General features: G+C 64.8%; 113 protein-coding genes, 1 tRNA gene and 1 pseudogene (2 of these 115 only partly in view). 56 read left to right on the top strand and 59 right to left on the bottom strand.

Annotated elements, in window-relative coordinates; all coding sequences use genetic code 11:
• From U8330_RS01920 to U8330_RS01910, 3 genes are all read left to right on the top strand, one after another.
• On the top strand, positions 1-1,377 hold the 3' portion of the coding sequence (locus U8330_RS01920; protein WP_323103471.1) for a type I secretion system permease/ATPase. Its footprint begins 393 nt before the window's first position; 1,377 of the gene's 1,770 nt are visible here — the last part of the coding sequence; the start codon falls outside the window, past its left edge; the stop codon is at positions 1,375-1,377.
• Positions 1,378-1,505: 128 nt separating this feature from the next.
• On the top strand, positions 1,506-2,768 hold the full coding sequence (locus U8330_RS01915) for an HlyD family type I secretion periplasmic adaptor subunit (protein ID WP_323107092.1): 1,263 nt from the start codon (positions 1,506-1,508) through the stop codon (positions 2,766-2,768).
• A 142-nt stretch (positions 2,769-2,910) separates the two neighbouring features.
• Complete coding sequence (locus U8330_RS01910; protein WP_323103470.1) at positions 2,911-3,795, top strand: DMT family transporter; 885 nt, start codon at positions 2,911-2,913, stop codon at positions 3,793-3,795.
• A 167-nt stretch (positions 3,796-3,962) separates the two neighbouring features.
• Here U8330_RS01910 and ung read toward each other — a convergent pair whose 3' ends face one another.
• Complete coding sequence (gene ung / locus U8330_RS01905; protein ID WP_323103469.1) at positions 3,963-4,661, bottom strand: uracil-DNA glycosylase; 699 nt, start codon at positions 4,659-4,661, stop codon at positions 3,963-3,965.
• Between the two features lie 169 nt (positions 4,662-4,830).
• Here ung and modA point away from each other — a divergent pair, with 169 nt between their 5' ends.
• From modA to modC, 3 genes are all read left to right on the top strand, one after another.
• Positions 4,831-5,628 (top strand): molybdate ABC transporter substrate-binding protein, encoded by a 798-nt coding sequence (gene modA, locus U8330_RS01900; RefSeq protein WP_323103468.1) that lies wholly within the window; start codon positions 4,831-4,833, stop codon positions 5,626-5,628.
• 194 nt (positions 5,629-5,822) lie between these two features.
• Positions 5,823-6,524: a molybdate ABC transporter permease subunit gene (gene modB, locus U8330_RS01895; RefSeq protein WP_323107091.1), complete on the top strand. Its 702-nt coding sequence runs from the start codon at positions 5,823-5,825 to the stop codon at positions 6,522-6,524.
• Positions 6,521-7,594 carry a molybdenum ABC transporter ATP-binding protein gene (gene modC, locus U8330_RS01890; RefSeq protein WP_323103467.1) on the top strand — a complete coding sequence of 358 codons (1,074 nt, stop codon included), beginning with the start codon at positions 6,521-6,523 and terminating at the stop codon, positions 7,592-7,594. Before modB ends, modC begins: the two co-directional genes overlap by 4 nt.
• Here the strand turns inward: modC and U8330_RS01885 are convergent.
• The 4 genes from U8330_RS01885 to hemA all read right to left on the bottom strand — a co-directional run bounded on the left by U8330_RS01885 (position 7,591) and on the right by hemA (position 10,889).
• Positions 7,591-7,962, bottom strand: coding sequence for a winged helix-turn-helix domain-containing protein (locus tag U8330_RS01885; protein WP_323103466.1), 372 nt, complete (start codon positions 7,960-7,962; stop codon positions 7,591-7,593). The genes modC and U8330_RS01885 overlap by 4 nt on opposite strands.
• A 57-nt stretch (positions 7,963-8,019) precedes the next feature.
• Positions 8,020-8,904: a formyltetrahydrofolate deformylase gene (gene purU, locus U8330_RS01880; RefSeq protein ID WP_323103465.1), complete on the bottom strand. Its 885-nt coding sequence runs from the start codon at positions 8,902-8,904 to the stop codon at positions 8,020-8,022.
• A 144-nt stretch (positions 8,905-9,048) separates the two neighbouring features.
• Entirely contained in the window at positions 9,049-9,534 is a 486-nt protein-coding gene (locus U8330_RS01875) for a DUF2938 domain-containing protein (protein ID WP_323103464.1), read from the bottom strand.
• A 140-nt stretch (positions 9,535-9,674) separates the two neighbouring features.
• Positions 9,675-10,889 carry a 5-aminolevulinate synthase gene (gene hemA, locus U8330_RS01870; protein WP_323103463.1) on the bottom strand — a complete coding sequence of 405 codons (1,215 nt, stop codon included), beginning with the start codon at positions 10,887-10,889 and terminating at the stop codon, positions 9,675-9,677.
• Between the two features lie 412 nt (positions 10,890-11,301).
• On the opposite strand from hemA, the gene U8330_RS01865 reads away from it, so the two are divergent.
• From U8330_RS01865 to U8330_RS01855, 3 genes are all read left to right on the top strand, one after another.
• Positions 11,302-11,562, top strand: a complete 261-nt coding sequence (locus U8330_RS01865; protein ID WP_323103462.1) for a YMGG-like glycine zipper-containing protein — start codon at positions 11,302-11,304, stop codon at positions 11,560-11,562.
• Positions 11,563-11,812: 250 nt separating this feature from the next.
• Positions 11,813-13,735: an autotransporter assembly complex protein TamA gene (locus tag U8330_RS01860; protein WP_416236797.1), complete on the top strand. Its 1,923-nt coding sequence runs from the start codon at positions 11,813-11,815 to the stop codon at positions 13,733-13,735.
• 185 nt (positions 13,736-13,920) lie between these two features.
• Positions 13,921-19,641, top strand: coding sequence for a translocation/assembly module TamB domain-containing protein (locus U8330_RS01855; protein ID WP_323103461.1), 5,721 nt, complete (start codon positions 13,921-13,923; stop codon positions 19,639-19,641).
• Between the two features lie 28 nt (positions 19,642-19,669).
• Here the strand turns inward: U8330_RS01855 and U8330_RS01850 are convergent, their stop codons facing one another.
• Positions 19,670-20,773 carry an aldo/keto reductase gene (locus U8330_RS01850; protein WP_323103460.1) on the bottom strand — a complete coding sequence of 368 codons (1,104 nt, stop codon included), beginning with the start codon at positions 20,771-20,773 and terminating at the stop codon, positions 19,670-19,672.
• Between the two features lie 97 nt (positions 20,774-20,870).
• On the opposite strand from U8330_RS01850, the gene U8330_RS01845 reads away from it, so the two are divergent.
• Positions 20,871-21,788 carry a LysR family transcriptional regulator gene (locus tag U8330_RS01845; protein WP_323103459.1) on the top strand — a complete coding sequence of 306 codons (918 nt, stop codon included), beginning with the start codon at positions 20,871-20,873 and terminating at the stop codon, positions 21,786-21,788.
• Here the strand turns inward: U8330_RS01845 and dld are convergent.
• The gene (gene dld / locus U8330_RS01840) at positions 21,785-23,545 is read right to left on the bottom strand and encodes a D-lactate dehydrogenase (protein WP_323103458.1); all 1,761 of its coding nucleotides are present in this window, start codon (positions 23,543-23,545) and stop codon (positions 21,785-21,787) included. The two genes, U8330_RS01845 and dld, sit on opposite strands and share 4 nt — an antisense overlap.
• 42 nt (positions 23,546-23,587) lie before the next feature.
• Positions 23,588-24,619, bottom strand: a complete 1,032-nt coding sequence (locus U8330_RS01835; RefSeq protein ID WP_323103457.1) for a zinc-dependent alcohol dehydrogenase family protein — start codon at positions 24,617-24,619, stop codon at positions 23,588-23,590.
• 343 nt (positions 24,620-24,962) lie between these two features.
• Between U8330_RS01835 and U8330_RS01830 the strand changes: the two genes are divergently transcribed.
• Positions 24,963-26,657 (top strand): bifunctional diguanylate cyclase/phosphodiesterase, encoded by a 1,695-nt coding sequence (locus U8330_RS01830; RefSeq protein ID WP_323103456.1) that lies wholly within the window; start codon positions 24,963-24,965, stop codon positions 26,655-26,657.
• Between the two features lie 215 nt (positions 26,658-26,872).
• Here the strand turns inward: U8330_RS01830 and U8330_RS01825 are convergent.
• Together U8330_RS01825 and U8330_RS01820 are read right to left on the bottom strand one after the other, a co-directional pair.
• Positions 26,873-26,948 (bottom strand) — tRNA-Ala (locus U8330_RS01825).
• A gap of 208 nt (positions 26,949-27,156) precedes the next feature.
• On the bottom strand, positions 27,157-27,540 hold the full coding sequence (locus tag U8330_RS01820; protein WP_323103455.1) for a TIGR02300 family protein: 384 nt from the start codon (positions 27,538-27,540) through the stop codon (positions 27,157-27,159).
• A 254-nt stretch (positions 27,541-27,794) separates the two neighbouring features.
• On the opposite strand from U8330_RS01820, the gene cmk reads away from it, so the two are divergent.
• The gene (cmk, locus tag U8330_RS01815; protein WP_323103454.1) at positions 27,795-28,427 is read left to right on the top strand and encodes a (d)CMP kinase; all 633 of its coding nucleotides are present in this window, start codon (positions 27,795-27,797) and stop codon (positions 28,425-28,427) included.
• A 140-nt stretch (positions 28,428-28,567) separates the two neighbouring features.
• On the top strand, positions 28,568-30,274 hold the full coding sequence (gene rpsA / locus U8330_RS01810) for a 30S ribosomal protein S1 (RefSeq protein WP_323103453.1): 1,707 nt from the start codon (positions 28,568-28,570) through the stop codon (positions 30,272-30,274).
• A gap of 75 nt (positions 30,275-30,349) precedes the next feature.
• Here the strand turns inward: rpsA and U8330_RS01805 are convergent, their stop codons facing one another.
• The 4 genes from U8330_RS01805 to U8330_RS01790 form a co-directional block, all read right to left on the bottom strand.
• Positions 30,350-32,011, bottom strand: coding sequence for an alpha-amylase family protein (locus U8330_RS01805; protein ID WP_323103451.1), 1,662 nt, complete (start codon positions 32,009-32,011; stop codon positions 30,350-30,352).
• 795 nt (positions 32,012-32,806) lie between these two features.
• The gene (locus U8330_RS01800; RefSeq protein ID WP_323103449.1) at positions 32,807-33,601 is read right to left on the bottom strand and encodes an SDR family NAD(P)-dependent oxidoreductase; all 795 of its coding nucleotides are present in this window, start codon (positions 33,599-33,601) and stop codon (positions 32,807-32,809) included.
• Positions 33,602-33,701: 100 nt separating this feature from the next.
• Positions 33,702-34,250: a cysteine hydrolase gene (locus U8330_RS01795; protein WP_323107089.1), complete on the bottom strand. Its 549-nt coding sequence runs from the start codon at positions 34,248-34,250 to the stop codon at positions 33,702-33,704.
• A 53-nt stretch (positions 34,251-34,303) separates the two neighbouring features.
• Entirely contained in the window at positions 34,304-34,507 is a 204-nt protein-coding gene (locus U8330_RS01790) for a hypothetical protein (protein WP_323103448.1), read from the bottom strand.
• Between the two features lie 224 nt (positions 34,508-34,731).
• Here U8330_RS01790 and U8330_RS01785 point away from each other — a divergent pair, with 224 nt between their 5' ends.
• Entirely contained in the window at positions 34,732-35,241 is a 510-nt protein-coding gene (locus U8330_RS01785) for a sigma-70 family RNA polymerase sigma factor (RefSeq protein WP_323103446.1), read from the top strand.
• A 20-nt stretch (positions 35,242-35,261) separates the two neighbouring features.
• Here U8330_RS01785 and U8330_RS01780 read toward each other — a convergent pair whose 3' ends face one another.
• The 3 genes from U8330_RS01780 to U8330_RS01770 are packed head-to-tail and all read right to left on the bottom strand — an operon-like array spanning position 35,262 to position 38,588.
• On the bottom strand, positions 35,262-36,089 hold the full coding sequence (locus U8330_RS01780) for an ABC transporter permease (protein ID WP_323103445.1): 828 nt from the start codon (positions 36,087-36,089) through the stop codon (positions 35,262-35,264).
• Positions 36,086-37,033, bottom strand: a complete 948-nt coding sequence (locus U8330_RS01775) for an ABC transporter permease (RefSeq protein WP_416236893.1) — start codon at positions 37,031-37,033, stop codon at positions 36,086-36,088. The genes U8330_RS01780 and U8330_RS01775 overlap by 4 nt, the downstream gene beginning before the upstream one ends.
• Positions 37,034-37,067: 34 nt before the next feature.
• Complete coding sequence (locus tag U8330_RS01770) at positions 37,068-38,588, bottom strand: ABC transporter substrate-binding protein (RefSeq protein ID WP_323103442.1); 1,521 nt, start codon at positions 38,586-38,588, stop codon at positions 37,068-37,070.
• A gap of 538 nt (positions 38,589-39,126) precedes the next feature.
• Between U8330_RS01770 and U8330_RS01765 the strand changes: the two genes are divergently transcribed.
• The 5 genes from U8330_RS01765 to U8330_RS01745 all read left to right on the top strand — a co-directional run bounded on the left by U8330_RS01765 (position 39,127) and on the right by U8330_RS01745 (position 46,367).
• Positions 39,127-40,725, top strand: a complete 1,599-nt coding sequence (locus tag U8330_RS01765) for a peptide ABC transporter substrate-binding protein (protein ID WP_323103440.1) — start codon at positions 39,127-39,129, stop codon at positions 40,723-40,725.
• 261 nt (positions 40,726-40,986) lie between these two features.
• Complete coding sequence (locus tag U8330_RS01760) at positions 40,987-42,588, top strand: peptide ABC transporter substrate-binding protein (protein WP_323103438.1); 1,602 nt, start codon at positions 40,987-40,989, stop codon at positions 42,586-42,588.
• 112 nt (positions 42,589-42,700) lie between these two features.
• Positions 42,701-43,624, top strand: a complete 924-nt coding sequence (gene oppB, locus U8330_RS01755) for an oligopeptide ABC transporter permease OppB (RefSeq protein ID WP_323103437.1) — start codon at positions 42,701-42,703, stop codon at positions 43,622-43,624.
• Positions 43,617-44,753, top strand: a complete 1,137-nt coding sequence (locus U8330_RS01750; protein WP_416236796.1) for an ABC transporter permease — start codon at positions 43,617-43,619, stop codon at positions 44,751-44,753. Before oppB ends, U8330_RS01750 begins: the two co-directional genes overlap by 8 nt.
• Entirely contained in the window at positions 44,754-46,367 is a 1,614-nt protein-coding gene (locus tag U8330_RS01745; RefSeq protein WP_323103436.1) for an ABC transporter ATP-binding protein, read from the top strand.
• 54 nt (positions 46,368-46,421) lie between these two features.
• Here U8330_RS01745 and U8330_RS01740 read toward each other — a convergent pair whose 3' ends face one another.
• From U8330_RS01740 to U8330_RS01730, 3 genes are all read right to left on the bottom strand, one after another.
• On the bottom strand, positions 46,422-47,495 hold the full coding sequence (locus U8330_RS01740; protein WP_323103435.1) for a porin: 1,074 nt from the start codon (positions 47,493-47,495) through the stop codon (positions 46,422-46,424).
• 181 nt (positions 47,496-47,676) lie between these two features.
• Positions 47,677-48,522, bottom strand: a complete 846-nt coding sequence (locus U8330_RS01735) for a prephenate dehydratase (RefSeq protein WP_323103434.1) — start codon at positions 48,520-48,522, stop codon at positions 47,677-47,679.
• A gap of 2 nt (positions 48,523-48,524) precedes the next feature.
• Entirely contained in the window at positions 48,525-49,277 is a 753-nt protein-coding gene (locus U8330_RS01730) for a 3-deoxy-manno-octulosonate cytidylyltransferase (protein WP_323103432.1), read from the bottom strand.
• 184 nt (positions 49,278-49,461) lie between these two features.
• Here U8330_RS01730 and U8330_RS01725 point away from each other — a divergent pair, with 184 nt between their 5' ends.
• Positions 49,462-50,181: a c-type cytochrome gene (locus U8330_RS01725; RefSeq protein WP_416236795.1), complete on the top strand. Its 720-nt coding sequence runs from the start codon at positions 49,462-49,464 to the stop codon at positions 50,179-50,181.
• Positions 50,182-50,274: 93 nt separating this feature from the next.
• On the opposite strand, the gene U8330_RS01720 is transcribed toward U8330_RS01725, so the two are convergent.
• A complete protein-coding gene (locus U8330_RS01720) occupies positions 50,275-51,219 on the bottom strand; it encodes an AEC family transporter (RefSeq protein WP_323103428.1) in 945 nt (314 codons plus the stop codon).
• Positions 51,220-51,349: 130 nt separating this feature from the next.
• Between U8330_RS01720 and U8330_RS01715 the strand changes: the two genes are divergently transcribed.
• Together U8330_RS01715 and U8330_RS01710 are read left to right on the top strand one after the other, a co-directional pair.
• A complete protein-coding gene (locus U8330_RS01715) occupies positions 51,350-51,646 on the top strand; it encodes a DUF982 domain-containing protein (protein ID WP_323103427.1) in 297 nt (98 codons plus the stop codon).
• 77 nt (positions 51,647-51,723) lie between these two features.
• A complete protein-coding gene (locus U8330_RS01710) occupies positions 51,724-51,990 on the top strand; it encodes a BON domain-containing protein (RefSeq protein ID WP_323103425.1) in 267 nt (88 codons plus the stop codon).
• A 19-nt stretch (positions 51,991-52,009) separates the two neighbouring features.
• Here U8330_RS01710 and U8330_RS01705 read toward each other — a convergent pair whose 3' ends face one another.
• From U8330_RS01705 to rsmI, 6 genes are all read right to left on the bottom strand, one after another.
• Positions 52,010-53,113, bottom strand: a complete 1,104-nt coding sequence (locus U8330_RS01705) for a sn-glycerol-3-phosphate import ATP-binding protein UgpC (protein ID WP_323103424.1) — start codon at positions 53,111-53,113, stop codon at positions 52,010-52,012.
• An 11-nt stretch (positions 53,114-53,124) separates the two neighbouring features.
• Positions 53,125-53,967: a sn-glycerol-3-phosphate ABC transporter permease UgpE gene (gene ugpE / locus U8330_RS01700; RefSeq protein WP_323103423.1), complete on the bottom strand. Its 843-nt coding sequence runs from the start codon at positions 53,965-53,967 to the stop codon at positions 53,125-53,127.
• Between the two features lie 10 nt (positions 53,968-53,977).
• Positions 53,978-54,817: an ABC transporter permease subunit gene (locus tag U8330_RS01695; protein WP_323107087.1), complete on the bottom strand. Its 840-nt coding sequence runs from the start codon at positions 54,815-54,817 to the stop codon at positions 53,978-53,980.
• Between the two features lie 209 nt (positions 54,818-55,026).
• On the bottom strand, positions 55,027-56,325 hold the full coding sequence (locus U8330_RS01690) for an extracellular solute-binding protein (protein WP_323103422.1): 1,299 nt from the start codon (positions 56,323-56,325) through the stop codon (positions 55,027-55,029).
• Positions 56,326-56,422: 97 nt separating this feature from the next.
• A complete protein-coding gene (locus U8330_RS01685; protein ID WP_416236794.1) occupies positions 56,423-56,827 on the bottom strand; it encodes a YraN family protein in 405 nt (134 codons plus the stop codon).
• The gene (gene rsmI, locus U8330_RS01680) at positions 56,824-57,708 is read right to left on the bottom strand and encodes a 16S rRNA (cytidine(1402)-2'-O)-methyltransferase (RefSeq protein WP_416236892.1); all 885 of its coding nucleotides are present in this window, start codon (positions 57,706-57,708) and stop codon (positions 56,824-56,826) included. Before rsmI ends, U8330_RS01685 begins: the two co-directional genes overlap by 4 nt.
• Positions 57,709-57,954: 246 nt before the next feature.
• Here rsmI and dnaN point away from each other — a divergent pair, with 246 nt between their 5' ends.
• The 3 genes from dnaN (at position 57,955) to U8330_RS01665 (ending at position 60,440) form a co-directional block, all read left to right on the top strand.
• Positions 57,955-59,073, top strand: a complete 1,119-nt coding sequence (gene dnaN, locus U8330_RS01675; RefSeq protein WP_323103419.1) for a DNA polymerase III subunit beta — start codon at positions 57,955-57,957, stop codon at positions 59,071-59,073.
• A gap of 140 nt (positions 59,074-59,213) precedes the next feature.
• The gene (gene pmtA, locus U8330_RS01670) at positions 59,214-59,807 is read left to right on the top strand and encodes a phospholipid N-methyltransferase PmtA (protein ID WP_323103418.1); all 594 of its coding nucleotides are present in this window, start codon (positions 59,214-59,216) and stop codon (positions 59,805-59,807) included.
• 21 nt (positions 59,808-59,828) lie between these two features.
• Positions 59,829-60,440 carry a histidine phosphatase family protein gene (locus U8330_RS01665; protein ID WP_323103416.1) on the top strand — a complete coding sequence of 204 codons (612 nt, stop codon included), beginning with the start codon at positions 59,829-59,831 and terminating at the stop codon, positions 60,438-60,440.
• Here the strand turns inward: U8330_RS01665 and U8330_RS01660 are convergent.
• Together U8330_RS01660 and U8330_RS01655 are read right to left on the bottom strand one after the other, a co-directional pair.
• Positions 60,427-61,068: a DUF922 domain-containing Zn-dependent protease gene (locus tag U8330_RS01660; protein ID WP_323103415.1), complete on the bottom strand. Its 642-nt coding sequence runs from the start codon at positions 61,066-61,068 to the stop codon at positions 60,427-60,429. The genes U8330_RS01665 and U8330_RS01660 overlap by 14 nt on opposite strands.
• A 193-nt stretch (positions 61,069-61,261) precedes the next feature.
• Positions 61,262-62,632, bottom strand: a complete 1,371-nt coding sequence (locus U8330_RS01655; RefSeq protein ID WP_323103414.1) for an alpha-glucosidase/alpha-galactosidase — start codon at positions 62,630-62,632, stop codon at positions 61,262-61,264.
• A gap of 187 nt (positions 62,633-62,819) precedes the next feature.
• On the opposite strand from U8330_RS01655, the gene U8330_RS01650 reads away from it, so the two are divergent.
• Entirely contained in the window at positions 62,820-63,737 is a 918-nt protein-coding gene (locus U8330_RS01650) for an AraC family transcriptional regulator (RefSeq protein WP_323103413.1), read from the top strand.
• 9 nt (positions 63,738-63,746) lie between these two features.
• On the opposite strand, the gene U8330_RS01645 is transcribed toward U8330_RS01650, so the two are convergent.
• From U8330_RS01645 to U8330_RS01625, 5 genes are all read right to left on the bottom strand, one after another.
• Positions 63,747-63,923 (bottom strand): hypothetical protein, encoded by a 177-nt coding sequence (locus tag U8330_RS01645; protein WP_323103412.1) that lies wholly within the window; start codon positions 63,921-63,923, stop codon positions 63,747-63,749.
• 3 nt (positions 63,924-63,926) lie between these two features.
• Positions 63,927-64,079 (bottom strand): hypothetical protein, encoded by a 153-nt coding sequence (locus U8330_RS01640; RefSeq protein WP_323103410.1) that lies wholly within the window; start codon positions 64,077-64,079, stop codon positions 63,927-63,929.
• A 69-nt stretch (positions 64,080-64,148) separates the two neighbouring features.
• Positions 64,149-65,522, bottom strand: a complete 1,374-nt coding sequence (locus U8330_RS01635) for an NAD(P)/FAD-dependent oxidoreductase (protein ID WP_323103408.1) — start codon at positions 65,520-65,522, stop codon at positions 64,149-64,151.
• A 174-nt stretch (positions 65,523-65,696) separates the two neighbouring features.
• The gene (locus tag U8330_RS01630) at positions 65,697-66,017 is read right to left on the bottom strand and encodes a hypothetical protein (RefSeq protein ID WP_323103407.1); all 321 of its coding nucleotides are present in this window, start codon (positions 66,015-66,017) and stop codon (positions 65,697-65,699) included.
• Positions 66,018-66,411: 394 nt separating this feature from the next.
• Positions 66,412-66,603, bottom strand: a complete 192-nt coding sequence (locus U8330_RS01625; protein WP_323103405.1) for a hypothetical protein — start codon at positions 66,601-66,603, stop codon at positions 66,412-66,414.
• Positions 66,604-66,946: 343 nt separating this feature from the next.
• On the opposite strand from U8330_RS01625, the gene U8330_RS01620 reads away from it, so the two are divergent.
• A complete protein-coding gene (locus U8330_RS01620; protein WP_323103404.1) occupies positions 66,947-67,120 on the top strand; it encodes a DUF1328 domain-containing protein in 174 nt (57 codons plus the stop codon).
• Between the two features lie 212 nt (positions 67,121-67,332).
• Positions 67,333-67,491, top strand: coding sequence for a YqaE/Pmp3 family membrane protein (locus tag U8330_RS01615; RefSeq protein ID WP_323103403.1), 159 nt, complete (start codon positions 67,333-67,335; stop codon positions 67,489-67,491).
• A 147-nt stretch (positions 67,492-67,638) separates the two neighbouring features.
• Here the strand turns inward: U8330_RS01615 and U8330_RS01610 are convergent, their stop codons facing one another.
• Together U8330_RS01610 and U8330_RS01605 are read right to left on the bottom strand one after the other, a co-directional pair.
• Positions 67,639-67,854, bottom strand: coding sequence for a hypothetical protein (locus U8330_RS01610; protein WP_323103402.1), 216 nt, complete (start codon positions 67,852-67,854; stop codon positions 67,639-67,641).
• Positions 67,855-67,947: 93 nt separating this feature from the next.
• Positions 67,948-68,313 (bottom strand): response regulator, encoded by a 366-nt coding sequence (locus tag U8330_RS01605; protein WP_416236793.1) that lies wholly within the window; start codon positions 68,311-68,313, stop codon positions 67,948-67,950.
• Positions 68,314-68,508: 195 nt separating this feature from the next.
• Between U8330_RS01605 and U8330_RS01600 the strand changes: the two genes are divergently transcribed.
• A complete protein-coding gene (locus U8330_RS01600; protein WP_323103401.1) occupies positions 68,509-68,700 on the top strand; it encodes a hypothetical protein in 192 nt (63 codons plus the stop codon).
• Between the two features lie 42 nt (positions 68,701-68,742).
• Here the strand turns inward: U8330_RS01600 and U8330_RS01595 are convergent, their stop codons facing one another.
• Positions 68,743-69,990, bottom strand: a complete 1,248-nt coding sequence (locus tag U8330_RS01595; protein WP_416236792.1) for a TIGR03862 family flavoprotein — start codon at positions 69,988-69,990, stop codon at positions 68,743-68,745.
• A 119-nt stretch (positions 69,991-70,109) separates the two neighbouring features.
• Here U8330_RS01595 and U8330_RS01590 point away from each other — a divergent pair, with 119 nt between their 5' ends.
• Positions 70,110-70,895 carry a YdcF family protein gene (locus U8330_RS01590; RefSeq protein ID WP_323103400.1) on the top strand — a complete coding sequence of 262 codons (786 nt, stop codon included), beginning with the start codon at positions 70,110-70,112 and terminating at the stop codon, positions 70,893-70,895.
• Positions 70,896-70,908: 13 nt separating this feature from the next.
• On the top strand, positions 70,909-71,544 hold the full coding sequence (locus U8330_RS01585; RefSeq protein WP_323103399.1) for a trimeric intracellular cation channel family protein: 636 nt from the start codon (positions 70,909-70,911) through the stop codon (positions 71,542-71,544).
• A gap of 19 nt (positions 71,545-71,563) precedes the next feature.
• On the opposite strand, the gene irrA is transcribed toward U8330_RS01585, so the two are convergent.
• The gene (gene irrA / locus U8330_RS01580) at positions 71,564-71,983 is read right to left on the bottom strand and encodes an iron response transcriptional regulator IrrA (RefSeq protein ID WP_323103398.1); all 420 of its coding nucleotides are present in this window, start codon (positions 71,981-71,983) and stop codon (positions 71,564-71,566) included.
• Positions 71,984-72,302: 319 nt separating this feature from the next.
• Between irrA and fabA the strand changes: the two genes are divergently transcribed.
• From fabA to fabI, 3 genes are read left to right on the top strand one after another with little or no spacing between them, the layout of a single operon-like run.
• Entirely contained in the window at positions 72,303-72,818 is a 516-nt protein-coding gene (fabA, locus tag U8330_RS01575; protein ID WP_323103397.1) for a 3-hydroxyacyl-[acyl-carrier-protein] dehydratase FabA, read from the top strand.
• Positions 72,819-72,867: 49 nt separating this feature from the next.
• Positions 72,868-74,091: a beta-ketoacyl-ACP synthase I gene (gene fabB / locus U8330_RS01570; protein ID WP_323103396.1), complete on the top strand. Its 1,224-nt coding sequence runs from the start codon at positions 72,868-72,870 to the stop codon at positions 74,089-74,091.
• 7 nt (positions 74,092-74,098) lie between these two features.
• Positions 74,099-74,905, top strand: coding sequence for an enoyl-ACP reductase FabI (gene fabI, locus U8330_RS01565; RefSeq protein WP_323103395.1), 807 nt, complete (start codon positions 74,099-74,101; stop codon positions 74,903-74,905).
• A gap of 8 nt (positions 74,906-74,913) precedes the next feature.
• Here the strand turns inward: fabI and U8330_RS01560 are convergent, their stop codons facing one another.
• The 6 genes from U8330_RS01560 to rbfA form a co-directional block, all read right to left on the bottom strand.
• A complete protein-coding gene (locus U8330_RS01560) occupies positions 74,914-75,474 on the bottom strand; it encodes a hypothetical protein (protein ID WP_323103394.1) in 561 nt (186 codons plus the stop codon).
• Between the two features lie 10 nt (positions 75,475-75,484).
• Positions 75,485-76,501, bottom strand: coding sequence for a class I SAM-dependent methyltransferase (locus U8330_RS01555; protein WP_323103393.1), 1,017 nt, complete (start codon positions 76,499-76,501; stop codon positions 75,485-75,487).
• Between the two features lie 126 nt (positions 76,502-76,627).
• Positions 76,628-78,769 carry a polyribonucleotide nucleotidyltransferase gene (gene pnp, locus U8330_RS01550; RefSeq protein WP_323103392.1) on the bottom strand — a complete coding sequence of 714 codons (2,142 nt, stop codon included), beginning with the start codon at positions 78,767-78,769 and terminating at the stop codon, positions 76,628-76,630.
• 323 nt (positions 78,770-79,092) lie between these two features.
• Positions 79,093-79,362 (bottom strand): 30S ribosomal protein S15, encoded by a 270-nt coding sequence (gene rpsO / locus U8330_RS01545; protein WP_323103391.1) that lies wholly within the window; start codon positions 79,360-79,362, stop codon positions 79,093-79,095.
• 193 nt (positions 79,363-79,555) lie between these two features.
• On the bottom strand, positions 79,556-80,491 hold the full coding sequence (gene truB, locus U8330_RS01540) for a tRNA pseudouridine(55) synthase TruB (protein ID WP_323103390.1): 936 nt from the start codon (positions 80,489-80,491) through the stop codon (positions 79,556-79,558).
• A gap of 60 nt (positions 80,492-80,551) precedes the next feature.
• Positions 80,552-80,956 (bottom strand): 30S ribosome-binding factor RbfA, encoded by a 405-nt coding sequence (rbfA, locus tag U8330_RS01535; protein WP_323103389.1) that lies wholly within the window; start codon positions 80,954-80,956, stop codon positions 80,552-80,554.
• Positions 80,957-81,133: 177 nt separating this feature from the next.
• On the opposite strand from rbfA, the gene U8330_RS01530 reads away from it, so the two are divergent.
• The 3 genes from U8330_RS01530 to U8330_RS01520 all read left to right on the top strand — a co-directional run bounded on the left by U8330_RS01530 (position 81,134) and on the right by U8330_RS01520 (position 83,231).
• Entirely contained in the window at positions 81,134-81,877 is a 744-nt protein-coding gene (locus U8330_RS01530; RefSeq protein ID WP_323107083.1) for a type 1 glutamine amidotransferase, read from the top strand.
• A gap of 158 nt (positions 81,878-82,035) precedes the next feature.
• Positions 82,036-82,758: a pentapeptide repeat-containing protein gene (locus tag U8330_RS01525; protein WP_416236791.1), complete on the top strand. Its 723-nt coding sequence runs from the start codon at positions 82,036-82,038 to the stop codon at positions 82,756-82,758.
• A 23-nt stretch (positions 82,759-82,781) separates the two neighbouring features.
• Positions 82,782-83,231 (top strand): GFA family protein, encoded by a 450-nt coding sequence (locus tag U8330_RS01520; protein WP_323103386.1) that lies wholly within the window; start codon positions 82,782-82,784, stop codon positions 83,229-83,231.
• Positions 83,232-83,235: 4 nt separating this feature from the next.
• On the opposite strand, the gene U8330_RS01515 is transcribed toward U8330_RS01520, so the two are convergent.
• From U8330_RS01515 to lepA, 3 genes are all read right to left on the bottom strand, one after another.
• A complete protein-coding gene (locus U8330_RS01515; protein WP_323107082.1) occupies positions 83,236-83,532 on the bottom strand; it encodes a CcdB family protein in 297 nt (98 codons plus the stop codon).
• 2 nt (positions 83,533-83,534) lie between these two features.
• A complete protein-coding gene (locus tag U8330_RS01510; protein ID WP_323103385.1) occupies positions 83,535-83,720 on the bottom strand; it encodes a type II toxin-antitoxin system CcdA family antitoxin in 186 nt (61 codons plus the stop codon).
• 70 nt (positions 83,721-83,790) lie between these two features.
• Positions 83,791-85,617 carry a translation elongation factor 4 gene (lepA, locus tag U8330_RS01505; protein ID WP_416236790.1) on the bottom strand — a complete coding sequence of 609 codons (1,827 nt, stop codon included), beginning with the start codon at positions 85,615-85,617 and terminating at the stop codon, positions 83,791-83,793.
• A 130-nt stretch (positions 85,618-85,747) separates the two neighbouring features.
• Here lepA and U8330_RS01500 point away from each other — a divergent pair, with 130 nt between their 5' ends.
• The 3 genes from U8330_RS01500 (at position 85,748) to U8330_RS01490 (ending at position 87,642) form a co-directional block, all read left to right on the top strand.
• Positions 85,748-86,326, top strand: a complete 579-nt coding sequence (locus U8330_RS01500; RefSeq protein WP_416236891.1) for a helix-turn-helix domain-containing protein — start codon at positions 85,748-85,750, stop codon at positions 86,324-86,326.
• Complete coding sequence (locus U8330_RS01495; RefSeq protein ID WP_323103382.1) at positions 86,323-86,868, top strand: GNAT family N-acetyltransferase; 546 nt, start codon at positions 86,323-86,325, stop codon at positions 86,866-86,868. The genes U8330_RS01500 and U8330_RS01495 overlap by 4 nt, the downstream gene beginning before the upstream one ends.
• A gap of 108 nt (positions 86,869-86,976) precedes the next feature.
• The gene (locus U8330_RS01490; RefSeq protein WP_323103381.1) at positions 86,977-87,642 is read left to right on the top strand and encodes an OmpA family protein; all 666 of its coding nucleotides are present in this window, start codon (positions 86,977-86,979) and stop codon (positions 87,640-87,642) included.
• Between the two features lie 113 nt (positions 87,643-87,755).
• Here U8330_RS01490 and U8330_RS01485 read toward each other — a convergent pair whose 3' ends face one another.
• Both U8330_RS01485 and epmA read right to left on the bottom strand, forming a co-directional pair.
• Positions 87,756-88,811: a lysine-2,3-aminomutase-like protein gene (locus U8330_RS01485; RefSeq protein WP_323103380.1), complete on the bottom strand. Its 1,056-nt coding sequence runs from the start codon at positions 88,809-88,811 to the stop codon at positions 87,756-87,758.
• On the bottom strand, positions 88,808-89,872 hold the full coding sequence (gene epmA / locus U8330_RS01480) for an EF-P lysine aminoacylase EpmA (RefSeq protein ID WP_323103379.1): 1,065 nt from the start codon (positions 89,870-89,872) through the stop codon (positions 88,808-88,810). Before epmA ends, U8330_RS01485 begins: the two co-directional genes overlap by 4 nt.
• A gap of 195 nt (positions 89,873-90,067) precedes the next feature.
• Here epmA and efp point away from each other — a divergent pair, with 195 nt between their 5' ends.
• Positions 90,068-90,637: an elongation factor P gene (efp, locus tag U8330_RS01475; protein ID WP_323103378.1), complete on the top strand. Its 570-nt coding sequence runs from the start codon at positions 90,068-90,070 to the stop codon at positions 90,635-90,637.
• A 76-nt stretch (positions 90,638-90,713) separates the two neighbouring features.
• On the opposite strand, the gene U8330_RS01470 is transcribed toward efp, so the two are convergent.
• On the bottom strand, positions 90,714-90,929 hold the full coding sequence (locus U8330_RS01470) for a hypothetical protein (protein ID WP_323103376.1): 216 nt from the start codon (positions 90,927-90,929) through the stop codon (positions 90,714-90,716).
• Between the two features lie 140 nt (positions 90,930-91,069).
• Complete coding sequence (locus tag U8330_RS01465) at positions 91,070-91,321, bottom strand: GlsB/YeaQ/YmgE family stress response membrane protein (protein WP_323107081.1); 252 nt, start codon at positions 91,319-91,321, stop codon at positions 91,070-91,072.
• Positions 91,322-91,546: 225 nt separating this feature from the next.
• Between U8330_RS01465 and mbfA the strand changes: the two genes are divergently transcribed.
• On the top strand, positions 91,547-92,530 hold the full coding sequence (mbfA, locus tag U8330_RS01460; protein WP_323103375.1) for an iron exporter MbfA: 984 nt from the start codon (positions 91,547-91,549) through the stop codon (positions 92,528-92,530).
• Positions 92,531-92,637: 107 nt separating this feature from the next.
• On the opposite strand, the gene U8330_RS01455 is transcribed toward mbfA, so the two are convergent.
• On the bottom strand, positions 92,638-93,258 hold the full coding sequence (locus tag U8330_RS01455) for a transglutaminase-like cysteine peptidase (protein ID WP_323103374.1): 621 nt from the start codon (positions 93,256-93,258) through the stop codon (positions 92,638-92,640).
• Between the two features lie 254 nt (positions 93,259-93,512).
• Positions 93,513-94,337 carry an alpha/beta hydrolase gene (locus U8330_RS01450; RefSeq protein ID WP_323103373.1) on the bottom strand — a complete coding sequence of 275 codons (825 nt, stop codon included), beginning with the start codon at positions 94,335-94,337 and terminating at the stop codon, positions 93,513-93,515.
• Between the two features lie 197 nt (positions 94,338-94,534).
• Here U8330_RS01450 and infC point away from each other — a divergent pair, with 197 nt between their 5' ends.
• The 9 genes from infC (at position 94,535) to U8330_RS01405 (ending at position 102,048) form a co-directional block, all read left to right on the top strand.
• On the top strand, positions 94,535-95,071 hold the full coding sequence (gene infC, locus U8330_RS01445) for a translation initiation factor IF-3 (RefSeq protein ID WP_323107080.1): 537 nt from the start codon (positions 94,535-94,537) through the stop codon (positions 95,069-95,071).
• Between the two features lie 230 nt (positions 95,072-95,301).
• Positions 95,302-95,505, top strand: a complete 204-nt coding sequence (rpmI, locus tag U8330_RS01440; protein WP_117367528.1) for a 50S ribosomal protein L35 — start codon at positions 95,302-95,304, stop codon at positions 95,503-95,505.
• 36 nt (positions 95,506-95,541) lie between these two features.
• Entirely contained in the window at positions 95,542-95,946 is a 405-nt protein-coding gene (rplT, locus tag U8330_RS01435; RefSeq protein WP_323103372.1) for a 50S ribosomal protein L20, read from the top strand.
• A 282-nt stretch (positions 95,947-96,228) separates the two neighbouring features.
• Complete coding sequence (locus tag U8330_RS01430) at positions 96,229-97,056, top strand: serine/threonine protein phosphatase (RefSeq protein ID WP_323103371.1); 828 nt, start codon at positions 96,229-96,231, stop codon at positions 97,054-97,056.
• 44 nt (positions 97,057-97,100) lie between these two features.
• Positions 97,101-98,183 carry a phenylalanine--tRNA ligase subunit alpha gene (pheS, locus tag U8330_RS01425; protein WP_323103369.1) on the top strand — a complete coding sequence of 361 codons (1,083 nt, stop codon included), beginning with the start codon at positions 97,101-97,103 and terminating at the stop codon, positions 98,181-98,183.
• Between the two features lie 46 nt (positions 98,184-98,229).
• A complete protein-coding gene (locus tag U8330_RS01420; RefSeq protein WP_323103368.1) occupies positions 98,230-98,517 on the top strand; it encodes a BrnT family toxin in 288 nt (95 codons plus the stop codon).
• Positions 98,462-98,821 carry a BrnA antitoxin family protein gene (locus U8330_RS01415; protein ID WP_323103367.1) on the top strand — a complete coding sequence of 120 codons (360 nt, stop codon included), beginning with the start codon at positions 98,462-98,464 and terminating at the stop codon, positions 98,819-98,821. The genes U8330_RS01420 and U8330_RS01415 overlap by 56 nt, the downstream gene beginning before the upstream one ends.
• 36 nt (positions 98,822-98,857) lie before the next feature.
• The gene (pheT, locus tag U8330_RS01410) at positions 98,858-101,284 is read left to right on the top strand and encodes a phenylalanine--tRNA ligase subunit beta (RefSeq protein ID WP_323103365.1); all 2,427 of its coding nucleotides are present in this window, start codon (positions 98,858-98,860) and stop codon (positions 101,282-101,284) included.
• Between the two features lie 116 nt (positions 101,285-101,400).
• Entirely contained in the window at positions 101,401-102,048 is a 648-nt protein-coding gene (locus U8330_RS01405) for a hypothetical protein (protein WP_323103364.1), read from the top strand.
• On the opposite strand, the gene U8330_RS01400 is transcribed toward U8330_RS01405, so the two are convergent.
• On the bottom strand, positions 102,029-102,979 hold the full coding sequence (locus U8330_RS01400; RefSeq protein WP_323103363.1) for an aldo/keto reductase: 951 nt from the start codon (positions 102,977-102,979) through the stop codon (positions 102,029-102,031). The two genes, U8330_RS01405 and U8330_RS01400, sit on opposite strands and share 20 nt — an antisense overlap.
• A 175-nt stretch (positions 102,980-103,154) precedes the next feature.
• Here U8330_RS01400 and U8330_RS01395 point away from each other — a divergent pair, with 175 nt between their 5' ends.
• From U8330_RS01395 to U8330_RS01375, 5 genes and pseudogenes are all read left to right on the top strand, one after another.
• On the top strand, positions 103,155-104,141 hold the full coding sequence (locus U8330_RS01395) for a Gfo/Idh/MocA family oxidoreductase (protein ID WP_323103362.1): 987 nt from the start codon (positions 103,155-103,157) through the stop codon (positions 104,139-104,141).
• Positions 104,142-104,282: 141 nt separating this feature from the next.
• The gene (gene xseA, locus U8330_RS01390) at positions 104,283-105,893 is read left to right on the top strand and encodes an exodeoxyribonuclease VII large subunit (RefSeq protein WP_323103361.1); all 1,611 of its coding nucleotides are present in this window, start codon (positions 104,283-104,285) and stop codon (positions 105,891-105,893) included.
• Positions 105,894-106,055: 162 nt separating this feature from the next.
• Positions 106,056-106,646 (top strand): annotated as a pseudogene (locus U8330_RS01385) (NAD(P)H-dependent oxidoreductase).
• 57 nt (positions 106,647-106,703) lie between these two features.
• Positions 106,704-107,048, top strand: coding sequence for a MarR family winged helix-turn-helix transcriptional regulator (locus U8330_RS01380; protein ID WP_323107079.1), 345 nt, complete (start codon positions 106,704-106,706; stop codon positions 107,046-107,048).
• A gap of 40 nt (positions 107,049-107,088) precedes the next feature.
• Positions 107,089-107,943, top strand: coding sequence for an NlpC/P60 family protein (locus U8330_RS01375; protein ID WP_323103360.1), 855 nt, complete (start codon positions 107,089-107,091; stop codon positions 107,941-107,943).
• A 24-nt stretch (positions 107,944-107,967) separates the two neighbouring features.
• Here the strand turns inward: U8330_RS01375 and U8330_RS01370 are convergent, their stop codons facing one another.
• From U8330_RS01370 to U8330_RS01350, 5 genes are all read right to left on the bottom strand, one after another.
• Positions 107,968-109,596 carry an ABC transporter ATP-binding protein gene (locus U8330_RS01370; RefSeq protein WP_323103358.1) on the bottom strand — a complete coding sequence of 543 codons (1,629 nt, stop codon included), beginning with the start codon at positions 109,594-109,596 and terminating at the stop codon, positions 107,968-107,970.
• Positions 109,593-110,081: a PIN domain-containing protein gene (locus tag U8330_RS01365; RefSeq protein WP_323103356.1), complete on the bottom strand. Its 489-nt coding sequence runs from the start codon at positions 110,079-110,081 to the stop codon at positions 109,593-109,595. The genes U8330_RS01370 and U8330_RS01365 overlap by 4 nt, the downstream gene beginning before the upstream one ends.
• Positions 110,078-110,377, bottom strand: coding sequence for a hypothetical protein (locus U8330_RS01360; protein WP_323103355.1), 300 nt, complete (start codon positions 110,375-110,377; stop codon positions 110,078-110,080). Before U8330_RS01360 ends, U8330_RS01365 begins: the two co-directional genes overlap by 4 nt.
• A gap of 64 nt (positions 110,378-110,441) precedes the next feature.
• On the bottom strand, positions 110,442-111,593 hold the full coding sequence (locus U8330_RS01355) for an ABC transporter permease (RefSeq protein ID WP_323103354.1): 1,152 nt from the start codon (positions 111,591-111,593) through the stop codon (positions 110,442-110,444).
• On the bottom strand, positions 111,593-111,682 hold the 3' portion of the coding sequence (locus U8330_RS01350) for a microcin C ABC transporter permease YejB (RefSeq protein ID WP_323103352.1). 1,005 nt of this gene lie beyond the right edge of the window; 90 of the gene's 1,095 nt are visible here — the last part of the coding sequence; its start codon lies beyond the right edge, outside the window; it ends in the stop codon at positions 111,593-111,595. The genes U8330_RS01355 and U8330_RS01350 overlap by 1 nt, the downstream gene beginning before the upstream one ends.

The raw sequence follows: 111,682 nt of genomic DNA, 5'->3' as shown, positions 1-111,682 counted from the left end.
GGAACGGGACCGGCTGCCTTTTTCGACCTCCCCTGGCTGCCGCTCTATATCGGCATCTGCTTCCTGTTCCATCCCGTGATCGGCTATGTCGCGATCGGCGGCTCGCTGATCCTGGTCGTGCTGACCTTTCTCACCAACCGCGGCACGCAGGGCCCGTCCAAGAGGGCGTCGGAAAGCGGCAATATGCGCAACGCCTTTGCCCAGGCCTCGCAGCGCAATGCCGAAGTCATGCAGTCCATGGGCATGCTCGGGCGGATGTCCGAGCAGTGGGAAGTGCGCAATGCGCGCTACCGGGAATTCAACCAGACGACTTCGGACGTCTCGAATGGCTATGGTTCGCTCTCCAAGGTGTTCCGCATGGCCTTGCAGTCCGGTGTCCTTGCCACCGGTGCCGTTCTCGTCATCGAAGGCATGGCCTCGCCCGGCATCATCATTGCCGGCTCGATCCTGACCGCGCGGGCGCTTGCACCCGTGGAACTTGCCATCGCCAATTGGCGCGGCTTCGTGTCCGCGCGCCAGAGCTGGGCGCGGCTCAACGATCTCCTGAAGGTGCTGCCGGAGGCGAGCGAGCCCCTGGCGCTGCCTGCACCGCGCGAGCGGCTTTCGGCGGAGAACCTGGCCGGCGGCCCTCCCGGCGTCCAGCGTGTCACCTTTGCCGACGTGACCTTCACCGTTCGCGCCGGCAGCGCGCTTGGCGTGGTCGGCCCCAGCGCCTCGGGCAAGTCCTCGCTGGCGCGCGCGCTGATCGGCGTCTGGCCGAGCTTCCGCGGCGCGGTGCGCCTCGATGGCGCCGCGCTCGACCAATGGGACAGCGATCGGCTCGGCCGGCATATCGGTTACCTCCCGCAGGACGTGGAGCTGTTCTCCGGCACCGTGGCGCAGAACATCTGCCGCTTCGACGAAAACGCCTCGGCGGAGTCCATCGTCGCGGCTGCCAAGGCCGCGCGCGTCAACGATCTGATCCTGAAGCTGCCGAACGGCTATGAGACGGAGATCGGCGAAGGAGGCTCGGCGCTTTCCGCCGGCCAGCGCCAGCGTGTGGCGCTCGCCCGCGCGCTGTATGGCGAGCCTTTCCTCGTCGTGCTCGATGAACCGAATTCCAACCTGGATGCCGAAGGCGAGCAGGCGCTTTCCGAAGCGATCCTCAGTGTCCGCGCGCGTGGCGGCATCGTCATCGTCGTGGCCCACCGGCCGAGCGCGCTTGCCAGCGTCGATCTCGTGCTGATGATGGCGGAGGGCCGGATGCAGGCCTTCGGCCCCAAGGATGAGGTGCTGGCCCAGATCCTGCGCCAGCCGAACCGGCAGGGCCAGGCGGCCCAGGGCGGCGGACAGGCTGCGCTGAAGGTGGTGAGCGACGGGCAGGAGAACAGCAAGTGACACAGACGCCAGACCGCACCCCCGTCCGTGCTGCCGCCATCGCGCCGGCCAAACAGACCAACGCCGCTGCGCCGAACAAGCCCTCGGCGCCGGCGACGAACACGGCGCGCCGCTCCTTGTCCCGGCACATGCTGGCCGTGGGCCTGATGGCGACGGTTCTGGTCGGCGGTATCGGCGGCTGGGCCTGGACCACGGAACTCTCCAGCGCCATCGTTGCCTCCGGCACGGTGGTGGTCGAGAACAATGTGAAGAAGATCCAGCATCTGACCGGCGGCATCGTCGGTGAGCTCCTCGTGCGCGAAGGCCAGCGCGTCGATGCCGGGCAGGTTCTGCTGCGGCTCGACCCGACCACGGTGCGGGCCAATCTCTCGATCGTGCAAAATTCGCTCGCGCAGCTTTATGCGCGCCGCGCCCGCATCCGGGCGGAGCAGCTGGGCGCGGCGAGCTTTACCATCCCCGAAGATCTGACCGCGCTGACGACCGGTGACTCCGTCCGCATTCTGGCGGAGAGCGAGCGCAACTTCTTCGAGAACCGCAAGAGCGCCCGCGTCGGCATGGTCAACCAGCTGAACGCCCGCAAGGCGCAGCTGAAGGAGGAGATCGAGGGCCAGACGGTGCAGCTTGCCGCCGTCAGCGACTCGCTGAAGCTGATCGCGGACGAGCTCGACGGCGTGGACAAGCTCTATGCCAAGGGCCTTGTCTCGATGCAGCGGGTGACCGCACTCAAGCGCGATCGCGCCCAGCTGGAAGGCGAGCGCGGCGCACGGCTTGCCGCCCGTGCCCAGGCGGCCGGCAAGTCGAGCGAAATCGACATGCAGATCCTGCAGCTCGACGAGGACATGCGCAGCGAGAACGCCAAGGAACTGACCGAAGTCGAGGCGAAGATCGCCGAGAACGAGGACCGGCGCGTGGCCGCGCTCGACCAGCTGAAGCGGCTCGACATCACCTCCCCGATCACGGGTCGCGTCTCCCAGCTTGCGGTGCACACGGTCAACGGCGTCATCAATCCCGGCGAAGTGCTGATGCTGGTCGTGCCGGAGGCCGACAGCCTGACGGTGGAGGCGCGTGTCGCGACCCACGACATCGACCAGATCACCCCTGGCCAGGCAGTCGATATCCGCTTCAGCGCCTTCAACACCCGCACCACCCCGGAAGTGGATGGCGAGGTCGTCAACATCGCTCCCGACCAGGTGACCGACCAGCGGACCGGCGTCAGCTATTATCCGATCCGCATCCGCCCGAAGCCGGAGAGCCTCGCCAAGCTGAAGGAGCTGCAGCTCTATCCCGGCATGCCGGCCGAGACCTATATCCGCATCGCCAACCGGACGGTGATTTCCTATCTGGCCAAGCCCCTGACGGAACAGATGCAGCGCACCTTCCGCGAGGATTGACGAAGAAGCGGGCGGCGGCTCGGTCCCGAAACAAGCGGCCGCGCCCGGCATCGAGACACGTGAAACGACGGCTTGTGCGGAAAACTGGCCTTGGTGGCGGTTTTTGCATGGCGAACGGCGTGCAAGGGGCTATGTCGCTCCCATGACGTCGAAGCGCCAAGGCTATATCTCCCTGTTCATCGCCATCCTGATCTTCACGGCCCAGGATACGATCTCCAAGCATCTGGGCGGGCTCTACCCGCCGATCTTCATCACCATGGTCCGCTACTGGGCGTTTGCCGGTTTCGTGATCCTGATCGCCGCGCGCTCTCCGGGCGGGCTTCGCGCTGCCGTCGCCACCCGCTGGCCGGTCGTGCAGGTGCTGCGCGGCCTGCTTCTGGTGCTGCAGATCGTTCTGGTCGTCTATTCCTTCGCCCATGTCGGGCTTGCGCATTCGCAGGCGATCTTCTCCGTCGGGCCGATCTTCGTGGCCCTGCTCTCGATCCTGATCCTCGGCGAGCGCGTCGGCTGGCGGCGCTGGAGCGCGATCGGCGTCGGGCTGCTGGGCGTTCTCCTCATTCTGAAGCCGGATGGCGGAACGGTGGAGCCCTTTCTCATCGTGCCGATCTGCAGCGCGCTGGTCTTCGCCTTCTATGTGGTGACGACGCGTCTGGTCAGCCGCGACGACAGCGCCATGACCAGCTTCTTCTACACCGGTGCCGCCGGGGCCGTGGCGATCAGCCTGATCGGGCCCTTCTACTGGACGAGCCTGGCGCCGGCCGATTGGGGCTTCATGGTGCTGCTCTGCCTCACCGGCACCTCCAGCCACTATTTCCTGATCAAGGCCTATGAGAACCTCGACGCCTCGGAGATCCAGCCGGTCACCTATCTGCAGCTCGTCTTCGCCTCGATCATCGGGGTCAGCCTGTTCGGCGAAACCCTGACCCTTCCCATGATCGCCGGCGCGGCCATCGTCGTCAGCGCCGGCCTCTTCACGGTCTGGCGGGAGAGCGTGGTGGCGCGGAGGATGGGAGCGAGTAGGGAGTAGGGAGTAGTGATCAGTGATCAGTGATCAGTGATCAGTGATCAGAAAGTACCGGTGAAATTGCGCTCTCAGCAAATAGCTCACGGCGATCGCGACGAACTCAGCCCTTATTACTTATTACTTATTACTTATTACCTATTGCCTATTCCCTACTCACTGATCACTGATCACTACTCACTCCCTTCTCCCTCCACCCTCCAGTCCACCTCCCCTCTCCCATGCTCCCGCAGGAAGGCGTTGGCTTGGGAGAAGGGTTTGCTGCCGAAGAAGCCGTTATGGGCGGAGAGTGGGGAGGGATGGACGGAGCGCAGGACGAGATGGCGGCTGGGATCGACGAAGGCGGCCTTCTTCTGCGCATAGCTGCCCCAGAGGATGAAGACCACCGGCTCCGGCTTGGCATTGACGGCGCGAATGATGGCATCGGTGAATTTTTCCCAGCCCTTGCCCTGATGCGAGGCGGCGCTGGCCCGTTCCACCGTCAACACGCTGTTGAGCAGCAGCACGCCCTGCCTCGCCCAGCTCTCCAGAAAGCCGTGGCGGGCCGGCGGGATATCGAGATCGGCCTGCAGCTCCTTGTAGATGTTGACGAGCGACGGCGGCAGCCGCACCCCCGGTTTCACGCTGAAGGACAGCCCATGCGCCTGCCCCTCGCCGTGATAGGGATCCTGGCCGAGAATGACGACGCGGACTTGGTCGAGCGGCGTCAGATCGAGCGCGCGGAAATATTCCGACCCTTTGGGAAAGATCTGCTTGCCGGCCTGCCGCTCGCCTTCGAGAAACTGGCGGAGTGCCGCCATGTAGGGGCTTTCGAACTCCGCCGCGAGGGCCGCCTTCCAGCTTTCCTCGATCTTCACCTGTCCACCCGCCACGCCGCCGATCTCCTTAGCCTGTTCGGGACGGAACGATAGATCATCCGCACCTGTCGGCAAGGCCGCAGCGGAGCGTTCAAGCTTTATATTCCTTCGGATATAGCGCTGGTCAAATCTGAGCAGATCGTTATATTCCTCGGAATATCACGCAACCGTGGAGCCATGACCGATGTTGAAACGAACGGTAAGGATCGCCCTGTCCATAAGCCTTGCAGCGCTGACACTCCTCCTCGTCGCCCCGGCGCCGCGGGCCGTGGCGGCCGAGCCGGTGACGATCTTTGCCGCCGCGAGCCTGAAAAACGCGCTCGATGCGGTCAATGCCGCTTTCGCGGCGGAGACAGGCCAGTCAGCGACGGCCTCCTATGCGGCGAGCTCGGCGCTCGCCAAGCAGATCGAGGCAGGCGCGCCCGCCGATCTCTTCATCTCGGCCGATCTTGCCTGGATGGATGCCATGGAGAGCAAGGGGTTCCTGCGCGCCGAGACGCGCACCACCCTACTTGGCAACCGGCTCGTGCTGGTCGGCGAGGAAAGGGCTGCGCCGATCAGCATCGTCCCCGGTTTCGATCTGAAGGGCGCCTTGAAGGGGGGCAAGCTTGCCATGGGCGCGGTCGACAGTGTGCCCGCCGGGAAATACGGCAAGGCGGCGCTGCAGACCCTCGGGGTCTGGCCCTCGGTCGAGGCGGATGTGGCCGGGGCCGACAATGTGCGCGCGGCGCTCCTGCTCGTGTCCCGCGGCGAAGCGCCCTATGGTATCGTCTACCAGACCGATGCGGCCGCGGACCCCGGCGTCAGCGTGGTCGGCACCTTTCCCGAAGACAGTCACCCGCCGATCGTCTATCCAGTCGCGATCCTGAAGGAGAGCCGCAACCCGCAGGCCGCCGCCTATCTCGCCTTCCTCCGTTCGGCCAAGGCGCAGGCGCTGTTCGAAGGCCAGGGCTTTACCTTTCTGGCAAACACCGCGCCATGATGCGCACAGAGACGTCCGCGCCGTAAGGACAGCAGGCGGGCCACCATTCGGCTCGGCCTTTCCAGCCGCAGCGTGATCGCTGCGGCGGCGGGCATTGCGTCACGGGCAGACACGGAGAGCATTCCGGTGCTTGCGTGCCCACGCGACTGCGTTACGAAGGCGAAGCGGACGACATGGATCGAGGATGGATCGACGTGGACTGGCTGATCCTGAGCGAAGCGGAATGGGTGGCGATTCGCCTCAGCCTCAAGGTCTCTGCCGTGGCCATGCTCGCGAGCCTTCCACTGGCCTTGCTGATTGCCTTGGCGCTTGCCCGCGGCCGCTTTCCCGGCCGTGCGCTGCTGAACGGCCTCGTTCACCTTCCCCTCATCCTGCCGCCGGTCGTGACCGGCTATCTGCTTCTCATCCTGTTCGGGCGCAGGGGGCCGGTGGGCGCTTTCCTGGAGCAGACCTTCGGCTTCGTCTTCTCTTTTCGCTGGACCGGAGCGGCGCTTGCCAGCGCGGTCATGGGCTTTCCGCTGATGGTGCGGGCGATCCGCCTGTCGATCGAGGGGGTCGACCGCAAGCTTGAAGAGGCGGCGGCCACGCTGGGCGCCGCGCCGGCCGTGGTGTTCGTCACCATCACCCTGCCGCTGATCGCGCCCGGCATCATCGCCGGCATGATCCTCTCCTTTGCCAAGGCGATGGGCGAATTCGGCGCGACGATTACCTTCGTCTCCAACATTCCCGGCGAAACGCAAACACTCGCCTCGGCCATCTACAGCTTTACGCAGGTGCCGGGCGGCGATGCCGGCGCGCTGCGGCTGACCCTGGTGTCCGTCGCGCTTTCCATGTCGGCGCTGATGCTGTCGGAGGCTCTTGCGCAGGCGGCGCGGCGGCGCGGAGAGGCGGCATGACCCTCAGCCTCTCCGTCCGTCACCGGCTCGGCGCCGCCTCGCTCGATCTCGCCTTCGAAAGCGGGGCCGGCATCACCGCGCTCTTTGGCCGGTCCGGAGCCGGGAAGACATCGATCATGCGCCTGGTGGCCGGCCTGCTCCGCCCGGATGAAGGCCGCATTTCCTTCGACGGCGAAACCCTGGTCGATACGCAGACGCGGCGGTTCCTGCCCGCGCATCGGCGCGGCTTCGCGACGGTGTTTCAGGAGGCGCGGCTCTTTCCGCATCTGAGCGTTCGGCGCAACCTCGCCTATGGGCGCTGGCTTTCGCGTGTAAGACCGAATGCCGCGGAGTTCGACCGCGTGGTGGATCTCCTCGGCATCGCGCCGCTCCTGTCGCGCCGGCCGGAAGGGCTTTCCGGCGGCGAGAAGCAGCGCGTGGCGATCGGCCGGGCGCTGCTCGCCGCTCCACGCATGCTGTTGATGGACGAGCCGCTCGCCGCGCTGGACGAGGCGCGCAAGGCCGAGATCCTGCCATTCCTCGAGCGGCTGCGCGACCAGACCGCCATTCCCATCCTCTATGTCAGCCACTCGGTTGCCGAAGTGTCGCGCCTGGCCGACCGGGTGCTGCTGATCGAGGACGGTCGGCTGGCCGGCAGTGGGACTGCCACCGAGATGCTGAGCCTGCCATCCGCCAGCCACGGCATCGACCGGCGCGAGGAAGGCACGGTGGTGGAAGCCGTGGTCGAGGCCGAGCAGCCCGATCCACGCCTGACGCGCGTGCGCGCCGGCGCCTTGCAGCTGAGGCTGCCTCGCCGTGCTCTGGTGCCGGGCCAGGGCGTCCGGCTGCGCATTGCCGCGCGCGATGTGCTGATCGCCACGCAGCGGCCGGAAGGGCTGAGCGCCTTGAACAGCCTTGCCGGCACGATCACGGGTCTCGCTCCCGCCGGCGCCAATCAGGTGGACGTGATGCTCGACTGCAGCGGCACGCGGCTTTCGGCGCGCATCACCGACGTTTCCTGCGACCTGCTGGCGCTTGCCGTCGGCCAGCGCGTCCATGCCGTCATCAAGACGGTGGCGCTCGATCCCTAGAGAGGATCATCCGCCTTGCGACGCGCGGCCTCGAGCCAGGCGAGATCCTCCGCCATTGCCGCGGCGGACTGTTCTTCCATGGCGCGGAAGCGGCGGATCAGCTCTTCGCCAAAGGGCGTCAGAGACGCCCCGCCCCCCTGCTTGCCGCCCCGCTGAAGCGCCACGGCCTCTTCCGCAAACATGGTGTTCAGCGCGCTGACCAACTGCCAGGCGCGGCGATAGGACATGCCCATCGCCCGGCCTGCTGCCGAGATCGACCCCGTGTCGCGAATCTGCTCCAGAAGCGCGATCTTGCCGCGCCCCAGCCGCTCGCCGGGAAAATCGACGCGGAGAACAGGGCGGAGCGGTGGAGGAGGAGGTGGCGACATCCGATCATGGGGCGGTTTTCCGCCCGGCCTGTCAAGCGTAGAGGGAAGCCTCCGCGCTCAGCCCATGCGCTCGGAGGCGTAGGAGCCGGGGCTCGCGGGAAACACGATCGTTCGGTTGCCGTTCATGAAGACGCGGTGATGGATATGGGCGTGCACGGCACGCGAGAGGACCTGCGCCTCGACATCGCGCCCGAGACTCACATAATCCTCCGGCGACTGGGCGTGGGTGATGCGGATCGTGTCCTGCTCGATGATGGGGCCTTCGTCGAGGTCCTCGGTCACGTAGTGCGCGGTGGCTCCGATCAGCTTCACGCCGCGCTCATAGGCCTGCTTGTAAGGATTGGCGCCCTTGAAACTCGGCAGGAAGGAGTGGTGGATGTTGATGATCCGTCCCGACATCTTCTTGCAGACGGCATCGGAGAGCACCTGCATATAGCGGGCGAGCACGATCAGTTCGGCGTCCGACTGCTCGACGATCTCCATCAGCCGCGCCTCCGCCTGCGGCTTGTTGTCCTTGGTCACCTTGATGTGGTGGAAGGGAATATCGTGGTTCACCACGACCTTCTGATAATCGAAATGATTGGAGACGACGCCGACGATCTCGATCGGCAGGGCGCCGATCTTCCAGCGATAGAGCAGGTCGTTCAGGCAATGGCCGAAGCGCGAGACCATCAGCAGCACCTTCATGCGCGTCTCGAGGTCGCGGATGGACGAGGTCATGTCGAAGCGTTTGGACACCGGCGCGAAGCCTGATTCCAGATCCTCCATCGTCGCGCCCTCCTGGCTGGTGAAGGTCAGGCGCATGAAGAACAGGCCGGTGTGGAGATCGTCGAACTGCGAGGAATCGGTGATGTAGCACCCCTTGTCCGCCAGATAGCCGGTGATGGCCGCGACGATGCCGCGCGTGGATGGACAGGTGACGGTCAGGACGTAGCTTTTCATGAACGGTCTCTCGGGGCTGATCGGCGGGTGCAGGCAACCGTGCTCCCCCAGCGGACGCCTGCTCGAGGAAGCTAGCGCGCGGTCGGCCTGCCCGTCCATCCGTCCGCGACATTGGCTGACATGATCAAGGCAGAGCACGCCCACTCAGGCGATGACGAGCGCCGTGATCCACAATCCGAGGCCGAAGGCGACATGGGCGGCGAGATTGAGCAGGCGCACCCGGTTGGGGTTCGGTAGCTTCGAGGCGGCCATGCCGAGGCCGAGGCCCGGCTGCAGCAGGAACCAGCCGGCCGCGACCGTGACGATGCCCCAGGCGAGCGCCGGCAGAAGCGTCGGCGCCGCCAGCCAGGAACTGCCGGTCATGAACACGAGAAGGATGCCGTAAAGGATGCCGACGGCATAATGGCCCGCCCAGCCGAGCGCGCTTTCCTGCGGGAAGGACGCGGCCTGGCCGATATCGGCGTGGAACACGGTGCCGCGGGAGAGATGGCCGAACCAGCGGCCGACCGGCGCCCAATTGGCCTTGGGATGGCCGAAGGCCAGCGCCAGGAACACGGCCCAGAGATCCATGAGCACGGTTCCGCCCGCGCCGATGAGAACACCCTTCAGAAGAAACTCACCCCAGCCCATCGATTCCCCTCCGACACTGCGTTCGCGCTGCCTGTGTAAGCACATCATGACACGGCTTGCACGCGGCCATCATGCCCGCCCACAGCAAACGGCCCGCGAAAGCGGGCCGACATGCACGATGATGACGAGGAAAAGCCGGCTCAGGCCACCGCGCGGGCCAGTGCGCAGCGCGACCAGAGCTGGTGCAGCGCGCCGACCAGATGGTCGATATCGGCGTCCGAATGCAGCGGCGTCGGGGTGATGCGCAGCCGCTCGGTCTTCTTCGCCACGGTGGGGTAGTTGATCGGCTGAACGTAGATGCCCCAATTGTCGAGCAGGAGATCGGAGATCCACTTGCACTTGGCAGCATCGCCGACGATGACCGGCACGATATGGCTCGGATTGGGAAGATGCGGAATGCCGTTGCGGTCGAGCTGTGCCCGAAGGCGGCGAACCCGCTCCTGATGGGCGAAGCGCTCCACCTGGCTGGTCTTCAGATGCCGGATCGACGCCAGGGCGCCGGCGGCCAGAGCCGGCGGCAGGGCGGTGGTGAAGATGAAGCCGGAGGCGAAGGAGCGGATGAAATCGCAGAGCGCGGCGGACGCGGCGATATAGCCGCCCATCACGCCGAAGGCCTTGCCGAGCGTGCCCTCGATCACCGTCAGCCGGTCCATCAGCCCCTCGCGCTCGGCAATGCCGCCGCCGCGCGGGCCGTACATGCCGACGGCATGGACTTCGTCCAGATAGGTCATGGCGCCGTAGCGGTCGGCGAGATCGCAGATCTCGCGGATGGGCGCGATGTCGCCATCCATGGAGTAGACGCTTTCGAAGGCGATGATCTTCGGCGCCTTCGGGTCGGCAGCCGCCAGCCGCGCTTCGAGGTCCGCTACCGAATTGTGCTTGAAGATCACCCGTTCACACTTGGCGTGGCGGATGCCCTCGATCATCGAGGCATGGTTCCCGGCGTCGGAGAAGACGATGACGCCGGGGATGCGCGAACAGAGCGTGCCGAGCGCGGCCCAGTTGGACACGTAGCCGGAGGTGAAGAGCAGCGCCGATTCCTTGCCGTGCAGGTCGGCCAGCTCACGCTCCAGGAGCACGTGATAATGCGTCGTGCCGGAAATATTGCGGGTGCCGCCGGCACCGGCGCCACAGTGGTCGATGGCGCTTTTCATGGCGTCCGTCACGGCCGGGTGCTGGCCCATGCCGAGATAGTCGTTCGAGCACCAGACGGTGACGTCCTTGACACCCTCGGCCGTATGACGATGCGCCTTGGGAAAAGCGCCACGCTGGCGTTCAAGGTCGGCGAAGACGCGATAGCGGCCTTCCTGATGAAGGCTGTCCAGTTCCGCCTTGAAAAAATGCTCGAAATCCATGCCTGTCTCCAGAACCACGGCCTGTCTTGTGCAAAATGCGTCCTGTGCGTCAATCGCATTTGACGCCTCTCGCCATGGCTGCGGCAATTGGCCCCTACTTTGGAAGAATTCCAGAATAGCCGATCGGCTTCTCCCATTCCAGCGGGCTCTCGGTCAAGGGCCGCACACAAATCTCGCGAGGGACGATTTACCGCGTCTTAACCGTGATCAAGGCGCCTCGGCAGCGCCTGTAACGGAGGGCACTCGCTCTTCAGCTTCTGTTCATGTTTTCTCCTGTCACCTGCCGCGGCAGTCGGTCGCATCTCGATAGATGTCGCGCCGCTTGCCGACAGGATCTTCAAAGATCGGGGAGGCTTCCCCGAACCGCCATCGCCGGACGAGAGCCGGCTTCATTTGTTCAAGGAGAGGACGCATGTTCAAGAAGGCCATCATCCTGGCTGTCGTCGGCCTGACGGCAGCAAGCTGCACCCAGACGGAAAAGGGTGCCGGTATCGGCGCCGTGTCCGGCGCCATCATCGGCGGCGCGGTTACGGGCAATGTTCGCGGTGCCGCCGTCGGCGCGGCGATCGGCGGCGTGTCCGGCGCGGTGATCGGCAGGGTCTCCGAGCAGCCGGGCCAGTGCTACTATCGCGACCGCTACGGCCGCCGCTACATCGACGACTGCCGCTACTGAGCTGAGGCCGTAGGGCACGAAAAGCCTTGGCCGATCACGAAGATAAGCGGGCGGCCAGCCCGCTTGTCGCCCGAACGTCACACTCATGCCCGTATTTGCCGCAAGGACTCGTCCAAAGCCGCACAAAGGCTTCAGGCTCGCCTCAAGGATGTGTAGGGTGCCTTCCCATCAGCGGGCGAAAGCCCGCGGCGGCGGTCGCTATCCGTGGGCGGGCGCTTCCGGCACCTTATGGCACGGGATGCGGAATCGAATGCCTTTGCCGTTTCTCAGTCCTGCGTATCGGAAGGCCGGCCTGGCGCTCGCGCTTTCAGGCCTTTTTCTGTGCGGCACCAGCCCGCTTTCGCCGGCCATGGCCTTCAAGCTCTTCGGCATCCAGCTGTGGGGCAAGGACGAGGAAGAGGCCGCCAAGGTCATCGACCCCGTCGAGTATAGCCTGACGCTCAACGACAACACCGACGATGCCGAGCTGAAAGAGGCGATCGAGAACGCCTCGCGGCTCAAACAGGACGAGGAGCAGCCGGTCTCCGGCGATCTCGGCTTGGCACTGCGGGCGCGCGACGACCGCGACCGTCTGCTGGCCGCCCTGTACGAAAAGGCGCGCTATGGTGGCACGGTCGATGTGACCATCAACGGCCAGCCGCTCGATTCCCTTCCCCCCGATCCGGATTTTCCAGCCGGTGCCCCGGTTCCGGTGGTCGTTACCGTCAATCCGGGCCCGGTCTTCACCTTCGGAACCGTGATGTTCGAGAAGGATGCCGGCGGGCGCGATCCGAAGGACTACGACCTCGAGCCGGGAGAGCGCGCCGACTCCACGCTGATCATCAAGGCCGGCGAGAAGGTCGTCGAGGATCTGAAGGAGGGCGGCCGCCCCTTTGCCAAGCTCGCTGCCCGCACGGCCGTTGCCGATCACAAGACCAACACGGTCGATGTGACGATCTCAGCCGATAGCGGGCCGGTCGCGCCGTTCGGAACGGTGGCGATCAAGGGCGCACGCACGGTCAACCCAGATTTTGTGCGCGAATATTCCCGCCTCGACCAGCACAAGCGCTATTCGCCGGAGGAAATGCGCAAGGCGCAGGAGCGGCTACGCAAGCTCGGCGTCTTCTCCTCCATTACCATTCGCGAGGCCGACAGGCTGGACAGCGACGGCAGCCTGCCGCTGACCATCGAGGTTTCGGAGGGCAAGCACCGCTATTTCGGCGTCGGGGCCGACTTCTCCTCCACCGACGGCTTCGGCCTGCAGGGCTATTGGGGGCATCGCAACCTGTTCGGCGAGGCGGAATCGCTGCGCATCGAAGGCTCCGTCAGCCGGCTCGGCGAAACGCTGGACGCGACGGCGCTGGATTATTCGGCCGGCATCCTCTTTACCAAGCCTGGCGCCTTCGGCCCGACCACGGCCTTCAACGCGAGCATCCGCGCTGCCATGCTCGACCCCGACGCCTACAAGGCCCAGACCATCACCGGCCTCGTCAGCGTCAGCAAGGAACTGAGCGACATCGACACGCTGTCGGTCGGCGCGGAACTCGGCTGGATGAACATCGAGGAGGATGCCTATGACGACAAGCAGCGCTACCTCGTCCCGGCCCTGCCGATCGATTTCGTACGCGATGCCCGCGACAACACGCTGAACCCGACCGAAGGCTACCGCGCCACGGCCAGCATCAAGCCGAGCTACGACATTTACGGCTCGACGGTGTTCTCCTCCTTCGAAGGATCGATCTCCGGCTATTACGGCATCGGCGCGGATGACCGCACCGTGCTTGCCGCCCGGCTTTCGGCCGGCGTGGTGGCAGGCGGCAGCGCGCTGACCGACATTCCCGCCACGCGGCGCTTCTATCTGGGCGGCGGCGGCACCGTGCGCGGCTTCGCCTATCAGGAGATCAGCCCGCGCAATGCCGACGACGACCTGCTCGGCGGTCGCTCCTATGTGAATGTCAACGCCGAAGCGCGGGTCGGGATCACCGACACGATCAGCATCGTGCCCTTCGTCGATGCGGCCACCGTTTCCGCCAAGACCGCGCCCGACTTTTCCGACGTCAAGATCGGCGCCGGCATCGGCGTGCGCTACAACACCTCCTTCGGCCCGATCCGCGTCGATTTCGCCGTCCCGCTCAATCCGTATGACGGCGGAACGCGCTATGGCATCTATGCCGGCATCGGCCAGTCCTTCTAGAGGCGCCCGCCTGCAGACGCCGGAGGGCCTGAAAGTGGGCAGGCAGGCAGAAGGCAGCCTGGCTGCCTCTGCAGTGACATGATGATGGCGGACAAGAGGTTCGCCACAGCAACGACCGAGAGACCCGCCCGACCGGCGGGACGAGGCAAAGGCCCGGGCGAGACGCCGACCGGGTGGGAGAGACGATGAGAAGCCTGTTCATGACCGCGCTCAAGGGCGTCGCCATCCTCCTCGGGGTCGTCGTTGCGCTGCTCCTTGCCGGCGTGCTGTTTCTTGGCTTCACGCCGCCCGGCGCCCGGATCGTGGCCGGCCTCATCGAAACCTATGCCTCCTCGCCGGACCAGACCATTCGCATCACCGGCCCCGGCGCGCTGCTGACCGGCGATTTCAGGGCCGAGACGATTACCCTTTCCGATACGAAGGGCGTCTATGCCGAGATTCGCGACGTCGAGCTTGCCTGGTCGCCGACCGCACTTTTCTCCGGTCGCTTCAAGGCGGAATTGCTGCGCGCCGGCGCGGTCGAGGTGGCGCGCGCGCCTGTCGTGACCGAGCCTGCTCCCGCCGAGCCGAGCTCCGGCTTCTCCCTTCCGGTCGAAGTGCAGCTCGATCACTTCGAGCTGCAGCGCATCGCGCTCGGCGCGCCGCTGATCGGCAGCGCACAGGTGCTGGCGGCCGAGGGCACGCTGACGGCGACGTCGGCAAGAATCGCCGCCAAGATCAACGCCTCGCAGCCCGACCGGCCGGAAGCCCGCGCGCTTGCCGACTTCATCTACGACCCGGCCGGCAATGCGCTGCGGCTGGAAGCCAGCATCGACGAGCCGAAAGGCGGCCTGCTGGCGAAGGCTCTGCGCCTGCCCAATGATCCGGCCGTCACGATCCGGGTGACCGGCGACGGCCCGCTGTCGAAGTGGACGGGAACGGCCACTGCGGCGCTCGATGGGACGGAGGTTCTGAAACTCGACGGGGAGCATACGCTTTCGGCCGATGGCTATCGGACCGTGCGGCTGACCGGCGGCGGCAGCATCTCTGACCTTCTGCCCGAGCCCTTCCGGCCGCTCTTTGCCGGGCGCACGACCATCGATCTCGCCACCGCCTTCGAAGGCAGCACGGCCTTCAAGATCGATCGCGGCCGGCTTTCGACCGATGCCGTGACCATCGACGCCTCTGGCACGCTCAGCACCGTGGGGCAGAACGATCTGCGCGCCCGCATTGCCGGCGTCAACGGACCGGCACCGCTGTCCTTCCCGCTGTCCGGCGAGACCGCGACGCTTCTGATCGGCTCGGCCGACCTGTCCCTGGTCGGCGATGCGCGCTCGGCCGTGCTCGACGTCAAGGCCTCGGTGCCGCGCGCGGTCCTGCCGCAGGGCACGATCGACAACGCCATGCTTTCCGCCCATAGCGATGCCTTCAATCTCACCGACCGGCGCGGCCGGATCATTGTCTCGCTCACGGCCGGCTCGACGGCGCTGGAGCTTGCCGACATCAACCGGCTGATCCGCGGGCCGCTGTCGCTCGACGGCACGCTCGACGTCACGCCGCAGGCGATCGGCTTCGCGCCGCTGACGCTCGATACCACGGCGCTCGACGCCACGATCACCGGGCGTTATTCGCTGATCGACGGCACGCTCGGCATCGATCTCGACGCCACCGCTCCGGCCGCGGCCTTGCCGCCGGCGGCTGCGCGCCGGGTCGGTGGCCCCGTGGCGCTGAAGGGCCGGTTGGAGACGGCCACCGACGGCACGCTGACGGTCAGCAACCTGGCGCTGGATTCGCAAGCGCTGCAGGCAACGGGAGGCGTGACCTTCGGCAACGGCCAATTGACGGCCGACCTGTCCGGCACCATTCCAAACATCGCCCCGCTGGTGGCCAACGGCACAGGCGCGGCCAGCGTCACGGCGCAGATCGCCGGCCCGCTCGATGCGCTGAGCCTGAAGGCCGAAGTGCGCTCGGATGCAGCGGAACTTGCCGGCAAGAGCGTGACCGGCCTGGTGATCACTGCCGATACGGTCTTGAAGAACGGCCTGCCGGAAGGCACGGCCACCGTGAACGGAACGGTCGAGGGCCAGGCCCTCTCCGCGCAGGCAAAGCTTGCCGTGGCCGAAGGCGCGCTCTCCATTCCCTCTCTTCAGGCAAAGGTCGGCGAGAACACGGTCACCGGCGCACTGGCCTTCACGCCGGACTTCCAGCCGAGCGGCACATTCGATTTCGCCCTGCCGGACATTGCGCCTCTTGCCGCCATTGCCGGCCAGACGGCAGCCGGCGACCTCACCGGGCACGCGACCATCACCAGCGAGAACGGCAAGACGGGTCTTGCGATCAACGCAACCGGAGGCTCGCTGACCCGGGGCGATCTTTCGGTCACCAATCCGCGCGCCGATGTCACCATCACCGACCTCGCCACGCTGAACGCGCAAGGCCGGATCACGGCCGACAGCGCGGCACAGGGTGCCAACCGGGTCGACAATGCCGTCGTCGACCTCAGCCGCCAGGGCGAGGAAACGCAATTGGCGCTGACGGGGACCTATGACAAGGCTCCGCTGTCCCTGCAGGGCCGGATCGCCACGGGCCCGGCCGGGCCATCGGTCACGGTCGACCAGCTGGCGGTCGCGCCGCGTGGCATTCCGCTCGAACTCTCTTCGCCCAAGCAACTGGTCTTCGAGGGCGGCGGCGTCCGGCTGGACGGATTCGAGATCGGCCTACCCGGCGGCACGGCGACGGTGACCGGACTTGTCGGCGAAACGCTCGACGCCGTCATCACCGTTCGTGGCAATCCGGCGGTGGAATATGCAACGCCGATGGCGGGCGGCGAAGCGCGGGTGGCGATCGCCTCCGCCGATATCACCGCCAAGGGCCGTCTCGATGCCGCGGCGATCGATGCGAAGGCCAGGCTCGCTTATGTGGCGACGCCTCAAGCACGGCTCGAAGGGCTGGATGTGACGGCCACCAGCGAGCGGCTGAACATCACCGGCCGCGAGGGCCAGATCCGCGCGACGGTCAAGGCGGAGAGCACGCGCTTCGTTAGCGCCGACCTCGGCCGCTTGCTGCCCGGTCCGCTGACGCTGCAAACGACGCTGGGCCTGACGCCAGACGCGGTCACCTTCGACCCTGCGACGATCGACAGTGGCGGGCTCGATGGCGCCGTCAATGGCCGCTTCCAGCTTTCCGATGGCAGCCTGCGCGCAACCTTCCGCGCCACCGCGCCGCCTTCCGCCCTGCCACCGGCGGCCGCCAGCCGGCTTGCGACCGATGTCCGTCTCGCCGGCAGCGTGACCCGCGCGGCCGACGGCACGCTCAATGTCGCCAACCTGGCGCTCGACTCCGGTTCGATCGCCGCCAACGGATCGCTGACGCTGGCCAACGACCAGATCACCGCCGCGCTGGCCGGCACGCTGCCCGACCTCGGCCGGCTGTTGCCCGATGCCAAGGGAACGGCGCGCTTCTCGATCGACGCGACCGGCGCCCTTGCCAGGCCGCTGGTGAAGGCCGAGATCCGCTCCAACGGCGCGACGCTGGCCGGCCGTACGCTGGCGGACCTGGTGGCCGCGGCCACCGTCACGGCGGATCCCGCCAATCCGAGCGCCGAGATCACCGCGACCGGCACGCTGGACCGGCAGGTGATCGACCTGCGCAGCACGGTCGCGAGCACCGAGGGGCGCATCCGCATTCCGGCGCTCAATCTGCGCGTCGGTCCGAATGTGGTGGACGGCGCGATCGAGCTGACGGACAGCTTCCTGCCGAACGGCGAGATCCGCTTTACTCTGCCCGATATCAGCCTGCTCGCCGCCCTGGCCGGGCAGCGTGCGGAGGGAGACCTCACGGGCAATGCGACCATCACCAGCCAAGGCGAGCGCACCGCGCTCAGCCTCAAGGCGCAGGGCTCGGGCATCCGCCGGGATGGCTTGGCGATCGTCAAGCCCGATATCGACCTGACGATCGACGACCTGAAGACGCTGACGCTGCGCGGGCGGCTGAACGTGCAGGAGATCATCCAGGGCCAGAACCGGGTGACCGGACTTCGGCTCGATCTCGAACAGCCGGCGCAAAACCGCACCGAGCTGGCCCTGACCGGCACCTATGACAAGGCACCGCTTGCCGCCAACGCCACCATCACCAGTCAGAACGGCACGACGCGCGTCGATCTTTCCTCCTTCTCCGCCGCTCCGCGCGGCATCGCGCTGCGGCTGGCGCGTCCGACGACGATCACGCTCGAAAATGGAGGGGTTAGGCTGACCGACCTGCAGATCGGCGCCTCCGGCGGCACGGTGACCGTGACGGGCACGGCCGGCGAGCGGCTCGACATGGCGGTGCGCCTTGACCGGCTGCCGGCAAGCCTCGCCAACACCATCCAGCCCTCGCTCGGCGCGCAGGGGACGATCAGCGGTCGTGTCGACGCCAAGGGCACGACGGCTGCGCCCGACATAGCCTACGATCTGCGCTGGGCGGAGGCGAGCGTCGCGCAGGCCCGCAGCGCCGGAGTTGGCGCGCTTGCCATTGCCGCCAAGGGGCGCTTCGCCAACAACAGCCTGACCGTCGATACCACGCTGTCCGGCAGCGGCGGGCTCAGCTTCCGCGGCGGCGGCAGCCTGGGTCTTTCCGGCAACCGCCCGATCGACATGCGCTTTGCCGGCGATCTGCCCTTCGGCATTCTCGGCCCGATCCTCGCGCAGCAGGGCTTTCTGCTGACCGGCTCCGCCACTGTGGATGTGGCGGTCGGAGGCTCTGTCGCCGCCCCCGCCGTGACGGGGCGCATTTCCACCTCCGGGGCGCGGCTTGTCGATGCGCGACGCAACCAGACGATCAACGCGATCAACGCCGAGGTGGCGCTCGAAGGCCAGCAGGCGCGCATCGTCTCGCTGACCGGGCGGCTCGCCACCGGCGGCAGCCTGGCGGTGTCGGGCACGATCGGCACGGCGCCGGCTTCCGGCTTCCCCGCCAATCTCGACATCCGCCTCGACCGGGCAACCTATGTCGATGGCAGCCTGGTCACCGCCAATCTCAGCGGAGCCCTCACGCTCACCGGGCCCCTTACCGGGTCGCCGCTGCTGTCCGGGCGGGTCGATGTGCCGAAGGCCTCGATCACCGTGCCGCAAAAGCTGCCGGCCTCGCTGTCGGAAATCGATATCCGCCACCGCAACGCCCCGCCGGAGGTGCGGCGCATGCTGGCCAAGCTGAAGAAGGACGAGGGCAATGGCGGCGCGACCAAGAAGAGCGGCGGGATCGGATTCGATCTGACCGTCAGCGCGGCGCGCATCTTCGTGCGGGGACGCGGCATCGACGCCGAGCTCGGCGGCGACCTGACGATCCGCGGTAATGCCGCAACGCCCATCGTCAACGGCGGCTTCCAGATGAAGCGCGGGCGGCTGGAGGTGCTCGGCCGGCGGATCGACTTTACCGACGGATCGATCGCCTTTGGCGGCGACCTGATCCCGACGCTCGATCTCGACGCGACCTCGACGGTCAATTCGACGACGATCACGGTGAATGTGGCGGGCCTTGCCAACAATCCGCAGGTCAATTTCTCCTCCGCCCCTGCCCTGCCGCAGGACGAAATCCTGGCACAGCTGATCTTCAACCGCTCGCTCTCCAACCTTTCGCCGGTGCAGATCGCCCAGCTGGCGGCAGCGGTCAGCCAGCTGGCCGGCGGCTCGGGCGGCACGCTGTTCGATGGGCTGCGCAACAAGCTCGGCGTCGACGATCTGGATATTTCCACCGATGCCGCCGGCGGCGCCTCCGTGCGCGCCGGGCGCTACCTCAACGACCGCACCTATCTGGAACTGCAGTCCGGCACCGAGGCCGGCGGCGGCAAGGCGGTCATCAACCTCGATGTCGGACGCGGGGTAAAGCTGCGCGGCGAGGCCGGCGGCGATGGCGCCGGCGCCGGCGTTTTCTACGAGAAGGAATATTGACGCGCTCGCAGGGCGCGTCAGCGCGCCTTCACCCGCGCGCCCAGGCCTCCACCCGCTGCCCGCCGAAGATATGCTCGGTGGGCAAGGCGAAGATGAAATAGGGATTGAGCGGGGGGAGTTCCGAGGCCGCATCAAGCTTATGGCGCTGATCCGGGCTTAGAACCACGTCGAGCGAGCCAATGTTCTGCGTCAACTGCTCCGGCCGGCTGGCGCCGACGAGCACCGAGGAAACGCCCGGACGCTCGCTGACCCATTTCAGCGCGACCTCTGCCGGCGTGCGGCCGATCTCGGCGGCGATGGACTTCAGCCGATCGACGATGGCGAAGTTCCGCTCGGTAAACAGCATGCCGCCAAAGGGGTTGTCACCGTTCAGGCGTCCGTCGCTCCCCTCCGCCCGCGCGGGTGCGGCCTGATCCGGCATGGCCGAGGCACGCCCGGCATCGTTCATCTTGTCGCGACCATATTTGCCGGTCAGCAGCCCGGCCCCGAGCGGGCTCCAGGGGACAAGCCCGAGACCGAGCTCCCGGCCCGCCGGGAGGAGATCGAGCTCGACGCCGCGGTCGAGAAGCGAGTAGGCATATTGCAGGCCGATCGGCCGCGGCAGACCATGCGCCTCCGCCAGCGTCGCGACCCGCGCGACATACCAGGCCGGCGTATTGGAAAAGCCGTAATGCAGGATCTTTCCGGCGCGCACGGCCGAGGCCAGCGTTTCGAGCACCGCTTCGGCCGGGGTGGTCCGATCCCAGACATGGATCCAGTAGAGGTCGATATAGTCGGTCTTCAGGCGCCGGAGGGACTGATCAAGCGCCTGGCGGATGTTCTTAGCACCATTGCCCCCCTGAAGAGGCGTGCCCTCCCCACGCGAAAAGCCGGCCTTCGTCGCCACCACCAGCCGGTCGCGCTGGCCACTGTCTGCCAGAAACTCACCCAGCATGCGCTCGCTGTCTCCGCCGGAATAGATGTCCGCCGTATCGAGGAAATTGCCGCCGGCTGCGACATAGGTTTCGAAGAGCTGCCGCGAGACCGATTGATCGGCGCCCCAGCGTCCGGCGCCAAAGGTCATCGTGCCGAGAGCCAGAGGGCTGACGATCAGGCCGGAACGGCCGAGTGTACGATAGGCGGTCAAGTCCATGACGATGCTCTCCTTGTCCAGTGTCTGAACCCTAGCCCGCTGACGGAGCTTCGATAATCGGTTGCCGATCGAATGAACTTGTGAGCAGCATGCAGGAATGAATCGCTCCGACCTCAACGATCTCGCCGCCTTCGCCACCATTGCCCGCCTGCGAAGCTTCAGCCGCGCTGCGGCGGTGCTGGGACTGTCGCCCTCCGCCTTGTCGCACGCCATGCGGGGTCTGGAGGAGCGGCTCGGCGTGCGGCTTCTGGCGCGCACGACGCGCAGCGTGTCTCCGACCGAGGCAGGCGACCATGTCCTGCGCACGCTCAACCCCGCGCTGGCCAGCATCGACGGCGCGATGGACGCGCTTGCCGAGTGGCGCGACCGCCCCTCCGGCACGGTGCGGATCACCACCTTCGCCTATGCCGCAAAGCAGGTATTGCTGCCGAAGCTGCCCGCCTTCCTGCTCGCCCATCCGGAAATCGCCGTCGAGGTCAATGTCGAGGATGGGTTGACCGACATCGTCGCTGCGGGATTCGATGCCGGGATCCGGCTTGGCGAAACGGTCGACCGGGACATGATCGCCATCCGGCTGGGGCCGGAGTTGCGCACGGTGGTGGTCGGCACGCCGGAGTACTTCGCCCGTTTCCCGGCTCCGCGGACACCGCAGGATCTCGCCGCCCATGCCTGTATCGGCTATCGCCTGGCGACCTCCGGCGGCTTGCTGCCCTGGGAGTTCGAAAAGGATCAGCGCGCCTTCTCCGTCCGCACCAGCGGGCCGCTCGTCGCCAATGACGCCGATCTGGCGCTTGCCGCCGTGCGCGCCGGCGCGGGGCTCGGCTACATCATGGAGCAGGATGTGATCGATGACATCGCCGCCGGCCGGCTGATCCAGGTGCTGGCCGACTGGTGCCCGCCTTTTCCCGGCTTCCACCTCTACCATCCGAGCCGACGCCAGTCGCCGCCGGCGCTGCGGGCGCTGATCGCGGCGCTGCGTGCCGAGCCGGCGGGCCGGTCGAGGGCCGCAGACTAGCTTGAGACCTCTTGGCCGGCCGCCGGGTTGCGCACGGCACCCTTCCAGCGCAGCCGGGGCGAGGCCTGGCCGATGCCGGGGTTGAAGCAGTTGCAGGGATCGAGCGCCTGGTAATGGGCAAGCACCTCGGCTGGGGCGCTGTAGAGATGGCCGAAATTGTGTTCGGCCGGATAGCGCGCCCCGCGCGCGGCCAGCAGGGCCAGAAGCTCGTGCTCCACCGCCAGCCAGTCCTGCCCGGGCGCCAGCACATAATCCTGGTGGAAGACATGGCAGAAGAAGTGCCCGTAATAGAGCCGCTTCAGGATCTTGCCGTTCGTCTCTGCCGGCAGGGTCTCGAACCAGTCGCGCGCATTGCGCGGCAGCGCCACGTCGAGCGCCACCAGACCGCCCGTATCCCGGCCGTGCACGATCGCATAGCGCACCGCGGCCCCGGCAGTGGCGAAACGGTGCAGGAAGGCGGCAGAACCTTCCGCCGCATCGCAGACGAAACAGTCCCCATCCCGCCCTGCGAGCACGGACTCGATGACCTGTCGCGTTTCCGGCAGCGCGTCCGCGGAGACCCTGATCATCAGATGATGTTCGAACCGATCGCGATAGGCGGTGAGCCGCGGCGGCAGATGCGCGGGAAGCAGCCGGCTCACGCCTTGCAGCAGCCTGTCGGCGAGATTGGCGGGCAGGAAGGGAAGGCGCTCGAACAGCGCATCGACCCGGCTTTTCAGCGCGAAGAAAGCGGGCAGACGGCGCGTGCCGATGCGCTTGACGAGGAGATAGGTGTCCTTGCCGTAGGCTTCCGCAATCTCAAAGGCATCGCGGTGGATGTATTCGGCCGCGATCGGCAGCGGGATCGGGCTTTGCAGCAGTTGGCGTCGGATGTCCTGCAGGGCGTCCGCCTCGTTCGTGCCGACATAGAGCACGGTCGCCCCGCTTTCCTTCTCGAACGTATCGAGACGGACCGCGAAGACGGCGAGCTTTCCGGCCGAGCCGGATGCGCCGTGCAGCTTGCGCAGGTCGGCATTGAAACGGGCCGGCGTGTCCGCGTCGATGGCGCGCACATGGCTCTGATAGTCCGGATCCGAGGCCACACCGCCGCTGCGGATCGCGTCAGCGGTAAAGCGCCCCTCCTCCAGCCGCCGCAGCATGTCTTCAGGCTCGTTGCCGAGCGCGATGCCGAGCGCGTTGATTAGATGGAGTTGCCCGTCGGCGTCACGCTGCGCATAGAGCGCCAGCTCCGTGTAGGAGGGACCACGGCGGATGAGCGCGCCGCCGGAATTGTTGCAGACGCCGCCGATGACCGACGCGCCGAGGCAGGAGGAGCCGATGACCGAATGCGGCTCGCGCCCATGTGGGTCGAGCGCGATCTCGAGCTCGTTGAGCGTCGTTCCCGGCAGGGCCACGACCTGGCTCGCGCCATCGATGAGATGCAGGCCCTTGAGCCGCATCGTGTTGATGACCACCACCGGTCGTCCATAGTCCGTCGCAAACGGCGTCGATCCGCCGGTAAGCCCGGTATTGGCGGCCTGGGAGATGACGACCGCTTCGGCCTGCACGCAGGCCTGCAGCACCCGCCAGTACTCGACCAGCGAGCCCGGCCGCACCACGGCCACGGCGGCACCGCCACCGTACCGATAGCCGCGCAAAAAGCGCCGCTGGGAGGATGGCGTCACCAGAACATGGCGACGGCCGACGTGGCTGCGAAGGGCAGCAAGAAGCGCCGAGGGATCGTCGCCTCCCTCCCTCTTTCCAGAAACGACCGCCATGCGCCTTCTGCCTCCGATGCCCGCTTTGATGCCGACCTCTGTCTACTGCGCGTGGCCCGGCACCACCAGCACCCGGATCTCGCCGCCGGCCGCCGGCCCGCTGATGGCCGCCACGGCTTCATTGAGGTCGACGACACGGCTAACCAGGGGGGCGACCGTGACGGCACCGCTGGCGATCAACGCCGCCGCGCGGCGATGGGTGTGCGGGTTAAGGAAGGAGGTGATGACCGAAACCTCGCGGAAGAGGAGATCGAAGGGCTCGAACGCCACCTTTTCGCCGGCCGGCAGCACGCCGAGCAGCACGCAGGTTCCGCCCCGCGCGGTCAGCCGCGGCGCCTGCTCCACGGTTTCGGCGAGCCCCGCGCATTCGAAGACGACATCCGCCCCGCCGGGAAGAAGCCCGTCCGCGCCTGTCAGCCGCGCAACGACATCGCCCTCGGTCAAGTCCAGGCCATCCGTCGCGCCGAGGCGGATCGCCAGCGCGCGCTTGGCGGCGCTGCGGGTCACGAGCACGATGCGCGTTGCACCGGCAAGCCGCGCCAACTGCACGGTGAGCAGGCCGATCACTCCGCCGCCGATGACGACCACCGAGGATCCGACCGCGATTTTGGCGAGGTCGACGCCATGCAGGCAGCAGGCAAGCGGCTCGCAGAAGGCGCCCCCCAGCGGATCGAGCGTTTCGGGAAGGGAATGCGCCTGGGTTTGCGGGAGAACGACATAATCGGCGAAGCCGCCATTCCGGTGGATTCCGATCGCCTGGAGATTGAGGCAGAGATTGACCCGGCCCTTCTGGCACTGGGCGCAGCGGCCGCAGGCGATGTTCGGGTCGCCCGTCACGCGCATGCCCGGCCGGAAATCGACGACATCGCGCCCCACAGCCTCGATCACACCGGAAAACTCATGGCCGAGCGTGACCGGCGGCTTGGCGGGAAACTCGCCGCGATAGAGATGGCGATCGGTGCCGCAGATTCCGCAGGCCTCCACCCGCACCAGAAGCTCCTCGGGCCCCGGCACAGGCGTTTCCACCTCCCGCACGACCAGCCGGCCAACCTCTTCGAGAAACAGCGCTTTCATTCATCCTCCCAACTCTCCGTCCCCGACGCGCCTCATCCGCGCCGCAGGCTGCCTGTTGAACGACGGGCATTGGCTCGGGTCAAGCCGTAAGGAGAGGAAAGTGGCGGCGCCTCGGGCGGATCGAAGCGGAGTCGCGCCAGTGCGGCCGGTTCTTTGGCCTTCCTGACGAAGGGCAGAGAACATCCGCTTTACGTACCCGCACACATTGTAATATACCTACATCTAAACCAGACAGACGGACAGAGAATTGGCGCCGCATCCTACATCGTTCAGCGAAAGTCCGACTACCCTCAATCAGCACGACCGGGCGTGGCTTCGGGCCCTGCCTCTTCCCTCGATTGTGGTGGACACGACGGGACGGATCACGGATGCCAACGGCCTGGCGGTCGATCTGTTCGGCCTTGACGACCACCACGGCAGGCATGTCGGCGCCCTGATCCAAACGGACGACATCAGCTCCCTTCTGACGCAGATCGACCTGCTGCAGCAGGCGCCGGAGACGATCGGGGTGCGGGATGTGGCGGTCAAGACAGGTGGGGATCTGCGCCAATACCGGCTGCATCTGAAGGGAGTGCCGGACGGGTTCGACACGCCGGCCGTACTGGTGCAGTTCCAGGATCTGTCCGACATTGCGGCCCGCGAGACCGAGTTGCTCAGAACCCTGTCACGCTGGAACCTCGCGCTCTCCAACGCGAAAACCGGCATCTGGGAGTTTGACCTGCACAGCAACGCATCTGTCTATGCCGACTCCTGGAAGAAGCTGCGGGGGCTCGACCCGGCGGAGACGCTGCCGATCACCTTGCCCGAAGTGCTGGAGGCGATTCATCCCGACGACATCGACCGTGTTCTGGACATGGTGATGCGCCAGCGCGACGGCGACGAGAGCTGCAATGTCTATGACTACCGCATGCGCAAGCCAGACGGCAGCTGGATCTGGATCGAGTGTCGCAGTTCCACCGTCGAATGGGGGCCGGACGGCAAGCCGGCCCGGATCATCGGCACCGATATCGACATTACCGAGAGAAAGCACGCGGAGGAGACGCTGGAGCGCCTGTCTCGCCGGCTTTCGGTGGCCCTCGAGGCATCAGGCATCGGCGTGTTCGAGGCGAACCTGACGACGGGGGAGGTCGAGTGGGACAAGGGTCAGTTCCGCGTGTTCGGAGTTCCTGAGACTCACGACGTCAAGATCGGGGAAACCTGGGAACGCATCCTCCACCCGGAGGATCGTGAACGCGTCCTGTCCAAGGTCGATCACGATCTGGCCCTTCTCCAGCCCAATTACGACGAATACCGCATCGTGCTTTCCAACGGCGAGGTGCGCCACATCTGCTGCCACGCCCTGCCCTTTCTCGATTCAAACGGCCACCGCCGGATGATCGGCGCCAATTGGGACGTGACCGACGATCGCCGGCTGCGAAAGGCGATCGAGGAAGCCCATAGCCTGACCGAGGCCCGCAACCGCGAACTTGAGGCCGCCAAGGCGGCCATCGAGCGCGTGGCCCTGCTCGATCCGCTGACCAACCTGCCGAACCGGCGCTCACTCGACAACGAACTGGCGCGCATCGCAGCCATGCCGGATCTGGCGCAGATCGGCATGAGCGTCCTGCATATCGATCTCGATCGCTTCAAGCAGATCAACGATACGCACGGCCACCATGTCGGCGACCTGGTGCTGACCCATGCCGCCACCATTCTGCGCGAGAACACGCGCAGCGCCGATCTCTCCGCCCGCGTCGGCGGCGACGAATTCGTGTTGCTCGCGCCGGGGCTGACCAATCTCGACGCGCTGTCGAGCCTCGCCGGGCGCATCATCGAGGCGATGCGCAAGCCGGTGCTGATCGACACGATCGAATGTTGCCTTGGCTGCAGCATCGGCATCGCCATCGGCCATCGCACCGACTTCGATCCGCGGCACCTGCTACTGAACGCGGATATCGCCCTCTACAAAGCCAAGAATCAGGGCCGCGATCGCTTCGAATTCTTCATCGAAGATCCTCACGCCCCCATCCCGCAGGATCAACCCGATCCCGCGCAGTAAGGTGCATGTCCGCGTCGCAGACGCTGGACAATGCCGAGCTCCAACACCGCTTCGCCCTGCCGCAACCGGTTTCATCGGCAGCGATATGGTTCAGCTCTCACCCTGAGGACGGGATGAAGGCGATCGGCGGACCAAACTTTGACAAGGGCTGAGGGTGACCGGTCAGACTGCTGCCGTCGAAGCGCTCAACACTGGCGTGGAATGAAGAAGGAATTTGGTGGAGCTAAGCGGGATCGAACCGCTGACCTCTTGCATGCCATGCAAGCGCTCTCCCAGCTGAGCTATAGCCCCATTCGGGTTCCGGTTTTGGCCGGTCCGGGATCCGCTGCGTGCGAGGCGTTGGCCTCGTTCTCAAGCGGTGCGGCTTCTTACTTCCGCTTCCCGGAGATGGTCAAGTCGAAAAAACCACCACCGGGAAAATTCTTTTGCCGACCGCGTTTAGCGGGCGACCGTGCCGTGCGGCCCGGGCGGGAGCCAGGCGCCGCGCGGGCGAAAAAAATCAGACTTCGTCGTCGTCGTCGTTGACGCCGATCAGGTCGGACAGGCCGTCATTGTCGTCGTCGTCTTCCTCTTCAAGGAAGGTGTCGTCGTCATTGTCGATCTCGACCTCGTCGTCGCCCAGATCCGGCAGATCGTCGCCGCTGGCATTGTCGTCGGCTTCTTCGAGCGAGACGAGTTCGACTTCCGTGTTCTCGGTATCGACTTCGGCGACATCCTCTTCCTCGGCCTTCTCCAGAACCTTGGCCACCGAGGTTTCCTCGAAGAAGGAGAGCGGGTAGGACTTGCCTGTGTAAGGCGAGACGATCGGATCCTTGTTCAGGTCGTAGAACTTCCGGCCCGTTTCCGGGTCGATGCGCTTGGTTCCAAGTTCCGCTTTTGCCACTGTCAGAGCCTCTCAAACGACCGGAATCCGGCGTCTGCCGGAAAACCGGCGGTGAATGGGGAGATGAATGTGCCGGTCCCCATAATCGTCTCTCCCGTGCCTGTCAAAGCCAAACTGCCGCAAAGTCCTGTGGTTGCGGCGGAAACGGCCGGGTTTGAGGGCGTGAGCCCATGGCGCGAGCCGCGACATTCCGCTAACAGGCGGGGGTCGCGAGGGACCGGCGCCATGCCGGAAGCAAAGGGAGCCGGACGCGCATGATCATCGCCATCGACGGACCGGCGGCTGCCGGCAAGGGAACGCTGTCGCGCCGCATCGCCGCCGAATTCGGCTTTCACCATCTCGATACGGGCCTTACCTACCGCGCGACCGCCAAGGCGCTGCTGGAGGCCGGGGCGCCGCTGGACAATGAGGCGGTGGCGGAAGCCATGGCCTTTCAGGTGGATCTCGCCGGTCTCGACCGCGCGGTGCTCTCCGCGCATGAGATCGGCGAGGCGGCCTCCAGGATCGCCGTCATGCCTTCGGTGCGCCGGGCGCTGGTGGAAGCGCAGCGCGCCTTCTCCCGCCGCGCGCCGGGCGCCGTGCTCGACGGGCGCGACATCGGCACCGTCGTCTGCCCCGAGGCGCCGGTGAAGCTCTATGTCACCGCGTCGCCTGAGGTGCGTGCCCGGCGCCGCTTCGACGAGATGACCGGACATGGCGTGCCCGCCGATTATCTCGCCGTTCTCGCCGATATCGCCAAGCGCGATGCGCGCGACATGGAGCGCGAGGACAGCCCGCTGCGCCCCGCGCCCGACGCGCACTTGATCGACACGTCCGAAATGAGTATAGAGGCGGCGTTTTCTGCGGCCAAGGCTCTGATCGACGCCGCGATTTCAGCATCGAAATAGAGATGTTCCGATCCGGCCTTCCCCGCGCCGGACTATTGCCTTCCCGCTCCAAGCGGAAGGCGGACGGTGGATCGGATATGTTCAACAGCCAACCCCCGGCGCCCGTGTCCCGAGCCATCGGAGCACGACCAGGAGATTTCATGTCCCAAGCAAACCCCACCCGCGACGATTTCGCAGCGCTTCTGCAGGAATCCTTCGCAAAGACGGACCTCGCCGAAGGCTACGTCACCAAGGGCATCATCACCGCGATCGAGAAGGACGTTGCCATTGTCGACGTCGGCCTCAAGGTCGAGGGCCGCGTGGCGCTCAAGGAATTCGGCGCCAAGGCCAAGGACGGCTCGCTGAAGGTCGGCGACGAAGTCGAGGTCTATGTCGAGCGCATCGAAAACGCGCTGGGTGAAGCCGTTCTGTCGCGCGAGAAGGCTCGCCGCGAGGAGAGCTGGATGCGTCTCGAAGTCAAGTTCGAGAACGGCGAGCGCGTCGAAGGCGTCATCTTCAATCAGGTCAAGGGTGGCTTCACCGTCGATCTGGATGGTGCCGTTGCCTTCCTGCCGCGCAGCCAGGTCGATATCCGTCCGATCCGCGACGTCACCCCGCTGATGCACAACCCGCAGCCCTTCGAAATCCTCAAGATGGACAAGCGCCGCGGCAACATCGTCGTTTCGCGCCGCACGGTTCTCGAAGAGTCCCGCGCCGAACAGCGCTCGGAAATCGTCCAGAACCTCGAAGAGGGCCAGGTTGTCGACGGCGTGGTCAAGAACATCACCGATTACGGTGCGTTCGTGGACCTCGGCGGCATCGACGGCCTGCTGCACGTGACCGACATGGCCTGGCGCCGCGTCAACCATCCGTCGGAAATCCTGAACATCGGCCAGCAGGTCAAGGTTCAGATCATCCGCATCAACCAGGAAACCCACCGCATCTCGCTCGGCATGAAGCAGCTCGAGAGCGATCCGTGGGATGGCATCGGCGCCAAGTACCCGACCGGCAAGAAGATCTCCGGCACGGTGACCAACATCACCGACTACGGCGCCTTCGTCGAGCTGGAGCCGGGCATCGAAGGCCTGATCCACATTTCGGAAATGTCCTGGACCAAGAAGAACGTTCACCCCGGCAAGATCCTGTCCACGACGCAGGAAGTCGAGGTTGTCGTTCTCGAAGTCGACCCGACCAAGCGCCGCATCTCGCTCGGCCTCAAGCAGACGCTCGAGAACCCGTGGCAGGCTTTCGCGCACAGCCATCCGGCTGGCACCGAGGTCGAAGGCGAAGTCAAGAACAAGACCGAATTCGGCCTGTTCATCGGCCTCGAAGGCGACGTGGACGGCATGGTGCACCTCTCCGACCTCGACTGGAACCGTCCGGGCGAGCAGGTCATCGAGGAGTACAACAAGGGCGACGTCGTCAAGGCTGTCGTTCTGGATGTGGACGTCGACAAGGAGCGCATCTCGCTCGGCATCAAGCAGCTCGGCCGTGATTCGGTCGGCGACGCCGCTGCCTCGGGCGAACTGCGCAAGAACGCGGTCGTTTCCTGCGAAGTTACCGCGGTCAATGACGGCGGTATCGAGGTTCGTCTCGTCAACCACGAAGACATCACCTCCTTCATCCGCCGCAACGACCTGGCCCGCGATCGCGACGACCAGCGCCCCGAGCGCTTCTCGGTCGGCCAGACCGTCGATGCCCGCGTGACGAACTTCTCCAAGAAGGACCGCAAGGTCATGCTGTCGATCAAGGCTCTCGAGATCGCAGAAGAGAAGGAAGCCGTGGCCCAGTTCGGTTCGTCGGACTCCGGCGCCTCGCTCGGCGACATCCTGGGCGCAGCCCTGAAGAACCGCGGCGGCAACGAGTAATCCTTTCCTGTCTGCCCGAAGTGAAGCCCGCGGTGCGCAAGCACCGCGGGCTTTTTCGTTGCACGAAAGACGAACTCAGGTCTCGCTGCGGCGAAGCAGGTAGTCGAGGCCGCCTACGCGGTACCAGCGATAGTCATAGGCATCGAGAAGGATGCGGTGGCGGCCGGTTTCGCTTGCCGTGCTGTGGCCGCCATCGGCGAGATCGATCAGTCGGTCGGCATGGTCCTCAAGCCCGACATGGAACTCGACCTCCACAGGACGGGCATGGAAGTTATGCACGCAGAGCACGGCGTTGTTGCGCCAATCGTAGCGGATGATCAGCACGCCCTCGTCGCCGCTGTCGAGGATCTCGTAATTGCCCCAGCCGATTTCCGGCGCTTCCTTGCGCATTCGGATCAGCCGTTCGGTCCAGTTGAGCAGCGATTCCGGGTCGCGCCGCTCCTTGGCGACATTGACATGGGGATAGCCGTAGACGGTCTTCTCGATCACCGGCAGCACGGGCGTGTCGCTCTTGGTGAAGCCGCCATGCGGCTCGTCGGACCATTGCATCGGCGTGCGGGCGCAATTGCGCTCGGGCAAGGTGAGGTCGTCGCCCATGCCGATCTCGTCGCCATAGCGGATGACCGGCGTGCCCGGCAGCGAGAACATCAGACTATAGGCCATGCGCAGCCGACGCATGTCGCCATCGAGCATCGGCGCCAAACGCCGCCGGATGCCGCGATCATAGAGCTGCATGTCCTTGTCCGGGCCGAAGGCGGCGAAGACCTGTTGGCGCTGTTTCTCGCTCAGCCGGCCGAGATCGAGCTCGTCGTGATTGCGCAGGAACAGGCCCCACTGGCCGGTCGCCGGGTGCTCGCGCGTTTCCTCCAGCGCCTTGGCCAGCGGCCGGGCATCGGCACTGGCCAGTGCATAGAAGAGATTCTGATTGGCGTGGAAGTTGAACATCATCTGCAGCCGGTCGCCATCCTCGCCGAAGTAGTGGATGTTTTCCCTGGGCGCGACATTGGCTTCGGCCAGAATGATCGAGTCCCCCTGGCGCCATTGCAGGAACTCGCGGAAGGTTCTGAGCATCTCGAATTGCGGCTTGGCCTTGCGGATCTCCGCGCCCTTCTCGGCGATCACGAAAGGCACCGCATCCATGCGGAAGCCGGAGACGCCGAGCTGGATCCAGAAGCCCATGATCTTGAGGATTTCCGCCTGGACGGCCGGGTTGGCGGTGTTGAGGTCGGGCTGGAACTCGTAGAAGCGGTGGAAGTAATATTCCTTGGCCATCGCGTCGCGGGTCCAGGTGGTCTTCTGCACGCCGGGGAACACCATGCCCTCGTCCGCACCGGGCGGCTTGGTCTTCGACCAGACATACCAGTCGCGATAGGGCGAGTTCGGATCGCTGCGGGCGGACTGGAACCAGGGGTGCTGATCGGAGGTGTGGTTGACGACGAGGTCGATCAGCACGCGGATGCCGCGCTGCTTGGCGCCGTGGGTGAACTCGACGAAATCGCCGAGCGTGCCGTAGCGCGGATCGACCGTGTAATAGTCGGACACATCATAGCCGTCGTCGCGCCCGGGCGAGGCCTGAAAGGGCATGAGCCAAATGGCGCTGATGCCGAGGCCGGCGAGATAATCCAGCCTTCGCGCCAGGCCCTGGAAATCCCCGACGCCATCGCCATTGGCATCCATGAAGGTCTCGACCGAGAGACAATAGACGACCGCGTTCTTGTACCAGAGATCGTTGATCATGCGCACCGCTCCGATTGCGACCCAGGCGAGCGGCCAGCGCCGCCCGCGCGAAAGCGGAGATAGGGCGCCATCCGTGAAGGGCGACAAGCCGGGACCAGTTTAGATAAACAAGTCTAGATGTACCAGGAGCGGCTTTTTTCAAAACAATGACCCCGCTTAAGGTCTGAATACCAACTTTCGGCGAACTACTATCTGATGCCTACCTCGTAGCAGGGTTCAGCCAACAGGCTTCAAAGACAACAACTGTGAATAACGGGCAGTACATCACCGACTGCTTGCACAAAGATTCCAAATCCATTATCCAGCATTCGCGCCTTCTACTAGAAGACACGACTCGACAGCATCAACCAAAGACTTGGGAGGTTTCTGAGCTTCGTCGTAGTCTGCGCCGAAGGAGTGGTGGGAGCGACTCCTCCTTGCTCTCGCAAGAGAAAAGGAGAAGGACATGAGGATCTCATGCCCTATCCATCGACCAGTATCTGTTATCAGCTACTGGCGGTGCCGTCTGGGCCAGTGGCAGCGTATTGCGCCCCACTGCCGCCGTTGGCCGCGTTCCAGCGCGAACAAGGCGTAACCCAGACTTCACCTGCGTCAACGAGAGGGGCCCCTACGCAAGTAGGGGCCTTTGCCTTGCCTGCAGGACGTACAGACACTCCGTTTCCTAGGGCGAAATTACCATTTTGGCAAGTCCGAAGTCCTGCTAACGCATAAGCTCGCAATGTCAAAAGGTGCTAGGAGCATTGAGACTATAGCTAACCAACAGATAGTCATCAGGTCCGGTACACAGCGCGACGCTTACTGCTTGGCGGTGCCGGGGGCTGCCATCTTTTCGTGCTGGCGGGCGAGAAGCGGGGCCGGGGTGATGTTGGCCATGACCGTCTGCAGCTTGTTCTTCCAGCCGGCGACGATGTCGCCTTCGCCCTTCTTCATCGCCTCCCAGCCAACCTTGGCGACATCGGCAGGATCGTCCTTTTCGGCCTGGCCAACCTCGGTGTCCAGCATGTCGGCATGCTCGAAGAACCGCGTGTCGGTCGGCCCCGGCATCAGGCAGGTGACGCTGATGGCCGTATCCTTCAGCTCGTTGCGCAGCGCGAAGGAGAAGGAATTGAGGAAGGACTTGGTGCCGTTGTAGACCGCCTGGTAGCTGCCCGGAATGAAGCCGGCGATGGAGCCGGTGATGAGGATGCGACCGGCATTGCGGGCGCGCATGTCCTTGCCGATGCTGTGGATCAGGCTGATCGTGCCGGTGATGTTGGTGTCCACCACCTTCAGCGCGGCGTCGAGATCCTGGTCCAGAAAGCCCTTGCCGAGGCCACGCCCGGCATTGGCGACCAGCACGTCCACCGGACGGCCCTTGGACTGGACGAAGCTGGAGAAAGCGTCCGCGCCGCTGCGGCTCGAAAGATCCACCTGTCGTGCCTCCACCGAAACGCCGGTGGCACGCAGGCTTTCGGCTGCATTCTCGATTGCCGCATCGTCCGCGGCGATGATCAGATCATGCTGGTCGGCCGCCGCAAGACGGGCGAGTTCCAGTCCGATGCCGGACGAGGCGCCGGTGATGACGGCGAGAGGGCGAGGCGTGCTGGCCATGGATAATCCTTCCTGAAAAAACAGTCTGCCGCCCAACCAGAAGCGGGCGGCAGGGTTCCAGGACGAAGGCGCGCGGGCTCGATTCGGATCGTCGATCCGGTCAGGCTGAGAGCTGGTCGAGGAAGTCGTGCGTGGTCATGACTTCGACCTGCATGGAGAAGCGGCTTTGCAGCAGCGAAAGGCTGGCGTCATGCGTGTCGTCCGCCCCGCTGCACACCGCATCGCCGAGCAGGATGACGCGGTAGCCGAGGTCGATCGCGCCCAGAACAGTGGCGAGAACGCAGACATCCGTTTCGCCACCGGTGACAACCAGCGTCCGCACGGCCTGCTGCTGCAGCAGCGTATGAAGCCGGCTACCCACCCATGGGGAATAGGTCGGCTTGTCGAAGACGAGGGCCGGCGGAGCAAGCCGCGCGAGCGACGGCATCAGGGCGCGCATCTCGGCGGGCAGATGCTCGCCGGTCATCATCCACCATTTCTCGTAATAGCTGCGCCACAGGCCGCCCGCGTCTGCTGCCCGCTCCGGAGGGATGAAGCGGGTGAAGATGGTGCGCCCGGCATGGCGCTCGGCCAGTTCCAGCACCTCCGGCGAGACACGCGCCATCCACGGCACGTGCCAAGGCGTGTCTTCCGAAAACATGCGCTGCATATCGACACAGAGATGGCGCCATTCGCCAAAGGGGTCTGCCACGCCGTTCCCCCTTAGCTGTTCGTCCGGCCGCGCTGGCCGGGGTTGACGCCGCCTTCCGGCGTCGTGTCATTGGCGATATCGCCCTCGATCGTGGACTCGCCCTGCAGCGCCTCTTCCTCCACCGGGCTGCCGATGCCGCGCGAACGCCCGATCCCGGGATCGCCGATCAGATCCACGTCGCTCGGCTTGGCGGGCTTGATATGCTTGTTGGTCATGGCTCGACCTCCTTTTTCTTCGCGACGGCAGAGTATGCCGCGTGGCCGGCCAACCGGACGAAAGGGTCAAAGTTCCCATTTCCGCAACCTGAGGATTAAAGACGTGACTCATAGATCGGATAATGAACAACTTAGGGATTAATTTTTTTGACGTTTTTGCAAATTTCTACGGAACCCGGTCGTGATGCCCTGGTTTTCCGCCGTAACCTAACGGGGGTCAGCCAATGTCCGACGAACAGTCCCGCGCTCGTCTCGAGGCCGAATTGATCGAACTCATTCCGGCGCTGCGCAATTTTGCCGTGCGGTTCCACCGCTCACCGAACGAGGCGGAGGACCTCGTTCAGGAAACGCTTCTCAAGTCTCTCGCCAATCTTCACCGCTTCCAGGAAGGGACGCGCCTGAAGTCGTGGATGTTCACCATCATGCGCAACACCTTCTGCACCAAGTTCGGGCTTGCCAAGCGCGAACCGGTCGGTTCGGAAGACTGCGTTGCAAACCAGCCCACCGTTCCGCCCGTGCAGGAATGGGCCGTGCGCGGCCATGAGCTGGAGGTGGCGCTGGGCGAGTTGCCGCCGCTCTACCGCCAGGCGATCAGCCTGATCGCGATCGACGGAATCAGCTACGAACATGCCGCCGAACGGTGCCACTGCCCCTTGGGCACCATGAAGAGCCGGGTCAACCGTGCGCGGGCCCACCTCGCCCGCCGGCTCGGAGACGATGCCCGGGCGATCTGAAGGCTGTACAAGCGGCGCTCTCACGCGTCGTGCCGTGTCGCGCGACGCGGATCGAGGGCTGCGGCCATCCCATCGCCCAGAAGATTGAAGCCGAGGACGCAGGTGGCAATGGCCAGCCCCGGCGCCAGCGCCAGATGCGGCGCCTGCTGCAGATAGGTCTGCGCATCGGCCAGCATGCGCCCCCAGCTCGGCGCCGGCGGCGCAGGCCCGAGCCCCAGGAAGGACAGGCCGGCCTCGCTGAGGATCGCCAGGGCCAGCTGCAGCGACACCTGCACGACAAGCGGCCCGGCGATGTTGGGAAGCACGTGATCCCGCAGGATCGCAAACCGCGTCAGCCCCAGCATGCGCGCCGCCAGGACATAATCCCGCGCCAGAACCTGCAGCGCCGCAGCGCGCGCGACGCGGGCAAAGACCGGCACCAGGAACAGGGCGATCGCGACGATGGCCGTCGTCCGCCCCGGGCCGAGCACCGCACCGAGCAGGATGGCGGAAAGCACCGGCGGCAGCGCGAAGGCGGCATCCGACACCCGCAGGATCATCCCCTCCACCCAACCGCGCAGACCTGCGGCCAGCAGGCCAAGCAGCACGCCGATCCCGCCTCCCAACAGAACGGCCACCGCCGCGATCGACAGCGAATTGGCCGCACCCGCCATCAGCATGGACAGCGTATCCCGCCCGAGATGATCCGCGCCGAGCAGCCCCGCCTCCAGCGGGCCCTTGAGCTTGTCGGCCATGCGCAAGCGCCCCGGCGGCGCCGGCGTCCAGACGAGCGATAGGAGCGCAATGGCGACGACCAGCCCCGTCAGCGTGGCGCCGGCCAGCAGCGATCTCGGCAGCGGCTGCCTCATCGCCCGCGCCTCAGCCGCGGATCGATCACCGCATAGAGCAGATCGACCAGCAGCGTGATGCCGATGACGAGAAGCGAGAGGAGCAGGACGACGCCCTGGATCACCGGGAAATCGCGCTGGGCCAGCGCCTGCCACGCCAGCCGTCCGAGACCCGGCAGGGTGAAGACGTTTTCCACCAGGACGGCGCCGGCAACGAGGAAGGACAGCTGCAGGCCGAGGATTGTGACGATCGGGATCAGCGCATTGGGCAGCGCATGGCGCAAAAGCGCCTGGCCGCGCGAGCAGCCCTTGGCGCGCGCGGTGCGCATGAAATCCTCGCTCATGACCTCGATGACGGCCGCGCGCGTGACACGGGCAAGAACCGCCGATTGCGGAATGGCCAAAGCCAGAGCCGGCAGAGACAGCGCGCCGAACGCCGGAAGGATGCCCGCCTGCCAGCCGGGAAAGCCACCGGCCGGCAGCCAGGCAAGACCGAGCGAGAGGGTGAGGATCAGGAGGAGGCCGATCCAGAAATTCGGCACCGCCAGCCCGAGCTGGCATAGCAGGCCGGCGACCCAGTCCACACGCCCGCTCGGCCGGGCCGCCGAAAGCACGCCGAGCGGCAGGCCGATGATCACGGCAAGAGCGACGGCGAAAAAGGCGAGCGGCAGGGTCACGGCCAGGCGCTCGGCGATCAGCCCGGAAACCGGCGCGGCATAGGTGATGGAGGTGCCGAAATCGCCGACGAGCATGCCGCCGACCCAGGCAAGGTAACGAAGGACCACCGGCTGATCGAGTCCGAGCTGCGCGCGGAGCGCGGCGACAGCCTCCGGCGTTGCCGCGGTGCCCAGCATGGCGGCAGCCGGATCGCCGGGCACGAGCTGCATCAGCGTGAAGATGACGATCGTCAGCAGGACCAGGGTGACGAGCAGGCCGAGCAAGCGGCGCACGGCCGCCGTCAGCATGGCGCCATCGCCTTGAAAGCCCATCTCTGCCTGCCTACTCGGCCCATTCGACCTCCGTCACGTCGTTCGACGGCACGGGCTCGTTCTGCCAATATCCCGTAAGCCCCTTGGCCCAGACGGAGAGCTTCGGCTGCACATAGAGAAACAGGGCCGGCACATCGCGCGCCAGGATCTCTTGTGCGGTGCCATAGGCGGCGAGCCGCGATGGCTCGTCGGGCGCGGCCACCGCCGTGGCAATTGCGGCATCGAAGTTCGGGTTGTGATAGCCGAAGTAATTGCCGGGATTGGCGTAAAGGCCGAGATCGAGCGGCTCGGCATGGGCGATGATCGTCATGTCGAAGGCCTTGTCCCGCATGACCTCCTGCACCCAACGCGCCGGAAACTCGGTCGGCGCGATGGTGAGCGAAACGCCGATCTCGGAGAAGAGGGCCTGCAGCACCTCGGCCGAGCGGCTGGCATAGGGCATTTGCGGCGTCTTGATCGTCAGCGCGAAGCCATCGGGATAGCCAGCTTCCGCCAGCAGGGCCTTGGCCGCATCCGGATCGTAAGGAATGGCGGCGCTGAGATCCCGATAGCCGGGATCGTTCGGCGTGTAATGGCTGCCGATCGGCGTGCCGAAGCCGCTGGCTACGCCTTCCACCAGCATCTCGCGGTCCACCGCCATCATCAACGCCCGGCGGACGCGCACATCGTTCAGCGGCGCCTTCGTCGTGTTCAGGCCGGCCACCACCTTCATCTCGGTCACGCCGGGCTTTGCGATGAAACGCGGATCGTCTTCAAAGGCGCCGTAGAGTTCGGGGGCGGCAAACAACGGAATGGCATCGACATCGCCGGCCTGCAATGCGGCGCTCTGTGCCTGCGGGTCGCCGATGAAGCGGAAGGTGACCCGTTCCAGCCGCGCTGCCTCGGCCTTGTCCCAATAGGTTTCGTTGCGGACGAGCTCGACCCGGTCGCCCTTCCGCCAGGAGGAAAAGCGGAACGGGCCGGTGCCGACCGGCGCCGTGCGCGCCGTCTCCGCCGAGCCGGGCTCCAGCATGACGGCAGTGGGAAGACCGAGCCAGAAGAGCAGATTGGAGGAGCGGCTGGAAAGCTCGAGCACCAAGGTCTGCGGGTCCTCGACCAGGACATCCTTGATCACCGCATAGAGCGCCTTCTGCGGATTGACGCTGCCCTCTGCGCGGATGCGGTCGAGCGTGAACTTCGCCGTCTCGGCGGTGAACGGCGTGCCATTGTGGAAGGTGACGCCGCGCGCCAGCGAGAAACTGTAGCGAAGCCCATCGGGAGAGACCGACCACTTTGTGGCAAGCTGCGGCTGCGCCCTGCCCTCCGCATCGATCCGCGTCAGCCCTTCGAAAACATTCTGCCAGACCACCTGGCCGATGGCGACCGGTGCCGCGACCGTCGGATCGAGCCCTGGCGGCTCGACGGCCATGCCGAGGACCAGATCGGTGCGCGCTGCCGCATCGGCTGGCCCGGCGAGACCGCCGAGGACCGCGGCCCAGAGAACCGTAGCCAAGAGGGCCGCAGCGACGCGATGCACAGAACGAGACAGCATGGATCGACCCTTCCCACCAGACACAGACCACCCCCGCAGCACCGGCTGCAGCCTTGCATTAGCCCGATGCAGCGTCCCTCTCCTTAGGGGAATTTTCCGGTGCTGGCGACGATCGATCTTTGGCGTCAACCGTTCCATGAAGCAGCAAGGTCGCCCCGGTCGCTCTTTTCCGTCTTGCCTGACCCGGAGGGCAGCTGTTCGAACGCATGCCAATACTTACGCAATCGACGCCTCCGCGCAAAGCAGACGGGACAGCGCGCGAAACAAGATTTCGTTTCCAAGGGCCTTTTTTATAGACTTATTGCGCCGCAGCGCCCCGTTTCGGCTCAGGATTTCGCCATCGTGCCCGTTCCCGATCGGTGCAGGCGTGAGTCGGTCAGCGCGAGCAAACATTCCGGCGCTCGGAACGAGACCAGCGCCCGGCTCTGGAGCGGGAGGGCGCGCGGGAAGCCGCATAACTCTGCGATGATTCCCCTTGCGTCGCGTTCAAATTTGCCATTTGCTCCGCTCATCATAAATCCTAATAAAGGGGTAAACGATGTACGCGGTTTCTCGCTTTCTCGCCACCACGGCCCTTTGCGCGGCGCTTCTGGCCGGAGCGTCTCCCGTTCTTGCGGAGACGGTGCTTCATCGGGGCAATGGCGGCGAGCCGACCAGCCTGGACCCGCATCATATCTCCGTCGACATCGAGATGTTCATCACCGACGACCTGTTCGAAGGTTTGACCACCTACAATGCCAAGTCCGAGGTCATCCCCGGCGTCGCCTCCAGCTGGAAAGTGTCCGAGGACAAGACGGTCTACACCTTCTCGATCCGGCCCACGGCCAAGTGGTCGGATGGCAGCGCGGTGACGGCAGGAGACTTCGTCTTCGCCATGCGGCGTGTCGAGGATCCCAAGACGGCGTCCGACTATGCCGGCATCCTCTTCCCGATCAAGAATGCCGAGAAGGTCAACAAGGGTGAACTGCCGCTCGACCAGCTGGGCGTGAAGGCGGTCGACGATCAAACCGTCGAGATCACGCTTGAACGCCCCGTCCCGTTCCTTCTCGATATTCTGGCCCATCCGGCCGCCTACCCGCTCAACAAGGCAAATGTGGAGAAGGATGGTGCCGATTTCACCAAGCCGGGCAAGCTCGTCTCGAACGGCGCTTTCGTGCTGAGCGAGCATGTGGCGAACGACCACCTGACCGTGGCCAAGAACCCCAACTACTGGGATACGGCCAATACGAAGCTGGACAAGGTGGTCTTCTACCCGCTGGACGACGATTCCGTGACCGTCCGCCGCTTCGAGGCCGGCGAGCTGGATATCGGCTTCAACTTCCCGGCCAGCGACCTGGAGATGCTCCGCTCGAAGCTTGGCGAACAGGCGCATGTCTCGCCGGCGCTATCGACCTATTACTATGCCTTCGACACCCGCACCCCACCGTTTGACGATGCGCGCGTTCGCAAGGCCCTGTCCATGGCGGTGGATCGCGACTTCCTGTGCAAGGAGGTCTATTCCGGCGCGCAGCTGCCGGCCTACAGCTTCGTCTCTCCCGGCATTCCCAGCTATGGAACCCCCTTCTCGGCCGACTTCGCCGGCAAGAGCCAGCTGGATCGAGAGGACGAAGCGGGCGCGCTGCTCAAAGAGGCGGGCTACGGCAAGGATGGCAAGCCGCTCGAGGTCGAGATTCGCTACAACACCAGCTCGACGCATGAGAAGGTCGCCACCGCGATTGCCGACATGTGGAAGACCGCCTTCGGCGCCAAGGTCACCCTCACCGGTTCCGACGTCGCCTCGCACTATGGCTACCTGACGGACGGCGGCAAATTCTCCGTCGCCCGCGCAGGCTGGGGTGCCGACTATCCGGATGCCGAAAGCTTCCTGGCGCTGGGCATCAGCACCAACAAGGCCTTCAACTACAGCCACTGGACCAATGCGGACTTCGATGCGCTGATGGCGAAGTCCTATCTGGAGCAGGACCCCGCCGCCCGCAGCAAGATCCTGCATGATGCCGAAGCGATCATGATGGCCGAACAGCCGATCGCGCCGCTGTTCTACAAGGCCGATTTCTGGCTGGTTTCCAACAAGGTCAAGGGCTGGGTCGACAACGCGCCAGACCGCCATCCGAGCCGCTTCCTGAGCCTTGGCGAATAAGCCGGTTACGAGCCGCGCTTCCGGCAGGCGGGGATGCCGGCGCTCATGGGGCGCCGGCAGACCAGCCCGCGATGCCGGGACATCGACGCCGCGCCCCGTGGGACCTCTCCAAGCAGAACCCGGACAGGCTGCACGGAGCCGATTGAAGCCGGTTCACCCCGTTCCCGCACCTTCAGTCCTGGCGAAGGCACGCGGCTTCCACGTTTTTTCGACCCGTCCCAAATCCTTCGTGCCGTTTCACCACACCATTTCGAGGGAACCATGTTGAACGCTGCTTCTCGCTTTCTTGCCGGCTCTGCCCTCTGCGCCCTTCTGCTGGCCGGCGCCTCCCCAGCCCTGGCGGAGATGGTGCTTCGTCGGGGCAACAGCGGCGAGCCGACCTCGCTCGATCCGCATCATGTCTCCATGGACATCGAAATCTCGATAATGGACGACCTCTTCGAAGGCCTGACCACCTGCAATGCCGCAGCCGAAATCGTGCCCGGTGTCGCGTCGCGCTGGACCGTGTCCGACGACAAGCTCGTCTACACCTTCACGCTGCGCCCCGAGGCCCAATGGTCGGACGGCACGCCGGTCACCGCGCAGGATTTCGTCTATTCGCTGCGGCGCGTCGAGGATCCGAAGATCGCCGCGGATTACGCCACCCTGCTCTATCCGATCAAGAATGCCGAGAAGGTCAACACGGGCGCGCTGCCGCTCGAGGCGCTGGGCGTCAAGGCGATCGATGATCGGACGCTCGAGATCTCGCTGGAGCGGCCGGTCCCCTTCCTGCTCGCCATTCTCGCCAATCCCGCCGCCTATCCGGTCAAGCAGGCGAATATCGAGGCGGACGGCAGCGATTTCACCAAGCCAGGCAAACTCATCTCCAATGGCGCCTTCACGCTGACCGATCACATTGCCAATGACCATCTGACGCTGACGAAGAACGCCCATTACTGGGACGCCGCGCACACCAGGCTCGACAGTGTGATTTTCCTGCCGCTCGATGACGAGGCGGCTGCCACCAATCGCTTCGAGGCCGGCGAGCTCGATATCAACAACGACTTTCCGCTCACGGACCTCAAGCTTCTCCGCTCGAAGCTCGGCGATCAGGTTCACCTCTCACCGATGCTGGCGATCTCCTACCTCGTCTTCGACATGCGCACGCCGCCCTTCAACGATGTGCGGGTGCGCAGGGCACTGTCGATGGCGATCGACCGCGATTTCATCTCGCGGGAAATCTATTCGAATGCGCAATTGCCGGGCTACAGCTTCGTCACGCCCGGTCTGCCGACCTACGGCACGCCATCCTCTGCCGATTTCGCGACGATGAGCCAGCTCGACCGCGAGGACGCCGCCGTCAAGCTGATGAGCGAGGCCGGCTATGGCAAGACCGGCAAACCGCTGGAAGTCGAGATCCGCTCCGTTACGAATGCGACCGCGGAGAAATCGTCGACGGCGATCGCCGATATGTGGAAGACCCTGTTCGGCGCCAAGGTGACCATCACCAACTCCGACGGCGCAACGCATTTTGCCTATCTTTCCGACGGCGGCCCCTTCCAGGTCTCGCGCGCGGCCTGGGGCGCGGACTATCCGGATGCGGAGACCCTCCTGGCGCTGGGGATCAGCACCAACACGGCCTTCAACTATGGCCACTGGGTCAACACGGATTTCGATGCGCTGATGAAGACGTCCTATGGGGAGCAGGACCCCGCCGCCCGCAACGCAATTCTGCACAAGGCGGAAGCGATCATGATGGCGGAGCAGCCGGTGGCGCCGTTGTTCTACGCCGTCAATCGGGCGTTGATCTCGACCAAGGTCAAGGGCTGGATCGATAACGCGCCCGATCGCCATCCAAGCCGCTTCCTGAGCGTCGAGAAGTGAGACCGATGCCGAGGCCAGCCCGCCGCCCGGCGAAGGACTGGCAGCGGCCGGTGCGCCATCCGGATCGGAACCGGCCTTTCTCTCCCTTCACCCTCCTCACTCGGACGCAGCCATGATTTCCTTCATCCTGAGGCGATTGATGAGTGCCGTGCCGACGCTGTTCATCGTCGTCACGCTCTCCTTCTTCCTGATGCGCTTCGCGCCGGGCAGCCCGTTCAATCTCAGGCGTCCGCTGCCGCCGCAGATCACGGACAACCTGAACCGCACCTTCGGCCTCGACCTGCCGATCTGGCAGCAATATCTGCGCTACCTGGCCAATCTGGCCACCGGCAATCTCGGGCCGAGCTATGTCTATCGCGACAATTCGGTCAACGAGCTCATCGCGATGGGCCTGCCCTATTCGATCAAGCTCGGACTGCTCACGCTCGTCATCGCCTTGGTAGGCGGCGTGCTGGCCGGCGCCTATGCGGGGCTGAAGCAGAACAGTGCCGTGGATTTTCTCATCATGGCCGTGTCGGCCTTTGGCATCACCGTGCCGAACTTCGTGGTGGGTCCGCTGCTCACCCTTCTCTTCGCCGTCATGCTCGGCTGGCTGCCGGCCGGCGGCTGGGGCGACGGGTCGATCCGATACCTCGCCTTGCCGATGGTCACGCTTGCCCTGCCGCAGCTCGCCATCTTCGCACGGATGATGCGCGGCAGCATGATCGAGGCCCTGAATGCCGAGCATATCCGCACCGCGCGGGCCTATGGCCTCCCGGCTCACAAGGTGGTGGTGGTGCATGCCATGCGGGCCGCGCTGCTGCCGATCGTGTCCTATCTCGCGCCCTGTGCCGCAGGCCTTCTGACAGGGTCGGCGGTGATCGAGTCGATCTACACCATTCCCGGCGTCGGCCGCTATTTCGTCAGCGCCTCCATCAACCGCGATTACACGCTGGTCATGGCCACGGTCGTGCTGATCGCGGTCTTCGTCATCGTCTTCAACCTGATCGTCGATCTTCTCTACGCTCTCATCGACCCGAGGGTCCGCCATGATTGACCTCGCGCCCGTTCCGGCAATGTCCGATGTCGCATCCCGCCCGAGCCGGAGCCTGTTCCAGCTCGCAGTCCGGCGCTTTCGCCGCAACCGGGCGGCCATGGCCGGCCTCGTCGTGCTTGCGATGGTGACGCTGATCTCCTTCCTCGGGCCGCTCTTCTCCAACCACAGCTACGACCAGGTCTTCGCCTCCCATGTCAGCGTGCCGCCGAGCCTTTCGCCGAGGCCGGACGATGCGGCGCTGAACGAAGCCGCGCTGCAGGCGACCGCCCGGGCGCATGTGACGCTCGCCGCCTTCGCCGTCTCCGGCGATACCTACACGGCGACGCTGACGGCCGACACGCCGATGGATCCCCGCGTCACCCGCTATATCGACCGCATCGACGAGTTCGAGGATACGCAGGTGACCGGCACAGAGGAGGAGGGGCGACGCCTGATCGTGTCCGGCCGCGTCGTGCGCGATCTCTTTCCCTTCGGAACCGATGCGAATGGCCGCGACCTGATGGTGCGCGTCATGCTGGGCGGCCAGGTGTCCATTCTCGTCGGCCTCGCTGCAACGGTCGTGTCGCTCGGCATCGGCGTGGCCTATGGAGCCACTGCCGGCTTTTTCGGCGGGCGGATCGACAACATCATGATGCGCCTGGTCGAAATTCTCTATTCCCTACCCTTCGTCTTCCTGATCGTCGTCATGGTGGTGTTCTTCGGCCGCTCCTTCGTGTTGATGTTCATCGTCATCGGCGCGGTGGAATGGCTGGAAATGGCGCGGATCGTGCGCGGCCAGACCCTCTCCATCAAGCGGCGGGAATATGTGGCGGCGGCCGAGGCGCTGGGCGTGGCCGACCGGCACATCATCCTGCGCCACATCATTCCCAACTCGATCGGGCCGATCGTGATCTATGTCACCGTTATCGTCCCGCAGGTCATGATCCTGGAGAGCTTTCTTTCCTTTCTCGGCCTCGGCGTGCAGGCGCCGCTCACCAGCTGGGGCGCTCTCATCTCGGAAGGGGCCGGCACGATCCAGTCGGCGCCCTGGCTGCTGATCTTCCCGTCGCTCTTCTTCGTCACCACGCTCTTCTCGCTGAATTTCGTCGGCGACGGACTGCGCGATGCGCTCGACCCGAAGGACCGTTGAATGACAGACGACACAGCGACAGACAGTGCCTGCATTCTTTCGATCCGCGACCTCTCGGTCTCCTTTTCCACGCCGGATGGCCCTGTCGAAGCCGTCAAGAGCCTCAGCCTCGACATCCGCGCCGGCGAGACCCTGGCGGTCGTCGGCGAGAGCGGCTCGGGCAAGAGCCAGACCATGATGGGCATCATGGGCCTTCTGGCAAAGAACGGGGCGGTGCGCGGCTCGGCCCTCTACCGGGGAGAGGACCTGATCGGCCTGCCGGTCCGCCAGCTCAACCGCGTGCGCGGCAAGAAGATCACCATGATCTTCCAAGAGCCGATGACCTCGCTCGATCCGCTCTACCCGATCGGCTGGCAGATCGCCGAACCCATCCTCGTTCATCAGGGCGGCAGCCGCCGCGCGGCGCGCGCCCGCGTGCTCGAGCTTTTGGAGCTGGTCGGCATTCCCGATCCGAAGCGGCGAATCGACAGCTATCCGCACGAGCTTTCCGGCGGCCAGCGGCAGCGGGTGATGATTGCCATGGCGCTGGCCAACGAGCCCGATATCCTGATCGCCGACGAGCCGACGACGGCCCTGGACGTGACGATCCAGGCGCAGATCCTCGCTTTGCTGAAAGCGCTGCAGCAGCGTTTCGGCATGGCGATCGTGCTCATCACCCATGATCTCGGGATCGTGCGCCATGTCGCCGATCGGGTTGCCGTGATGCGCCGCGGCGAGGTGGTGGAGCAGGCGGAGACCGCAACCCTGTTTTCCGCGCCAAAGCACGACTATACGAAAATGCTGCTGGCGGCCGAGCCGCGTGGGCGAAAGGCACCCAGCCCGCCCGACGCACCCGTCGTGCTCGAGGGGCGCGATGTGGTGGTGGATTATGCGCTGAACCCGGGCCTGTTTTCCCGAGGCCCGAGCACCTTCCGGGCGGTCGATAGGGTGTCGCTGCGGCTGAAGGTCGGGCAGACCATCGGCCTTGTCGGAGAAAGCGGTTCAGGCAAATCGACGCTGGGGCGGGCGCTCCTGCGGCTGGTGCCTTCGCAGGGCTCCTATTACTTCGGCCAGGACGACATCTCCACCGCCGATCGGCGCGCCATGCGCCCGCTTCGCCGCGCGCTGCAGCTGGTCTTTCAGGATCCTTACGGCTCGCTGTCCCCCCGCCTGACGGTCGGCGAGGTCATCACCGAAGGGCTGAGGGTGCACTTTCCCGAGCTCACCAAGACCGAACGCGACCAGCGGGCGATTGCCGCGCTTGAGGAGGTCGGCCTCGATCCGGGGGCACGAAACCGCTATCCGCACGAGTTTTCCGGCGGCCAGCGCCAGCGCATCGCCATTGCCCGCGCCATCATCCTCAAACCGAAGGTGGTGGTGCTGGACGAACCGACCTCGGCGCTCGACCGGTCGGTGCAGGGCCAGATGATCGACCTTCTGCGGCAGCTGCAGGAGACGCACGGGCTCTCCTACATCTTCATCAGTCACGACCTGTCCGTCATCAAGGCCATGGCGGATTATGTGATGGTGATGAAGGACGGAACGGTGGTGGAAGAGGGCGAAACGGACCAGATCTTCGAGGCGCCGCGCATGGACTATACCAAGGCCCTGATCAGCGCCGCCTACCGACTCTAGCCGGAAGATGCTGCGGCGCCGGACAGCAAGCCCGGCACCGCGATGGCAGAAAAATCAGAAATCGCGCTGGAAGCGGATGGTGCCGCCGAAGGAGTCGTCATTGCCGCGCAGGCCATCGAACTTCGTGTAGTTGAATTCCGGCTGGATCTTGAAGTTCTCGACCATCTGGTACTCGACGTTCAGTGCAGTTGCCAGCGTGCCGTCATCCTCCCAGGCAATCTGGCCATTGACCGAGGTCTTTTCGTTGACGGTGGCGGTAAAGCCGCCCCAGACCGCCCAGTCGCCATTCCACGGGCCGAAATAGTTGCGGCGGCGGCTGTCGCCCGGGCCCTTCTCATTGTCCCAGTCCGACTGCCAGCCGGCCATGGCGAAGATCTTGAAGACATCGTTGAACACGTAATCGGCGCGGATCTTGCCGCCGAAGGCCTCGGCGTCCGTGTCGTAGCCGCCGATGATGAAGAGGCCGCCCCAATCCTGCTGGATGCGGGCACCGGCGATCGGATAGGGCGCGCGCTCATGCGAGGGAATTTCGACGATCGGCTCGCCGGGGAAACCGGTTTCGTAATCGCCGGCCCCTTCTTCGAGGCCGATGAACGCGGAAGGCCCCTTCTCGCCACCCCAGACATAGCTCAGCTGGTTGGTGCGGTCGCCGGTATAGTCGATCACATCGTCATTGATGATGTTGCCGGCCGAGTTCAGCCAGGTGTCGTAGCGCGAATCGGAATAGCCGGCGCGCAGGCCGCCCAGCTCGATATAGGCGCTGTTGATATAGGAGCGGTCGGCTTCGTCGGCATGTTCGGCGCGCAGCTCGATGAAGGAGCGCAGCAGCCCGTACTCCGTGTCGGAGCGCGCATCCAGCGTGATGGTGCCGCGCGTGAAGGGCGACCAGCCTTGGTCCTCACCGCTATAGGGGCTTTCGGCAATGTTGTGGTCGGAGCGGACATAGCCGCCGATCTTCAGGCAGGTCTCGGTGCCGGGAATATAGAAGAAGCCGTCTCCATAGGCATCGCAGACGCGCACGTAGTTCATGGCCTCCGGCTCGGCGGCGACGACGGCGTCAGCGGCATGGGCGCCGGCAGTGCACAGGACAAGCGTCGTCGACGCAAGGAGGAAAGTTCGGATCATCATGGTGCTGGCCTCCGGCGGCGACGGTCAGGTCGCGCCCTCATTCGGATTAAACAGCAGGCCGCATTTGTGCCGCAAATCAGCCCGCCGCTAAGACCCTAGCAACCATGATCACTTCGTAAGTGCCACCCACCATTTCTGGCCCTCTCAGGCCCGAACCGGCTTTTTCGGCGCGGCGCGACTTTTATAACACGCGCCGCATCGGATGGGCCGGATAGGAGCCGAGAATGCGCACCTTCTCGGAAAAGAACCGCAGCTCCTCCAGCGCCCGGCGCACATGCGGCTCATCGGGATGGCCGTCGATATCGGCATAGAACTGCGTGGCGATGAACTTGCCGCCGAGCTGGTAGCTCTCGAGCTTGCTCATATTGATGCCGTTGGTGGCAAAGCCGCCGAGCGCCTTGTAAAGCGCAGCCGGAATATTGCGGACGTTGAAAACGAAGGTGGTCACGACAGGGGCACCGCCCTGCTGGAACGCGAGCGGCGTCTCATCGCGCGAGAGCACCACGAAGCGCGTCACGTTGTTTTCCGTATCCTCGACATTCTCCGCCAGGATTTCGAGCCCGTAGAGATCGGCCGCAAGCCGCGGCGCCAGTGCCGCCATCGAACGGTCGCCGGTCTCGGCCACCAGCTTGGCGGCACCCGCCGTATCGCCGGCCACCACCGGCCGCCAACCATTGGCCCGCACGATCTTGCGGCACTGGCCGAGCGCGTGGATATGGCTGTGCACCGTGCGGATCTCGTCATGCCCCACACCCGGCAGCACCATCAGCTGGAAACGGATCGGCATGAAATATTCGCCGACAATGTGCAGCCGCGATTCCGGCAGCAGATGGTGGATATCGGCGACGCGGCCGGCGATCGTGTTTTCGATCGGGATCATTGCCAGCGCCGCATCGCCGTTTTCGACGGCAAGGAAGGCATCCTCGAAGGTCTGGCAGGGCAGCGGCTCCATGGACGGGAACATGTCGCGGCAGGCCATGTCGGAATTGGCGCCATATTCGCCCTGGAAGGAGATGCGGTTCGTCATGCTCAGGCTCCCTTGGCGAGCATGCGGCGCGCCGTCTCGAGATCGGCCGGCGTATCGACGCCGAGCGGGATGGAGCGCACGATCTCCACATCGATGCGCATGCCGGCTTCCAGCGCGCGCAGCTGTTCGAGCGATTCCCGCTTCTCCAGCGTTGAAGGCGGAAGGGAAACGAAGCGCTCCAGCGCCTGACGCCGATAGGCGTAGAGACCGATGTGATGATAAAGCGGTCCCTGCCCATAGGGCGCGGTGGCGCGGGTGAAGTAGAGCGCCCTGAGCCGGCTTTCCGAAAGCGGCGCCCCGACCACCTTCACCACGTTCGGATTGGTCTTTTCGGCGTCATGGGTGATCTCGACGGCCAGCGTCGCGAGATCGACCGCCGGATCGGCAAGCGGGCGGAGAGCGGCCCGGATCGTTTCCGGCTCGATGGTCGGCAGATCGCCCTGGACATTGATGACGATCTCGGCCTCGCCCGCCGGATCGGCGCTCGACAGCGCTTCGTAGATTCGGTCCGAACCGGATTGGTGGTCCATGCGGGTCATGACCGCATCGAAGCCGGCGTCCTCTACGGCGGCAAGCACATCCGGATGATCCACCGCCACCAGGATCCGCCCGACATCGGCTTCCGCGGCACGCTTGGCCACCTGCACGATCATCGGCAGGCCGGCAATATCGGCGAGCGGCTTTCCGGGAAGCCGGGTCGAGGCCATGCGCGCCGGAATGAGCACGAGCGCCTTGGCAATAATGTCGCGGGTCATGGTTGGGCCTTCAAACCGGCGCGGAAAAGTGTCAAGGTCTTCGTCCGGCACGATGAATCTCAGTTGCAAGGACCCGTCAAAAGACATAGGTTCCGCGCGATTTCAAGATGGTCGATGCGTTGGTCATCCCGGTCGGAGGCGGCCGGACGCAAGGGGAGGCGTCAAGTTGGATTCACGAGTGAACATGGCCGTGGGAGCCTTCCTCGGCACGGTGTTCGTGCTGATGTCGGTTTCGATCGCATCGGAGGGCATTTTCCATTCGGAGGCGCCGGAAAAGCCGGGCTTTGCGATCATCGCCGAGGAAAGCAGCGGCGAAGGGGCGGCAGCCGGTGGAGAACCGGCCGAAGTGGACATCAAGCCGCTGCTGGCAAGCGCTGATGCCGGCGCAGGCGAAACCGTGTTCAAGAAATGCGCGGCCTGTCACACGGTGGACAAGGGCGGCCCGAACAAGGTCGGTCCCAATCTCTGGGGCGTCGTCGATCGGCCGATCGCCAGCCATGAAGGCTTCAGCTATTCGGCCGGCATGAAGACCTTTGCCGAGGCCAACAAGACCTGGACCTACGACCATCTGAGCTACTTCATCGAAGCGCCGAAGAAGCATGTGCCCGGCACGGCCATGGGCTTTGCCGGCCTGAAGAAGCCGGAAGAGCGGGCAAACCTGATCTCCTGGCTGCGCAACCAGGCCGATACGCCGGCTCCGCTGCCAGAAGCCTCGGCCTCCGCTGCACCGGCTGCCGCGCCGGCCGAAGGTGCCGCCCCCGCCGCTCCGGCAGAAGGCGCTGCGCCCGCGGCACCGGCCGCTCCGGCTGACGGTGCAGCTCCGGCCGCGCCTGCGGCACCTGCAGCTCCGGCTCCGGCTGCTCCGGCTCCGGCTGCTCCGGCTCCGGCTGCTCCGGCAAACTGATCCCGCACCGCGGATTTTTGAAAAGAACCCAAGGCCCGGCCGTTGCGCCGGGCCTTTTCTTTTGCCGGCTTGGATTGAGCCGAGCAGGCTCGCCTAAAAAAGGAGATAGGCCCAGCCGGACACGGTGACGACGCCCAGAAGGGTCGTCAGCGTAATGGTGGAGGAGGCCAGCCCGTGGCCGACATTGAAATGATTGGCGATGAGCCAGGCATTGACCCCGGTCGGCACGGCGGCCGTCAGCACCAGGGCCGCCGCCCAATCGTGCCGGATGCCGAGCAGGCGGCAGGCAACGAGCACGCAGGCCGGAAGCAGGATGAGCTTCAGGGCGCTGGTCAAAGCGGCCAGGCGCAGGTTCCCCGTCAGGCCGTAGCGGTGCAGCGCCATGCCGATCGAGATCAGCGCGGCCGGCGCCGCCATGGCCGCCGTCTGGTCGATCACCACTTTCACCGGCCCTTCGAGCGGAATGGACAGGAGATGGACAATGGCGCCGCAGACGAGGCCGATGACCAGCGGGTTGCGGACGAGGTTCATGAGGATGCCGCGCGCGAGCGCGGCGGCGCTCCGGCGCGGTCCGCCCCCTTCCCGCCTCTCCGCCCGCTCCATCAGCACGGTTCCGGCGATCATCATCACCGGCAGATGCACCGAGATGAGGATCGACAGGGCCACCACGCCGTCTTCGCCGACATTGCGGGAGACCAGCGGCAGGCCGATGAAGATCGTGTTGGCAAAGGCGGACGACACCCCGGCGAGAACCCCCACCTTCCGCTCCCGTTTGAAGATCAGGGTCGCCGCCAGGTGACCCAGCGTCCAGACGACGAGGACGCCCGAAAAATACGCAACCCAGAGCGGCCAGGGCGACCCCTGGCTGAAATCCGCTGCGGCAATGGTGCGGAACAGCAGGACGGGAACGGAGATCTTGAACACGAAGTCGCCGAGCGCCTCCCCCACCTCCGGCTTGAGATAGCGGGATTTGACGATGAGCCAGCCGATGAGAATGAGGATGAAAACGGGAAGGACGTTCAGCAGGATGTCGGACATTACTGTCTCCACTTACCGAGCCGGGATAGACCAGATCATCGATGCTGCGCAACCATACCCGCCACGACGACGCAACTCTGAGGCAAGATTGCGTTGCTAATTCTTGCGGAAGCAGAAATGGAGGTCTGGCATGCCGATGCCGGTCAGCGAAAAATGGTGGCGGGAGCCGGTGGTGCTCGAGATCGATGGCGTCGGCCGCTATCGCGTCGTGCGCAACACGCGGGAAGCGGCACAGATCCTGCTGGAGACATGGCCGGTTAAACAGGGTCCGGCCTACAAGGCCGCGATCCAGATGTGCCGCTATGTGCTATCCGGCGAGCAGCCGGCCGATTATGCCCGGCAGGACTTCATCGAAGCGGCAGTTGAAGCCTTCATTCACGTGCAGGACAACCGAAGACCCGACGCCCAAAGCCTGCCTGCCGAATAAGCGCACCCGTCTCTTTCTCACGGAACCATGTTCCGCCCCGCGCCGTTTTAACCCGGACTTATAAAGGGGTGAAAGAGATGGCTTACGGAAAACAGCAGTATGTGCGCCTCGACGACGAGCCCCATCTCAGCAATGACGATCTTGCCGGCAAGGTGCTGCGCTATATCCGCTATGTCTCCCTGGTCGATACGCGCGACCTCACCGTGATCGCCCTTGGACGGACAATCGTGCTGTCCGGGACGGTCAGCTGCGAGGCGGAGCTCGGCTGCATCGAGGATGCTGCCGCCTCTGTCATCGGCGTGCATCTGATCGAAAATACCGTCACCGTTCGCCGCCCGCATTAGGCGCTGTGGGCTCCGGCGTTCAGGCCGGGACGCCGAGCGTGGCGGGCGCAGCCGCGCGGGCGATAAACGGCGTTTCGACGCGCAGTCCATCATCGACCGAGAAGAAGTGAAGGCGGTCCGGCGAGACCGTCAACCGCATCATGTCGCCGATCTCCTCCGCGGGATCGAGCGCGGCGATCAGCGGCTTGCCGTCCACCGTTCCATGAACCAGCCGCTGCGCGCCCAGTTCCTCGACATAATCGACCCTGAGAAGGAGCGACTGTGCGCCGGCTTCCGCCGGACGCAGATCTTCCGGCCGGATGCCGACGGTGACGTCATCCGGGAAACTGACAAGACGGCCGAGCTCGAAACTCTGGGTGCCGAACAGGAGGCGCGATCCTTCGCGGCTGGCGCGCACCAGGTTCATCGCCGGCGAGCCGATGAAGCCTGCCACGAAGGTGGAGGCCGGTCGGTGATAGACGTCGAGCGGCCGACCGATCTGCTCGATCCGCCCGCCATTCAGCACCACCAGCCGGTCGGCGAGCGTCATGGCCTCCAGCTGGTCGTGGGTGACATAGAGCGAGGTGGTGCCGAGGCGCTTCTGCAGCCGCTTGATCTCGCCCCGCATGGAGACGCGCAGCTTGGCATCGAGGTTGGAGAGCGGCTCGTCGAAGAGGAAGGCGGCCGGCTTGCGCACGATCGCCCGCCCCATGGCCACGCGCTGGCGCTGCCCGCCCGAAAGCGCCCGCGGCTTGCGGTCGAGATAGGGGCCGAGCTCCAGCATACGCGCCGCCTCCGCCACCCGCGCCTCGATCTCGGCCCTCGGCGTCTTCCGGTTCTTCAGCCCATAGGCCAGATTGTCGCGCACGCTCATATGCGGATAGAGCGCATAGTTCTGGAAGACCATGGCAATGTCGCGGTCGGCGGGTTCGACCCGGTTGACCTCGCGTCCGCCGATCAGCACCCGACCCTTCGAGATGTCCTCCAGCCCTGCGACCATGCGCAGAAGCGTGGACTTTCCGCAGCCGGAGGGGCCGACGAGCACGATGAACTCGCCCTCCTCGATGGCGATCGACACGGATTTGACCGCCTCGACGCCGCCGGCATAGATCTTGGAGACCTCGGAAATGGTGATGGCGGCCATGATCGGCTCTCCTATTTGTCGCTCTCGGTGAGACCCTTGATGAACCAGCGCTGGAAGATCATGACGATCATCACCGGCGGCAGCATGGCAAGGATCGCCAGCGCAAAGGCCTCGTTGTAATCGGGAATATTGGAGCCGACCCAGACCAGCAGGATCTGCTTGATGCCGCGCACCAGGGTGAAGAAGCGCTCGTCTGTGGTCATGATGGTCGGCCAGAGATACTGGTTCCAGCCATAGACGAACATGATGATGAAGATCGCCGCCATCATGGTGCGCGACAGCGGCACGACGACATCGATAAAGAACTTGAACGGCCCCGCCCCGTCGATCCGCGCCGCTTCCAGAAGCTCGTCGGGGATCGATTTGAAGAACTGCCGGAAATAGAAGGTGCCTGTGGCCGACGCCAGCAGCGGCACGATCAGGCCCGTATAGCTGTTGGTGAGCGAGAGCGCCGTCATGACCTGGTAGGAAGGCACGATGCGCACTTCGAGCGGCAGCAGAAGCGTGGTGAAGATCACCCAGAAGATCAGCGTGGCGAAGGGCAGCCGGAAATAGACGAGCGCATAGGCGGCCAGCATGGACAACACGATCTTGCCCGCCGCAAAGCCGAGGCCGAGGATCAGCGAATTCAGGATCATCCGCAGCCCCGTAATATCGCCGGTGAAGCCGCCGCGCTGGGTCAGCACCTTCTCGTAGGTCTCGACGAAATGGCCGCCGGGCAGAAGAGACAGGCCGTTCACATGGATGTCCGCCGCCGTATGGCTGGAGGTCATGAGAGCGACCGCGATCGGCCCGACCATGAGAAGAACGCCGATGAGGAGGATCAGGTGATCGACAAGCGTCGTGCGCTGCATGGTGCTCTCCTCAACCGTAATGCACGCGCCGCTCGATGAAGCGGAACTGGAGAAGGGTGAGCGCGAAGACGATGACCATCAGGATCACCGACTGCGCCGACGAGCTGCCGATGTCATTGCCGCGGAAGCCATCCAGGAACACCTTGTAGACCAGCGTGATCGGATTGTTGGCCGCCTTGTCCTTCACCACCACATCGATGATGCCGAAGGTGTCGAACAGCGCATAGGTCATGTTGATGATCAGCAGGAAGAAGGCGGTGGGCGCGAGCAGCGGCAGGATGATGGTGAAGAAGCGCCGCGTTCCCGACCGGCAATCCATCAGCGCCGCCTCGCGCACCGAAGCAGGAATGCCGTGCAGGCCGGAGAGGAAGAAGATGAAGTTGTAGGGGATCTGCTTCCACACGGCGATGGTGATCAGTGCGATCGCCGTATCGGAATAGTTCAGGCCCACCTGCATGGTCCAGCCGAACAGAGCGGCGAATTCGATGAGCGGACCGACATGCTGGTCGAAGAGCATCATGCCCATCAGCCCGGCCACCGGCGGGGCGATGGCATAGACCCAGATCAACAGCGTCTTGTAGGCGGCATTGCCGCGGATCACCTTGTCCGCCTTGACCGCCAGCAGCAGGCCGAGCGACAGCGACAGAAAGGTGACCAGAACCGTGAAGAGCGCGGTGAAGCCGGCAACGCTCAGATACTCGCTGGAGGAAAGCACATCGGTATAGTTGGCGGCACCGACGAAGGTCTCGCCGAAGCCGAACGGGTCCTCGATGAAGAAGGAGGAGCGGATGGCCTGCAGGGACGGCCAGTAGAAGAACACCGCGATGATGGCGAGCTGCGGGGCGAGCATCAGCGCCGGCAGCCACAGCGTCGAGAACTGCACACGCTTGGCCCCTTCGACTGCGCGGCGCGGTGTGCGCGGAGCGGCAGAAATGCGGCGGCCGGCGCCGGCCGTGGGCAGGGTCGCATCGGTCATGCGGCGGTCCAGCTTTCTGGTTTCAGGAGGAGAGGCAATCCCTCCGGCCCGCCGCGGGCCGGCCGGAGAGAGAGAACAGCGGCTCAGCCGGCCGTCTTGGCGAAGCGGGCGAGGAGGTCGTTGCCTTCGCGCTCGATCGTTTCCAGCGCGTCCTTCACCGACACTTCATTGGCGAAGATGCGGCCATATTCGCGCTCCATGATCTGGCGGATCTGCGGATAGAAGCCAAGACGATAGCCCTTCGACCATTCGCCGGAGGGCAGCATCAGCTGCTTGATGCCGACCTCGGCCTGCGGGGTCTTTTCGTAGTAGCCTTCCTTCTTGGCGAGCTCGTAGGCCGCCTTGGTGACGGCCACATAGCCGGTCGCTTCATGGTAGAACTTCTGCACCTCGGGCGAGGTCAGGAACTGGAAGAAATCCGCCACGCAGGCATTTTCGGCATCCGACTTGCCGGACATGGCGAAAAGGGCGGCGCCGCCGATGAAGGAGGAGGTGCCGGCGCCCTCGATCGAACCCCAATAGGGCAGGAAGTCGGCCGAGAAGGGCATGGCGGCGGTCTTGGTCAGGCCGCCGAAGGAGCCGGACGAGCCGATCCAGAGCGCGGCCTTGTTCTGCTCGAACATTTTCTGGTTGTCGTTCCAGCCGGCGCCATAATAGGCGAAGTAGCCCTGGTCGGCCCAGGCCTTGAGCTTCTCGAACATCATGACCAGGTTCGGATCGGTCATGTGCAGCTTTGTGTCGACGACGCTGTCATAGCCGTTGTTGTTGGTGGCGAACTGGATGTTGTTGCGCGAGAAGAAATTCTCGGTGAACTGCCAGGTGAGCTGCGACTGGACGAGCGGAATATAGCCGGCTTCCTTGAGCTTCGGCGCGATCGCCTCGAACTCTTCCCAGGTCTTCGGCGCGTTCACGCCGGCCTTCTTCAGCGCCTCGTCGTTGATGTACATGATCGGCGCGGAGGAGTTGAACGGCATGCCGACGAACTTGCCGTCGCTATCGGCGTAGAAATAGCGCACGCCGTCGATGAAGGCGGACCGGTCGAAGTCGTGGCCAGCGTTCTTGATCAGGTCTTCGGCGGGAATGACGGCGCCCTTGGCATTGATGATGGTCGCCGCACCGGCATCGAAGACCTGCAGGATGTTCGGCTGCTCGCCGGAGCGGAAGGCGGCGATGCCGGAGGCAAGCGCCTCTTCATAAGTCCCCTTGGAGACCGGCGTGATGGCGCAGGTCGTCTGGGCAGCATTGAACTTCTGGGCGACCTCGTTGATCACCTCGCCATTGCGGCCGGCCATGCCGTGCCACCAGCTGATATTGGTCGCTGCAAACGAAGAGGTGGAGGAAACGACCAGCGCCAGTGCGGTCATCGAAAGCGTCTTGAACATGGATCCGTTCCTTGCGTCAGGGGTGCTGAGCGACCGGCTATCGGGGTTCCATGACAGGGGGATGAAGTTTTCTTGTCGCTTTCGTAACAGCTTGATTTCAAAAGGCGTCCTTGACGTGGATCGGCCAGCGCCAAGGCAGGACCGCGACGATGTCATAGCGCAGCGAAAGCCGGCCCGCGTCCGCCCGGCGCTGCAGCCAGAGCAGGCTGGCGGCACGAATGCGGGCCTGGGCGGCCGGCGGCACGGCATCGACCGCACTCCTGAGGCTAGAGCGCGCCTTGACTTCGACGATCAGGATCAGGTCGCCTTTTCGGGCGATGAGATCGATCTCGCCGACCGGCGTGCGGTAGCGCAGCGCCAGAAGGCGGTGTCCGGTCAGCAGGAGAGCGAGCGCCGCGCGGTATTCGCCCCAGGCGCCGCGTCGCAGCGCCCGCAGACGGCGGCGGTCCGGCCCGTCCGGCCCACGCCGTGTCGGGCGCAAGCGGTGGGCCGGCTGCATCATGCGCCGCCTTTGAGCGTCAGCAACCGGTCGTAAAGGTCGCGGCGATTGAGCCCGGTCTGGCGCGCGGCCTCGGTAGCGGCCTTGCCGGTGGACAGGCTTTCGGCCAGGCGGGTCAGCAGCGCATCGACATCCTCCGCGGCCGGCGCCTCCGGCGGCGGTGGCGGCCCGACCACCAGCACGATCTCGCCCTTGACGCTGTCCTCGCCGGCATAATGCGCCGCCAGGGCCTCGAGCGTGCCGCGGCGAAACTCCTCATAGGTCTTGGTCAGTTCGCGGCAGACGACGGATGCCCGCTCGCCGCCCAGAACATCCGCCGCGGCGCGGAGCGTGGCGCCAATGCGGTGCGGGCTTTCGAAGAAGAGAAGCGTGGCGGGAACGGTGCCAAGCTCCGCCAGCCGGTCCCGCCGCGCCTTGTCCTTGCTCGGCAGGAATCCGGCAAAGAAAAACGCCTCGTTGGAAAGACCGGAGCCGACCAGGGCCGCCAGCGGCGCGGAGGCACCGGGCAAGGGCACGACGCGATGCCCCGCTTCGATCGCCGCGCGGGCCAGGCGGAAGCCCGGATCGGACACCAGCGGCGTTCCCGCATCCGAGACGAGTGCGACCGAGCGCCCTTCGCCGAGCGCCGCGATCAGCCGCGGCCCGGCCTCGTCGGCATTGTGCTCGTGATAGGCATAGGGCCGGTTGACGATGCCGTAGCGGTCGAGCAGCACGCGCGTGACGCGGGTGTCCTCGCAGGCCAGCACATCGGCGCCAGCCAGGGTTTCCAGCGCCCGCAGGGTGATGTCGCCGAGATTGCCGATCGGGGTTGCGACGAGATAGAGCGCCGGCTCCAGCGGCCGCGCCTCCATCTCCGCATCGCGAATGCGGAAGCTGCGCTGCATCTGGCGCTCGGTCTCGGCCTGCCGTGTCACGCGCTCTCCTTCACCGCTGCAGTTCATCCGTCCTTATGCGGCACGAGCGGTCCGATCCGCAAGGCGCAAGCGCCGGTGAATAACTGGCATGGCCGGCCAAGACTCTTGCTTTGCAGCCGTAGTTTCTGCCAATTTGCGCGTCCCAATCCCGCCCAGGCAGGCACTCACAAGTTTTGCCGGCCCCCAGCCGGCCATGACGGAAAGCGACAGCATCTCATGCGCATCACGATCGAGCGGTCCAACCTCCTGAAAAGTCTCAACCATGTGCATCGTGTGGTCGAGCGGCGCAACACGATCCCGATCCTCTCCAACGTTCTGCTTTCGGCCGAAGGCGAAAGCCTGGACATGAAGGCGACCGACCTCGATCTCGAGATCACCGAGGCGACGCCCGCCCAGGTGGAACAGGGCGGCGCCACCACCGTGCCGGCCCATCTGCTCTACGACATCGTCCGCAAGCTGCCTGACGGCTCGGAGGTGCGGCTGGCAACCAATGCCGAGGGCACGGCCATGACCGTCTCCTCCGGCCGGTCCAAGTTCTCACTGCAGTGCCTGCCGCAGTCGGACTTCCCGGACCTGACCGCCGGCACCTTCAGCCATGCCTTCAAGCTGAAGGCGACGGAGCTGAAGATGCTGATCGACCGGACGCAGTTCGCGATCTCGACCGAGGAGACACGCTATTATCTGAACGGCATCTATATCCACACGATCGAGAGCAAGGGTGCGCTGAAGCTGCGTGCCGTTGCCACCGACGGCCACCGCCTCGCGCGCGCCGAGCTGGAGGCGCCGTCCGGGTCGGAGGGGATGCCGGGCATCATCATTCCGCGCAAGACGGTGGGCGAGCTGCAGAAGCTGGTGGACGATCCGGAGCTCGTCGTCGGTGTCGAGCTTTCGGATGCGAAGATCCGGCTCACCATCGGCTCGATCGTCATGACCTCCAAGCTGATCGACGGCACCTTCCCCGATTACCAGCGGGTGATCCCGGCCAACAACGACAAGGAGCTCAAGATCGATTGCCAGTCCTTTGCGCAAGCCGTCGACCGCGTCTCCACCATTTCCTCCGAGCGCGGCCGCGCCGTGAAGCTGGCGCTGAACGACGGGCAGCTGACGCTGACGGTCAACAATCCGGATTCCGGCAGCGCCACGGAAGAACTGGCGGTCGGCTACGAGCACGACCCGCTGGAGATCGGCTTCAACGCCAAATATCTGCTCGATATCACCGCCCAGCTCTCCGGCTCCGAGGCCGTGTTCATGCTGGCCGACCCCGGCTCGCCGACGCTCGTGCGCGATCTCGCCAGTGAGGATGCGCTCTACGTGCTGATGCCGATGCGCGTATAAGCCGCATCTTGAAAAGCAGGAACAGCAGGAGTAAAGGCGCAGAGCAGCAAGAACCAATGCCGCAGACAGGCTTGCTTTCGTCGCATTATGCGGCGAATGTCTGATCAGGCGCCGCATGAAGCGGCGAATCGGAGAAGCGTATGTTGCGTTTGAAAGAGCGTATCGGGCGGAAATTCGATGAGGAAATCCGCTTCTTCCAGGGCTGGCGAAGCAATATGCGGGCCGTGGGCGCCGTTCTGCCCACCTCCGCAATCACCGCACGGCGCATGGCCAGCGTCGCCGATCCGCATTCCGGCCTTCCGGTTCTGGAGCTTGGGCCGGGCACCGGCGTCATTACGAAGGCGATCCTCGACCGCGGCATCGCCCCGGACCAGCTGACTTCGGTCGAATATTCGAGCGACTTCTACCACCAGCTGCTGGTCAATTTTCCGGGCGTCAACTTCGTCAATGGCGATGCCTTCGACCTGAAGCGCAGCCTCGGCGCGCAGGCGAACCAGACCTTCGACTGCGTCATCTCCGCCGTACCGCTTCTGAACTTCCCCATGCATCGCCGCGTATCGCTGATCGAGGACCTCTTGGCGCGCATCCCGGTCGGCCGTCCGGTGATCCAGATCTCCTACGGCCCCCGCTCTCCGGTCGTGCCCATGCCGGATCGCTATCACACCGCCCATTTCGACTTCGTCATGCGCAATATTCCCCCGGCACAGCTCTGGGTCTACCGCAAGACCCACTGACAAGCCGGCGGAAAGGCGCGGATGTTCGGTCTCTACATTACCCATCCGCAGGTGCAGATCGACGCAGCCGTGCCGGTGCCGCAATGGGGCCTGTCGCCGCTGGGACAAGAGCGGGCGCAGCGCGCAGCCAGCCACCCCTGGGCCGCCCGGCTCGGCCGCGTTCTTTCAAGCGAGGAAACCAAGGCGCGGGAGACGGCCAAGATCCTCGCCGGGGCTAGCGGCCTCGACGTCGAGATCCTGCCGTCTAGCGGCGAGAACGACCGCTCCGCCACCGGATTTTTGGACCCTGCCGCCTTCGAGGCGGCCGCCGACTGGTTCTTTGCCCATCCTGAGCGGAGCTTTGAAGGCTGGGAGACGGCCGCCGATGCGCAGCGCCGCATCGTGACTGCGGTGAGCCGCGTCCTCGACAGGCATGACCCCACCATTCCGCTCGCCTTCATTGGCCATGGCGGCGTCGGCACGCTGCTTAAATGCCATCTTGCCGGCCAGCCGATCAGCCGGGCCGGCGATCAACCGGCGGGCGGCGGCAATCTCTACGTCTTTTCCTTGAGCGATCGGCGTCTGGTCTCGGACTGGGTGGCGATGGAGAGCGATGCGGCAGCGGCCACGCTGGAGGCGCTTACGGGCCGTTGACCAGCGCCAGCACCAGCTGGTGCACCGTGCCGCCTTCGCTCATCTCCGCCTGGTCGAAGGCGCGGTCCTTGGTCTTGCGCGCATCCGAGATGGCGCCGAGACGTTTGGTCATTTCGGTCTTGATCACCGTGCAGCCGGGATCGTTCGGCTGGGTAAGGCCGATGGTGGCGGTTTCGATCTCGGCGAGCAGGGTGCGCACATAGGTGCCGTGCACGGCCTCATGGGCGCGGATTCCGGTAATGAAGCGATCCCAACTCTTCGCCACGTCGGGTGGCAGCGAGCCGGCAGGTTTCGGCAACGTGGTGATGATGACGAGCCGCGGCACGGCGGAGGCGAGCACGCAATCGGTTTCGCGCCTTTGATAGTCCCGCCGCCAGGTGAGCTTGAAGCGCGTATGCGCGATGGCCCGGCGCGGCCCGAGCTGCGGACCGTTTTCGCCGATCGAGGCATAGAGTTCGGCGCCGGTCTTGCCGCGGATCCGGTAGGTTTCGACCACCTCCGTGATCGTCCCGCCCGCCTGGGCCTGGCCGGTCCTGACTGGATCCGCCTGCGCCAAGCCAGCATGCGCAAGGGCAGCGAACCAGATCAGGGCGCCGACCGCCAGCCGGAAATGGATCGTCTTTCCCATGCGCATGCTGCTCCGCCATTTGCGTCCGAGGCCTATAGCACGCGACGCGGGCGAAGGGGTAACCCGTTTGCGGCGGGCAAAGGGCCCCGGGCTGCGCAGACTGGGCGCAGCCCGGGGCGGGCACGGCTGGCGCAAAGGCCTCGGGAGGGTGCCGCACCAAAGAAACGGGCCGCCGCGCGGGCTGCCCGAAGCATCAGGCCGCCCGTACCTTCCGACCGATCCGCGCCCATTGCGGAATCCACGGATCATGGGCGATCAGCAGATCATCGACCAAGGACCAGATCTGGTCGAGATCGAGCTCGGCGGCGGTATGCGGGTCCATCATCGCGGCGTGATAGAGGTGCTCGCGGTTCTCCGTCATCAGGGCAGCGACCGTCAGCTCCTGCACATTGATGTTGGTGCGCATCAGCGCAGTGAGCTGCGGCGGCAGGGCACCGATAGAGGTCGGCTGGATTCCGTTCTCGTCCACCAGGCAGGGCACTTCCACGGCGCAACTGTCCGGCAGCGAGGTGATGCAGCCATTGTTGCGAAGATTGCCGTAGACGACCGACGGCTCGCCGGTCCAGACCGAGTTGATGATCGAGGACGCATATTCCTTCGATGGCTTGACCACGATTTTTTCGGCCGAGCGATAGGCCTCCGCCTGACCCTTCCACTTCTCCACCTGCTCGATGCAGCGCTTGGGATATTCGTCGAGCGGAATGCCGAACTTCTCGATCAGGTCCTCGCGGCCCTCCTTGATGAAATAGGGCGTGTATTCGGCGAAGTGCTCGGAGCTTTCGGTGACGAAGTAGCCGAGTCGCGTCAGCATTTCATAGCGCACCTTGTTCGGGCAGCGCGGGTTCCAGGTGGGTTTCGGGGCTCGGCCTTCGCGATAGCCGCGGACGAGATCCGGGTAGAGGTCGCGGTAGGAGCCGTCCGCTTGGCGGTGCTCGAACTTCAGGAAGAAGGCCATGTGGTTGATGCCGGCCGAGCGGTAGCGGATCTCCTCGTAAGGGATGCCCAGATCCTCGGCGAGCTCCATCGCCGTGCCTTGCACGGAGTGGCAGAGACCAACCTGGCGGATGGTCGGGTACTTCTCGGCGATCGCCCAGGTGTTGATCGCCATGGGGTTCACATATTGCAGCATGATGGCGTTCGGGCAGACCTGCAGCATGTCCTCGCAGATCGACCAGAGATGCGGCACGGTGCGAAGGCCGCGCATGATGCCGCCGACGCCCAGCGTATCCGCGATCGTCTGGCGCAGGCCATACTTCTTCGGCACCTCGAAATCGGTGACGGTGCAGGGCTCGTAGCCGCCAATCTGGAAGGCGACCACGACGAAATCCGCGCCTTCCAGAGCCTTCCGCTGATCGCCGTGCAGCTCGATCGTTGCCTTGGTGCCAAGCGTCGAGATGAGCTTGCGCACCACCACGTCGCTTTCTTCCAGCCGCTGCGGGTTGATGTCCATCAATGCAACGGTGGCGTCGGCAAGCGCCGGGCGCTGCAGCACGTCGCCGATGATGTTCTTCATGAACACCGTCGATCCGGCGCCGATGAAGGTGATTTTGGGCTGTCTCCTCATGGACCGGGAACCTCCTCAGGTCTTGAAATTCTTTGCCGGGTAAATTTGCGCGTGGCTTGTCGAAAAGACCGATACCCTCCCGGACGCCGCCTTCTTCTCCCGCGCGCTGTTCCGGCTGCGCCCTTGCGTGTTCGAAGACCAGTATGCGTATAATCTAGGGCGGGTGATAGAGAGGGATTGTGCTTTGATGGGTAATTCTGTGCTGCAGAAACTGCGCGAGGGTGGACCGGTCATGCGCACGGTTTCGCTGCCGCGCGGGCGACAGCGGCTGCACACCATGCCGACCAGCACAGGCTATGAGCTGCGCACCGAGACCAGCTATGATTGGGATGGGCGCAAGCGCGGGCAGACGCCCTTTACCGTGCTCCAGCACACGCTCTCAGGCCGGGGAAACCTGCGTTACGAAGGGCGACACTACATCGTGCGACCAGGCGAGACACTTCTCGTCATGGTGCCGCACAACCATCGCTACTGGCTCGGCGCGGGGGAGCGCTGGGAGTTCTTCTGGCTGTCGATGAATGGCGAGGAGGCGCTGCGGATCCATCAAGCGATCCTGCAGGCGGTCGGTCCCGTGCTGAAACTGCAAGCGGAAACGATCGAACATCTCGCCGATTGCGCCTACCGGCTGATCCATGGCGGCTCGGACATGCCGGGGCGGGCGTCCGCGCTCGCCTATGAGGCGGCGATGGCGCTTTATGACGACGTGTTCGGCGCACATCCGGTTCAGGGGCCGGAATACCGCACGATGCAGCATGTCATCAGCCATATCATGGAGAACCTGCAGACACCGCTGCCGGTGGACGAGCTTGCCCGCGTGGCCGGGCTGAGCCGCGCGCATTTTTCGCGCATGTTTGCCGCCAATGAAGGCCTGCCGCCGGCCGAATTCGTTCTGCGCCGTCGGCTGCAGCGGGCGGCCAGGCTTCTCACCCAGGCCGCCCCGCTATCGATCAAGGATATCTCGGTGATGTCGGGGTTCGACGATCCGAATTATTTCGCCAAGGTCTTCCGCCGCTATTTCGGCGCCAGCCCCACCGAATTCCGCACGACCGGCATGTATGCCAGCGTCCAGGCCTTCGGCCCGCGGGATGATGGGGCCGATCCATAAGAGTGCCGCTCAGCCGGCCTTGTAGGCGGCATAGATGACCACCGAAATATAGAGCAGGAACATGACGGCGGCGAAGCAGGCAATGCCGAGGATCAACCCCTTGCCGGCGATCGCCTTCTTCTTCACCTGATGCGGCGCATCGGCCGAGGGTGCGATATAGGGTTCGCGACTTCTATCGCCTGTCATGCTCTATCCTTTGCCGAGACGGGTTTCGCTGCCGGCGCGCTCGCGCTCGGCCCGGCGCATGGGCCGGCGGCTGGATAGGGTCCAGTAGCCGATGATGCCACAGGTCACGACCAGCACGATGACCATGGCGATGAGAACGGTGATGTTTTCGGGCATGACGCCTCCTGACCCAAGTCTTTTACGCTCGCAAAGCCAACCCGAGAGGCCAGCCATTGTTCCGGAGGGTCAGGCCGAAGAAGGCTTGCGTACGCTGACGATCGTTGGTGCGGCGCTGCCGGGATCGGTCTCGTCGATCAGACGCGCGCCGCGCTGGCGAGTGATGTAGCGCCATACCCATTGAACGCTGACCAGCAGCCGCTTCTCGAAATTGATCAGCAGGTAGACATGGACCAGCGCCCACAGCAGCCAGGCGATCCTGCCCTTCAGGGTCCAGCGGCCAAAATCGAAGATCGCTGCATTGCGGCCGATCACCGCCGTGTTGCCGCGATTGCGAAAGCGGAAGGGCGTGGGATCGGCAAGGCGTACCTCGTCGCGCAGGCGCCGGCCAAGATATTGCCCCTGCTGCTTGGCAACCTGCGCCAGCGCCGGCAAGGGCTTGTCGTCCTCCCCTTTCAGAAACGCCGTATCGCCCAGCGAATAGATATCGTCGACCCCCTCGACCTTCAGCGTCGGATCGAGCGGAAGCTGGCCGCGCGCCTTGTTTTCCAGTCCGAGCCACCGGGCCGCAGGCGAGGCCTTGACGCCGGCACCCCAGACGACGGAGCCGGAGGCGACGAACGCCTCGCCGATCATGACGCCATCTTCGCGCACATCGGTCACCTGATGCCCGGTCATGACCTCCACACCGATCCGTCCGAGATAATCGACCGCATAGCGAGAGAGATGATCGGGGAAGGCGGCCAGGATTTTCGGCCCGGCCTCCACCAGAATGACCCGCAGATCCTCCGGCGCGATGGCGCGGAAGTCGCGCTCGATCATGAAGCGACCGAGCTCGGAAATCGCACCGGCCATTTCCACCCCGGTCGGTCCCCCGCCGATGACGACACTGGTCAAGAGCGCCCTTCGCGCCGCGCCATCCGGCATGCGCTCGGCCCGCTCGAAGGAGAGAAGCAGGCGCTGGCGGATGCGCCGCGCTTCGTTCAGCGTCTTCAGGCCCGGCGCGAAGCGCTTCCAGTCATCATGGCCAAAATAGTTGTAGTCCGAGCCGGTGGCGAGCACGAGTTGATCGTAATCGATGCTCGACCCGTCCTCGAGAAGGACGCGCTTTCCGGCAGCATCGACGCCGTTCACTTCGCCGAGCACGATGCGGATGTTGCGGAAACGGCCGAGAGACCGACGGATCGGCTCGGCGATATCGGCAGGGGACAGCGCAGCGGTGGCCACTTGGTAGAGCAGCGGCTGGAAGAGATTGTGATTGCGCCGGTCGATCAGCACGACGTCGACATCGGAGCCGCCCAACGCTCCGGCCGTTGCAAGACCGCCGAAGCCGCCGCCGACGATGACGACCCGTCGGCGCCCGGGGATGCGATGCTCGGCGATCGGGTTTTCGGCCTCCAGCGGGTCGGCGCCGCGGCCTCGTCTGAGCGATCTCTTGTCCATGCTTCGCCTCTTTCGTTCCGGTGCCTCCCGCCAACGGAAAATAGGACGGAAGGTTTCAGGCGAAAAGGCGGACCGGCTGAGGCCACCGGCGCGACAAGCCGCCATAAACGAGAAGACCTCGCCGAAGCGAGGTCCAAACTGCCGTCTGAGACGGACTGCACAGTCTCAAGCAGATTACTGCTGCAGGTTGGTGCAGTTCTTGTTGTCGGTGGCGCCAGCCGTTGCAACGGTCGGGCAATCAGAGCTGGAACCAGCCTGGCTCGGAGCCATTGCATTCGGAGCCATTGCGCCGGCAGCCGGTGCGGTGACCGAGCCAGTCGTGGACTTATCGGCGCCGAGGCCGTTGCAAGCGGTGTTGTCAGTCGCGCCGGCGAGAGCCTGGGTGCAATCGCCGTTGCTGTTGGCGGCAGGTGCCATGGTGGACTGTGCGAAGGACGGGGTGGCAGAGGCCATACCGAGGGTCATGGCGGCAATGGCAAGAAGCTTCATAGACATCGGGATCTTCCTTTTTCCGAACCTGATCCGCCACCACCGGCAGCGGCTTTCGTTACCCGCCGTTAACAAGTTGCCGGACTCAATGTTCCGCCGCTAAGACAGATTTTCCAACATCGGGCGAGAAATACGTCGGTCGCGTTCAGATCGGAAAAGAGTTGTTTTGCCGTGGAACCAGATCGCAGGAGGATACTTGTTCTCCCCGATTGCAGTCTGTGTCAAACGGACGCGATGGAGATGAAGAACATAGGGGTTTTTCCGTTTTCACCCTATGGCCAACGAAGTGGCAGTCGAGCTTCCCACCCATCCAGCCTGCAATCCCCTTTCCGTTTCAACGCCTGTTTCTGTGAAGGCCTTCCCCGGTGCCGCACCGAGGGATTTGGCGAAGGTCTGCCCATTACACCTCGTCGGCGTCTCGATTGGCTGCAGGCTGCTGTTGCTGAAGACGCAAGGCGCGCAGCCGTTCGGTCTTCTGACGGGCTGCTTCCTTCTCCGCATCAAGCATCGCTTCCACGACGGTTTTCGTCTCGTCGATATTCCCGAGCGCCGGTCCCGATTTCGGGCGGCGCTTCTTCTTCTCTTCCGTCACACAGTGTCTCCCACCTAGGAATGGGAACGTTTTCCTGTCGCATGAGGGAAGGCGTCATTCACTTTTGTTAAAGGCACCCGGCTTTCCCTGCCGATTGCGTCGTTTCCGGACAGATTTCTCTGCTCGTGAAGCACGAATTCGCGGTTGCAGTGCGCGCATCCAGGCCGTGAAATCGAGTCGTCAGGGAACTTGTGCGGCCGCTCGTGCGTCTTGAGAGCGTCCCCGGGAAGGCGCAGCGATCCCGGAATTCGGGCGTGCGCCGCTGACCTGTCCGCCGCGCGCCAACCGAAGAACCCGGCAAGCGCGATGCGGGCCCCCAAGACCATGCAAAGGAACCCTTACCATGTTGAAATGGGCGCTGATCTTCCTGGTGATTTCTCTCGTCACCGGCTTTCTGGGCTTCTCCGGCGTTTCGGCTGCCACCGCGACCATCGCGCGCATCCTCTTCGCCATCGCGATCATCATCTTCCTGATTTTCGTCGTTCTTGCCTTCATGGCCGGCAGCGCGATCGTCTGATGTCCGTCGCGCCTCGTCTGCCACGACGGCTGGCGGGGCTCGATCGACGCCCGATTGTAACAGCCGGCGGGTGATGTTTGCGAAACGCGTTGCCCTTGGCGTCGGGCGACCGACGCGCCGCGGCCTTACAAAGATCACTCACGCGAAAGCGATCGAACCATTCCGGCCTCGGAATCGTTCAGGATGGCCCGTCACGCTTCTTCGAGGATTTCATGGATATCATTCGTATTCTGTTCGCCATTCTGCTCCCGCCCGTCGGCGTGTTCCTTCAGGTCGGTATTGGCCTGCAGTTCTGGCTGAACATTCTTCTCACCCTCTGCGGCTATATTCCCGGCATCATCCATGCCATCTGGGTCATCCTGCGCCGCTAGACCCTTTCCAGCCGAAGCGTGATCGCTTCGGCGTCGGACAATGCGGCCAAAACAAAGACATCGAGCATTGCAGGTGATCCAGTGATCGCCGGAAATGCCCGAGGGACAGCGGCGGGCAGGTTCTCAATGCCCTGCCCGCACAACCCGTCAGTCGAAACGCTGATTGGCTTCATTGTCCTGGAACTGCTCGTCCATGATCGTCTTGCTGTCGAGTCCACGCTCGCGCGAATGCTGGGCCTTGTCGCGATTGGACAGAACGGAATTGGCGGGCAGGATGGAGTCGTCGAGCTCGGTCATTGCGCCCGTCCCGTGACCCTTTCCCTTTGCACCCACGCCAATATGTTTGTGATCGGCCTTGGCCATAACAGTCTCCTTCCGGTCTTCGACCCGGCATCGCGCCGGGCCGCGAGGCAAAACCGGAAGAGTGCAGCCTTGTTCCCGGGCGTGCTGGCCGTCTCAGCTCGTCACGCGGTCGATGGCGGCGAACAGATCGCTAAACTGATAGGGCTTTGGCAGATAGACCGTGCGCGCGGGAAGCAGCATCGGATCGAGCCGAACCAGCCCCGAGGTGATGATGACGCCGAGCGCTGGACGCATGGCGCGCACGCGGCGGGCGAGCTGCAGCCCGTCCATCGATCCCGCCATGTTCACATCGGTGAAGACAACCTCAATGTCCTGACGGTTTCGAAGCAGGATGATGGCCTCGTCGGCATTGGCCGCCTCCAGGACCGTGTGCCCGATCTCTTCCAATGCATCGAGCGTGTTAAACCGGATTTCCGCCTCGTCCTCGACGATCAGAACGACGGACTTCTTGCTGGACATGATACGCCTCGTCAGCTGCCTCTCGCAGAAAGCGGCGAACTAGGCCAGTCGACGATCAGTTTCAACCGCCAGTTAACGGTCAAAGAACCATTGGTCGAAGCTCTCGGACGCCGACCGATTTTTTCTTCAAGGGCGCGGAACTAATGGCGCGGCTCGCCGTTTGTTCGCGACCATTTTGGCGAGGAGGCCCTGTCGTTGAGCGAACATCTCGATCTTTCCCAGCTCCAGAAGGACGGGGTCGTCCGGCGCATCCGCAGCGTCGACGAGTTCTGCCGGCGCTACCGGCTGAGCGAGGACGAGCGTATTCGCCTGACGCGCCTCTTCGGATCCTTTGCCAGCGAACACGAACTGCTGATGAACGCCACCCGCTCGCCGGTTTTCCGTTAAGCGCCCGCTTCCCCTCAGGAGCGGCTGGACCATCCTTCGGCGTTAGTCATCCACCGCAGCCGGCCGTGCCGCAAGCCATGAGGCAAGACCGTCGGCTGCGGCGCGGCCTGTCGCCATGCAGGCGGTCAGCAGGTAGCCGCCTGTCGGCGCTTCCCAATCCAGCATCTCGCCGGCCAGGAACAGGCCGGGAATGTCGCGCAGCATGAACTGCCCGTCGAGGCCCTCGAACCGGACGCCGCCGGCTGAAGAGATGGCCTCTTCGATCGGCCGTGTGCGCTGGAGGGGAATAGGCAAAGCTTTCAGCGTTTCGGCCAGTCGCGCGACATCCCCGGTCAGCGTCTCCGGCGCACAGTCGCGCACGAGCGCAATCTTGACCGGATCGAGCCCCGCGGCCTTGCGCAGGCGGTTGGACAGGCTGACGCGCGCCGGCTGGCCCGCCAAGGCCTGTGTCAGCCGCTCGACCGGCCGCCCCGGCGCAAGATCGAGGATCAGCGCCGCTCTCCCCTCCTCGGCCAGTTGATCCCGCAAGGCTGCGGCATGGCCATAGACCAAGCTGCCTTCGATCCCATGCCGGCTGATGACGAACTCCCCCTGGCTGCTGCCCATGCGCGAGCGGGCCACCACCGATTTCACCGGCGCACCGGCGAAGCGCTCCCGGAAGATCTCGCTCCAAGCAACATCGAACCCGCAATTGGCAGGCTGGAACGGGGCGATCGACACCTGCGCGGCAGCAAGACCGGCCACCCAGCGGCCGTCCGAGCCGAGCCGCGGCCAGCTGGCGCCACCAAGCGCCAGAAGCACCGCCTCCGCCCGCTCTTCGACGATCCCCTCCGGCGTCTCGAAACGCAGTCTCAAGGCATCGCCATCGAGGCCGAGCCAGCGATGGCGGGTGCGGATCGCAACCCCCCGATCCTCCAGCCGTCGACGCCAAGCGCGCAGCAAGGGCGAGGCCTTCATTTCCATAGGGAAGACGCGCCCGGACGAGCCGACAAAGGTTTCACTGCCGAGCCCCAGAGCCCAGGCCCGCAGATCGTCCGGGGTAAATGCGTCGAGCGCCGGCATCAGCCGCGGCGTCGCCGCGCCGAAACGGCCGACGAAGCGGGCATAGTCTTCCGAATGAGTGAGGTTCAGACCGGACTTGCCGGCAAGCAGAAACTTGCGCCCGATCGCCGGCATGGCCTCATAGACCGTCACGGTTTGGCCGGTCTCCGACAGCCGCTCCGCCGCCGCCAACCCCGCCGGCCCACCCCCGACCACCGCAACCCCCCGCTTTTCCCTTGCCTGCATCATTGAATTTCCATGCGACAAGAGAGTCCATCTGGCAAGAGCCACCTCTCCCTGCGGTTGCCTCGCGTGGGTTGGGGCGGCTATGGTTGGGGCTTACGCAATGCCAGCGCCTCCGAGTGTCGATGTTCCTTCTTTCCAAGATTTTCTGGCTGTTCGCCCAGCCGCTGTCGCTCGCCTTCGCGCTCGTGGCCGCCGCTTTGGCCTTCGGGCTGTCGGGCTTTCAAAGGCTCGGGCTGGCCTTCAGCGGGGTGGCGGCCTTGCTGCTGTTCGTCACGCTGTTCACCACCACAGGCTCGGTGCTGCTGCAGCGGCTCGAGGATCGCTTTGCCCGTCCGCCCATGCCGGACGCCGTTTCCTGCCTGATCGTCCTCGGCGGCGCCTTTGAAAATGAGGTGATGGCGACGCGCGGCGGGATCGAGTTCAACCAGGCGGCCGACCGTTTCGTGGAGGCGCTGCGTCTGGCCCGCGCCTTTCCAGCGGCGCGCATTCTGGTTTCCGGCGGCGATGGCTCGCTCAGCGGCGATTACGAGGGCGATGCCGAGGCAGCGCAACGCTTTTTCCCGACTTTCGGCATCGAAGCCGACCGCCTGATCCGCGAGGCCGCATCGCGCACCACCTTCGAGAATGCCGCCAATACGCGCGAGGTCCTGAGCCAAGCCGGCATCGACGATTGTCTTCTCCTGACCTCGGCCTTCCATATGCCGCGGGCGATTGGCCTGTTTCGCAAGCTCGAAATCGCCGTGACGCCCTGGCCGACCGATTACAGGACAAGCGGCCGCGCCTCGTTTGGGTTCGACTTTACGCAGCCGGCACTCAATGCCCAGCTGACGACGACAGCGGTCCGCGAATGGATCGGGCTGATCGCCTATTACGCCGCCGGGCGAACCAGCGCGCTCTTTCCGCAGTGAGGGAACGGCTCTCGTGACGATCCTCGACATTCTCGATTATGCCGGCGTTGCGGTCTTTGCCGCCACAGGGGCCCTCTCGGCCTCGCGGCGCGAGCTCGACATCATCGGTTACATCTTCCTCGCCTCGGTCACCGGCATCGGCGGCGGGACGCTGCGCGATGTGATTCTCGGCCAGACACCGGTGTTCTGGGTGACCAATCCCGCCTATCTGGTGATCTGCGGCACGGTCGGCGTGCTGGTGTTCTTCTCCTCCCATCGGCTCGATTCGCGCTACCGCACACTGGTCTGGCTCGATGCCGCCGGGCTCTCGGCCTATTGTGTCATGGGAGCGGCAAAGGGGCTGGCGGCCACGGGCTCGCCGGTCGTGGCGCTGGTGACCGGCATGCTGACTGCCACCTTCGGCGGCGTGCTGCGCGATCTGCTTGCCGGGGAACCATCCGTACTGCTGCGGCCGGAAATCTACGTAACCGCTGCGCTGGCGGGCGCCGGCGCCTATGTCGCGGCCACCTGGCTTGGCCTGCCGCCAGCCTTTGCCTCTGGCCTCGGCGTGCTCACCGCCTTTGCAGTGCGTGGCGGCGCGCTGGTGTTCGGCTGGACTTTGCCTTCAGGCAAGGCCGGTCCCGGGCGGGACCCAAAGGATGTGCTGTAAGGTGAAGGCCTGGCCGGTCTTACCAGCGCTTGGGCCGGAGGCGGATGACCACGTCGACATGGGCGATCTCGAGCCCCTCCGGGGGTTCCGGGAGATTGCCGATGGTGATGTTGTTGACCGGGATATCCAGCACCTCGTTCTCGCCCTCCACGAAAAAGTGATGATGGTCGGAAACATTGGTGTCGAAATAGGTGCGGGCGCTTTCCACCGAAAGCACGCGGATGATGCCAGCTTCGGTGAACTGGTGCAGCGTGTTGTAGACGGTGGCGAGCGAGACGGGCACGCCGGCGGCCACCGCTTCCTCATGCAGTTCCTCGACGGTCAGATGACGGTCGCCCTTGGCGAAAATCAGCCCGGCCAGCGCCAGGCGCTGGCGCGTCGGCCGAAGGCCGAAGCGGCGCAGGCGATCTTCCGTCCGCATGTCAGCTGCTTGCGTCATGGATCCGCGGTGCTCTCCGGCTCTGCTCGTCATCGAGCGGGCTGCTCTTGTTAAGTTGACTGTCAATGTCGATATAACTTTTGCCGAGAAGTGTTTCAATAGTTTGGGCTGGAGGCCGGCCGCGAACAGTGTTGCAGGGCCGAAAAAGCAGCAAATCAGCGAATAGCGCTGGTCGATTGGCCTGCCATGCGCTATGCGACTGCGGAAAAGCAGGGTGGCAAAGGGCGTTGACAGGCAGGGACACGTGCCGGACGCAGAGCCTGACAAGGCATCCCGAGCCAGACCGGCCCATATGTGATAGCGGGGACACCAGAGGTTCATGACGACGAGACAATCCAGCTTCGGCTATGAAGAGATCCTGACCTGTGCCCGGGGCGAGATGTTCGGTCCCGGCAATGCGCAGCTGCCGCTCCCGCCCATGCTGATGTTCAACCGGATTACCGAGATCTCCGAAACCGGCGGCCCGCACGACAAGGGCTTCGTTCGCGCCGAGTTCGATATCACGCCGGATCTCTGGTTCTTCCCGTGCCATTTCCATGGCGACCCCGTGATGCCCGGCTGCCTTGGCCTCGATGCCATGTGGCAGTTGACCGGCTTCTTCCTCGGCTGGCTGGGCGAGCCCGGCAAGGGCCGCGCGCTCTCCACCGGCGAGGTGAAGTTCACCGGCATGGTGACGCCCAAGACCAAGCTGGTCGAATACGGCATCGACTTCAAGCGCGTGATGCGCGGCCGCCTGGTCCTTGGCATTGCCGATGGCTGGATGAAGGCGGACGGCGAAACCATCTATAAGGCAACCGACCTGCGTGTCGGTCTGTTTCAGGAAAAGGCGGCCTGAGCGCGGCCGCGCCCGCCCCTTCCGCCAGATTTGAGAAAAGGTCAGTCATATGAGACGGGTAGTTGTCACGGGTCTCGGCATCGTGTCCTCGATCGGAAACGACGCTCAGGAGGTCACGCAGTCCTTGCGCGATGCGCGCTCCGGCATCAGCTTCTCGAATGATTTCGCCGAGCACGGCTTCCGCTGCCAGGTCTGGGGCGCGCCGAACCTCGACACGACCGACCTTGTGGATCGCCGCGCGGCCCGTTTCCTGTCCCAGGGCGGCGCATGGAACCATGTCGCCATGAAGCAGGCGATCGCCGATTCCGGCCTGGAAGAGAGCGACATTTCCGGCAATGAGCGCACCGGCATCATCATGGGCTCCGGCGGCCCCTCGACGCGCACGCTGATCGAGGCCGCGGAGATCACCATCAAGAACAACAGCCCAAAGCGGATCGGCCCCTTCGCCGTGCCGAAGGCCATGTCCTCGACCGCTTCGGCGACGCTTGCGACCTGGTTCAAGATCCACGGCGTGAACTATTCCATCTCCTCGGCCTGCTCCACCTCCGCCCATTGCATCGGCAACGCGGCCGAAATGATCCAGTGGGGCAAGCAGGATGTGATGTTTGCCGGCGGGCACGAAGATCTCGACTGGACCATGTCGAACCTCTTCGACGCCATGGGCGCCATGTCGTCCAAATACAACGACACGCCGGCCACCGCATCGCGCGCCTATGACGTTTCGCGCGACGGCTTCGTGATTGCCGGTGGCGCCGGCGTTCTGGTTCTCGAGGAGCTGGAACATGCCAAGGCGCGCGGCGCGACCATCTATGCCGAGCTGACCGGCTATGGCGCCACCTCGGACGGCTACGACATGGTGGCCCCCTCCGGCGAAGGCGCGATCCGCTGCATGCGCCAGGCACTTGCCACGGTGAAGGGCGAGATCGACTATATCAACACCCACGGCACCTCGACCCCGGTCGGGGATAGCAAGGAAATCGGCGCGATCCGCGAGGTGTTCGGCGACAAGATCCCGCCGATCCAATCGACCAAGTCGCTGACCGGCCATTCGCTGGGTGCCGCCGGCGTGCAGGAATCGATCTATGCGCTGCTGATGATGAAGGAGCGCTTCATCGGCGAGAGCGCCCATATTACCGAGCTCGACCCGGAATTTGCCGGCGTGCCGATCGTGCGCGAGCGCATCGACAATGCCAAGATCGATACGGTTCTGTCCAATTCCTTCGGCTTCGGCGGCACCAACGCCACGCTCGTCTTCCAGCGCTACAACGGGTGAGGCGTCCATGACCGGGATCATGTCAGGCAAGCGCGGCCTCATCATGGGCGTCGCCAACAGCCATTCGATCGCCTGGGGCATTTCCCAGGCGCTGGCGCGCGAAGGCGCGGACCTCGCCTTCACCTATCAGGGCGAAGCGCTCGGAAAGCGTGTGAAGCCGCTTGCCGCCGAGGTGAACTCCGACATCCTTCTGCCCTGCGATGTCGAGGACCTGGCTTCCGTCGACAGCGTCATCGAAACGCTGAAGGAGCGCTGGGGCACGCTCGATTTCATCGTTCATGCCATCGGTTTCTCCGACAAGAACGAGCTGAAGGGTCTTTACGCCGACACCTCGCGCGAGAACTTCAGCCGCACGATGGTCATCTCCTGCTTCTCCTTCACCGAGATCGCCAAGCGGGCGGCAGAGATGATGAACCCCGGCGGGGCCATGCTGACGCTGACCTATAATGGTTCCATGCGCGTCATGCCGAATTACAACGTGATGGGTGTCGCAAAGGCCGCGCTCGAGGCTTCCGTGCGCTACCTCGCCGCCGATTACGGCCCGCGCGGGCTGCGCGTCAACGCGATTTCGGCCGGTCCGATCCGCACGCTGGCCGGCGCCGGCATTTCGGATGCGCGCGCCATGCTCTCCTGGCAGCAGAAGAACTCGCCGATGCGCCGCACCGTCACCATCGAGGACGTCGGAAACGCCGCGCTCTATCTGCTCTCGCCGCTTGCCAGCGGCGTCACCGGCGAAATCCATTATGTGGACTCCGGCTACAACATCACCTCGATGCCGGTGCTGGAAACCCTGCGGAATGCGGATGACGGCTGAGCCAAGGCTCAGTCGCCAACGGCGCTGTTCGGCTCTATGATCGTTCGGATCGCGGGTTTGAGCGCGTAGGGAACGGCTTCCAGGGCGTCGAGCGCATCGCGGTTATCGCCGCGTTCCGCCAAATCCCGCACGAAGGCGCGCGTTGTCACCAGCGTCATGGGAACCATGGCCGCTGCCATGAGATTTGGCACGGCGCCATCCTCATAAAGGATCAGAGCTTCCCCAGCATCCTCCGGCTCGATCGCTTCCACATATTCGCGGATAGCCCGCTCACCGCTGTTGCGAAGAGCCTTCTTGAGCCTGTCGGCCTGGTCCGGCCGCTCCCGCAGCGCTGAGATCGCAAGTCCTTCCAGCGTCTCGACGCGCTCCACGGCCGGTGCCATCCGCCCAAGCCAGTCCGCGATGTCCTTAGCGAACGGCTTGGCGAGATCTCCGCAGACCTCCTCCTCGATCCGATCGACCATGACGACGCGGCGGTTGGTCAGCCGAATGGCGTCGAGCAACCCGGCGGCTGCAAGCCGGATCAGCGGACCGGCATCGGCGATGATGAGCGGATCGCGCTCGCTCATGGTCAGGCTCCTAGCGTCGTCCCCACAGCACCTTGAAGCGCGCATTCCTGCAGGTTTCGCCCCACTCGCGGAAGAGCTCGTTCATGACCGGCTCATAGGGCAGGCCGCGATTGGCGACCATCATCAGGCGCCCGCCCTGCTTGAGGCTCCTGGCGGCCATGCGGATCATAGCCTGGCCGAGTGCCGGATCGGCGGCCTGGGTTTCGTGGAAGGGCGGGTTCATCACGATCAGGTCGTAATGGTCGCGCGGGGCTTCCGCCGTCAGGTCCTGCCAGTAGAAGCGGGTGGCCACATCCGGCGCAAGCGCCTTGAGATTGCCGCGGGCCGCCTCCAGCGAATTGTAATCTGACTCGAACAGATCAATACCCTTCAGCCCCGGCGCGCGTTCGGCAAGCATGACGGAGAGATAGCCGTAGCCGGCGCCGAAATCTGCCGCATGGCCGGTGAAGTCGGTCGGCAAGCGGGAGACGAGCAGCTCGGAGCCGGGATCGATCCGGTCATGCGAGAACATGCCGGGTGCGGCATCGAAGCGTTCTTCGACACGCACGGGCTTGGCGGCGAAGCGGGCGATCTCCGCGCTCGGATCTTCCGGCCGGGCGAACCAGAAGACGACACCGTGATATTTCGGCATGCTGTCGCCGCCCCAGTCGAGCGCGGCGAACCGCTTGCGCAGCGACTGGATGCCGTCTTCCTTGGTGCCCGCAACCAGGATCAACCCGCCGATGCGCGTGCGCTTCAGGGCTTCGGCAATCAGGTTCTCGTTCTCGCCGCGGTGCTTGCCGCAGAGAATGAGGGTGGCGGCGTAGTCCTCTCCTTCCGGAAAGGGCGTCACGCTGGCGCCGGCCGAGACGAGGGCACGATAGGCGGGCCGGTCCGGCTGGACACAGGCGAGCGTCGCCGCAAACTCCTGCGGCAGGCGATATCCCGCCTCGGCGCCGAGAAAGAGCACGCGCTCTCCTTCGCCTGGCGCGGCCAGCACGCCGCTGTCAAAGGGGTGGAACAGGGTTTTCACACTGTCTCGGCTCATGGGCTCCATGCCTCTTTTCGGGTGGGCGCGCGGGTGGTCCGCCTCAAGCCCATACACGTTCGAACCATCAAAAAAGGGCGCGGAACGATCCGCTCCGCGCCCTCCGTCCTCAAGAACTCTTTCGGCTTACTCGGCAGCGTCGCCTTCGGCCTTCTTGTCCTGGGCGATTTCCTTGCCGGTCGCCTGGTCGACGACCTTCATGGACAGGCGAACCTTGCCGCGCTCGTCGAAGCCCATCAGCTTGACCCAGACCTTGTCGCCTTCCTTGACCACGTCGGTGGTCTTGGAGACGCGCTCCTGGGCGAGCTGCGAGATATGGACCAGACCGTCGCGGGGGCCGAAGAAGTTGACGAAGGCGCCGAAATCTGCGGCCTTGACGACCGTGCCCTCATAGATCTGGCCGACTTCCGGCTCGGCGACGATCGAGTGGATCCACTTGCGGGCCGCTTCGATCTCCTTGCCGGAGGAGGAAGCGATCTTGATCGTGCCGTCGTCCTCGATGTTGACCTTGGCGCCGGTCTTCTCGACGATTTCGCGGATGACCTTGCCGCCGGAGCCGATGACTTCGCGGATCTTGTCGACCGGGATCTGCATGACCTCGATGCGCGGCGCGAATTCGCCGAGCTGGGCGCGGCCTTCGGTGATGGCATTGGCCATTTCGCCGAGGATGTGCTTGCGACCACCCTGCGCCTGGCTCAGCGCAACCTTCATGATCTCCTCGGTGATGCCGGCGATCTTGATGTCCATCTGCAGCGAGGTGATGCCGTCGGCGGTGCCGGCGACCTTGAAGTCCATGTCGCCGAGGTGATCTTCGTCACCCAGAATGTCGGAGAGAACGGCAAAGCGTTCGCCTTCGAGGATCAGGCCCATGGCGATGCCGGCAACCGGCTTGGCGAGCGGAACGCCCGCATCCATGAGCGCCAGCGAGGTGCCGCAGACGGTGGCCATGGAGGACGAGCCGTTGGACTCGGTGATTTCCGAAACGACGCGCAGCGTGTAGGGGAACTGTTCCGGGCTCGGCAGCATCGGGCGGATGGCGCGCCAGGCGAGCTTGCCATGGCCGATTTCACGGCGGCCCGGGGAGCCCATGCGGCCGGTTTCACCGACGGAATAGGGCGGGAAGTTGTAATGGAGCAGGAAGCGCTCCTTGTACATGCCCGTCAGGCTGTCGACATATTGTTCGTCTTCGCCGGTGCCGAGCGTGGCAACGACGATCGCCTGCGTTTCGCCGCGGGTGAACAGTGCCGAACCATGGGTGCGCGGCAGGATGCCGACTTCGGACACGATCGGACGGACGGTCTCGAGATCACGGCCGTCGATGCGGCTCTTGGTGTCGAGGATGTTCCAGCGAACGATCTTGGCCTGGAGATGCTTGAAGGTGGCGCCGATGACTTCCGCCGTGTAGCGCGGTTCCTGACCTTCCGGGAAGAAATGCGCCTTGACCTTGGCCTTTACCGCGTCGACGGCGGCGTAACGATCGGCCTTCTGGGTGATCTTGTAGGCATCGCGCAGCTCGGCTTCGAAATGCTGCAGCATTTCGGCTTCAAGAGCAGAATGGTCTTCCGGCTCGAATTCGCGCGGCTCCTTGGCGGCCACTTCGGCGAGCTTGATGATCGCGTCGATCACCGGCTGGAAGCCCTTGTGGCCGAACATGACGGCGCCGAGCATCACGTCTTCGTTCAGTTCCTTGGCTTCCGACTCGACCATCAGCACGGCGTCCTGCGTGCCGGCAACGACGAGGTCGAGGCTCGACTCGTCCATCTCGTCGAGATGCGGGTTGAGAACATACTCGCCGTTGATGTAGCCGACGCGCGCGCCGCCGACCGGGCCCATGAAGGGAACGCCGGAGAGCGTCAGCGCTGCCGAGGTGGCAACCATCGACAGGATGTCGGGATTGTTCTCGAGATCGTGCTGGACGACGGTGACGACGACCTGGGTGTCGTTCTTGTAGCCTTCCGGGAAGAGCGGACGGATCGGACGGTCGATCAGGCGCGAGACCAGAGTCTCGTTCTCCGACGGACGACCTTCGCGCTTGAAGTAGCCACCCGGGATCTTGCCGGCGGCGTAGGTCTTTTCCTGGTAGTTGACGGTAAGCGGGAAGAAGTCCTGGCCCGGCTTCGGCGACTTGGCCGAGACGACGGTGGCGAGAACGACCGTTTCACCATAGGTGGCGAGCACGGCGCCATCGGCCTGGCGGGCGATCTTGCCCGTCTCAAGCTTCAGCGGCCGGCCGGCCCATTCGATTTCGACGCTGTGGGTATCGAACATGTTCTGTCCTTGCAGTGGCGGAACGCGGGGTGCGCTGCTCGTCTTTCAGGGGCGGCGCAGGCGGCGTTGCTTCGCCAGGTGCGACACAATCACGGGCAAGACAGCGGGAGGCTTCGCGTCACCGCGCCGTTCGGCGCGGAAGCATCCGGCAATCCTGCCCCATGAGAGGTCCAGGTTGATCCGCAGTCCGGCCCATCCGGCCTGCTGGAAGACGTTTCTGCCAAGGCCCCGATCGGGCCTCGCTTCGTGGCGGGCGTGAGAAACCACGCCGTTAAAAGAAAACGGCGGGCGTCCTTGCAGCAAGGAGCCCGCCGGGATTGGTCTTAGCGGCGAATGCCGAGGGCGCCGATCAGCGCGGTGTAGCGACCTTCGTCCTTCTTCTTGAGATAATCAAGAAGCGAACGGCGGCTGGACACCATGGTGAGAAGGCCACGACGCGAGTGGTTGTCCTTCTTGTGGCCCTTGAAGTGTTCGGTCAGATTGTTGATCCGCTCGGTGAGGATGGCCACCTGGACTTCCGGGGAACCGGTGTCGCCTTCGGCGGTTGCATACTGCTTGATCAGCTCTGCCTTGCGTTCTGCGGTGATCGACATCGGTGATCCTTTCTATGTCTGAGGATTTCGGGACGCCGGCAGCCGAGATGTCGTTCAGCTGGGGCCTTGAAGAGCAAAGGGAACATGGCGGCAAGAGCCGGTTCCCGTGCTGGCGGTGCCTATAGAGCATCTGCAGCCAAAAGAAAAGAGGCGTTCCGGCGGGCTTACCTTGGTAGAACCGCCGGTGCTCCTGCTACTCCGCGTTAAAGACGCGCTTGGGACGGAACTCGCCCTCGCCGATTTCGCCGATCGCCACCAGCTTGCCACGCGCGGTGGCATAGGCTTCGGGCTCGGCCAGCGGCGCATCCCGCCCGCGCAGGATGATGGGGTTGCCCATGCGCAGCCGGTGCGCCTGGTCTTCCGAAACCGCGATATGCGGCAGGGAGGAGAGCGCTTCCCCGGTGTCGATCAGGTGAGCGTCGAGCGCGGCCAGACGGTCGGCTTCGTCCTCGATCTTCTCGAGCGCCGTCAGGGCCGAAAGCGGCACCATGCGCTCCTCGGCGAAGGGGGCGACGAAGGAGCGGCGCAGCGAAGCAATATGCCCGTAGCAGCCGAGATCGCGACCGAGGTCGCGCGCCATGGACCGCACATAGGTGCCCTTGCCGCATTCAATTTCGAAATGCGCGAGATTGGGCGTGCAGCCGAGCAAGGTCAGACGGAACACTTCGACTTCGCGGGCCGGGATATCGAGCGTCTCCCCCTCGCGCGCCAGATCATAGGCCCGCTCGCCGTCGATCTTGATGGCGGAAAATTGCGGCGGGATCTGCGAGATGACACCGGTGTAGCGCGGGAGAAGCGCACGGATCTCTTCCTCGCCCGGACGGCGATCGGAGGTCTTGACAGCCTCGCCCTCCAGATCGTCCGTCGTCCGCTCCTCGCCCCAGGCGACGGTGAACTCATAGATCTTTCGGCCGTCCATCACATAGGGCACGGTCTTCGTGGCATCGCCAAGCGCGATCGGCAGCATGCCGGAGGCGAGCGGATCCAAGGTGCCGGCATGGCCGGCCTTCTGGGCCTTGAACAGCCATTTGATCTTGGAGACAGCCTCGGTCGAGCCGAAATCGAGCGGCTTGTCGAGAATGAGCCAGCCCGAGACCGGGCGCCCTTTCGGCTTGCGCGGTTTTCCCATCGTCTTCTAGTCCAGGTTCTTGCCAGGGTTTGATCGTGTCTCGAAGGGCGGAGGCAGGCCTCAGGCCTCGTCCTCGCCCGCGTCCAGGTCGCGCGCCACATCGGGCGAGCGCAGCAGCGCATCGATCTTCTTGTAGTTGTCGAAGCTCGTATCGTCGCGGAAGCGCACTTCGGGCATATATTTCATCTGCCGGAGATGCGGGCTCAGGCGGCCGCGAATGAACTTGGCATTGCGATTGAGCGCCTCGACGGTCGCCTCGTGATCGCTGACGCCGAGCGGCGTCACGAAGGCAGTCGCGATCTTGAGATCGGGCGACATGCGCACTTCCGAGATCGAAATCACCGTCGTCTCGATCAGCGGATCGCGCACCTCTCCACGCTGCAGCACCTGCGTCAGGGCGGCGCGGACTTGTTCCCCCACCCGCAACATGCGCTGCGAGGGAGCCGAGGAGGTCGGTTTGCTCATGATCGATCCGTTTTGCGCGCGCTCAGGCCCGGGGCCCGGCCGCAATTGAGGCGGTGCAATGCCCTTTTCGGCCTCAAAGGTCAAGGCGAAAGCCGGAAAAAGCCGGTTTGCCGCCAAAGACGAGCTTGAGGCGCGCGGCCGGACATGATCATCTTCACCATCATTCCCGGAGCCGCCATGCACGTCCTCGTCGTTGAAAACATGCCCCATTCGATGCTCGGTCTCGTCGGCACGGCGCTGAACGAAGCGGGCGGGACGCTCGATATCCGCAAGGCCTATCTTGGCGACGCTTTGCCCGAAGGACCGGACGAGCACGATGCCCTGGTGGTGCTCGGCGGAGAGCAGAGCGCGCTCGACGATGCGCTCTTTCCCTATCTGCCGGACCTTGCAGTGCTGATGGCGCGGTTCGGGGAGAGGGATCGGGCGGTGCTCGGCATCTGCCTCGGCAGCCAGATCCTCGCCCGCGCCCATGGGGCACAGAACCGGCTCGGCGTGGCGCGGGAATTCGGCTGGCAGGAGATCCGGCTGACCGAGGAGGGGCGGTGTGACCCCGTTCTCGCCACGGCGGGCCGATCCTTCCCGATTTTCCAATGGCATGCCGACACCTTCAGCCTGCCGCCCGGCGCCGTGCATCTGGCGGAAAACGAGACGACGGCCAATCAGGCATTTCGCATCGGCCGGGCGTCCTATGGCATGCAGTTCCATTTCGAGGCCGGGAGGGCCGTGGTTGCCGAGTGGAAGAGCCTCTATGCCGATCAGATCGACCGGATCGACCCGAGCTGGCTTGCCGGATCGGCGGCACTGGAAGCCCGCTTCGGCGCCGAAGCCGAGGCGGCGGGCCTTGCGCTCGCCCGCGCCTGGGTGCAGCAGATTCGCAGACGCGATCTACCGGAGACCGCAGGCGAGACGCGCGCGGCCTGAGGGAAAACAACCGTGCGACCAGAAACGTCACCAGCCGAGAGCCTTTGCGACGCAGAGGCTTCGGCGGCTGCGCGTTGCCGGATGGCCTTCGCCACCCTATTCTTGAGAGAGAAGAAGGAGCTGGCGCAGTCTCGGCCGGCCCGATGGAGGAGCGCCTGTTGATCTCGACCTCTCGCCTGTTTCGCTTCGGCCTGTCCGCGGTTGTCGTGCTGTGTGCCGCGGTGACGGCGCTGCCGGCTGCGGCTGCCGATTGCAACGCCACGCCGGCTTCCGCGCTCGACTGGAGCGGCTGCAGCAAGACCAGCCTGATGCTGAGCTCCAGTCAGCTGGACAAGGCCAATCTGAAATCGGCCGACCTGTCGCTGACCGATCTGTCCGGCTCCGATCTCTCCGGCGCCAACCTGGAGAAGGCGCGCCTGCTGCGCACCTGGCTTGCGGGTGCCACTGCAAAGGGCACGGTCTTTGCGCGCATCGAGGCCTATCGCGCCAGCTTCAAGGACATCAAGGCAGAAGGCGCCTCCTTCGTGGGGGCCGAATTGCAACGCGCCGACTTCACCGGCGCGGACCTGACCAGGGCCGATTTCGAGAAGGCGGAACTCTCCCGCGTGGTCTTCGACAAGGCGGTGCTGACCGGGGCGCGCTTTTCGCTGACCAATCTTTCCCGCGCCCGGCTCAGCGGGGCGACCTTCGACGGACCGATCGATTTCAGCAAGGCGTTCCTGTTCCTGACCCGGATCGAAGGCCTCGACCTGTCTGCGGCTACTGGTCTCACTCAGGATCAGGTGGCGCTTTCCTGCGGCAATGCGGAGACCAAACTGCCGCCGGGCCTCACCATCCCGGAGACCTGGCCCTGCCACAAGGAAGATGCCGAAAGCCCGTGAGGCAATCTCGAGGAGTGAGACCCATGAAACCGACCTTGCCGCTCGAAGGTAGCTGCCGCTGTGGGGGCGTGCGCCTGAAGGTGACGGCCGAGCCGATCCTGACCATGGCCTGCCATTGCACCGGTTGCCAGAAAATGAGCGCGAGTGCCTATTCGCTGAGCGCGCTCTTTCCCGCCGAGGGATTTGCGGTCCTGGCTGGCGAACCGGTGCTCGGCGGCCTGCGGGGCGGAACACGGCATTTCTTCTGCCCCGACTGCTTGAGCTGGCTCTTCACCCGACCGGAGGGCATGGAGGACTTCGTCAATCTGCGGGCGACCACGCTGGACGAGACCAACTGGTTCAGCCCCTATATGGAGACCTATACGAGCGAGAAACTCGCCTTCGCCGAAACCGGCGCCCGCGCCAGCTTTCCGCAATTCCCAGCGGAAGCGGATTTCCCACGCCTGGTTCAAGGCTACAGGGCGGAGGCGTGACGGCTCAAAAGCCTTGAAACAGCAGGTCGAGCGCTGCGGTGATCTGGTCTCGAAGGGCGGAGAGGTCGGCAACGGATGGGCCGATTGCACGAACCTCTACCGCAGCCAGTCGCTGGACTGAAAGAACGTAGCTTCGACCGTCGATCTTGCAGAGCGGCGTCAGCCGGTTGAACGTCCAGCCCATGTCAGCGACTGGATGCAGTGGCGCGACGATACGGGTTGGCAAGGTGTCAAGCACACCGGCCTGGAGGTCAAGCACCAGCCCTTTCGAGCGGACCAGCCGATGAGCGTGATACTTCACGTTCAAAAGAGCCTGTACTGCGCGAGCGGCAGACCGTGCTTCTCAACATACTCGTTCTCGAGCCGGATCGCCTCGGCATTCTCCTCCCGCCATTGCTTTTCCAATGCCGCGCGCTCCTCATCGGAGCGCACGGGCCGGGGCTTGCGTGGCGGGTCGCTTTTGGGGGCAGACTTGACGGGGATCGACATGGCTCGGCCTTCCGCTCAGCGTGCATTCGCAGACGCTGAACTATAGCGCCATGTGCCGACAATGCCAGACTTATTCGTCGCCCATCTTCAGCGCGGCGATGAAGGCTTCCTGCGGAATCTCCACCTTGCCGAACTGGCGCATGCGCTTCTTGCCTTCCTTCTGCTTTTCCAGGAGCTTGCGCTTGCGGGTCGCGTCGCCGCCATAGCACTTGGCCGTCACGTCCTTGCGCAAGGCCCGCACCGTTTCGCGCGCGATCACCTTGCCGCCGATCGCCGCCTGAATCGGGATCTGGAACATGTGCGGCGGAATGAGATCCTTCAGCTTCTCGCACATGGTGCGTCCGCGCCGGTCGGCCGCAGAGCGGTGGACCAGCATGGAGAGCGCATCGACCGGCTCGCCATTGACGAGGATCGAGAGTTTGACGAGATCGCTTTCCCGGTAATCGGTCAGCGCATAGTCGAAGGAGGCATAGCCCTTGGAGATCGACTTCAGCCGATCATAGAAGTCGAAGACCACTTCGTTGAGCGGCAGGTCATAGGTCAGCATCGCGCGGTTGCCGACATAGGTCAGCTCCGTCTGTACGCCGCGCCGGTCCTGGCAGAGCTTCAGGATGCCGCCGAGATAGTCGTCTGGCGTCAGGATCGTCGCCTTGATCCAGGGTTCGCGGAACTCCTCGATCTTGACGACATCCGGCATGTCGGCCGGATTGTGGAGCTCCTTCTGCGTGCCGTCCGTCATGGTCAGCTGGTAGACGACCGAAGGCGCGGTGGCGATCAGATCGAGATCGAACTCGCGGGAGAGGCGCTCCTGGATGATTTCGAGATGCAGGAGACCCAGGAAGCCGCAGCGGAAGCCGAAGCCGAGCGCGGCCGAGCTTTCCATTTCGAAGGAGAAGGAGGCATCGTTGAGCCTGAGCTTGCCCATGGCGCCGCGCAGCTCTTCGAAGTCGTTGGCATCGACCGGGAAGAGGCCGCAGAACACCACAGGCTGGGCCGGCTTGAAGCCCGGCAGGGCCGAGGCGGTCGGCCGACGATCGTCGGTGATCGTATCGCCGACGCGGGTGTCGGCCACTTCCTTGATCGAGGCGGTGATGAAGCCGATCTCGCCTGGGCCGAGGCTATCCATGGCCACCATCTTCGGCGTCAGCACGCCCACGCGTTCGATCTGGTACTTGGCGCCGGTGCCCATCATCCGCACGGTCTGCCCCTTGGCCAGCACGCCGTCGATGACGCGGACAAGAACCATGACGCCGAGATAGGTGTCGTACCAGCTGTCGACCAGCAGCGCCTTCAAGGGCGCGCTCTCGCCGCCTTCGCTCTTCGGCGCCGGCAGCCTGGTGACGATGGCTTCCAGCACGTCGGGAATGCCGAGCCCTGTCTTGGCAGAGATCAGCACCGCGTCGGAGGCGTCGATGCCGATCACCTCCTCGATCTGCGCCTTGATCCGCTCGGGTTCGGCGGCCGGCAGGTCGATCTTGTTGAGCACAGTGACGAGCTCATGGTTGTTGTCGATCGCCTGATAGACATTCGCAAGCGTCTGCGCCTCGACACCCTGGCTGGCATCGACGACCAGCAGCGAGCCTTCGCAGGCCGAAAGCGAGCGCGAGACCTCGTAGGCGAAGTCGACATGGCCGGGCGTGTCGATCAGGTTCAGCACATAGGTTTCGCCGTCCTGCGCCTTGTAATGCAGCCGCACGGTCTGCGCCTTGATGGTGATGCCGCGCTCGCGCTCGATATCCATCGAATCGAGAACCTGCTCGCTCATCTCGCGTTCGGCCAGGCCACCGGTCGTCTGGATCAGCCGGTCGGCAAGCGTCGATTTGCCGTGATCGATATGCGCGACGATCGAGAAATTGCGGATCCGCTCGAGCGGGGTCTTGGATGAACTGTTTGTCATGCGCCGCATATAGCAGCGGGACCTTGAGGCGCAAAGCGGGAATTGCGGCCTTTTTAACGCTGTTTCTTCATTGTTTATCAGCCCCGTAACGGCGCTTGACTCCATCATCGGCGTCAGTAATTCTTATATGATGGAAACTCAGGACCTGATGACAGATGCGGCGTTGGGCGCGCGGGTAAGGCAGCTCCGGCTCGACCTCGGCGTCACGCTCGATGGCCTCGCGGAGCGCTCCGGCGTCAGCCGCGCCATGATCTCGCGCATCGAGCGCGGCGAGGCCAATCCGACGGCGCAACTTCTGGCGCGGCTCTGCCACGGGCTCGGCACCACGCTCTCCCGCTTCTTCGCCGGTACGCAAGCCGCCGGCGCGCCCTTGCGCCGTCACGCCGACCAGCATGTATGGCAGGATCCCGAGACCGGGTATCGCCGCCGCGCCGTCTCGCCGGAGGGCGTCGGCTCCCCCGTCGATCTGGTCGACGTCGTCTTCCCGCCCGGAGGCCGTGTCGTCTTCGAGCGCAATCCGTTCGAGGCCGCCTACAGCCAGCATCTCTGGCTGCTCGAAGGGCGGATGCGCATGACTGCCGGCGACGCCACGCATGATCTGGAAGCAGGCGACTGCCTGTTCATGCGGCTCGATGAGGCGATCGTCTTCTCCAACCCGCATCCGGCCCCTGCCCGCTATGCCATCATCCTCCACAAGGCCGCATCATGAGTGTCAGCTCCGCCCCCACCCTCCGCAGTCTCACCGCAGCAGAGGCGCGCGACCTCGCACCGGCCCTTTCGGCAATTCTGATCGATTGCGTGGCGGACGGAGCCTCGGTCGGCTTCCTGTCTCCCTATGGCGAGGATGAGGCTCGACCCTATTGGGCCGGCGTCGCCGATGCGGTGGATGCAGGCGCCTGCGTGCTGCTGGTAGCCGAGATCGACGGAGAGCTCCTGGGCACCGTCCAGCTCGGCATCGGCCTGCCGCCCAACCAGCCGCACCGCGCCGATCTGAAAAAGCTGCTGGTGCATCGCAGGGGCCGCCGCCGCGGGCTGGGGCGCGCGCTGATGGCGGCTGCCGAGCGCGAGGCGCTCCGCCTTGGGCGCCATGTGCTGGTGCTGGACACGGCGACCGGCAGCCCCGCCGAGGCGATCTATCCCCTGCTCGGCTGGCAAAGGGTCGGCACAATTCCAGACTATGCGCTGTTCCCGGACGGACGCTTCTGCGACTCGACTTTTTTCTACAAGCACCTGGTTCCGACCGCAGCCTGATCGGTCTTCATGGGAAAAGAGGACGCACGCATGCGCGTTCCTGCTCTTCATCATGCTGCCGCAATCGACCATAAGAGAATCCGCCATTCATTGGGGGATCCTGATTCGATGCTGAAAAAACTCGCCATCGTGGCCGTGTCGGCCATCTATCTTTCCGGCTGCACCACCACCGACCCCTATACGGGCGAGCAGAAGATGTCGAACACCGCCGGCGGCGCGCTGATCGGCGCAGGGCTTGGCGCGGCGACTGGCCTGCTTGTGGGCGGCAGTGCCCGCGGGCGTCGCGACTCCGCGCTTGTCGGCGCCGGCATCGGTGCGCTCGGCGGCGGCCTGATCGGCAATTATATGGACAGCCAGGAAAACGAGCTGCGCGCGCAGCTGCGCGGCACCGGCGTTTCGGTGACGCGCAACGGCGATCGCATCATCTTGAACATGCCGTCCAACATCACCTTCGCCACCGACCAGGACCAGGTGAACCCCGACTTCTATCCGACGCTGAGTTCCGTCGCGATCGTGCTGCGCAAGTTCAACAAGACGCTGATCGACGTCGATGGCCACACCGATTCCACCGGTGGCGCCGCCTACAACCAGGGCCTTTCCGAGCGCCGTGCCGCCTCCGTCGCCAACTATCTCGGCTCGCAGGGCGTGGACCAGCGGCGCATGTCGGCCGTCGGCTATGGCGCGGATCGTCCTGTCGCCTCCAATGCCACCGAGTCCGGCCGCGCCCAGAACCGGCGCGTCGAAATCTCGATCGCGCCGATCAAGGAAGGCTGATCGCCCGCTCCGCGCGTCAAGAAGCCCGCCGCCCTTCGGTTCGGCGGGCTTTTCATGGCATCCGTCTTTGCCGCATTGTCTGACGCCACGCGACGACGCACGGGCTGGCCGTTCTACAGGCCCTCGCTGCAGGGCGCGTAGCGATGGGTGCCGCCACGGAAATCGGTGACCCGATGTCCGCCTTCTGCATCTTCGGCGATAGAGGATGCGGAGACGACCGCCTTGCCGTGACCGCCGGGAATATCCAGCACATAAGTGGGCTGGCAGAGGCCGGAAACATGGCCCCGCAGCGCGGCCACCAGCGCCTGCCCTTCCTTGATCGACAGGCGAAAATGCGCCGTGCCGGGCGCCAGATCCGGATGGTGGAGATAATAAGGCTTGATGCGCGCCTCGACGAAGCCGCGCATCAGGCGCGCGAGAGTCTCGACATCGTCATTGACCCCCTTGAGCAGCACGGTCTGGCTCAGCATGACGACACCGGCATCGATCAGCCGGGCGCAGGCAGCCTGCGCCGCCCCCGTCAGTTCACGCGGATGGTTGGCATGCAGTGCCACATAGACCGCCTTCCCGCTCGCTTTCAGCGCCGCGATCAGGGCCGGATCGATGCGCTCGGGCTCCACCACCGGCACCCGGCTGTGGAGCCGAACGATCTTGACATGGTCGATCCCGCCCAGACGTTCGAGAATGGCTTGAAGGCGGCGCGGGGACAGGACGAGCGGATCGCCGCCAGTCAGGATCACTTCCCAGATCTCGGGCCGCGCGGCAATATAGGCCATCGCCTGATCCATCTCCTCGCCCGACAGCGTGCCGAGCCCCTGCGGGCCGACCATCTCCCGCCGGAAACAGAAGCGGCAATAGACCGGGCAGACGTGAACGGCCTTGAGCAGCACGCGGTCGGGATAGCGGTGGACGATGCCCGGCACGGGACTATGGGCCGCATCGCCGATCGGGTCCGCCTCCTCCTCCGGCCGGCGGTCGAGCTCGGCTGTCGTGGGAAGGAACTGCAGACCGATCGGGTCTTCGGGATCGCTCGGGTCGATCAGGTCGGCAATCGCCGGCGTGACGGCCACTGCATAGCGGGCGGCGACGGCCTCGAGCCCGGCCACGGCCTCAGGCGGGATCAGAGCCGCATCGGCGAGATCGGCCGGGGACTTCAGCGGCGCGGTCATCGGCCGGGCTCCGGCAGGGCAACCGGCGCCCAGAGCACCTGCTCGATCCGGCTGGCCCCGGAGGCCAGCATCACGAGACGGTCAAAGCCCAACGCTATACCGCTTGCCTCCGGCATGGATGCAAGGGCGTCCAGGAAATCCTCGTCCAGCGGGTAGCGCTCGCCATAGACACGGGCCTTCTCCGCCATTTCCGCCTCGAAACGCCGCCGCTGCTCGGCCGGGTCCGTCAGTTCGCCAAAGGCATTGGCCAGTTCGACGCCGCAGGCGTAGAGTTCGAACCGCTCCGCAACGCGGGGATCGGCCGGGCTGCGCCGGGCAAGGGCCGCTTCCGCCACCGGATAGTCGCAGAGCACGGTCGCCCGTTCCATGCCGAGATGCGGCTCGATCTTTTCGACGAGAACGCGGCTGAAGAGATCCGACCAGGTGTCGTCCACCGCAACGCGCATGCCGGCCGCGCGGACCGCGTCTGCCAGCATGGCGCGGTCGGTCTCGCCGGAGGGAGAAAGACTTGCCAGAAGATCGATGCCGGCATGGCGCTCGAAGGCCGCCGCCAGCGTCAGCCGCTCGGGCAACAGACTTGGATCGATCGCATGGCCGCGCCAGCTGAGGCGCGTGCTGCCAGCCTCCTCCGCCGCGGTTTGCAGCAGGATCGCGCAATCCGCCATCAGTGCCTCGGTGGTCTCGCCGACACGATACCATTCGAGCATGGTGAACTCGGGATGGTGGAGCGGCCCGCGCTCGCGGTTGCGATAGACGGGTGCGAAACAGGCAATCCGCATTTCCCCCGCCGCGAGCAGCTTCTTGCAAGCGAATTCCGGCGAGGTATGCAAGTAATAGGGGCTGGACGCTCCATCGGGTCCGACAGCCTCGGTTGCGAAGGCATGGAGATGCGCCTCGTTGCCGGGCGAGACCTGCAGGGCCGGCGTCTCTACCTCGATGAAATCCTGAGCCTCGAAATAGCGCCGCAGCGCGGCCTTGATCCGGTTGCGCGCCAGCAGAAAGGGCCGTCGGTCGGCATGGACATGCGGGGTCCACCAGGGGGAAGCGGAAGGGGCGGTCATGGCGCGTCGTGTCTCATGGCTCGGCCGGACGGCGCAAAACCGCCTTGAAGGCGCGGGCTGTTGCTGTCCGGCGCACTGGCTATTTGCCGAAATATGCGCTAGGTGCGGCGCCAATCCGCAATTCTTGCCTCGCGGCGGCAGCGCAATCGGTGGCGCTCCTCTACGATGCATCCCGCTTTGTTACAAGGAAGACTTATGGTTAAGGTCATCGCCTCCTCCGTGCGCAAGGGCAATGTGCTCGATGTCGACGGCAAGCTCTATGTCGTGCTTACCGCCCAGAACTTCCATCCGGGCAAGGGAACGCCGGTGACCCAGGTGGACATGCGCCGCATTTCCGACGGCGTGAAGGTGTCCGAGCGCTACCGCACGACCGAACAGGTCGAGCGTGCCTTTGTCGAGGATCGCGAACATACCTTCCTCTACGAAGACGGCGAAGGCTTCCACTTCATGAACCCGGAAAGCTACGACCAGCTGGTCATGTCGGCCGAAGATATCGGCGACGGGAAGGCCTATCTGCAGGAAGGCATGGCGGTGACGCTTTCCACCCACGAAGGCGTCGCGATCGCTATCGAGCTTCCTCGGCATGTGACGCTGGAAATCATCGACACCGAGCCGGTCACCAAGGGGCAGACGGCTTCGTCTTCCTACAAGCCGGCCAATCTGTCGAACGGTATCCGCACGCTCGTCCCGCCGCACATCACCTCCGGTACGCGCGTCGTCATCGCCACCGAAGACGGCTCCTATGTCGAGCGCGCCAAGGACTGAGCCGGTCCGCAAGATCGAAACGCAAAAAGGGCGCCCCTCCCGGAGCGCCCTTTTTCTTGATCGCATTGTCCGATGCTCAGTGCCTGAGTTCCGGATAGGCCTGTCTCAGCTCCGGCCCGTTGTCGAGGCTGTCGTCATAGCCTTCGAGCGTCACTGACACAGAGTCCGCAACATCGACACCGCCATCGCGGCGCACCGCAATGCGGCTTCCATTGTCGCGAACAAGGATCGCCTCGCCGCTGAAACCCTGCTTCATCAGCCAGTCTCGCGGCGCATCCAGGCGGATGCGCACCTGTTGTATCGTCCTCTTCGCGGGCGACGACCAGTTCATAGGTCACAGGCTGCGAGGCGCCGTTGATTTCGAGCCTCCCCTGACCGTTGCCTTCGCCTGAAAACGTCAACATGATGCGGATCCTTGTTCAGCCATCCACCTTAGCGGCGAATAGCGCGACCGATGGCAATCAGCAGGCAGGCACCGATGAAGCCGACCACGAGGTAGGCCAGCCAGCCGGTAAAGCCGACGCCGGCGAAGGCGAGAATGGCGTTCAGCACGACCGCGCCGAGAATGCCGAGGATGATGTTCATGAACACGCCCATATTGGACTTCATGAACTGCTCTGCGAGCCAGCCGGCAAAGCCGCCGATGATGATTGCTGCAAGCCAGCCTACGCCGTTAACGTCCATAGTCATTCTCCGTGGGTTCAAAATCTGTCGTTCGATGGTTCCTTCGAACGTTTGCAACCAGAAAACGCGAGAACTTGCAGTTTTGTTCCTTCGCCCACGCCGGTCAAAGGCCCTTTGAATCGGCCCGCCTGCTGCGCGCCGCAAAAGCGTAAGTCGCCATCTCCCCAAGGCTTGCATTTCTCGCCGATCCGCCTAGTTTAGAACCGTTCTAAAAAAGGGTCTGCCATGCTCTTCTCCTTCCCCACGACATCCCGCCGCCGCTTCGACACGCTGTCGGAGCAGGAAATTCTCGCGCTGGCGATTTCGTCCGAAGAGGATGATGCCCGCATCTACCTCGCCTATGCCGACCATCTGCGCGCCGACTATCCGGCCTCCGCCAAGGTGTTCGAGGACATGGCGGAGGTGGAGCACAGCCATCGCAACATGCTGATCGACATGCACCGCCGCCGGTTCGGAGACCGCATCCCGCTGATCCGTCGCGAGCACGTGTCGGGCTTCATCAGTCAGAGACCCGACTGGCTGCGCCAGACCCTGACGCTGGAGCAGATTCGGGACGAAGCCGAACGGATGGAGGAGGAAGCGCACAGCTTCTACCTTGAAGCCGCCAAGCGCACGACGGATGCGCAGACCCGCCAGCTGCTGGGCGATCTGGCCTTGGCCGAAGAAGGCCACAGCGACACGGCGCGCATGCTGGAAGGCCGACACATGACCGAGGAGGCACGGGGCAAGGAGGACGAGACAGCGCGACGTCAGTTCGTACTGACCTATGTGCAGCCGGGCCTTGCCGGATTGATGGACGGCTCGGTCTCGACGCTGGCGCCGATCTTCGCCGCCGCCTTCGCCACGCAGGACAGCTGGCAGACCTTCCTCGTCGGCCTTTCGGCCTCGGTCGGCGCCGGCATCTCCATGGGATTCACGGAGGCCGCGCACGACGATGGCAAGATTTCCGGACGGGGATCACCGATCAAGCGCGGCCTGGCCTGCGGCATCATGACGACGCTCGGCGGCCTCGGCCATGCCTTACCCTATCTCATTCCGTCCTTCTGGACCGCGACGATCCTGGCAATCGCCATCGTATTCATCGAACTCTGGGCCATCGCCTTCATCCAGAACCGCTTCATGGAAACGCCCTTCCTGCGCGCAGCCTTCCAGGTGGTGCTGGGGGGCGGGCTGGTTCTGGCGGCGGGCATCTTGATCGGCAGCGCCTGAGGCCGCGCCGCGCGCGACTGCCGGACGTCATGACCAGCCGTCGATCAGGCCCGAAAACGAAAACAGGCGCCGAGGGCGCCTGTTCGCCGGACAGCGTTGCTTCGTGTTTAGCGGCCGACCGAGCCAACCAGCACTTCCGCGCCATTGTCGATCGTGACCCAGCGGCCGGAATTGAACGAGGCCTGCCGCTTGAGAAAGCGATAGGGCGTCTTGGTCCAGAGCTTGACCTCGTTGTCGAGATTGTCGAGCACGAAATCACCCTGGTCGGTGCGCACGGTCAAGATGGCATGTCCCTCCCCATCCGGCTTGCGCACGACGGTGATCAGCAGGTCGCCGGCAGAAAAGCCCTTCTCCAGCAGGCGCTTGCGCTTGAGGAGAACATAATCCTCGCAGTCGCCGGCCTTGTCGGGATAGGTCCAGACCTCGTCACGCCCATAAAGCGCCTCGTCGGTCATGGGAACGATTTCGCGATTGGTATCGGCATTGATCGAGCGGATGATCGACCAGCCATAGGCCGTGACGCGGGGCGCGGGGCCTGGCCGCGTCCGGACCGAGCACTCGTCCTCATGCGTCTGGCAGAATTCATAATGCCCGATGGGCTGGGATGTGACGGCCCCCGTCTTCATGAAGAGAGCGGTTGACCCTGGCGCGGGCACTGCCGCCCCTGCCGATGCAAAGACCACCGCGAGCGCGGCTGCGATCTTCATGACCCCGGATAGTTGCGCCATGCACATCCCCTGTGGCGCAGGTTCGCACGCAGCCGCTTCCGCTGGAAGCGCCGTGAGATCCCCCGCAAAATGTCGATAATGCCGCCGGCTTCCTGAGGCCCCGCCCCGCGCCGCTCTGATCGTTAACAAAGAGTTAACAAGCGCAACGGAGCGAAGTCAATGTCCAGAATTGGGGATTGCTCCGTATGGTTAAGGCGCGCGGCAAATCGGCACCATCGGCAGACACGCCGTCCGGCCAGCGTTTCCCGGCCTGCTCAATCCAGGAGGAGGCCTTCCAGAGCGGCCCGCATCCGCTCCAGATCTTCGGGCCGCGACAGGCGATGGTCGCCATCGGCGATCAGCGTCATCACGAGATCATCGGCCGGCAGATGCTCCATGAGCTTCAGGGCATGGGCATAGGGGACGTCCGGATCGGCCATGCCCTGGAGAATATGGACCGGGCAGCCGGTCTCGATGATCCCCGCCATGACCCGGTTCTTCCGCCCATCCTCGATGAGACCGGCGGTATAGATGACCGGATCCGACCCATAGAGAGACGCCTCTTCCATAAAGCCGCAATCCGCAAGCGCCGCCCGATCGTCCTCGGTCAGATGCGGCTCGATGAGGTCGAGCGTGAAGTCCGGCGCCGGCGCGATCAGGACGAGCCCGGCCAGCCGCCCGCCTTCGCCGCGCTTGCGCAGCTCCTCCACCATCCGCAGCGCAATCCAGGCCCCCATGGAGGAGCCGACGAGGACGAGACGGTTGAAGCCGGGCGCATCGCGTCCCACATGATCGAGAACAGCAAGACTTTCTTCCACCCACCGCGAGATCGTTCCATCCCGGAAGGCCCCGCCCGAGGCGCCATGGCCGGAATAGTCGTGGCGAAGGCAGGCGGCGCCGAGCGCCTCGGCATAGCGGTCGAGTTCCAGAGCCTTGGTTCCGCTCATATCGGAACCATAGCCTCCAAGCCAGACGAGAGCGGACTTGGCGGCATCGGATGGCAGGCGCAGATGATAGGCGATGCTGCGCGATTCGGCGCCGTTTCCGACGGTGATGCGGTGGGGTTCGAGGTTCGACACCGGACAGATCCTCACTCTCATTGCGGATTTCTCGCCTTCTCAGGGGAAATTCGTAGAAAACAGATTCGCGGACGCGACGACAGGTGGTGATTTTTTCGCGATGCCATGCTAAAAGGCGCGCCTTGAGATTTTTTCCGGCGCTTGGCCGTTCGTTGGCTTTAGCGAACGAACCAAGCATCGGCAAACCATGATCCGATCAACGGCAGGAGAATACGACCATTCGCAGACCTTTCAAAACGGATGCCCCGGTTAAGGACGGACCGCGCTCCAACAGGGAGATCCGGGTTCCCCGGATCCAGCTCATCGATGCCGAGGGCGCAAACCAGGGCATCGTTCCGACCGACCAGGCACTCCGCATGGCGGAAGAGGCCGGCCTCGACCTCGTCGAGATCTCGCCCAATGCCGAGCCGCCCGTGTGCAAGATCCTCGATCTCGGCAAGCTGAAATACGCGACGCAGAAAAAGGCGGCCGAGGCACGCAAGAAGCAGAAGATCATCGAGATCAAAGAGATCAAGATGCGTCCCAACATCGACACCCATGATTACGAGGTGAAGATGAAGGCGATGAACCGCTTCTTCGAAGAGGGTGACAAGGTCAAGGTCACGCTGAAGTTCCGCGGCCGCGAAATGGCCCACCAGGAACTCGGCATGAAGCTGCTGCTGCAGGTCAAGGAAGACACGCTCGGCATTGCCAAGGTCGAAGCCGAGCCCAAGCTCGAAGGCCGTCAGATGATGATGGTTCTGGCGCCGAAGTAAGCGCCGTCGACGTCGCGATCTTAAGAAAGCCGCTCCGCTGCAAGGCCGGGCGGCTTTTTCGTTTACGGGCGCGAGCCGCGCGCCTTTCCGCGCGCGGCATGTTGCACTTCCTCGGCAGTTCGGCTACAAGCCGCCGTCCGAACGGTCCGGCAGGGCATGCCGTGGCCGTTCTTTACGCTGGAGGCGACCTCGTCAGTCGTTCTCAGATCAAGAACAAACGGAGTAGCGAAATGCCCAAGATGAAGACGAAATCCTCTGCCAAGAAGCGGTTCAAGATCACCGCCACCGGCAAGGTCGTAGCGGCTGCCGCCGGCAAGCGCCACGGCATGATCAAGCGGTCCAACAAGTTCATTCGCGACGCCCGCGGCACGATGGTGCTGGCCGAGCCCGACGGCAAGAAGGTCGTCAAGAACTACCTGCCCAACGGTCTCTGAGACCCGGCGCTTTTTGGATTTTAAGGAGATCATACCATGGCACGTGTAAAACGCGGCGTGACCGCCCACGCCAAGCACAAGAAGACGCTCAAGGCCGCCAAGGGCTTTTACGGTCGTCGCAAGAACACCATCCGCGCCGCCAAGGCTGCGGTGGACCGGTCCAAGCAGTTTGCAACGCGCGACCGCCGCGTCAAGAAGCGCAATTTCCGTGCGCTCTGGATCCAGCGCATCAACGCCGCCGTTCGCGAGCACGGCCTGACCTACGGCCGCTTCATCGATGGCCTGACCAAGGCCGGCATCGAAGTCGACCGCAAGGTTTTGTCCGACATGGCGATCCATGAGCCGGCAGCCTTCGGCGCCCTCGTCGAAGCCTCCAAGGGTGCGCTCGCCTACCTCAAGGACACCGGCACGGCCAACGAGTTCGAAAGCGCGGTTCGCTGAGCCCGCACGCGGTCAGAACCTGACCGCGCAGGCTTGAGGATCGATGGGCGCCGCCTGCATGTCCGCTCCGGCGGATAGACGGACAGCGCCCCCGCCCGAAGGCCTGAGATCGAGTCTGTGGAACCCGCGCCGGCTGTCTGGCGCGGGTTTTTCTTTGACGGCTGCGACCGTTGCCGGAGCTCGGGCGATCCGCCCGCCCAACCCGGACTTTTCTTCACCGCCAAATGCCCGAGATCGCTCGACCATCCAGGATTTGGCCCATGGCTGCGGAAGCAACGACACGTGACGAGCACGGACCTGCAGGGCACCACGATACCCCCGCTGAAGGACGACGATATCGAGACCATGCTGGCGGCCCTCGCCGGCGGGAATCGTCGCGTGCAGCGCGTCGTCCTCTCCGACCGTGCGGTCTGGATCAAGCGCTACATGGATCGCCGCTTTGCGCCTGCGCATCAGGCGCTCTCGCTGATTGCCCGCCTCGGCGGCATGCCGGGGTTGCGCCCTTCGCCCCACCTCGATGCGGCCGGAATGATCGAGCGCGAATGCCGGCAGATCGACGCGTTTCGAACTCATGGATTCACGGTGCCGGAGGTGCTCTACCGCAGCCGCTCGGCGCTTGTCCTTTCGGATCTCGGCCCCTCCGTCGGGGTGCAGCTCGTTGCCATGCGGCAGCAGGATCCGAATGGCCATGAGGCCCTGGTCGAACGCTGCGGGCTGGAGCTTGGCCGCGTCCATGGGGCCGGCCTTTGCCATGGGCGCCCTCACCCGCGTGATTTCGCCCTCCCCGACGGCCAGTTCGGTTTTTTCGATTTCGAGGAAGATCCGGCGGCGGTGATGCCGCTCGCCATGGCGCAGGCCCGCGACGTCTGGCTGCTGCTCCTGGACACGACGACGCGCGCGCTCTCCGCCACCACGCCGATCGCGACACTGGCTGCCTGGCGGCGTTTCCGCCCCGAGAATGCCGAATTTGCCTTGGCCGAGCTCGTTTCCCGGCTTGCGCGGCTTTTGCCCGTGGTGCATCTCATGCTGCGCGTCCGGTCCGGGCGCGATCTCGAGCGTTTTGTGCGGGCAACGGAATTTCTAACCTCCCGGACCCTCCTGCGGTCCTGACCCCGTCCACAGCAGCGCATCAGCGCGATGAAGGCAGAAGCAGAATGAGCGATCTCGAAAACCTGGAACGCAGCCTCCTCTCCGAAATCGACGCCGCCGACAGCGAAGCGGCGATCGAGGCCGTGCGCGTGGCGGCCTTGGGCAAGAAGGGCTCGGTCTCCGACCTTCTGAAGACGCTCGGCAGCATGTCTGCGCAGGACCGGCAGACGCGTGGCGCGGCGATCAACGCCTTGAAGACCCGCGTGACCGATGCGATCCTCCTGCGCAAGAGTGCGCTGAAGGATGCGGCGATCGCCGAACGGCTGCAGCGCGAGACGGTGGATGTCAGCCTGCCGGTGCGCAGCTCGCCCGCCGAGCGTGGCCGGATCCACCCGATCACGCAGGTCGTCGACGAGATCACGGCCATCTTCGCCGACATGGGCTTCTCGATCGCCGAGGGCCCGGATATCGAGACCGACTACTACAACTTCACGGCGCTGAACTTCCCCGAAGGCCATCCGGCCCGTGAGATGCACGACACTTTCTTCCTGCCGGCCGACGAGAGCGGCGAGCGCAAGGTGCTGCGCACGCATACCTCGCCCGTGCAGGTGCGCACCATGGAAGCGCAGAAGCCGCCGATCCGTATCATCATCCCCGGCAAGACCTATCGCCAAGACAGCGACGCCACCCATTCGCCGATGTTCCATCAGGTGGAGGGCCTGGTCGTGGACACGAAGGCCAATGTGGCGAATCTGCGCTGGGTTCTGGAAGAGTTCTGCAAGGCCTTTTTCGAGGTCGACAGCGTCACCATGCGCTTCCGTCCCTCCTTCTTCCCCTTCACCGAGCCCTCCTTCGAGGTCGACATCCAGTGCGACCGCTCCGGCCCGATCGTCAAGTTCGGCGAGGGAACGGACTGGATGGAGATCCTTGGTTGCGGCATGGTTCATCCCAACGTCCTGCGCGCCGGTGGGCTCGATCCGGATGTCTACCAGGGCTTTGCCTGGGGCATGGGCCTCGACCGCATCGCCATGCTGAAATACGGCATGCCGGATCTGCGCAATTTCTTCGATGCGGATGTGCGCTGGATGACCCATTACGGCTTCCGCCCGCTCGACATGCCGACCCTGTTCGGCGGCTTGAGCGGCTGATCGCCCGGATTTATTTGTGGCCACAAATTACGATGCGTGGTAAAGCATGGAGCTGGAGTGGGACGAAGAGAAGCGAAGGCTGACGCAAGAACTGCGCGGGCTGGACTTTGCCGATATCCTCCACTTCGACTTCGACAGCGCGGTGACGTGGGAAGACGAGAGGAAAAGCTACGGGGAGCGGCGGTTCAACACCACGGGTTTCCTCGACGGCGTCCTCTGCACCTTCTGTTGGACACCACGCGGTGCAAAGCTCCGCATCATATCCATGAGGAAGATCAATGCGCGCGAACGTGCAGCCTATTTCGCCCTCAAAGAGGGCTCTTCCGACCCTTGAGGATGTCAAACAGGGACGGATCACGCTGGATGAGTATGAACGTGCTCACGGCGAAGACAGTCCTGAATTGACTGAAGAGCTCATGCGAACCGCGCGTCCCATGCGCGAGGTCTTTCCGGAGATCGTCGAGGCGCTGGAGAAAGCGCGGGGGCAGCGCGGGCCGCAGAAGGAACCGGTGAAGGAGCGCGTCGGGCTGAGGCTTGATCGCGCGGTGGTGGAGCATTTTCGCAAGACGGGGCCCGGCTGGCAAAGTCGGATCAATGCCGTGCTGGCGGCCCATGTGCGGGCGAACGAGACCGAGTAGGACAAGGGGAGCCCGAGGCTCCGAAGGGACAATGGCATGAAATTCACACTCTCCTGGTTGAAGGACCACCTTGGAACCGACGCATCGCTGGAGGCGATCTGCGAGCGGCTGACGGCGATCGGCCTCGAGGTCGAGGATGTCGACGACAAGGCAGCCTTCAAGCCCTTCGTCATCGCCCGGATCCTTTCGGCCGAGAAGCACCCGCAGGCCGACAAGCTGAAGGTGCTTATGGTCGATACCGGCGCTGGCAGCCCCGTGCAGGTCGTGTGCGGCGCGCCGAACGCGCGCGAGGGGCTCATCGGCGCCTTCGCCGCCCCTGGCGCCTATGTACCGGGCATCGATGTGACCCTCGGCGTCGGCACCATTCGCGGGGTCGAGAGCCGCGGAATGATGTGCTCCGAGCGCGAGCTGCAGATGTCGGACAATCACGACGGCATCATCGATCTGCCCGCCGATGCACCGGTCGGCACCAGCTTCGCCGCCTATGCCGGTCTCGATGATCCGCTGATCGAGATCAACCTCACCCCGAACCGCCCCGACTGCACCAGCATTCGCGGCATTGCCCGCGATCTCGCCGCCTCCGGCCTCGGCACGCTGAAGCCGCAGCCGGACGCGAAATTCGCGACCGCGGGGAAAACGCCGGTCAAGGTCACGCTGGCGCTTGGCGAAGACACGCATCTCTGCCCCGGCTTCGGCCTGCGGCTGGTGCGTGGCGTCAAGAACGGCCCGAGCCCGCAATGGATGCAGAAGCGGCTGATCGCCATTGGCCTGCGCCCGATCAACGCCCTGGTCGACATCACCAATTACATGACCTTCGACCAAGGCCGGCCGATGCATGTCTTCGACGCCGCCAAGGTCAAGGGCGACCTGACCGTGCGCCGCGCGACTGCCGGCGAGACCATTCTCGCGCTCGACCAGCGCACCTACACGCTGACCCCCAATGTGGTGGTGATCGCCGATGAGAACGGCATTGAGTCGATCGGCGGCATCATGGGCGGCGAGCACTCGGGCTGCGACGAGACGACCACGGACGTGCTGATCGAATCCGCGCTCTGGGATCCGATCAACATCGCCCGCTCGGGCCGCGCGCTCGGCATCATCACCGATGCGCGCTATCGCTTCGAGCGCGGCGTCGATACGGCCTATATGGTGCCGGGTCTCGATCGGACGACGGCTCTTGTGCTGGAGTTCTGCGGCGGCGAGGCTTGCGAAGCGGAGATCATCGGCCCCAATGAGAAGCCGGCTAAGGAGATCGACTTCCCGCTTTCCGAGGTCAAGCGCTTGACGGGGCTGGAGGTCAGCGCAGAGGAAAGCATCGACATCCTTACCCGCCTCGGCTTCTCGGTCGAAGGGTCGGGAGAGCGCGTGCGCGTGTCCGTTCCCACCTGGCGGCCGGATGTCGATGGCAAGGCGGATCTCGTCGAAGAGGTCATGCGCATTCATGGCGTCGACGCGATCAAGCCCGTTCCGCTCGACCGCGACGTGACCGTCAACACCCGCATCCTTACCCCGTTGCAGATCCGCACGCGACAGGCGAAGCGGGCGCTGGCCGCGCGCGGCATGCTGGAGGCGGTCACCTGGTCCTTCATTCCGAAGGCGCAGGCGGAGCTCTTCGGCGGCGGAAGCGCCTCGCTCGCGCTTGCCAATCCGATCGCCGCCGACATGTCGGACATGCGCCCCTCGCTGCTGCCCGGGCTGCTGACGGCGGCGCAGCGCAATGCCGACAAGGGGTTCGGCGATGTCGCCCTCTTCGAGGTCTCCGGCACCTATGAGAGCGACCAGCCGGCAGGGCAGCGGCGCGTGGCCGGCGGCATTCGCCGGGGCACGGCAACGCTGGCCGGGGCCGGTCGCGCCTGGTCGAACGCGGCCAAGGGCGGCGGCAAGCCGGTGGATGTCTACGACGCCAAGGCCGATGCGCTGGCCGTGCTCGAAGCCTGCGGCGTGCCGATGGGCAATATCCAGATCGAGGCCGGCGGCCCCGCCTGGTACCACCCGGGTCGCTCCGGAACGATCAAGTATGGCCCCAAGATCACGCTCGGTTCCTTCGGCGAGTTCCACCCGAAGGTGCTCGATGCGCTCGATGTATCGGGCGCACTGGCCGGGTTCGAGGTGTTCGTGGACGCCTTGCCGGAGCCGAAACGAAAGGCAACACGCACCAAGCCGCCGCTGGATCTTTCCGCCTTCCAGGCCGTCAAGCGCGACTTCGCCTTCGTGGTCGATCGCCATGTCGAAGCCGGGAGCATTCTGAAGGCGGCGCAGACGGCTGATCGCAAGCTCATTTCTGGTGTCACCGTCTTCGACGTCTTCGAAGGCGCATCGCTGGGCGAGGCCAAGAAGTCGGTGGCGATCGAAGTCGTCATCCAGCCGGCGGAGCGCACGCTGACGGACGAGGATTTAAATGCGCTGACGGCGAAGATCGTCGGCAATGTGACCAAGGCGACCGGCGGCACGCTGCGCGCCTGACCGGACCGAGCTTCGGGCGCCGCCCCGGTCGATCGGCCAGGGCGGCGTTCTGCCGTTTCCGGGTGGCAGGCCGCTTCTCCCTTTGTAGACTGGCGCCGACAAGGGGAGGACACATCATGCGCGCACCACGATCCATGCGGGGACTTGAGGATCTCGGCCGGGTGCGGCTGTCGGAGAATTTCTTCCTGCGCGATTTCCTTCACTCGGAGATCGCCGCCCTCCATGGCTTCTCCAACATTCCCGACGACCCAGACCTCGCCATCGAAACCGGCACGGCGCTGTGCCAGACGCTGCTGGAGCCGCTGCAGCGCAGCTTCGGCCGCCTGCACATCCGCTCGGGCTATCGCTCGGCCGAAGTGAACGGCTTCGGCAATGCCAAGGGGCTGAACTGCGGATCGAACGCGGCAAATGCCGCCGGGCATATCTGGGATCGCCGCGACGCGGAAGGCTGCCGCGGTGCCACCGCCTGCGTGGTCGTCCCCTGGGTGGCCGATCACTATCCCGCGCCCGGCGACTGGCAAAGGCTCGCCTGGTGGATCCACGACCACCTGCCCTATTCCGATTTGGAATTCTTCCCGAAGCTCTGGGCGGTGAACATCCAGTGGCACGAGCGGCCGAAACGCCGCATCTCGAGCTTCGCCGCGCCCCGTGGCGTGCTGACGAAGCCGGGCATGGCCAATCACCACATCGGGCACGGGGAAGCCTATGCCGGCTTCCCCGTGCTTGCCGGGATCGCGCCGGGGGTCAGTCGCTCGCCTCATTGAGCAGCCGCAGCTCTTCCTCGCTCAATGTCAGATCGGCCGAACGAATGAGGCTCTGCACCTGCTCCAGACTGGTTGCGCTGGCGATTGGCGCCGTGACGCCGCGCCGGGCCATCAGCCAGGCAAGCGCGACCTCGGCCGGCTTTGCCTGGCGCGAGGCCGCGACCTCGTCCAGGGCATTCAGGATCCGCATGCCGCGGCCATCGAGATACTTGGCCACCGCCTCGCCACGGGTCTTGCCTTCGACGTCCTTGTGCGAGCGATATTTGCCGGACAGAAAGCCGGAGGCGAGGCTGAAATAGGTAATGACGCCGATTTCTTCCGACAGGCAGAGGTTGCGCAAAGGCCCGTCGAAACCGCCTCGGTCGTAGAGATTATACTCGGGCTGCAGCACGTCATAGCGCGGCAGGCCGCGGGCGGCAGCCGTGTCGAGGGCGCTGCGCAGCTGGTCGGCGTCGAGATTGGAGGCGCCGATATGGCGCACCTTGCCGGCCTCGATCAGCGACTGGTAGGCGGAAAGCGTTTCATCGTAAGGCGTGTCCGCATCCGGCCAGTGCGAGAGATAGAGATCGATATGATCCGTCTGCAGCCGTTTGAGCGAATCCTCCACCGCCTGCATGATCCAGCGCTTCGAAAGACCCTTCCGCCCCTCTCCCAGATCCGAGCCGACCTTGGTGATCAGCACGACGGAGTCGCGCGACCGGCCGGACTGACGCAGCCATTTGCCGATGATCGTCTCCGATTCGCCCCCCTTGTTGCCGGGCGCCCAGGCGGAATAGACGTCCGCCGTGTCGATCGCGTTGAAGCCGGCATCAGTGAAGGCGTCGAGAAGGCGGGAGGAGGTCGGCTCATCCGCCGTCCAGCCGAAGACATTGCCGCCGAACACCAGCGGCGCGATGGACAGGGCGGTTCGGCCGAGCTTTCGCTTTTCCATGGACTCACTCCGGTTTGCTTGCCAAAGAGGATACGGAGACATTGCCGTCTGCCGCCAGCCTGCAGATAGGCTGCGACAGGGCGATGAACATGGGGCGCGATGTGTTTTCGTTTTAACTTACGAAAGTGCATCGGCGCAGCAGGTCCGGCACCGCCGGACCACAAGGGAGGCAGAGATGCTGAGATTTGGAATTCTCTCCACGGCCAAGATCGGTCGGGAGCTCGTCGTGCCTGCGATTCAGGATGCAGAAAATGCCGTGGTCACAGCGATTGCCAGCCGCGATCTCGCCCGCGCCCGCGCCATGGCCGACCGTTTTTCGGTGCCGCATGCCTTCGGCGATTATGACGCGATGCTGGCCTCCGATCAGATCGATGCCGTCTATATTCCACTGCCGACGGCGCAGCATGTCGAATGGTCGCTGCGCGCCGCTCGCGCCGGCAAGCATGTGCTTTGCGAAAAGCCGATCGCGCTCAAGGCCGACGAGATCGACGCGCTGATCGAGGCACGCGATTCTGAGAAGGTGCTGATCTCGGAGGCCTATATGGTCACCTACAGCCCGGTCTGGCGCAAGGTGCGCGACCTCTTGGCGGAAGGCGCGATCGGCCGTCTGCGCCATGTTCAGGGCGCCTTCACCTATTTCAACCGCGACCCCGGCAATATGCGCAACATCCCTTCGCTCGGCGGCGGCGGCCTGCCGGATATCGGCGTCTATCCGACGATTACCACCCGGTTCGTTACCGGCGCTGAACCGAAGCGCGTCCAGGCGACGACGGAGCGTGATCCGGAGTTCGGCACCGATATCTATTCCAGCGTGCGCGCGGATTTCGGCGGCTTCGAGCTGTCCTTCTACATCTCCACCCAGCTTGCCGCCCGACAGATCATGGTGTTCCATGGGGAGACCGGTACGATCGAGGTCAAGTCGCCCTTCAATGCCGACCGCTATGGCCGCGAAGAGGTCGAGCTGACCAACCAGAACCACGCCGAATCGCAGCTCTTCCGTTTCCAGGATGCCCGCCAATATCGCCGGCAGGTCGAGGCCTTTGCCCGCGCGGCAGCCGGCGAGGCCGAGGAGGTCGTATCGCTCGAAAGCTCGCGTGCCAACCAGGCCTTTATCGATGCCATCTACCGCGCCAGCGAGAAGGATGGCTGGGAAACCGTCTGACGAACTGCCGCCGGCGCGCCGATATTGCCGCGCGCCGGTCGGCCACACCCAGATCCTCGCCGATGGTGAAAGGCGGGGATGCATGCTCCGCGGCTGCTTCCCCGGCTGGTCTTGCGGGCTGGAACGAGGCAGAATGGCGCCATGAGCTTCTCCTTCGATGCCGAGTCACCCTCGAATCTCTCCGAATATTCCGTGTCCGAGCTGTCGGGCTCGATCAAGCGGACAGTCGAGCAGGCCTTCGACCAAGTGCGCGTGCGCGGCGAAATCTGCGGCTATCGCGGCCCGCATTCCTCCGGTCACGCCTATTTCGGCCTGAAGGACGACAAGGCGCGGATCGACGCGGTCGTCTGGAAGGGCTCGATGAGCCGGCTGCGGTTCCGCCCCGAAGAAGGCATGGAGGTGATCGCCACCGGCAAGGTCACGACCTTCCCGGGTTCGTCCAAATATCAGATCGTCATCGAAACGCTGGAGCCGGCGGGTGCGGGTGCGCTGATGGCGCTGCTGGAAGAGCGGCGGCGCAGGCTGGCGGCGGAAGGCCTGTTCGACCAGGGGCGCAAGAAACGTCTTCCCTTCATGCCGCGCGTCATCGGTGTCGTCACCTCGCCGACGGGCGCTGTGATCCGCGATATTCTGCACCGCATCGCCGACCGGTTTCCCGTCCATGTCATCGTCTGGCCCGTGCGCGTCCAGGGCGAAGGCTCGGGCAATGAGGTGGCGGCGGCCATTCAGGGTTTCAACGCGCTGGAACCCGGCGCCGCCCTGCCCCGGCCGGATGTGCTGATCGTCGCCCGCGGCGGCGGCAGTCTCGAAGATCTCTGGGGCTTCAACGATGAGGCAGTGGTGCGCGCTGCCGCAGCCTCCGCCATTCCGCTGATCTCCGCCGTCGGCCACGAGACCGACTGGACGCTGATCGACCATGCCGCCGACCAGCGGGCGCCGACGCCGACCGGGGCGGCGGAAATGGCCGTGCCGGTCCGCGCCGACCTCGAAGCCACGCTCGCCGGGCTTTCGGCCCGGCTCAAGGGCGCGGCCGGCCGGCAGATGGACAATCGCCGCCAGGCGCTGCGGGCGCTCGCCCGCGCTTTGCCCTCGCTCGACCAGTTGCTGGCCCTGCCGCGCAGGCGGTTCGATGAGGCCGCCGCCGGCCTGTCGCGCGGGCTGCAGATGAACACGGCGGAGAAGCGGCGCAGTTTCGAGCGAGTCGGCGCCCATTTGCGGGCGGACCTCGTCGCCGTTCGTATCCGCGACCGCCGTCAACACCTGAACGAACGCATTGCTTTCGCCGCACGGCTGACCGAGCGCATGGCCGAACGCGCGGGGCGACGGCTTGCAGCAGCCGATGTCGCGCTGCGCGGCTATCCCGGCCGCGCACTCGTGCAGATCCGACATGACCGCAAACGCGTGGCGGCTCTGGCGGAAAAGGGCGAGCGTGCCATGCTCGCTGACCTCAAGCGGTTCCGCGAGCGCATCGGGGCGCAGAACCGAATGCTCCAGTCGCTGTCCTATGAGAAGGTCCTGGACCGGGGTTTCGTGCTGGTCCGCGACGAGACCGGCGCGCCTTTGAAGACCGCGGCCGAGACCGGGGTCGGGCGCTCGGTCACCTTGCAATTTGCCGATGGCCGCCTCGCGGCGATCACCGGCGAGGATGCCTCCACCCTGCCATTGATTGAACAGGCTCAGCCCTCAAGACACGTCCGCCTTCGAAAGCGCCGGACAGAGGACGACGAAACACCGCAAGGCACGCTCTTCTGACGACATGCTCGCTGCGCACGTCATCGCCAGTTTCACCTCTCCGCCGGCCGAAGCAAACCGCGTTTGGCGACGATAGCAGCTGGGCGCTGCTTCGGCGATCGGCCTCCTTGCAGCCTGACGCAGCTGTGGCAGCGTATGGGCTTCATCGCTCGAGCGCGCGCCATGCATGTCCTTCTCGTCCTCGCCCATCCGCAGTCCGAAAGTTTTTGCCGCGGCGTTCGCAGCGCGGGCGGCCGCGCAGCTGTGCGCCGGCGGCCACAGCGTCGATCTCTTCGATCTCTATGTCGAGGAATTTGACCCGCGGCTGCGAGCGCGCGAGCGTCGAAGCTACCTGACCGAGTCGATCGTTAGCGAATGCCGGATCTCATCGAGCGGCTGACCGCGGCAGACGCGCTGGTGCTGGTCTTTCCGCAATGGTGGTTCAATGTCCCGGCGATCCTGAAAGGGTTCTTCGACCGCGTTCTTGCGCCGGGCATTGCCTTTGCTGTCGCGCCGGGTGGCGGGCGTATCTCGCCGCGGCTGACGCGGCTCAAACATGTCTTGGCCTTGACCAGCACCGGCTCGCCCTGGTGGGTGGTGCGGCTCGTGATGGGTGACCCGGTGCGCCGCCTGCTGAAGCGGGGCATCGTCACCGGCTGCGCGCCCCAAGCCCGGTTCCGCATGCTGACACTTCATGGCATGGACGTTGCAGGCGAGGAGACGCGTCGCCGACATCTCCTGCGCATTGACCGGCTGATCGCGACACTGGCCTGAAACGCTTCCGTAAGAGACTTGGCGATACAGTCCGCGGCGTGAAAGGAGGGCCGCATGATGCCGGTCGAATTCTCCGCCACGCAGGCGCTCACCCTCTGGCATTCCGTCTCGCTGAACCAGGTCCGGATTGATGCCGACGATCTGACGCTTCGCCAGATGGCCATTCTTCTGCAGATTTACCTGGTTCCCCCGCCGCACACGGTGCGCGGGCTGGCGGCGACGCTGGGCGTGACGAAACCGGTCATCACCCGCGCCCTCGATACCATGGGCACGCGCGGCCTCGTGACCCGTGAGCGCGATCCGCGCGATGGGCGCAATGTGGTGATCAAGCGGACGGTCGCCGGAGCGCTCTATCTGGAGAAACTGGGCGATCTCGTCATTGCCGAGGCCCGCAAACTCTGACAGAGACAGAGCCTCCTTCCGCTTACGGAGCATGACCTCCATGTCCGATCTTCCCGATCGTCGTTTGAACGCCTATCGCAGCGATCTTGCCGAGGAGCGTCTGCGCGGTCTTGTCGACGCGCTCTCCTACACGATGGGCAGCGCGGCGATCTGCGGGGTGCCGGTGATGGCGCTGCGCAAAGAGCCGGACCTTGCCTGCGGAACCGATACGGAAATCCTGCTGGGCGAGACCGTGCGCCTTCTCGACAGTGCCGGCGGCTGGGCCTGGGTGAAGGCCGATGCGGACGGCTATGTCGGCTATGTGCCGGATTTTGCGGTGGTCCCCGTAACGCACAGCCCCACGCATATCGTCACCGTGCCACGCACCTTCGTCTATTCCGGTGCCGACCTGCGTTTTCCGACCGTGCAGGCGCTCTCCATGGGCAGCCGCATCACGATCGTCGATGAACGCAGCACGCGCGGCACCCGCTACTTTCTGCTCGAAAGTGGCCAGGCGGTGGTCGCGCATCATTGCCGAGCGCTGTCCGAGCCGCTGGCGGAAGATTATGTCGCGATTGCCGAGACCTTCCTGCACACGCCCTATCTCTGGGGCGGCCGCTCCGGCTTCGGCATCGACTGCTCCGGGCTGGTGCAGCTTTCGCTCTCCATGACCGGCCGCGCCGCGCCGCGCGACACCGATATGCAATGGGCCGGGCTCGGCACCGAGATCGCAAGGGAAGACATCACGCGGGGCGACCTGGTGTTCTGGACCGGCCATGTCGGGTTGATGGTCGACGACACGACGCTGCTGCACGCCAACGGCCACACCATGTCGGTGGCGCATGAAGGCCTCGATGCGGCGATCGAACGGATTGCCTGGCTCTACGACCTGCCGACCGGTTACCGCAGGCCCTGATCGGCCTGCGGCGGTCCTTAGCGGCTACTGGCTGACCTGCGGAACGGCGACGGCCTTCATGTCGAAGGCGGCGGCCATGAGCGCCTTGGTATAGGGCTCGCGCGGGGCGGTGAAGATGTCCTGCGAGGGGCCGGCTTCCACCACCTTGCCGAGCCGCATGACGATCATGTCATTGGCCAGCGCCCGCACGACCTTGAGATCATGGCTGATGAACAGATAGGCGAGCTGATGGCGCGCCTGCAGGTTGCGCAGCAGATCCACCACCTGTGCCTGCACGCTCATGTCGAGAGCCGAGGTCGGCTCATCCAGCATGACGAATTGCGGCTTCAGCACCATGGCCCGCGCAATGGCGACGCGCTGGCGCTGGCCGCCGGAAAACTCATGCGGATAGCGCCAGCGGGTTTCGGGGTCGAGCCCCACCTCCTCCAGCGCCGCGGCCACCCGCGCCTCGCGCTCGCGCTCGGAGAGCGCCGGCTCATGCACCTTCAGCCCTTCCCCGACGATTTCGGCGATCGCCATGCGCGGGCTGAGCGAACCATAGGGATCCTGGAAGACCACCTGCATGCGATTGCGCAAGGGGCGCATCTGGGAAAAGGAATACTCGGCGATGTCCTTGCCGACGAAGGCGATGCGACCTTCAGACCCGATGAGCCGGGTGAGCGCAAGGCCGAGCGTCGTCTTGCCCGAGCCGGATTCACCGACGACGCCCAGGGTCTGCCCGGCGCGCAGCGTCAGGTCGATCCCATCCACGGCCTTGACGTGATCGACCGTGCGGCGAAGGAAGCCGGCGCGGATCGGGAACCAGACCTTCATGTCCTTCGCCTCGATGACGATCGGCTTGGTCAGGTCCGTTACGGGCGGCATGCCCTTCGGCTCGGCGGCCAGAAGGTGGCGGGTATAGGCGTGCTGCGGGTTGGCGAAGATCTCGGCCGTTGGCCCGGCCTCGACGATCCGCCCCTTCGTCATCACGCAGACGCGATCGGCGATCTTGCGGACGATGCCGAGGTCATGGGTGATGAAGAGCATCGACATGCCATGCTCGTCCTTCAGCACCTTCAGCAGATCGAGGATCTGCGCTTGGACGGTGACATCGAGCGCCGTCGTCGGCTCGTCGGCAATGAGCAGATCCGGGCGGTTGGCCAGCGCCATGGCGATCATCACACGCTGGCGCTGGCCGCCGGACAGCTCGTGCGGGTACGCCTTCAGCCGCTTTTCCGGCTCGCGAATGCCGACCTGGTTCAGGAGGTCCAGCACCCGCGCCCTGGCCGGCGCACCCTTCATCGCCTGGTGCAGTTCGAGGATTTCGAGGATCTGCCGCTCGATCGTGTGCAGCGGATTGAGCGAGGTCATCGGCTCCTGGAAGATCATGGTGATGTCGTTGCCGCGCACATGGCGCAGCGCCTCCGGCGACGCCTTCATGAGATCGCGACCCTTGAAGATGATCTCGCCACTCGGATGGCTGGCGGCGGGATAAGGCAGCAGCTTCAGGATCGAATTGGCCGTCACGGACTTGCCGGAGCCCGATTCCCCCACCAGCGCCACGACCTCGCCCTTGGCAATGTCGAAGGACACGCCCTCGACCGCAGAGGAGGTCTTGCCGGCCTGGTGGAAGGCGACGGAAAGATCGCGCACGGAAAGAAGCGGTTCGGTCATGGGGCAAACCTGTCCAGAAGGGTGGTGAGGGTGGGGAGGTCGGGCGTGGCCAAGACGAGGGAGGGGTTGGCGCCCGACAGATCGGGTTTGTTGCGTGGCAGGTAAGCAGCGAAGTCGGTATCGGCAGAGAGAAAGTACGTGCAGCCGGTCAATTCTGCCGTGGCGAGGTGAATTGCATCGAGAAGCTTGATCCGGCCTCCAGCACGCAACGCACTGGCACGCCAGAGCACCGCACGATCCACTGGCCGGACATTCAGCCACGGCGATGGATAGATCAGGTCATCATAGCGTCGGGCGAGATCCTCTTGACGGTTGCGGAGCGGAAGCACCAGCAGCTCTGCCAATGTGATCTCGCTCGTCACCACAGCCGGGCTCTTGCCCGCGCCGGAGGTCGCCAGAATGGCATTCAAGAGCTCGGAGCGATCAGAGATCTCCTCAATGGTCCAAATGAATGGATTGGTATCGAAGTAGATACGAGGCTTCATTCATCGTCCCACTCGTCGCGCAACGCGCGGATCCGCTGGACAGCTTCGTCGCCTGACGTGGTCGAGCCATATCTAGCCTTGTGCATCCTGATCGTCTCAAGCAACTCTTCTACGGTCTGTGAGCGATTGGATGCCAGAGCGTCCAAGTCGGGGAGGGGCACGATCTGGGGCAGCGAGGGCATATCGGATGCCTCCTCCTCGATAACGATTCGTACCCGTGCATCCGCATCCAGTCCCTGCCGGAGTTCTTCCGGCAGTTTGGCGGCGGGGTAGTGCTCGCGGACGATCTTGTTCATCTCGGCTCCCTCACACGGTGCGGTCGGTGGGCCATCCTAGAGAAACGGCCCGATCTTGACGAGGTCACATGAAGGTCTTTCGCGGATCGAAGGCATCGCGGGCGGCCTCGCCGATGAAGATCAGGAGCGAAAGCATGACCGACATGACCATGAATGCGGTGATCCCGAGCCAGGGTGCCTGAAGGTTCGCCTTGCCCTGGGCGATCAGCTCGCCGAGCGAGGGCGAACCCGGCGGCATGCCGAAGCCGAGGAAGTCGAGGGAGGTGAGCGTGGCGATCGAATCCGAAAGGATGAAGGGCAGGAAGGTGAGCGTCGCCACCATGGCATTGGGCAGGAGGTGGCGTTTCATGATCGTGGTGTTTCCGACGCCCAGCGCCCGCGCCGCCCGCACATATTCGAAATTGCGCGCCCGCAGGAACTCCGCCCGCACGATGCCGACGAAGCCGACCCAGGAAAAGAGCAGCATGATGCCGAGAAGGACGAAGAAGCCGGGCGGCAAGATCGCTGCGATGATGAGCAGGATGTAGAGCACCGGCATGGAGGACCAGATCTCGATGAACCGCTGCATGAGAAGATCGGTCCAGCCGCCGAAATAGCCCTGGACCGCGCCGGCGGAGACGCCGACGATGGCGGAGGCGATCGTCAGTGCGAGGCCGAAGAGGACCGAGATTCGGAACCCGTAGATCATGCGCGCAAAGACATCGCGCGCCTGATCGTCGGTGCCGAGCCAGTTGAGATTGCCGATCGTACAGTTGCGGTCCGCGTCGCCGGCGGGATAGCCGGCGCAGCGCTCGGCCTTGTCCATCAGCCAGAAGGGCGCGGTCGGTGCCGAATGGGGAATGTTGGAATTGACCGTGCGATAGGAATAGCGGATCGGCGGCCAGATCATCCAGCCATTCGCCTCGATCTCGTCGCGGATGAGATCGGAGCGATAGTCGGGTTCGGCGAGGAAGCCGCCGAACTTCTCCTCCGGATAATCGACGAGGACGGGCACCAGCAGCTCGCCCTTGTAGAGGGCGAGGATCGGCTTGTCGTTGGCGATGAACTCGGAGCAGAGGCTAAGCACGAAGAGGATCATGAACAGGACGAAGGACCAGTAGCCCCGCCGGTTCGCCTTGAAATTGGCCCAGCGGCGCTGGCTGATCGGCGAGATGCGACCGGACGGGCTGCCGGGCGCGGTTGCGGGGTTCACCCCGGCTGTGACGAGATCGGCCATCAGACCTCCCTTCGGTCGAAGTCGATGCGCGGATCGACCCAGGTGTAGATGAGGTCCGACAGAAGACTGACGACAAGACCCATCAGGGA

It is taken from the genome of Rhizobium sp. CC-YZS058, assembly GCF_034720595.1.
Classification (GTDB): Bacteria; Pseudomonadota; Alphaproteobacteria; order Rhizobiales; family Rhizobiaceae; genus Ferranicluibacter.
Note: the sequence above shows the minus strand (reverse complement) of the source record. Positions and strands in the feature narration are given on the sequence as shown.

Coding starts and splice junctions, on each gene's coding strand:
- U8330_RS01420 (WP_323103368.1), top strand. CDS start 98,230: ATGGAGCTGGAGTGGGACGAAGAGAAGCGAAGGCTGACGCAAGAACTG.
- U8330_RS01720 (WP_323103428.1), bottom strand. CDS start 51,219: ATGTCCGACATCCTGCTGAACGTCCTTCCCGTTTTCATCCTCATTCTC.
- U8330_RS01690 (WP_323103422.1), bottom strand. CDS start 56,325: ATGTTCAAGACGCTTTCGATGACCGCACTGGCGCTGGTCGTTTCCTCC.
- xseA (WP_323103361.1), top strand. CDS start 104,283: ATGAGCTTCTCCTTCGATGCCGAGTCACCCTCGAATCTCTCCGAATAT.
- U8330_RS01730 (WP_323103432.1), bottom strand. CDS start 49,277: ATGACCCGCGACATTATTGCCAAGGCGCTCGTGCTCATTCCGGCGCGC.
- rpsO (WP_323103391.1), bottom strand. CDS start 79,362: ATGTCGATCACCGCAGAACGCAAGGCAGAGCTGATCAAGCAGTATGCA.
- U8330_RS01395 (WP_323103362.1), top strand. CDS start 103,155: ATGCTGAGATTTGGAATTCTCTCCACGGCCAAGATCGGTCGGGAGCTC.
- U8330_RS01655 (WP_323103414.1), bottom strand. CDS start 62,632: ATGAGGAGACAGCCCAAAATCACCTTCATCGGCGCCGGATCGACGGTG.
- pnp (WP_323103392.1), bottom strand. CDS start 78,769: ATGTTCGATACCCACAGCGTCGAAATCGAATGGGCCGGCCGGCCGCTG.
- pheS (WP_323103369.1), top strand. CDS start 97,101: ATGAGCGATCTCGAAAACCTGGAACGCAGCCTCCTCTCCGAAATCGAC.
- fabI (WP_323103395.1), top strand. CDS start 74,099: ATGACCGGGATCATGTCAGGCAAGCGCGGCCTCATCATGGGCGTCGCC.
- U8330_RS01360 (WP_323103355.1), bottom strand. CDS start 110,377: ATGAACAAGATCGTCCGCGAGCACTACCCCGCCGCCAAACTGCCGGAA.
- U8330_RS01590 (WP_323103400.1), top strand. CDS start 70,110: ATGTTCCTTCTTTCCAAGATTTTCTGGCTGTTCGCCCAGCCGCTGTCG.
- U8330_RS01860 (WP_416236797.1), top strand. CDS start 11,813: ATGCCTTTGCCGTTTCTCAGTCCTGCGTATCGGAAGGCCGGCCTGGCG.
- U8330_RS01375 (WP_323103360.1), top strand. CDS start 107,089: ATGTCCGATCTTCCCGATCGTCGTTTGAACGCCTATCGCAGCGATCTT.
- U8330_RS01630 (WP_323103407.1), bottom strand. CDS start 66,017: ATGTCTATGAAGCTTCTTGCCATTGCCGCCATGACCCTCGGTATGGCC.
- U8330_RS01650 (WP_323103413.1), top strand. CDS start 62,820: ATGGGTAATTCTGTGCTGCAGAAACTGCGCGAGGGTGGACCGGTCATG.
- U8330_RS01800 (WP_323103449.1), bottom strand. CDS start 33,601: ATGGCCAGCACGCCTCGCCCTCTCGCCGTCATCACCGGCGCCTCGTCC.
- U8330_RS01910 (WP_323103470.1), top strand. CDS start 2,911: ATGACGTCGAAGCGCCAAGGCTATATCTCCCTGTTCATCGCCATCCTG.
- dnaN (WP_323103419.1), top strand. CDS start 57,955: ATGCGCATCACGATCGAGCGGTCCAACCTCCTGAAAAGTCTCAACCAT.
- rpmI (WP_117367528.1), top strand. CDS start 95,302: ATGCCCAAGATGAAGACGAAATCCTCTGCCAAGAAGCGGTTCAAGATC.
- U8330_RS01555 (WP_323103393.1), bottom strand. CDS start 76,501: ATGAGCCGAGACAGTGTGAAAACCCTGTTCCACCCCTTTGACAGCGGC.
- rplT (WP_323103372.1), top strand. CDS start 95,542: ATGGCACGTGTAAAACGCGGCGTGACCGCCCACGCCAAGCACAAGAAG.
- U8330_RS01380 (WP_323107079.1), top strand. CDS start 106,704: ATGCCGGTCGAATTCTCCGCCACGCAGGCGCTCACCCTCTGGCATTCC.
- U8330_RS01620 (WP_323103404.1), top strand. CDS start 66,947: ATGTTGAAATGGGCGCTGATCTTCCTGGTGATTTCTCTCGTCACCGGC.
- dld (WP_323103458.1), bottom strand. CDS start 23,545: ATGGCGGTCGTTTCTGGAAAGAGGGAGGGAGGCGACGATCCCTCGGCG.
- U8330_RS01455 (WP_323103374.1), bottom strand. CDS start 93,258: ATGGCGCAACTATCCGGGGTCATGAAGATCGCAGCCGCGCTCGCGGTG.
- cmk (WP_323103454.1), top strand. CDS start 27,795: ATGATCATCGCCATCGACGGACCGGCGGCTGCCGGCAAGGGAACGCTG.
- fabB (WP_323103396.1), top strand. CDS start 72,868: ATGAGACGGGTAGTTGTCACGGGTCTCGGCATCGTGTCCTCGATCGGA.
- U8330_RS01750 (WP_416236796.1), top strand. CDS start 43,617: ATGATTGACCTCGCGCCCGTTCCGGCAATGTCCGATGTCGCATCCCGC.
- U8330_RS01490 (WP_323103381.1), top strand. CDS start 86,977: ATGCTGAAAAAACTCGCCATCGTGGCCGTGTCGGCCATCTATCTTTCC.
- U8330_RS01865 (WP_323103462.1), top strand. CDS start 11,302: ATGTTCAAGAAGGCCATCATCCTGGCTGTCGTCGGCCTGACGGCAGCA.
- U8330_RS01530 (WP_323107083.1), top strand. CDS start 81,134: ATGCACGTCCTCGTCGTTGAAAACATGCCCCATTCGATGCTCGGTCTC.
- U8330_RS01855 (WP_323103461.1), top strand. CDS start 13,921: ATGAGAAGCCTGTTCATGACCGCGCTCAAGGGCGTCGCCATCCTCCTC.
- U8330_RS01370 (WP_323103358.1), bottom strand. CDS start 109,596: ATGACCGAACCGCTTCTTTCCGTGCGCGATCTTTCCGTCGCCTTCCAC.
- mbfA (WP_323103375.1), top strand. CDS start 91,547: ATGCTCTTCTCCTTCCCCACGACATCCCGCCGCCGCTTCGACACGCTG.
- U8330_RS01560 (WP_323103394.1), bottom strand. CDS start 75,474: ATGAGCGAGCGCGATCCGCTCATCATCGCCGATGCCGGTCCGCTGATC.
- U8330_RS01715 (WP_323103427.1), top strand. CDS start 51,350: ATGCCGATGCCGGTCAGCGAAAAATGGTGGCGGGAGCCGGTGGTGCTC.
- oppB (WP_323103437.1), top strand. CDS start 42,701: ATGATTTCCTTCATCCTGAGGCGATTGATGAGTGCCGTGCCGACGCTG.
- U8330_RS01465 (WP_323107081.1), bottom strand. CDS start 91,321: ATGGACGTTAACGGCGTAGGCTGGCTTGCAGCAATCATCATCGGCGGC.
- U8330_RS01415 (WP_323103367.1), top strand. CDS start 98,462: ATGCGCGCGAACGTGCAGCCTATTTCGCCCTCAAAGAGGGCTCTTCCG.
- U8330_RS01710 (WP_323103425.1), top strand. CDS start 51,724: ATGGCTTACGGAAAACAGCAGTATGTGCGCCTCGACGACGAGCCCCAT.
- U8330_RS01685 (WP_416236794.1), bottom strand. CDS start 56,827: ATGATGCAGCCGGCCCACCGCTTGCGCCCGACACGGCGTGGGCCGGAC.
- U8330_RS01850 (WP_323103460.1), bottom strand. CDS start 20,773: ATGGACTTGACCGCCTATCGTACACTCGGCCGTTCCGGCCTGATCGTC.
- U8330_RS01835 (WP_323103457.1), bottom strand. CDS start 24,619: ATGAAAGCGCTGTTTCTCGAAGAGGTTGGCCGGCTGGTCGTGCGGGAG.
- lepA (WP_416236790.1), bottom strand. CDS start 85,617: ATGACAAACAGTTCATCCAAGACCCCGCTCGAGCGGATCCGCAATTTC.
- U8330_RS01725 (WP_416236795.1), top strand. CDS start 49,462: ATGGCCGTGGGAGCCTTCCTCGGCACGGTGTTCGTGCTGATGTCGGTT.
- irrA (WP_323103398.1), bottom strand. CDS start 71,983: ATGACGCAAGCAGCTGACATGCGGACGGAAGATCGCCTGCGCCGCTTC.
- U8330_RS01740 (WP_323103435.1), bottom strand. CDS start 47,495: ATGATGATCCGAACTTTCCTCCTTGCGTCGACGACGCTTGTCCTGTGC.
- rbfA (WP_323103389.1), bottom strand. CDS start 80,956: ATGAGCAAACCGACCTCCTCGGCTCCCTCGCAGCGCATGTTGCGGGTG.
- U8330_RS01645 (WP_323103412.1), bottom strand. CDS start 63,923: ATGACAGGCGATAGAAGTCGCGAACCCTATATCGCACCCTCGGCCGAT.
- fabA (WP_323103397.1), top strand. CDS start 72,303: ATGACGACGAGACAATCCAGCTTCGGCTATGAAGAGATCCTGACCTGT.
- U8330_RS01760 (WP_323103438.1), top strand. CDS start 40,987: ATGTTGAACGCTGCTTCTCGCTTTCTTGCCGGCTCTGCCCTCTGCGCC.
- U8330_RS01660 (WP_323103415.1), bottom strand. CDS start 61,068: ATGGGAAAGACGATCCATTTCCGGCTGGCGGTCGGCGCCCTGATCTGG.
- U8330_RS01770 (WP_323103442.1), bottom strand. CDS start 38,588: ATGCTGTCTCGTTCTGTGCATCGCGTCGCTGCGGCCCTCTTGGCTACG.
- U8330_RS01875 (WP_323103464.1), bottom strand. CDS start 9,534: ATGGGCTGGGGTGAGTTTCTTCTGAAGGGTGTTCTCATCGGCGCGGGC.
- truB (WP_323103390.1), bottom strand. CDS start 80,491: ATGGGAAAACCGCGCAAGCCGAAAGGGCGCCCGGTCTCGGGCTGGCTC.
- modC (WP_323103467.1), top strand. CDS start 6,521: ATGACCCTCAGCCTCTCCGTCCGTCACCGGCTCGGCGCCGCCTCGCTC.
- U8330_RS01745 (WP_323103436.1), top strand. CDS start 44,754: ATGACAGACGACACAGCGACAGACAGTGCCTGCATTCTTTCGATCCGC.
- U8330_RS01845 (WP_323103459.1), top strand. CDS start 20,871: ATGAATCGCTCCGACCTCAACGATCTCGCCGCCTTCGCCACCATTGCC.
- pmtA (WP_323103418.1), top strand. CDS start 59,214: ATGTTGCGTTTGAAAGAGCGTATCGGGCGGAAATTCGATGAGGAAATC.
- U8330_RS01405 (WP_323103364.1), top strand. CDS start 101,401: ATGCGCGCACCACGATCCATGCGGGGACTTGAGGATCTCGGCCGGGTG.
- U8330_RS01495 (WP_323103382.1), top strand. CDS start 86,323: ATGAGTGTCAGCTCCGCCCCCACCCTCCGCAGTCTCACCGCAGCAGAG.
- U8330_RS01705 (WP_323103424.1), bottom strand. CDS start 53,113: ATGGCCGCCATCACCATTTCCGAGGTCTCCAAGATCTATGCCGGCGGC.
- U8330_RS01735 (WP_323103434.1), bottom strand. CDS start 48,522: ATGACGAACCGCATCTCCTTCCAGGGCGAATATGGCGCCAATTCCGAC.
- U8330_RS01635 (WP_323103408.1), bottom strand. CDS start 65,522: ATGGACAAGAGATCGCTCAGACGAGGCCGCGGCGCCGACCCGCTGGAG.
- purU (WP_323103465.1), bottom strand. CDS start 8,904: ATGAAAAGCTACGTCCTGACCGTCACCTGTCCATCCACGCGCGGCATC.
- U8330_RS01640 (WP_323103410.1), bottom strand. CDS start 64,079: ATGCCCGAAAACATCACCGTTCTCATCGCCATGGTCATCGTGCTGGTC.
- U8330_RS01355 (WP_323103354.1), bottom strand. CDS start 111,593: ATGGCCGATCTCGTCACAGCCGGGGTGAACCCCGCAACCGCGCCCGGC.
- U8330_RS01520 (WP_323103386.1), top strand. CDS start 82,782: ATGAAACCGACCTTGCCGCTCGAAGGTAGCTGCCGCTGTGGGGGCGTG.
- U8330_RS01695 (WP_323107087.1), bottom strand. CDS start 54,817: ATGCTCGCCCCGCAGCTCGCCATCATCGCGGTGTTCTTCTACTGGCCG.
- U8330_RS01365 (WP_323103356.1), bottom strand. CDS start 110,081: ATGAAGCCTCGTATCTACTTCGATACCAATCCATTCATTTGGACCATT.
- U8330_RS01665 (WP_323103416.1), top strand. CDS start 59,829: ATGTTCGGTCTCTACATTACCCATCCGCAGGTGCAGATCGACGCAGCC.
- modA (WP_323103468.1), top strand. CDS start 4,831: ATGTTGAAACGAACGGTAAGGATCGCCCTGTCCATAAGCCTTGCAGCG.
- U8330_RS01615 (WP_323103403.1), top strand. CDS start 67,333: ATGGATATCATTCGTATTCTGTTCGCCATTCTGCTCCCGCCCGTCGGC.
- efp (WP_323103378.1), top strand. CDS start 90,068: ATGGTTAAGGTCATCGCCTCCTCCGTGCGCAAGGGCAATGTGCTCGAT.
- U8330_RS01805 (WP_323103451.1), bottom strand. CDS start 32,011: ATGATCAACGATCTCTGGTACAAGAACGCGGTCGTCTATTGTCTCTCG.
- pheT (WP_323103365.1), top strand. CDS start 98,858: ATGAAATTCACACTCTCCTGGTTGAAGGACCACCTTGGAACCGACGCA.
- rsmI (WP_416236892.1), bottom strand. CDS start 57,708: ATGCAGCGCAGCTTCCGCATTCGCGATGCGGAGATGGAGGCGCGGCCG.
- U8330_RS01785 (WP_323103446.1), top strand. CDS start 34,732: ATGTCCGACGAACAGTCCCGCGCTCGTCTCGAGGCCGAATTGATCGAA.
- U8330_RS01595 (WP_416236792.1), bottom strand. CDS start 69,990: ATGATGCAGGCAAGGGAAAAGCGGGGGGTTGCGGTGGTCGGGGGTGGG.
- rpsA (WP_323103453.1), top strand. CDS start 28,568: ATGTCCCAAGCAAACCCCACCCGCGACGATTTCGCAGCGCTTCTGCAG.
- U8330_RS01790 (WP_323103448.1), bottom strand. CDS start 34,507: ATGACCAACAAGCATATCAAGCCCGCCAAGCCGAGCGACGTGGATCTG.
- U8330_RS01605 (WP_416236793.1), bottom strand. CDS start 68,313: ATGTCCAGCAAGAAGTCCGTCGTTCTGATCGTCGAGGACGAGGCGGAA.
- U8330_RS01795 (WP_323107089.1), bottom strand. CDS start 34,250: ATGCAGCGCATGTTTTCGGAAGACACGCCTTGGCACGTGCCGTGGATG.
- U8330_RS01780 (WP_323103445.1), bottom strand. CDS start 36,089: ATGAGGCAGCCGCTGCCGAGATCGCTGCTGGCCGGCGCCACGCTGACG.
- U8330_RS01400 (WP_323103363.1), bottom strand. CDS start 102,979: ATGGAAAAGCGAAAGCTCGGCCGAACCGCCCTGTCCATCGCGCCGCTG.
- U8330_RS01915 (WP_323107092.1), top strand. CDS start 1,506: ATGCTGGCCGTGGGCCTGATGGCGACGGTTCTGGTCGGCGGTATCGGC.
- U8330_RS01765 (WP_323103440.1), top strand. CDS start 39,127: ATGTACGCGGTTTCTCGCTTTCTCGCCACCACGGCCCTTTGCGCGGCG.
- U8330_RS01610 (WP_323103402.1), bottom strand. CDS start 67,854: ATGGCCAAGGCCGATCACAAACATATTGGCGTGGGTGCAAAGGGAAAG.
- U8330_RS01500 (WP_416236891.1), top strand. CDS start 85,748: ATGGAAACTCAGGACCTGATGACAGATGCGGCGTTGGGCGCGCGGGTA.
- U8330_RS01510 (WP_323103385.1), bottom strand. CDS start 83,720: ATGTCGATCCCCGTCAAGTCTGCCCCCAAAAGCGACCCGCCACGCAAG.
- ugpE (WP_323103423.1), bottom strand. CDS start 53,967: ATGCAGCGCACGACGCTTGTCGATCACCTGATCCTCCTCATCGGCGTT.
- epmA (WP_323103379.1), bottom strand. CDS start 89,872: ATGACCGCCCCTTCCGCTTCCCCCTGGTGGACCCCGCATGTCCATGCC.
- U8330_RS01485 (WP_323103380.1), bottom strand. CDS start 88,811: ATGACCGCGCCGCTGAAGTCCCCGGCCGATCTCGCCGATGCGGCTCTG.
- U8330_RS01775 (WP_416236893.1), bottom strand. CDS start 37,033: ATGCTGACGGCGGCCGTGCGCCGCTTGCTCGGCCTGCTCGTCACCCTG.
- U8330_RS01450 (WP_323103373.1), bottom strand. CDS start 94,337: ATGAGAGTGAGGATCTGTCCGGTGTCGAACCTCGAACCCCACCGCATC.
- hemA (WP_323103463.1), bottom strand. CDS start 10,889: ATGGATTTCGAGCATTTTTTCAAGGCGGAACTGGACAGCCTTCATCAG.
- U8330_RS01885 (WP_323103466.1), bottom strand. CDS start 7,962: ATGTCGCCACCTCCTCCTCCACCGCTCCGCCCTGTTCTCCGCGTCGAT.